The following is a 115343-nucleotide window of genomic DNA, read 5'->3' as shown; positions in this document are numbered from 1 at the left end:
AATCCCTAGATGGGAAATATAATTGACCGCTTGTTCATTCAAATTAAACAGATGGTTGGAACGGTATAACATTCCCCATTTCACCTGTTTTCCGTCTGTTGTGGTATAACCCCCAAAATCACGGAAGTTATTTAATCCCTCAATAGGTAATGTTCTTTCAGCGAATAATCTACGTCCATTAGCATTTTGTAAAATAAAATAGATGCGTTGTTTAGCATTTAATGGGTCTTGAACTGTAATGCTATTCTCTAATTTATCTGTAATGAAATTCTCAGGATAAACCTGAGTATCAGGTTTATCCGTCCAATATAATGCCAGAGGAGAGGATGGAATTTCACTAAACTTTATTTCGAGTGTTGATTCATTCACTCTGTTGACTTCGATTTCCATATATTTCCCTTTATCATCCTAAAATTCCGAACACGGAACAAACAACACCTAAAACCATAATGGCAACAATGAGTGCAACGGTATGTTTCCCTTGAAATTTACGAACAAGGAAGAAAATACCGAGCGCAAAGAGAAGGGTGAGTAAGTTAGGTATTACCTTGTCAAACATCTCTTGTACTTTGATAGATTGCTCACCGACGGCGATGGTTAGCGGAGTGGAAAGCTTGACGGTCGTCGCTATCAAGGAACCTAGGACCATGACCCCGACAACGTTCGCTATATTAGTAATTCGCTGAATAATATTTGATTTCTTCGATTGCTCGATTAAATCAACGCCTTTGTTATAGCCATAATGAATAAAGAAATATTTGGTGCCGATATTGACGATATTAAACAGAATAAACATTAATATAGGGCCGATAATATTACCTTGCAGCGCAAATGCGGCTCCGATGCTGCCGCAAATGGGTAGCCATGTAAATTTTAATAAGCTATCGCCAAGACCTGCAAATGGCCCCATCAAACCGGCTTTTACAGAAACGACCGCCTCTTTTTCTTCTTCTGTTGTTTTTTCTTCTAATGCTGCGGTGACACCGAGAATTAATGCACCTGCGTTAATTTGTGTATTAAAAAACTCGAAGTGGCGTTGCATGGCTTTAATACGCGTTTCTTGATCTGCTTTTTCATAAAGCTTATCGAGAACGGGTACCATACAATGAGCAAAACCAATAGTTTGCAGTTTTTCGTAGTTGTATGAGAATGACATGGTTTGAATTCGCCAAAACATACCATTAAGCTCTTTTTTCGTGAGTTTTTTATTTTCAGAGGTGGTTATTTCACTCATAGGTCATACTCCTCTTCTTCATTTTTATGGGAAGTTGGTGCTGTTTTTTCTTCTGGTGTTTGGCGCAAGCTGTTAGCAAATGCCATGTCATAAAGCACAGCAAATGCCAGAGCGATAAAAGTAATTGGGATAATTGGCAATTTTAAATAGGTTGTGAGCATAAAACCGAGCAGAAAGAAAAACCACATTCTGCCTTTAAGCAACATGAGTAACAGAATACAGATACCAACAGCAGGGATTAGTTTAGATGCGACACCCATACCGGTAAGAATACTTTCAGGTACGGCATTTAATATGCTATTGACTAAGTCACTACCAAAATAAACCGCAATAAAGCAGGGAATGGCACGAATAAAAAACCACAGTGGCGTCGAGAAATAATGCACTTTTGTTAGGCCACTGTAGTTGCCATCAAGAATGGATTTACTGGCCCAGACATTTAAGAAACTGGCAAAAGAACGCCAGATAATCAGTAATTGCTGACATAGAATAGAGACAGGTACGGCAAGGGCGATCCCCGCTGCAATTCCGCCATTTGAAGCAATACCGAGCGCAACTCCAATAATTGAACCGGCGATAATATCGGGTGCAGAATAAGCACCAACATTACCAATTCCCATCCACATTAATTCTAATGTGGCGCTAATGGCTAACCCTTGCACCATATCGCCCATGATAATACCGGCCACAGTTCCGGTGAGTAATGGGCGTCTTAGCATTTGCGGACCGACATCATCCAATGAGCAAATACCTGCCCAAATCGCAATTAAAATGGCCTCTACCAACATAATAGGCTCCTCACTTATTGAGTAAAAATAAGTATGATTAGATGAATTAATTGAGTAATGTTTTTAATTCAACAATGGGATCTTTAGGAACCATTTGAATTTCAACAGTAACGTTATTGTTGATGAGCGACCTAAAGGCTTGTTCTTCATCCGGTGTCACAGCAACCGCACGAGATAAATTACGACGGCCTTCTTGCATGCGCATTCCGCCGACATTCAGTTTTTCCAATTTTAAGCCACTTTCGACGAGCCTATTCACATCAATACTGTTAGTAAACAGCAACATAGTACGGCGTTTAATTTCTGCTTTTTTTAAGACTTCAATGAATTTATCGACACCAAAAACGACGACTTTTAGATCTGGTGGCGCCGCCATAGTAAGAACGGATTGCTGAACAGTGTCATTGGCAACTTTGTCGTTGACAATAATCACCTGCTCAATATCAAAATTTTTAACCCAAGTAGTAATAACTTGGCCGTGGATAAGTCTGTCATCAATTCGAGCAACGTTAATTGGCATGGGATTCTCCTAAAGTTCGCTATCGTTTTGTGCTAATGGTTTAAGTTGTTCACCGACATTAATGCAACTGTCAGGGAATACATCATTAATGACTTGATGAAGTTCATGTAAAGGAAGATCTCGGTTGCTGAGTATTTCGAGAAAAGTCGGAACGTTGATTCCGCAGTACAGCACGACATCATTTTGAGTAATAACGAGCTCACTGGCTAAATTGCAAGGAGAACCGCCTAATAAATCGACCAAAATTAAAACACCATTGCCTTTATTAACATGCTGATATGTTTCAAATAAATGTTTTTTCACCTCATTAATATTGCTTTCTCTTTGAATCGAAATCACGCTGATATCTTCTTGCGAGCCAATTAGCATTTCAGCACATTCCAATAACCCTTGTGCAAAAGGCCCATGGCTAGCCAGTATGATAGGTATTTGAGAGCTCATTTTTTCCCCTTGTATTTATCTTTTTTATTTTAGTAATAAAATTACTTTTATATATTTATTTTTAAGTAACAATATCACAAAAAATAGGAATGAAAAGAGGGAGCTCCCTAGAAAGGGTCATTTTTGTGAGCAAGATCGAAGTGGCTACTCAGAGCCACATAGGCGATGTTAAGAAGGAGAAAGTCGATCAGTTATTGCTGTTTAGACGAGTAAAGCGTTCCGCACGAGTGTTAATTTGTTTTTGAATTCTTTCATCATATTGTTTGATAAATAAGTTAGTAATCAACATATTAATTACAGTGAGTTGGGATATTTTTGAGCGAATGGGGATGATCCTTGAAATATTTTCAGTCGATATTGTATGCAAGATAGTCTCAGCTAAGGTTGATACTGAACTTTGTCCCATTTTTGTGATAGCAATGGTCGGAACTTTCAATTCTCTGGCAAGAGTGAGTAGCTTGATACATTCGTGGTTTTCACCGGAATGAGATATGACAATGACAAGATCGTTCTGATCTAACGTATTCACGATACTAAATTGAATGCTGTAATCAAGGTGACAATTAACATCTTTTTTTATTTTAATTAGTTGATATTCAAATTCTTTTGCAACTAATCCACTACTACCAGCACCATAAATTACAATTTTTTTACTCTTGCTAATTAACTCATTTGCTTGCTTAAAGGCATTTAAATTAACCAAAGCACAAGTTTCTTCTATGGATGATTTTTCAATCAGTCCTACTTTGTGATTAACGGTTTCCATCGAGTCATTAATATCAATATCTTCTTGCAGTAGGGTGCCGTATGACTTGTGATTAATCGATGAAATTAAATCAATTTTTAGGTCACTAAAACCTTGGTAGCCCAACTTATGACACAGGCGCAAAATAGTGGTGGTACTGACCTTATTTTCTTGGGCAAGGGATTGAATGCTAATACTTTGCATGTTTTTCTTATTAGCAATAATGTACTCAGCGACTTGTTTTTCTTTGGTGGAAAGGCTGTCTCTGGCCTCTCTAAGTTTTAGGTCTATCATTATTTACCCTGCTAATAAATTAAAATTTGCCATCAATAAACGGATCCTACCATATCCTAAAAATAGGGAAATGGTGACTTTTCTTTATTGGGTTCATGTCACGATAAATGGGTTTATGGTTCAGGCTAGAAAGTCAGGTTGGTAGGGAAAAATTAATAAATATAAATAGTTAGTGATATCCCTATTGCTTAACGATGGCCTAAGCAATAGGGAATAGTTTGTTTTTAAAGTGTGACGCCCATTTTGAAAATTGCTAATTCACGAAAGTCATTGATTTCATTTTTGGTGTGCTCACCATTAACGGTTTTCACAACAAGCTGAATGAAGTCATCTAATAACTGATCCATGGATTTTCCTGTTAATAGGGCGCCCGCATTGAAGTCAATCCAATGGGGTTTTTTGGCGGCTAATTCATTATTAGTCGCAATTTTCATGGTGGGAACAAAGCCACCGTATGGTGTGCCGCGACCGGTGGTAAATAACACCATATGACAGCCTGCCGCACCTAAGGCACTGGTCGCAATGGCATCATTACCCGGTGCACTTAATAAGTTGAACCCCGGAGTTGTCAGGCGCTCCCCGTATTTTAAAACATCCATTACTTGGCTAGTACCTGCTTTTTGTGTGCAGCCGAGGGATTTTTCTTCGAGTGTCGAAATACCGCCGGCTTTATTCCCTGGAGATGGGTTTTCATAAATTGGCTGGTCATGGGCAATAAAATATTGTTTGAAGTCATTGATCATATTGACCGTTTTCTCGAACGTCAGCTCATCATGGCAGTGGTTCATTAGAATTTGTTCTGCACCAAACATTTCAGGGACTTCCGTTAACACCGTAGTTCCGTTATGGCTGACTAAAAAATCAGAAAAACAGCCCAACAGTGGGTTAGCGGTGATCCCTGAAAGCCCATCAGATCCACCACATTCAAGGCCAAATTTCACTTCACTCAGTTTGCCAGCTTCACGTTTATCCTGCTGTACGAATTGATAAAGCGCATTAAGGTGCTCGACACCGGCTTCAATTTCATCATCTAATTGTTGGCATACCATGAATTTCACGCGTTCATCATCATAGTCACCTAATGTTTCTTTAAAGGCGGCTACTTGATTATTTTCACAGCCTAAACCAATGACTAGAACACCACCAGCGTTAGGGTGCTTAACCATATCTTGTAAAATAGTACGCGTTGTTAAATGGTCATCACCGAGCTGGGAACATCCTAAAGTATGGTTATACAGATAAACGCCATCAATATCAGAAGCACCATGATGTTGTTTATTAAAGCGCTCGATCATTTTCCTAGCGAGTGCATTCACGCAGCCAACGGTTGGGATCACCCAAATTTCATTGCGGATCGCGACATCACCATTGGCACGGCGATAAATTTGTACATCGGGGTTTGGCAGCGTCGCGACGAGTGATGGGTGTTCAGGGTGATACTCATAGTCATTTAAGGCGCTTAAATTGGTGGTGATATTGTGTGTATGAATATGCTCGCCAACGGTTATTTTCGTTGTTGCGTGGCCGATAGGCGCGCCATACTTCATGATATTTTCACCCGTTTCAATCGTATCTAGGGCTATTTTATGGCCGCGACCGATGTCCTGCTTTAATGCCACGGATTGGCCATCAACGGTGATAGTATCACCCGCGAGTCTATCAATTAAGGTAATGGCGACATTGTCATTCGGATGTATTTTTATTATATCTTTTATCATATTGCATTCTCTGGGTTGAAAATCGGATTCAGTGTGATCGGCCACCTAGTGTCGATTTTTTTTGTTGTTTAAATTTCAAACATTATACGATCCGGTTTATAACTTTTAAAGATGTTATACCAATTTATTGGGATTTATTTATCAGTGAACTTCTATTTAACCCATCACCATAAAATTTCGTTATACTGTGAGGCATTAGTGGCCAATGAGTCGGGTTGTTATATGAAAGGAGAAAATAATGAGCTCACAAGAGAGTGAACCGCGCCTATACCAACAAGTTGCGGCTCTGGTCAAAGAACGCATCGAAAATGATGAATACCCAGTTGGCACTAAATTGCCTGCAGAACGGTTACTTGCTGATGAAATGAAGGTGAGCCGTACGGTGATCCGTGAAGCTATCATTATGTTAGAAGTGGAAGGGTATGTGGATGTACGCAAAGGATCTGGCATACATGTCATCAGTAATCGGTCTAATAACTCAGTCAATACAGAAACCGGATTAGAATTTAGTCGTTGTGGGCCATTTGAACTATTACAAGCAAGGCAACTGATTGAAAGCCACATCGCCGAATTTGCCGCAAGCCAAGCCACGAAAGAAGATATTTTAAAATTGGTTGATATTCAAAAGCATGCGCGTAAAGAGGATCGTTTTCGCGACTCAACATGGGATCTTGCCTTCCACATGCAAATTGCCGCGTCGACCCATAACAGTGCGATGGTGGTGATTGTTGAGCAAATGTGGAGCCAACGCTTACGTAATCCTTACTGGCTCAAGCTTCATGAGCACATTGATAACCGTTCGATTGAGAGCTGGTGTGATGAGCACGACCAAATTTTACAGGCGTTAGCGCGTCGAGACCCGAAAGGGGCGCGGCAAGCCATGTGGCAACATTTGGAAAATACCAAAAAAATGTTGTTCAATGCGACCAGTGATGACTTTGAATTCACTATGGATCGCTACTTCTTCGCAGATAGCCCAACGATGGATGATAACAGCTAGTTATTCTTCATCATCTTCAGATATCTGCTTCAGCGCGGGGAGGTTAACTAAAATAATTTTCCCGTATTTTGCATCAATCCAACCGAGTTTTTCCCATGCAACTAAACGCTTATTGATGGTTTGCCGTGTGGTATTAATGATGGTCGCCAAATCATCTTGTGTCAGATATAGGCTCAATTGAATCCCCTTTTCATGAGGTTCACCATAGCCTTCCGCTAAACTCAATAAGCGCTTGGCCAGCCGGGCGGAAACAGACAATAAAGCGCTGTCATTGATAATGGTAAAGGCGTTACGAATCACTTTGCAGAGCAAAATATTCAGAAACTGGTAAAAAACGGGGTGCTTTTCCAAGATCATGGCTAAATCTTTCGGTGATATCGTCAGTAAAATGGTTGGGCTAATTGCTTTAGCATCATGGGTGCGCGCCGACTTATCTAGCATGGCAATTTCGCCAAACCAATTGCCAGGTGAAAGATAGCGAAATACACATTCACGGCCATCTGAAGATATCGAACTCACTTTTACTGAGCCTTGAATCACCGCATATAGACCACGTGCAGGGCCACCTTGATAGTGGACCATTTCACCATCAGGATAGAAGCGTAATGTGGCGCATGTCATTAAGATGGAAATTAAATAATCGGGTAAGTTACTAAACCAACTATTTGTTTTTAATATTTCAAGAATATTTTCATGCGTTAGAACTAATTGACTGTTTTGTACCGCAATGTTCATCTGAATGCTCCCTGCATGATTGGCTGACTTATCATGACATTTGGTAGGGTTATGTTCAATCATGAACCACCGCAATATTCGAGTAAACCTCACAAATAAAAAATAGAGTAATAGAAAACCCGAGCCATTTATTTTGGCTCGGGAGGGATTCAAAAGATCATTAATTAATCTTCAAATCGTTTTTCAATACCTAATCTTCTTAATGTCAGAATTAACAAACCACCGATAAAGGCGACTAAAGCGATAAAATAGAGCCCTGCACGGGCAGACTCAAAGGTGGTTTCTGCCCACACTCTTAAGTTTGGTGCCACAAAGCCACCTAAGTTACCCACTGAGTTAATCAGGGCGATTCCTGATGCCGCAGCGGTACCGCCTAAGTATGCAGATGGGAAGCTCCAGTACAGAGGTTGCATGGCTAAGTGGCCTGCTGCTGCGACACATAACGCAATAATGGCAATAACTGGAATGCTATCAAATAAACCAGAAACAGCGATCCCGGCAGCCCCTAACATAAAGGTAATGGCAGCAACTTTACGGCGTTCTTTTAGGCGTTCTGAAATACGAGGGACGTAGTAAACTGCAATGGCCGCACACAGTGGTGGTATGGCGGTGATAAAGCCTACAAGTATGCCGACTTTACTGCCCAATAACGTACCAATTTGGGTTGGTAAGAAGAAATAAATACCATAACCGCATACTTGAACGGTAAACCAAATCAGACACAGGTAGAGAACGCGCATATCTAATAATGCACTCAAGGCACCTTTCGGGCTATGACCTGCTTTGGCATCTTCTTCCAAGGCTAATTTAGCGGAAAGTGCACTTTTTTCTTCAGCTGTCAGCCACTTGGCTTTTTCAGGGCGGTCATCAAGGTAAAAGAATACCCAAATCCCGACAATAGATGCCAATAAGCCTTCTACGACAAACATTAACTGCCAGCCGTATAAACCGAAGGCAAATGAAGTTCCTTCTAACGACAGGAGTGAGCCTGATAATGGACCACCAATGATAAATGCCAGTGGTGCACCAAATAAGAAGTAGCCTGTCACCCGTGCACGGATATTTTGTGGGAACCAGAAGGTTAAATACAAAATAACCCCCGGGAAGAAGCCCGCTTCACTGACACCAAGTAAGAAGCGCAGCACAATAAAGGTGGTTTCATCATGGGCAAACATCATGGCGGCAGAGACGAGTCCCCATGTGACCATAATGCGCGATAGCCATACTCGAGCACCAATGCGGTACAGTAGAATATTACTTGGTACCTCAAACAATGCGTAGCCGATAAAAAAGATCCCTGCGCCAAATGCGTATGCCGCGTCACTTAACCCAGTTGTTAGCTGAAACTCTTGTTTTGCAAAACCAATATTAGAACGGTCTAAATAAGCCAATATGAACATTAATACCACCATTGGTATTATTTTTCGTATTGCTTTGCTGGTAGCCGATGATAAATGATCCGTATTGGTGGACATGGTTCACCCCAGTTTTTTGTAAGATAGTAATGTTATCTATTCATTTTTATTATGTGTTTAGCCCGCCGCTGAATAACCAGCAGAGTAGAGTATAGAGCTAATATGCTCGTCATACTTCAAGTTGCAGTGTTGTTGGCTGCATCATGAATTATTTAGAGTATAACTAAGTAATTTAAAATGAATAATTCTTGTTATTAATTTCCCTTTTTCATGTTGTTAGAAATGAAATATTGAAAAAGGGAATGATCATTATTTCACGTTAAATTTAGCTAATGCTTCAGGTTTTAACGTCGTACCTGCCCCAGGCGCGGTTGGTGTGGTATAAACACCATCAATAACTTCGACCGGGTCAACAAAGCAGTCCAGTGTCCAAGGAATGAATTCCAGTAAAGAGCAGGCTGGATGTGCCATTACCAGATGCAATTGTGCCTGCATCATATCGCCATGGTGTGGTGTCACTGGTAAATTAAAGGCCATACCTAAGTCAGCGATTTCCCATACTGCCGTTAAACCACCGCAGCGTGTGGCGTCAGGTTGTAAGTAATCAACGGCACCCGCTAAGACAAATTCCTTAAATGAATCATTGTGATAAAGTAATTCACCTAATGCGATAGGTGTATCCATATAAGCGGCAAGCTGTTTATGGCTGGCGACATCATCATGCCACAACGGCTCTTCAAACCACTTAATATTAAAATCATTTAAACGGTGGCCATATTGTTTGGCAATGCTGATATCCCACTTACCATTCGCATCTACCATTAAGTCGATATCATCGCCAATTGCGTGGCGAACTGCTTCAATACGTTGTAGATCTTCGCGTGGGTCTGGTTTGCCAATCTTCATTTTTATTGCTTTGAAGCCTTCTTCGAAGATCATTTTTTTACAATCATCGACTAAGTCTTCTTGGCTACGCACTAACCAACCGCAGTCGGTGTTATAGGCGTTAACTTTATTGTGTTTTGAACCGCCAAACAGTTGCCAGAGCGGCTGATCTGCGGCTTTAGCTTTAAGATCCCAAAGGGCGATGTCGATGGCAGAAATTGCCATTTGCATCAGACCACCACGGCCAACCCAAATATTGGTTGAGCTGCGAGTGAGTTTTCGGTGCAAATAACGTACTTCTGTTGGATCTTCGCCGAGTAACATAGGACCGAAAACATCTTCAATAATGGTGGTGATTAAGCGGTCGGTAGTGATATCGGCGTGTGTTCCGGTGTGGCCATAGCCGACTAACCCACATTCTGTTTTGATCATGACACCCGGCATTCCCCAATGGGTAATACTGTGAGTTGAGTCACCAATTAGGTCATTAGTGACAGGTACGTGCATGATAAAAGTACTAATTTCTTTTATTTTCATTATTGTTCCCAGGTGTTGTAAGGTGGTTGAATGCCAATCTAGCAGTGGGAAATGGATTAAACTGTCAAATGATTTACAGATTGTGCCTTGATGGCGCCTTTTACTGATAAATATGAGCTAGATCTCTTTATTTTGTATGATAGATCACGATGAAATATCTAAATTGGTATAACAACTTAATAGGTTAAGATAACAACCATTCGTTTTAAGTATTATTTTTCGTGATAATAATGAGAATGGGACAATAAAAATTTTTATTGGGGTATGGGGTTCAATCTAGAGTAGGTTTAGAATAATTGCGGAAACTCAGCGTTATAGCGGATGAAAAATGTCTAAACGATTACTTTTATTACTGTGTATTTTATTTACGAGCTTTCTCCCTCAATCTATGGCTTCTGAAATCGTCAATAATACCGATGATTGGCAGTTGGCAGACATCCCACCCAAGCTAGTTCAAACAAAGCAGCCAGAAATTATTTTTGCGATGATTGCTGGAGAAATGCGCGCTGTCGCAGAACTGAACGCAGAACACGGGTTTTACGCTTATTCTCCCTCAGGGGATTATTGCGCGATGCAGTTTGGCAATGACTACGCATTTGTGAAAACGATATCATTTTCTAACAAAAAGCCGCGCTATGTACCTGAAGTAGATAGGCTAAATGACTTACAAAATCCCATTTATGATTATTTAGTCACACACCAAAAAACAGCGGTATACAACTCAACTCAAAGTAATCGTAAGCAAATAGCCTCTTTATGGGAAAACCTGCGTTATCCTGTGTTAGCGCGGATGATAAAAACGGATAAAACAGGTGAAAAAACGGCATGGTTAACCATTCGTCTTGGGGATAGGCTAGGCTATGTGCGTTTAGATGATGTTTCATTGGATAAAGGCATTCCGATTTTAACTTATCACCATATTCTCAAAGACAGTGAAAATAAGCATTTTCGTGAAACGTCCACCACAACATCGGTGGAAGCATTTCGCGAACAAATGAATTATTTAGAACAAGCGGGCTACCAAACGCTTTCGCTTGCCGATGTGGAAGATTATTTAAATAAATCTGCAAATCTACCGGGTAAGGCTGTTGTGTTGACATTTGACGACGGTTTAAAGTCGGTTTATCGCTATGCATTACCGATTTTAAGGCATAACCGTCAGCAAGCGACGCTGTTTATTATTTCTTCACGGATTAAAACACAGCCACAAAAATGGTCAGCGGATGGCTTACAATTTATGAGTAAGCAAGAAATCAAAGATAGCCGAGATGTTTTTAACATCCAATCTCATACTCACTTTTTGCATCGTTTAGATAACCATAACTCACCAATTTTATTTAGCCGGAAAGAACATACCATTATGTTGGACTTTAAACGGTCGATGAAAATTTTGAGTCGCTTCGAACCGGAACAACGCTATTTAGCCTATCCTTTTGGTGGGTATAACTCTGCAGCGATGGACGCAGGGAAAAAAGCGGGCTTACATTTAGCACTGACAACCATTCAAGGAAAAGTCAAATTGGGGGATAACCCATTTGCCCTCAAACGTTTGTATGCTTTTCGAACTGACCCATTAGAGAAATTTGCTCAGATGGTTGGAAATAGTGAAAAAAGCGTCATAAATCAAAATATTATTATCGATAGATAATCAATGTAGCGAAGTAAGCACTGGGGTGTTTGGCTCAGTGCTCATCCGCTTGCTTGCCCGTTCCCATTTCTTTTAAAAACTTCTGTTGGTAAATAAACAATTCTTTCGCGCTAATACAATGGTAATCCATCGAAAACTGCTTGGCAGTTTGCTCAATGATTTTAGCAAGGGCAGGGTAATGGCGGTGGTTCCAATTGGGAAATAAATGGTGTGTAAGATGTAAGTTTAATCCACCTAACCAATAAGTTAACCAACGAGGTGTAGTTTGCCAATCATAAGTGGTTGAAAAAGTGTGAGTATAAAAACCATGCGACATATTGCCTTCTTTGGGGGGCGTATAAAAAGTCGCTTTCGCCCAATGGGTACCAAGTATCAATACAACAAATATAAGAGAGGATAACATTTGGCTAAATAAGTAAGTGAGTAGCAAGGTCGCTAAACTGATATCAGTGATAACAAAAGCGGGTATGACTATCGCCACAATCAAATGCAGTAACTTAGCCAATAAAAATGCTCCAATACCACGACGGCCTTGATGGCGCATATGAGGGGCGACACGCGTCAAATGAAATCTATCCATCCAATCAAAGAACCAAATCAGTGCAGGGAAAGTCATTGCGGCAATTAATGGCCAATACAGATGCTGAGCTCGCATAAACGGGTACCAGCGCTGATAAGGCGTTTGCCGTAAGACAAAATTTTCTTCGATATCTAAATCATAATGGCGAATATTGGTGTGAGCATGGTGAAAAATAATATGCCTGACGCGCCAGCATTCAGGATCTAGCCCCAACGGAATAGTAACCCAAAAATTGAGCCAATAGTTGGCTTTGGCCTGCTTGAAAATTGCATTATGGGAAGCATCGTGAACGAGATTAATGGCTAATAATAATGCGAAACAGATAAACAGAGGGTAAAAAATAAAAAATGCCCAAGACGTATTAGCGCATAATGCTATGCCGTAACTGCCTAGGCAGCACAAGATTAAAACTAGACTTTTTAAATAAAAACGTAAGTCAGCGAACCGATGATCAGTACGCTGTTGTAAATAGTGTTTAGCGGCCATGTTCAACGCTTTTTGGAACGCTTGATCATGGCGGTGTTGGTAGCCTAGTGGCCTTAGCGGTTCAGGAAACATCGCGCACCTGTATGGGTTTTCGGCCGATACCAAGTAACATTAATAAACTATGCAGCCATAGTGCACTGGTAAAAATAACCCAAAATGGAGTTGTCCATTGCCAAATAAATAAAATACAAATTAATAGCAAACAAGCGATGAAAAACCAGCTCATCAAGCCAATTTTACGGCCATCTGAAATACCCGATAGAGCTACGGTACCCAAGGCTAATAAGATAAATAATGTCACTTGTTGCTGGGTCGTACCTTGATAACCATAGCCATAAATATAGACGTAACCAATAACAAGGCTAAATAGGAGAAGTGTTCCCATTACTAATGCAATTTGGTTCACGCGAAATAATGGTGCGGGTTTTGCTTTGGGTTGTCCGCGGCGTTTAATGATACGCCAAAAAGGTAAGTTGCTATCAATAAACGGGTTTTCAGAAGCGGGAGCGCCTTTGATACCAAAATGGTGTTCAGTTTCAGGTAACTTGGAAAATGTGCCAAACAGTTTGTCCCAAAAAATAAAACTGCCCCCGAAATTACGATTGGAATAATGCCCCTCTTTCACATGGTGAACTCGGTGGTGCTGTGGCGTTACCATGAATTTCTCCAACCAACCCAAACGCGGGATCAGCGCACTGTGGTTAAAGAATTGAATGGTATAGTGCAATATTGAAACGGTGATAAACACCTCTAAGGGAATTCCCATTAGTGCCAGTAGCATAAAGAATGGGATTGATGTCAGTGATGAATACCACGAATTACGCACACCTAATGATAGGTTATAGTGCTCCCCTTGGTGATGAACCACATGAACGGCCCATAGAACACGGTAGGTATGGTGCAAGCGGTGTAGCCAGTAAAAACCAAAGTCCCAAGTAAAAATCGCAAACACCCACACCAGTGCGGTTGGCCAGTTTTCAACGAGGTTGAATGAGTAGTGGGTCACGACAAAGCCGTAACAAAAAATTTCTAACCCTCTAAATAACCACAACATAATATGGCCAGAGTTCAGGTTGAACACCAATTCTTGCCAGCTAACGGTTCCTTTTTGCGTTTTGGCGATCACTAAACCTTCTGCGACCACGACCGCTAACATGAAAACAATCGGAAAGGTTAATTCATTCATCAGTGTTTCTCTTTAAGGCGAATTTCGCTGTATGAACAATCACTAATGCACCACAAGCAGTGAGTGCACCAGTAACCACATCAATAAATAAATGGCGCTTTAGCACCAATACCGAGGCACAAATAGCAATCGCCCAAATAACGGCTAAAACCGTGCGAAATTTTTGTTGTGTTGACCATAATGCATTGAGCACGATGAGAGTCAATGAGACATGTAGAGAAGGTAATAAATTTTGTGGGCTATCAATATTAATCAAAGCAGACAAAGCCTGCCCAGATAAGGCTAATAAATCGTAGTCGTAGTACAGCATAGTCGTGGGGTAGCATAAATAGACCGCCCCAGAAACCAGCGCACAGAGCTGCATGGCATACATGAGTGAGCGAGCTTTTCTTAGAGGGCTGAGAAAATATCCAAGTGGGATAAACAGAAAAAAGGAGAGATAAAGCCAGATGGCGTCGGGTGAAAATGGGACTGCATTATCCAGCTCACTGGGTGATAAAACATGAGCTTGCCCAGTCACTTGCCCGGTATATTGATAAACAATGCCAACGGTTCCCCAACCGAGTAGGCAATAGATAAAGCGAGTGAATAATTCTCTGCTATTCATTTCGCTTCCTTACGGGTTATACGTCGCTTTTTAACGGAGAGTGTTTGTGTAATAGTGGTAGTGGATAATTGCCAATCTAATTGCGAAATATCAACATGTTGGTTTGCAAAATAGCGTGTTAGCTGTTGCTGGCAGAGGGATAGCTCTGTAAGAGAACATTCAGCCTGTAAATATAATGAGTTGCCCTGCTGGGTTAAGCGGAAGTCAGCAGTAACAGGCAAGTGATTCACAATAACCCGCGCACAGGGATCTGCAAAAATAGTCACCATTTCGCCGTTATAGCCCGGAAGTTGAAGCAAATCATCACAGCGACCCTCAATACGTTCAATCGCCATTTCAGGAGAGCCACAAGGGCAAGCATCTTTTTTCACCACTAAAATATCATCGAGTTGATAGCGTACGATAGGCTGTGTTTTACGCGTAAAGTCCGTGATAATGGGTGAAAAACGGTCATTATCAAGCCAATTAGGCTCAATATGTACAAAAGCTTCATTTAAATGCATAGTGCCATGAGAACAAGTACAGCCTAAAAAACCTTCCGTTGCTTGGTAAACTTCCCCTACATGGGGAAAACAACCCTGTAGTTTTTGTTTGTCATGAGGTTCTAGTACTTCAGCGACGGAAATCACTTTTTGTACATTTAATTGAATTTTCTGCTGGTTGATGGCGTCAGCAATCGCACATAACACTTGGGCTGGCGCAACGATAATCGAAGGCTGATATTGTTCAAGAGCGCTGAGTTGCAGGTCAAAATCCGCGAAAAGGTCATAAAAACGCAGTGAAATCCAACGGTTATTGACACTTTCATACAGGTTATTATTGGCGCGTAAAAATAGGGCAACACGCTCACCATTAAACAGGCCTTGGGGTAACATTTTAGCTAACATACTGCCAGACCAGACATTTTGCTCTTCTGGGCTGACAACGAAAAGGCCTCGACGACCTGAAGTTCCAGAGGATAACCCGACACTGTAGCGCCCCACTTTAGGGGCAAAATCCCGAGATTGCTCACTTTTTTGCGCACATTCTAGAAGTGTTTGGCTTAACAGCTCGGCGGTATTCATCTCATCAAAATTATCCATCATGATTTGTTTATTCATAATGGGGAAATTAGATAATGGCTGATTGATATATCGCTGAAAATAGGGGCTTTTCGCTAATACTTTGCGTTTAAAATGCGCTAAACGCTTTTGTTGATAAGCTTCCAGTTCGCCACGGTTACGAAACGTCAAATGACGAGCTCGCCAGTAATACCAAAGCATCGAAAGGATCACAATAAATCCCCTTCGTGACACAGTTGGATAACCACATTGCGCTTATCAATTTCATGTAATTTATTTAGTGTTTCATAATAAGCCTGATTATCATCCATAATGATATTAGCAATTGCCATGGGGCCACGCAATTCGCGGTAATTAGTGGGAGACCATGCTGCGTCACCTGCGAGCAATATCCAGCCTGAGTTAGTTAGTACACACAAACCAATATGCCCAGCGGCATGCCCAGGGAGCGGCACAATCAATAATGTCTTCTGCTGATTAACTGCATAGCCTTCGCCTAAAATTTGCAATTCATTTGGTAACGCCACTTTAGGGAAACCTTCATAAAATACAGTGCGTTGTTCGAAGTCATCTGGTAATAGTCCACTGACAAAGGCATTTTTCAATGCAGCAAATCCAGTTAAAGGGCGTGTTTTAGCCCAGCCATCTCCTGAACAAATAATGGGAATGCTAGGGAAGTCACGTAGCCCCGCGATATGGTCACCATGGAAATGAGATAAAATCACACCATTGATATCATTAGGTTTTAAGCCATCACTAGCCAATTGATTGACAAGGGCATCTTTGCTTTCGAAATACACTGGAGTGACTGCTCGATATAGCCGCATAATGCCATGGCGCGTATGATCATAAAAATGAGTGGCATACCCGGTATCAAACAGCCAACGCTGGTGTTCATCCTCTATCAGCCATGCCCTTGCTGGAAATTTACAAGATTTAAAACTGGCGCCTTTTAACGCGACACAGCCCGGATGTGTGCAATAACCCACTTCATATTGATGAATAGTTAGCATGGGTTCTCCTGTTTTTTCAGCCATTTTGCGGTCAAATGAACACCTTGTTGCATACTATATAAAGGATAGTAGCCCAGCTCTTGCTGTGCCTTTTGGTTATCTAATGTCATGGTGAAATAGGCTGCACCGAGGCTATAGCGTGTGAGTAATGGCTCTTTTCCCGTTAAACGGCCAATGACTTCTAATAGACTGGCAATAGCATACAGCAAAGGGTAAGGGGCTGAACGAATTTCGCACTCTAAATTAAGTTCATTAAACAATTGATTTAATGTCTTTTTTAGCGCTTGTGGCTGTTGGTTGGTAATATTGTAAATGGCTCCGTTAGCGAGTGTTTCTTTGAACGTCGCCAGCTGCATGCTGTGAACCACATTTCCCACATAGGTGAGGTCAAAATGGTTATTTCCCCCATTAGGTAACACCAGTTTTCCCTTGCGTGATTTTATTTGGGTGAGCAAACGCGGTAGCAAAACACGATCATGAGGACCAAATAAGCCACGAGGGCGCAAAATAGTATAACGAGTTGCCGGAAATTGACTAACGCATTGCTCGATCATGGTTTCGGCTAAATACTTTGTTCTGGCATATTGGTTAGCGAAATGTTTATTAACCGTGGACTCATGAATATTTTGCTGGTGGGTAAAATTAAAATAAATGGCAGGGGTGGAAATATGGACAAAGCGTGAGATTTTTGCTTCCCCTGCTGCGATAGCCAATATTTGAGTGGCGTGAACATTTATTTTTTCAAAATCTTGGCGTTTTCCCCAAGGCGAAGAAAGGGCGGCGCAATGCCAAATAGCGTCACAACCTGCCATGAGTATTTTCGCTTCTTCAACGGTGAGTTCGGCTAATTCAACTGCAATAAATGTTGCACCTAATTGGCTTAGCTGTTCTCCTGCTTGTTGGTTTCGCCCACAAGCGACCACATCAATGCCTCTTTCAAGTAAGTACTCACTAGCATTGCGTCCCAGACCACTTGTTGCGCCTGTTACCAATATTTTCATGGCACTAATACCATGGCACACAGCGCTAGCCCAGCAGCAGTGCCGATTAACATGGCACTGGGTTTTTCATAGAAACGCCCTGTAATAATGGCTTCATGTAATGCAGAAGGGATGGAGGCCGCAACCTGATTCCCTCGATGTTTATAGATATCGACTAATTGTTCCGTTGTTACCCCGACACGTTGGCGCATATGCTCTAAAGAAAGGTGACTCGCTTGGTGTGGGATCACGGTACCAATTTGCTTGAGCTGTAAACCCGATTCATTGAAAACCTGTTGCATAAAATCTTCAATCAAAGAAGACGCGAGGCGAAACAATTTTTTCCCTTGCATGTGGAACAGAAAGTCATCATCGGTCATACCCGAGCGTGGGTTGCATCTTGTGCCACCTGCGCGAATTTCACAAAAATCAATGCCTGCAGTATGTGTGGTGTGGGTGTAAGAAATAATTCCGCTATTTCCATCTCCTTTTTCCACGACAACACAAGCAGCACCGTCCCCAAAAATCAGCGATGACTCTTTATCCCGCCAGTCAATACCGCGCGAGGCGATATCCGCAGAAACAATCACAATGCGTTGATAAGAGCTGGTGGCTAATAGCCCTGCTGCAATCTGTAACGCAGTGATAAAGCTGATACAACTTGAATTGACATCAAAGCAGGCAATTCCTTGGTTTAAATTCGATTGCTCAAGGATATGCGCTGCTGAACACGGAAGCGCTTGCACTGGGATGGCGGAGGCATTAATCAACATATCAATACTGCTTGGCGGGATATGGTTCGCCTGCAATGCATTTTGAATCGCCTGGGCGGCTAAAAGGGCTTGTGAATCGGTATGACTTGCATGGAAGCGATATTCGATGCCTGAATGCTTTTCGACAAACCCTTTTGGTTTATTTAACTTTTCATCCAACATGGACGAGAGAATTTTATGCTCAGGAAGTGCTACACCAGAAGCGATAATTTTCAGGGGAGTTATTGACTGGTTACCAGACATATCAATATGTGCCTATCTGACGATGATAATGATAATAAATATCAGAGTTCAAATGTTTAATATATAGGAATTACGGAGTTATTCTGATTCACTCTCTCTTGAGAATGCTCCATAAACTTCATCAATTAAATCATGGATGGTGTTTTGCCATAATTTAGGTAATGAAGCCTGCCATACCACATCAATCCGCCATTGGGCATGTTCACAATGTTGAATCGGAATAAAGCGAGTGTCTTTTGAGCTAATATTCTTTGCACTATAGGGCAAGAGGCTTACACCAACCTCAGCGGCGACGAGGGCAATTAATGTTTGAATATCATTTGCTTCCTGAGAAGGCGTAATTAATAAGCTTTCATATTTTAGGTAGCGCTGAATTTGTTGGCGAAGCTTTGAGCCACGTTCTGCGCGTAACAATAATAAAGGAAAATGAGTTAGATATTCCTTAACTGATAATCGAGACGCCGATTTTTGTGCGACGGCTAAAGCAAGTACTTCAAATTTTAATGCTTTGCTCACTAAGCTATCTGTGTTTTTAAATGCAAATTGGCGAGTAAAAGCAATATGCAATTCATGAGTTTGTAGCTGTTTCTCCATTTCGTGAGAAGGCATGTCATCCAGCTGAATCGGAATCTCAGGGAGTTTTTCACGCAGCCGTGCAACAAAAAAGGATGCTTCGTGAAATGTTGATATGCCAAATCCGACAGTTAGTTTTACAGGGGGTTGTTCTCGAAGTATTGCGGATTGACGTAAAAGCTCAGTTGTGTGAGTAAGCACTTGCTGTGCATAAGGAAATAGTATTTTACCGTGTGGAGTCAATACAGCGCCATGACGTCCACGCTCAAACAGAGTCATCTCTAATTGTTTTTCAAGTAATTGAATTTGTTTCGTTAAGGCTGGCTGGCTAATATATAAACGTGACGAAGCTTCGCGATAATTTTTTGTTTCTGCAAGAATGATAAATGCGCGGAGTAGTCGAGTATCCATGATGGTTAGCCAGTTCCTAATAGTAGAAGACGCCATAGTATTTGTATTATGAATGCTATGGCGTGTCATTGACTTTAGCTATTATGGCTTTTCTTTATGATAAGGGGAATTCTGCTCCGCAAAGCGAACACTACGAATATCGGTTTCATAGCCCAGAGTTTCAGTCATAATGCGGTATAATTCAGGTCTTCTACCTGTAAGCCAACGCCGCCCATTCGAGGTAGGAAGCAAACTAAGGTCAAGATCTGCAATGACCACATCATCCTCAACCAATAAACTCTCTTTGATAATTCGGCCATAGGGGTCTATCACCATTGCATTACCTGTGCGAATTTCATCATCATCTAGGCCAACGCCATTACTAAACAGATAAAAAACGCCATTATCGTGAGCTCTTGAAGGTAACCAGCGCATTAGCCATCCTCGCCCATTTTCACCTTGGCATGCCTCCAATAGTGCTTGGGGGTTCTGTTTTTTATTTTCCCAGAGACTAAGGTTGAGTGGTTTCATTCCATAAGGGCTACTCGAATGAGTTCCACCGGTTTGGTGGGGAGCAAGAATAATATCTGCGCCAAGTAGTGCGTTTATGCGTGGGTTTTCAATTAAGTTATTATCCCAACAAATTAAAATACCAACTTTTACCCCCCATGGCGTATCGAATACCGTGTAACTATCTCCACTATGAATGGTTGGGTGCTCAAACGCATGCAATTTACGGTGAGCATGGTATTGTCCATTTGGCATGCAAGCGACCCAAGTATTGTAGCATTTGCCATCTAATCCTTTTTCAATCAATCCAACACCAATAATCATGTCTAATTCAATCGCACGCTGGCGGATCAATGCTAATGACGGACTATCGTGCAAGGTTTCACTCAGTGCATAAACGGCGTCATCTGGTAGCTTCGGCACGTGCCAATAACCGGTGATACACATTTCGGGTAACACCAGTATTTTCACTTTTTGTTGTGCAGCTTGAGTAATAAAGTTATGAATACGTTCTAAATTATAGGGTTTGTCGCTAGGGCGGTGTTGGAACTGTACAGTTGCAACACGAAGCTGTGATTGTGTTGGCATCATTTTGATCTCCTTGGTTTAAGGAGATCAAACCATGTTGTTCAGACAAAAAATAATGAGTTATTTTCTTATTCAATAACGGTTAGTTATTGAATAAAGCTTTTAGGATACTTAAAAATAGTTTTTTTATACGTAAATTAACGTAAAAAGATGGATTTGCATTATATTATACAAAATAAAACCTCACATTAAGCGTGATACTCTTATATTATCTATCTTTATTTAAAGAGCATCTGGTCAATTATTCCTCAACAAATACTCTTATTTGGCGAATTAGGCATGCAAGTGGTCTTTATTCTCCTAATTAAAAGCATAAATTTAACCTAAGCTATATGAGCAAAATACAATATTCACATGCCTCCTTCTTGTCGTTTTGACTATTTTCTTGGGGAAAGGCGAGGTAAAACACTTGTTTTACTCGTTTTATTATGCCTGAAGCTATAATTATTATGTTTTATTTTTGTTATATTTCATTTTTATCCTATAAGTTTGCAATATACTTTTGTGATTTGTTACAATTGGAAATAAATATAACACATTGTTATTTAAGAGTTATTTTTGTTGTGGACTGTTGGTTTTTACTCAATATGTGGGTTATTGAAGGCTATCAATATTGATATTACTCTTATTACGGATAATTTGTTTTACTTATGAGTAGAGCGTGACCATTAAAAAAAAATCACCATTTTTTATATTCTAAACTCTTATTGCGAGTAAGCAAAAACCTCTGTTAATTTAATTAAAATAAATAATAAAAATAAAAAAACCATTGGTAGTTGTTTTTTTGAAGCAAACATTAAAAATGTAAAAAATAAATTAATATATAAAAAATAAGTATATAAAAATACTTAGTAATCAATGAATACCATAATAAATTTATGATAAATGTCTTAGTTATATTATAAATTAAATCCTCGCCATATTTTTGTTTATTACCACTGTTAATTGTAATAAATTATTTTTCTTTAAAATCAATTTGTTATGTTATATTTAATCATTTTCATTAAAATAGTAACTAATAAGAATAATGTGTTTTTTGTCCTATAAGATAATTAAAACTAAAATAATGAAATATTGATAGGTTTCAATGGCTTTAATTTATTCGATTGATCGTTATAAACAGTTTTACTTTTATATATTGAAAACTATAATTAACTCAAATTTCGTGTTTTAATTGGTTTGTTCTATTTTGATTTGGTTATATAAGCAGTGCTGTTCATTATGTTAAAGGTTTTGATCTGTAATATAATTTAGCCATTTAATATTTTAGGTTATTTTGGGCTATTGTTGATGATAAATGTAAATCGGATAGTAGGTAGAGAGATTAGAAAAAGAAGAAAGCACTTAGGGCTTTCTGGTATTGAATTAGCGAATCTTGTTGGTGTAAGTCAGCAACAAATTTCACGCTATGAAAGAGGTGAGTGCAATATCAATATTGAAAATTTGCACGTGCTTGCTAATGCGTTAGAAACTGAAATGATTTGTTTTTTTATCGATGATGTTTTTATCAATAAAGAAAATAATTAATTTAAAATATTAAGAATAATCTAATTATAAATCGAAATTAATAAGATAATTATAAATAATATGTTTTAAATTAATAAAACATCTAATCTAATAAAGATATAGCGTTTTTATTATTCTTAATAAAACCTAATCTTTATGTTTTTTATCATTAAATTCTCAGCAAATAGATATCAACTTAATAATTTATTGATTATTAGGTGATTGGTACGTATGTCGTCTTTTTATAGGAAAATATAAATGAAATTAACTAAAATTGCATTAGCTACAATTATCGCTTCTTCATTCGGTATTGCAAACGCAGCACCTGTAGATCAAGGAAGTGGTATCATCAATTTTACTGGTAAAGTTATTAATGCACCTTGCTCAATCCCAGGTGACGGTACAATTAACGTTGACCTTGGCCAAGTTGCAAATAAAGTATTAGAAACTGGTAACAAATATAGCCAAAGCGTTCAATACAATATCCAGTTAGAAAACTGTGATTTAGGTGAAGTTAAAGATTCTAGCGATGTAGTTGTCTTCCCTGCAGTTAGCAAAGTTAAAGTAACTTTCACGGGTACTCCAGATACTACAGCTAAAGAATTACTGGCGAACACTGGTACTTCTAAAGGTGTTGGTGTTCGTTTAATCAACGCTGATGGTGCAACAATGAAAGTTGGTGACACCAGTGTTGAGCTGCCATTAGCGGATGGTCCAAATAAATTAGCATTCAGTGCACGTGTTGAAGCAAATGGTAGTAAAGTTGAAACTGGTAGCATCATTTCTCAAGCAACTTATGCTTTAAACTACCTGTAATTTTTTATTTAAAATAACAGGCATATATTTGCCTGTTATTTTCCTTTCTTAGCTTTTATTTTTTGACAGGGAATATCATGTCTCTATTGCCTCAGTTTAAAATAAATAAAATATTATTTTCGATTGCGTTGGCATTTTCCGTTTCGGGAATATCAAATGCAGTGGAATTTAATATGAATATTATTGATGCTAAGGACAGAGATAATATTGATTTGAGTCAATTTTCAAACCCTGACTTTATTCCTGCAGGCGAATATCTAACGGATATTACATTAAATGGTAGAAAACTATCAGGGCAGTATTTAATTAAGTTCATTGAAGAGAGTAAAGATACTTCAACACTCTGTGTTACACCAGAGATGGTAAATATTTTTGCATTAAAAAAGAAGATAAAGGAAGAGCTTCTGCAAAATAATAATGGCCAGTGTGTTGAACTATCTAAAAATTTAGATATTAGTTATCGCTTTGATAAAGCGAATCAAAATATCTTATTTTCTATTCCTCAAGCTTGGCTTGAATATGATGATCCATACTGGGTTCCACCTTCCCAATGGGAAAATGGGATTGCGGGGGCATTTCTCGACTATAACCTATTTGCCAATTACTCTGCGCCTAAAAATAACAGCGAAACATTCAGTGGTAGTAGTAACGGTACCGCTGGCGTTAACTTAGGCGCTTGGCGTTTCCGTGCAGACTATCAATATCAATATAATCGTTCTCAAGGTAAAACGAATGAGCGGTTTGATTGGACTCAGTTGTATGCTTTTCGTGCTTTACCTCAAATGGGTGCAAAGGTTTTACTTGGTGAGTCTTATTTGAAGACTGATTTATTTGATAGTTTTCGCTTTATAGGGGCGTCTATTTTTAGTGATAATCGGATGCTTCCGCCTTCACTACGTGGTTATGCGCCTCAGGTTACGGGTATCGCTAAAACAAATGCGATGGTGATTATTTCACAGAATGGGCGTGTGATTAAGCAAGTTAAAGTCGCTCCCGGGCCATTTAATGTTCAAGATATTACTGAAGCAGTACAAGGTACTTTAGATGTAACTATTGAGGAAGAAGACGGTTCAAAAACCACTTATCAAGTAACAGCAGCATCGTTGCCGTTTTTAACTCGTCAGGGGCAGCTGCTTTATAAATTTACCATGGGGCAATCTGACCCATTTGGCCGCTCACAGAAAATTGATCCTAAATTTATTGTCGGGGAAGTCTCCTATGGTTTATTTGGTAACACATCAATTTTCGGCGGATTAATTGCCACGGTCGATAATAACAATTATCAAGCGATGAACTTGGGAATAGGGCAAAACATGAATATGTTTGGTGCTATTTCCCTTGATATTACTCGTACCCATGCAAATTTAGATAATTTTGGCTCTTATTCAGGTAACAGCTACCGTTTAAATTATTCTAAACGTTTTGAATCTACCAATTCGCAGGTGACATTTGCAGGCTATAAGTTTTCTGAAAAAGAATTCTTAACAATGCCTCAATACATTGATGCAGCTAATGGTGTGCTTGATTTTAGGCGTGACAAAAACGTCTATACCGCGTCTTTTAATCAATACATTAGCCCATTGGATTTAACGGTTTATTTTAATGCCTCTCATCGTCAATTTTGGAATAGCGAATCGACAACAAACTTTGGGATGAGCTTTAGTAAGTTATTCAGTATTGGGCAAATTAAAAATATTTCCGGCACATTATCTCTTAATAAAATTAAATATGAAGAGACGGATGATAACCAAATTTATCTGTCTTTCTCCGTGCCACTCGAAAACGGGGCTTCAGTGAGTTATGACGCCCAATATGCAGATAGTGACCATAGCTTTGGCCAGTCAGTGGGTTATTACAGTGCAAATGAGAATAACAACTACTGGAGTATGCGTGTGGGCGGTGACCAGCACAAACTTGGGCGTGCAGAGCCAAATATCAGTGGTAGTTATCAATATTCATCGCCTTATGGCGTGTTAAATGTTAATGCGACAGAAAATGTGAATTCATATCGCGCTGTCGGCGGTAGTTGGTATGGCTCCATGACAGCAACGAAATACGGTGCAGCTATGCACCGTAACGGGACTAACAACGAACCTCGGGTAATGATTGATAGTGATAATGTCGCAGGAATTTCTATTGATAATGGAGAATCTGTCACGAACCGATTTGGTATTGGTGTTGCGACAAGTTTAAATAGTTTTTCTAATTCAGATGTTTACATTGATATGAATACATTACCTGATGATGTGGATGTCAATGACAACATTATTGGTAAAACATTGACTGAGGGCTCAATTGGTTATCAGAGAATAAAAGCGAACCAAGGAAAACGTATTCTAGCAATTATCCGTTTGAATAATGGAAATTATCCACCGCTTGGTACCAGTGTGATTGAAGTAGGCACAGGAAGAGAAGTCGGAATTATTGCAGATAGTGGCGTTGCTTATTTAACGGGTGTGGTTCCAGAAGAAAGCTACATAGTGAAATGGGCCGCTGGCGCAAACCAATGTAGTTTGAATTTACCTAATATTGCCGAAAAAAATCAGGGTAAAGTCCTGATCCCTTGCCAATAAAGGAATGATGTATGAGTAAAAAGTCTGTAGTAGCTTTAGGATTTTCATTAGTTTTTGTCGGCATGCAAGTTGCGTCTGCTGCGATTAATATCGACCGTACACGGATTATTTTTCCAGGCAAAGATAAATCAATGAGTTTGGTTATTAACAACCAAAGTAAAACAATGCCCTACTTAGCTCAATCTTGGATGGAAGACGAAAAAGGGAATAAGATTTCTGAACCTTTTACCGTTTTACCTCCAATGCAACGTGTCGAACCGAATGCTAAAAACCAGATAAAAATTATTAAAACGGAGGGAATTGACGCTCTTCCACAAGATAGAGAATCGCTGTTCTATTTAAATGTGCGCGAAATTCCCCCTGTTGCAGATAAGGAAAATGTTGTCCAGATTGCGATTCAAAGTCGTCTAAAAATGTTTTATCGTCCACCTCAAATCGAAAATAATAGCGACAAAGTATGGGCTAAAGAGCTGAAATATACACATACAGGTGGGCAATTATTAATTGAAAATCCAACTAAATATTACGTGACTCTTGGTTACCTGAGTAATACCAACCAGAAAAACTTTCCTGGTTTTGAAAGTGTCATGATAGCCCCGTTTTCTAAAGAAAGTGTCCCCGTGCCATCAAGCAGTTTTAATCAGTTATATACCGGGTATATGGATGATTACGGTGGTATGAAAATGTTGACTTACCAATGCGCTGCATCAACCTGCCAGTTGTCAAAAGAGAGCCAATAGGATTTTAGATATGAGAAATTGCTACTTTTCAATATGTCTTTTTATGCTATCGCTATGCACCAGCCAAGCTTATGCAGATAGTAGCATGATGAGAGGTGATCTTAATTTTACGGGAAATGTGGTGGCATTGCCTTGTAAGATTTCATTTTACTCGATAGATCAAAATATTGAATTAGGGCCAATATCTCTGAATTACTTTAATGAAATTGGGGACAGAAGCCCTAAGCATGAAATCAAATTGAAATTTGATGATTGCATTTTCCCAAAACGTGATCGCGATGATAGAGATCCGGTTGTCCGGATCATGTTTATTTCAGAGCCAACTGAAAGTACAGACCGCAATTTATTCGGTGGTAAAACCATTCTAAATGGCTATGGCATTCGTTTGATGGATAAAGATGGCAATATTGTTCCTAATGGAGAATACCGCAGTTATCCCATCTATTTTGATGATAACCAGCAAATTACGATTTATTCCATGCTAGAGAGCTATCTGCCAAGAAATGAATTAACTGTGGGTAATATTAAAACGCAAATTACCTTAAATATTACTTACATATAAGGTGTATAAATCATGATACACACGTTTATTCAAAAATATGGTTTTTATATTTTATTTCTGTTCGTTTTTATTAGCCCAAAAACATTTGCTTTAGATTGTGTTGAAGCTGGGACAGGAGTCGTCATTAAACCTGCGGTACCTGTTGGGCAATTAGCGATTCCTTCAGATACACCTGCGGGAACGGTTATTTGGCAATCTGACCCATTAACAGTCACTGTTTATTGCGATAACGTACTCGGTAATATGGTTGACGTTGTTCATATGTATTTTAACCCGACATCACAAAAATTAGGGACAGGGTTGCTACTTGGTGCTAACTATCAAGGTGAACAACTTGAGCGTGATAAACAAAAAGTCAGCTTAGGAACACCGCCAATTAGTGGCAAGCAAAGCGTTACTGTGACTGTCACATTTACTTTATATATTAAGGTAACAGGTACGGTCCCGCCGTCTGGGAATTATGAAGGTGATAACCAATTTACGGTTTTCCAATTTGATGGGAGCGGGGGGATCAATACGACACCGGGAGCGAAAAACTTACGCTATTCGATATCTGGGTTACGGGGGATCCGTTTCTTAAAATGTGGTGCGGATATTAAAGTTTTCCCAGAATCACAGCAAATTGATTTTGGCCAGTTAATGATCACAGAATTGAATCAAGGAAAAGAATTTAAAAAGGATTTTCAAGTTCAAGCAGTGAAAAGAGGTTGTCTTGATAACTTCTCGATGAATATCAATTTTGAAACAACCGATCCATTAAATGGCGAATATGCGATTGATTTGAAAAATGGAACCAATTTGACAATTATGGATGATAAAAGTAATCAGATAAAATTCAATTACTTCCAATTTTTCGGTAGTTTACCGCAAGGAAGTACATCAGTAACGCGTGATTATAGTGCAACTATTAAAAAGGCGGGAACGGTGAAAACGGGAGGATTTAACGCCTCAACCATTGTTCGAATTAACTACTATTGATGTTAGTGATGAATTGATGTGAATGATAATAAAAGAGCGGGTTTTTGGCCTGCTCTTTTACTGTGTAACTGTATGGCTATGTAACATAGTCATACAGGCTAACGAAAGTTAGCGCATTCCATTGCGCTAGAGTGGCAAATATTATTTAACACATTTACTGCAAGTCTCATTTTGGACTTGCTCAAAGAAGTTATTGCCCTTGTCATCAACGAGAATGAATGCCGGCAGCCCTTCAACTTCCATTTTCCAAATCGCTTCCATGCCTAATTCTGGGTACTCAAGGCAATTTAAGCTTTTCACATATTCTTGCGCCAGTATTGCTGCTGAGCCACCGATACTACCTAAGTAGAAACCGCCATGTTTTTTACATGCATCGGTTACCGCTTGAGTTCGGTTGCCTTTCGCCAACATTATCATGCTACCACCGTGGGATTGGAACAGGTCAACGTAGGGGTCCATTCGGTTGCCCGTTGTTGGGCCTAAAGAACCAGAAACCATATCTTCCGGTTTTTTGGCTGGCCCTGCGTAATAGACCATGTGGTCTTTAAAGTATTGTGGTAATTCTTCGCCGCTATCTAAACGTTCTTTAAGCTTGGTATGCGCAATATCTCGAGCGATGATCAGTGGGCCACTGAGGGAAACACGGGTCGATACAGGGTGTTTACTTAGCTCAGCCAAAATATCTTTCATCGGGCGGTTCAGGTCGATATGCACCACTTTTCCTTCAGCTTGGTGACGCATAGATTCAGGAATATATTGGGCTGGGTTATGCTCCATTTTCTCAAGCCATAAGCCGTTTTTGGTAATTTTGGCTTTAATGTTTCGGTCAGCAGAGCAAGAAATGGCTAAACCGATTGGGCAAGAGGCGCCATGACGAGGTAAACGAATAACACGAACATCGTGAGCAAAATATTTACCACCAAATTGGGCGCCAAAGCCAAGATGGCGAGAGGCTTCTAATAACTCATTTTCTAGCTCAATATCACGGAAAGCGCGGCCATATTCATTACCCGTGGTTGGCAGGTTATCGTAGTATTTTGCAGAGGCAAGTTTGGCTGTTTTCAGTGTTGTTTCAGCAGAGGTACCACCGATAACAAAGGCAATATGATAAGGTGGGCAAGCTGTTGTTCCTAAATTTCTCATTTTTTCAATTAAGAAATTTTTTAACTTAGCTGGTGTTAAGGTTGCTTTTGTTTCTTGGTAAAGCGCTGATTTATTTGCAGAACCGCCGCCTTTATTGACAAACAGGAAGTGATATTCATCACCTGTAGTCGCAAAAATGTCAAACTGTGCTGGCAGGTTTGTACCTGTATTGACTTCATTAAACATATCTAGCGGTGCATTTTGCGAAAAACGCAGGTTTTCGTGTTGGAAGACGTTGTAAATCCCTCGTGACAGGTACTCTTCGTCATCACAGTCTGTCCAAACTTGTTGGCCTTTTTTCCCAACAACCGCAACAGTGCCGGTATCTTGGCAGTTTGGCAAAATACCTTTTGCAGAAATTTCAGCGTTGCGAAGTAATTGCAGTGCCACATATTTGTCGTTTTCGCTGGCTTCTGGGTCTTGTAAGATAGCCGCGACTTGTTTCTGGTGCGCAGCCCTTAAAAAAAACTGGGATTCATAAATTGCGTGTTCTGCAAGGAGGGTTAATGCTTCAGGTTCAATCTTTAAAATTTGCTTGCCTGCAAATTGTTCTACAGAAACATATTTATCAGAGACTTGGAAATACTCGGTTTTATCCTCAGATAATGGATAAGGTTCTTGGTAAAAAAACGCTTTATTGGCCATTTTGCTCACTCACATATTAATTTCAGTGGAATTTCCAAAAATAATCACCCGTAGGCTTATGTTTATTCTTTAATTGATTTAACTCGAAAGATACAAAGTAAAATTTATAAGTGTAATAATGAAACAAAAAATACAAAATAAGTTACTAAAAGTTACAGTTTAGTTTGAAATTATATCAATTTGATTATTATATTCAAAGAGATGCAGAGAATAATATGATGTTGGTTAAATTTATTGAGATAAAAAGTAAGGATTAATGAAAGTTAGATTTAAATCACATAATAATATTATTAACTACGACTTTAATTATTTGTTATAGATGTTACCAGTTATTGGTTTTTTTTATGTGTAATCGCGATATATATCTATTGGATATAATTTGCATCAAAAATTGACTATTTCATTATGGTAAATAGTTATTACATTTTTCTTGTGCGTAGAATATTAAAGTTTATATATTCAATATATGAATTTAAAAATTATTAAAATAATAAAAATTATTAATTCCATGATTATTATTATTTTTATTATGAATCATTTTAACTCTATGAATTCTATTGGATTTGACTTTAGTTTCACTCTTTAATGTATCATACAAATCTATAGATATAGGCAAACTGATTCTAAATATCGCTATGTGGCTTATTTTTCTCAAGAATCTGTTTTATTTATTGAGAATTCATAATGAAAGACAAACGAAGTTGCGAAAATGGCTTTCAATTTGTAAAAACAGTGTTTATCATGCATGCCTTATGAAGTTTAAATGGCGCTGCTGGTTTTGGGCTTTGCTGGGGAAAATTATTTACTCATGTTACTTAAGTTGACAGAGTAAACCTCCGACAAGCTTATACAGTCTTTAACGGTGGCGGTTCTATCTGCATTATTCCTAGGGATAGAGTGTATAATAAATGACTGAGACAACCTCTCTGACACCACTCATTGAATTAAAATCTTTAAGTAAAGGTTTTGATGGCAAACAAATTATTTCTGAGCTTGACTTAACCATTCGGAACGGTGAGTTTTTGACCATTCTGGGGCCTTCCGGTTGCGGTAAAACGACGGTTTTGCGTCTTATTGCTGGGCTGGAAGATGTCGATGATGGTCAAATTATTCTTGATGGTCAAGATATTACGGATATTCCAGCGGAAAACCGCTTTGTAAATACCGTATTCCAAAGCTACGCTTTATTTCCTCATATGACAGTCTTCGACAACGTGGCATTTGGCCTACGCATGCAAAAAACGCCTGCGGCTGAAATCCAAAAACGTGTCGATCAAGCCTTACGTATGGTGCAGCTAGAAGATTTTGCTGAGCGTAGACCCAACCAACTGTCTGGTGGTCAACAACAGCGTGTGGCAATAGCCCGTGCAGTAGTCAATCGCCCGAAAGTCCTACTACTGGATGAATCATTATCTGCGCTTGATTACAAACTGCGCAAACAAATGCAAAATGAGCTAAAAGCGCTTCAACGAAAACTGGGGATTACGTTTATTTTTGTGACCCATGATCAAGAAGAAGCCTTAGCCATGTCTGACCGAATCATTGTGATGCGTGAAGGGAAAATTGAGCAAGATGGCACACCTCGTGAAATCTATGAGGAGCCGAAAAACCTATTTGTTGCTCAATTTATTGGTGAAATTAATATTTTTGATGCGAAAGTATTGTATCGCATTGATGATAAACGTATTCGTGCCAATGTTGAAGGTCACGAATGCGATATTTTCACCGAGCTTTCTGTCAAAGAAGGGCAGCACGTTAGTGTGTTATTACGTCCTGAAGACTTACGTGTTGAAGAGGTGAATGATGCAGATAACTATCCGGGGCTGATTGGCTACGTTCGTGAGCGTAACTATAAAGGCATGACGTTAGACTCAGTGGTTGAAATGGAAGATGGCAAAATTGTCATGGTAAGCGAATTCTTCAATGAAGATGACCCCGATGTCGACCACTCCCTTAACCAAAAAGTTGCTGTAACTTGGGTTGAAAGTTGGGAGGTAGTTCTGGATGATCATTCGTAAGCATAAAGTTTTGCAGAACGTTATTATCACCGGGGTGGTCGCCTGGCTGCTGCTGTTCGTCTTTTTGCCTAATATTATGATTATTGGCACTAGTTTTTTGACGCGCAGTGATACCAACTTAGTTGACTTAGTTTTCACATGGGATAACTACGTTCGCTTGTCTGACCCGATGTATGCAGAGGTCATGTTGCACTCGCTCAATATGGCGGTGATAGCAACCTTTTTCTGTTTGGTTATCGGCTACCCATTTGCCTTTATATTGGCAAGGTTACCTAAACGAATACAACCTTTGATGCTGTTTTTATTAATTGTGCCATTTTGGACCAATTCATTGATTCGTATTTATGGGTTAAAAGTTTTTCTTAGTACCAAAGGGTACTTAAATGACTTTTTACTGTGGGTTGGTATTATTGATAAGCCATTGAAAATTATGTATACACCTGAGGCCGTCATATTAGGCCTAATCTATATATTGTTGCCGTTTATGGTGATGCCACTGTATTCAAGTATTGAAAAGTTGGATAAGTCATATATAGAAGCCGCAAAGGATCTCGGTGCAAATAAATTTCAACGGTTTGTGAAAATCATCATTCCTTTAACGATGCCAGGAATTATTGCAGGCTGCTTGCTGGTCTTATTACCTGCAATGGGGCTGTTCTATGTGGCGGACTTAATGGGGGGGGCGAAAAATCTACTGATTGGTAACGTGATTAAGAGCCAGTTCTTAAATATTCGTGATTGGCCATTCGGGGCAGCAACTAGCATTTTCCTCACGGCGATGATGGGTTTATTGCTGTATGTGTATTACCGAGCAGCTAAACTTCTGAATAAAAAGGCATATGAAGAATGATCGGACGTACTCTGCGTGGTGGCTTTATGGCTATCATCTACGCTTATCTTTATATTCCAATCATCATTTTGATTGTTAATTCCTTTAATGAGTCGCGTTTTGGTATTCAGTGGCAAGGGTTTTCAACGAAATGGTATACGCTACTAAGTAATAACGATAGCTTATTAGAAGCTGCTGGGCATTCATTAACTATGGCGGTTTTGTCGGCGACCTTCGCAACAGCCATTGGTACACTAACGGCCGTTGCATTATTTCGCTATCGTTTTAGAGGAAAACCATTCGTCGGTGGCATGTTATTTGTGGTAATGATGTCCCCTGATATCGTTATGGCGATTTCGTTATTGGTTCTATTTATGATCCTTGGGGTCTCGTTAGGCTTTTGGTCATTGCTTTTTTCCCATATCACATTCTGTTTACCCTTTGTGGTGGTGACGGTGTATGCAAGGTTAAAGGATTTTGATGTAAAAATGCTAGAAGCGGCACGTGACCTTGGTGCGGGTGAGTTTACTATTTTAAGAAAAATCATTTTGCCATTAGCGCTACCCGCGGTTGTGGCAGGATGGTTACTGAGCTTTACATTGTCGATGGACGATGTGGTGGTTTCGTCATTTGTCACGGGGCCAAGCTATGAAATTTTGCCACTGAAAATATATTCAATGGTAAAAGTTGGGGTTTCCCCAGAAGTAAATGCTTTGGCGACAGTGTTGTTGATTATGTCCTTGCTACTTGTTTGTTTAAGTCAATGGGTGATGCGGGATAAATACTCGAAAAAAGCGAGACCATAAATGATTGGTGGCGCTGGTTTTTCTATAACAGCGCCTTTTTGATGCCATGCGGCGAGAGGGTGGGCTTCATTTAGCCTATAAGATATATACCCTAAATAATTCAAGTGGTTACTTGATGCATATAGGGATGAAAAACACTTTGTTGAGGGAAACTCAGTAATGAAAAAATGGTCCTATCTACTGGCAGCAGGGTTAATGGCTGCAAGTATTGGCACGGCAACTGCCGCTGACGATAACAAAGACGTACTGTATTTCTATAACTGGACAGAATATGTTCCCCCTGGTTTATTAGAGCAATTCACCAAAGAAACGGGCATCAAGGTGATTTACTCCACCTATGAATCAAACGAAAGTATGTATACCAAGTTAAAGACCTATAAAGAAGGGGCTTATGATTTGGTGGTACCTTCGACTTATTTTATTGCCAAAATGAGTAAAGAAGGGATGCTACAAAAAATTGATCAAAGCAAACTGACCAATTTTAAAAACCTTGATCCAAACTTAATTCATAAAGAATTCGACCCGAATAATGACTATTCTGTACCTTATATTTGGGGAGCTACAGGGATTGGAATTAACGGTGAAGCGGTTGACCCACAATCTGTTACCTCATGGGCGGATTTTTGGAAACCTGAGTATAAAAATAGCTTGCTGATGATGGATGATGCACGGGAAGTTTTCCAAGTCGCACTCACCAAGTTAGGTTATTCAGGTAATACCACTGACCCGAAACAAATTGAAGAGGCGTATAAAGAGCTACAAAAATTACGTCCAAATATTCTAGCCTTTAACTCTGACAACCCAGCGACGCCATTTATTGAAGGTGAAGTGGATGTCGGTATGTTATGGAATGGCTCTGCATTCGTTGCACGGCAAGCAGGCTTACCAATTGAAGTTGTGTGGCCAAAAGAAGGCGGAATTTTTTGGATGGACAGTTTAGCGATTCCGGCCAATGCAAAAAATGTGGAAGGGGCTCATAAGCTAATTAATTTCTTATTACGTCCAGAAATTGCGGCTCAAGTGGCTGAATCTATTGGTTACCCAACACCAAACTTAGCCGCTAAAAAATTATTACCTGCTGAAATTGCCAATGACCCATCACTTTACCCAAGTGAAGAGGTTCTGCAAAAAGGCGAATGGCAAAGCGATGTAGGGAATACCAATATTTTGTATGAAGAGTACTTCCAGAAATTAAAAGCAGGGCGTTAATTGCTGTTTTAGTAGTAAGCCAAATAGGGTTTGAAGTTAAATAAAGGCATCACAATTGTGATGCCTTTAGGTTGTTGACAAAGCGGGATAAAAGCGTGGTTTTTCCCGCTTTGTGCTATCAGCTGAAAATCAATAAATTGATTTTCCTAATTTATTTTTAAAACCTATTAGACTTGCCGCCAAACATAATATGTTTGTCAGCAGTCTGAAAGCATCACAATCGTGATGCTTTTTTAATGGCTAACGTTTGGCATTATGGCCAACAAATTTCACAAAGGTATCTACCCAAGGTTGTAGGAAATCTTTACTTTTCGGTGAGATGTTACCTTGTTCATCCACCATACCGTCATACCATTTTAGGAAACACTCAGGCTGGTTCATGGTTGGCATATTTAAAAATGTTAGGCTGTTGCGTAAGTGTTGCTGGGCAATAGCTGTGCTGATATTACCAATAGAAACACCTAAAACCCCCGCAGGAATACCATCCCATGAGTTATCGCCCCATGGACGAGAACCTTGGTCTATCGCATTTTTCAATACACCAGGCATCGAACGGTTATATTCAGGGGTGGCGAAAATAATGCCATCACAGGCTTTAATTTGAGATTTAAAATTAGCCACAACAGAGGGCACATTTTGGTCTGCATCCTGGTTGTAGAGAGGTAGTTCATCAATATTGATAAAGTTAAACGTGAAATTCGCGGGGAATAATTTAGTTATGGCTTTAGCGACAACTAAATTGTAAGAATCAGCACGTAAGCTACCAACAATAACGCCAATATTGTATTGATTTGACATGATAAAACCTCTTTCACGGATAGTTAATTAGGAATATTGCAAACCGATATTACTTCTTCAGAATTCTGTTTCGTTATTATCATTAAACATCATAATCTAAATGTGTGCAAAACTAAGTTAAATTAATTAAGTCAATGAGTATCAAAAAAATTTGATATTTTTAAATTAACTATGGGTTTACAACTACTCATAATTCGATATTGTGAGTCCTCTTCCACTATTTAGATTTACCCATGAACAAATCAGGGTTACTTGATTTTAGTCAAAATGAAACATACCGACTGGTCGGTATTATTCATCGCATGAATAAATCCGCACAGCATAGAAAAAAAGACCCAATCAAGCTTCAAGTGGAGCTACTGAAAGCTGCTCGCATTATTGCAGGCAGAGAAGGCATTTCTTCACTATCTCTCAATGCGGTAGCAAGGGAAGCGGGTGTGAGTAAAGGTGGGTTGATGCACCATTTCCCCTCCAAACAAGAGCTTATTCATGCCCTTTTCCTTCAATTGCTAGAAATTATGGATGAGCGGATAAGTATCATTATGGAGAATGACAAAAATGCTTATGGACGGTTTTCTCGTGCGTATTTGCACTATATTGGTGAGTTAAAAGCGTCTGATGAAAGTTTTCAACTTGCCTTACTGTCCTTAGCGATACCAACTGAGCCCGTATTACGTCAGTGCTGGCGAGATTGGGTAACCAATCATTTGGCGAAGGGCGATGAGTTTGATAACAGTTATTTAGGGGCGTTAGTACGTTATGCAGCGGATGGGTTATGGCTTTCGTCATTGACTGAGGGAGAAACATTATCACAGCAAGAACGCGATGCGATTGTTAGTCGGCTAACGGCAATATCATTTGAACAAATTCCATAAGTAAAAATAGCGCATAAGTAAAAATAGCAATAATAACAGTAGTGCAATTTTATTCATAAAATAAGCACATGAGGCGACAGTGAAATATAAAATCAATGCTTTCATTCTATATGATGCAGTTGATGGCACTTTATCTTTAAAAGAAGATGAGGTGGATACGCAGCTGTCGATAACTGCCAATGCATTATTGTTTTACTTTATTCAACACAGAGGTGTCGTTTCTCGAGATGAGGTATTAAAAGCAGTATGGGATGATAATGGATTAGTTTCATCGAACAGTAATTTAAACCAATACCTAAGTATATTAAGAAAAGCATTTCGGCCATATGGTATTGAAAATATTATTGTAACAGTTGCTCGTGGGCGATTAGAATTTAATTCCGATATTTCCCTTGAATTAATTGATGATATTAAAATTCCTCAAACTGAATTAATAACTAGCTTAAGTGAAATAGAAGCGGCAGCGGTTGTTTTATCTCCAATTCCTAAACCTATAGCTGAATCTACAGACCCCAAGAAAATAGAATCAACATTGACGCCAGAAAAAAAAGAAATTTGTTGGTATCTCGCTAGCGGTGCTTTTTTATTGTGTTCTGTTTTACTCGCGACGATGGCTTATTTATCAAACCAACCGTCAGTGCCGATAAACATGACGGTACTTGAGCACACTAAATGTGATGTACTATCGAATGAAAAAATGATCAATAACACCGTAGCACTAAACTATGTACAAAATTTTGATAAGGTTAGAAATAACTTAAACCTAGAATGTGTTGAGAAAGAGCGGTTTGTTTTTTTCTATGGGGACAAATTGCAAACTAACGGATTGGGACGAGTATTTCTTGCACATTGTGCAGTCAATGAAGATAACCCATTTAGCTATTGCGATAATTACTTTTACTATTCTTGGAAACCATCATGAAGATATCAGGAAAAGTATTATGCTTACTGAGCTTTTTACTATTTATTATTGTGGTGATTTACACTCAATCGGTTTTATTTTCCAGTAAACAAGATGGCTTATTAGTGTGCTCGACAAAAGGTATTATGCGTTTTGAAAATATGCAGGATGAAAACGTTAATGGCAATATTCATTTCAATTTTGGTGCAAATGGTAAAGGAGCCATTGTTGTTGAGGGCTATACCGATTCTAAAGCGGGTTGGTTGTATTTACAGCGCTATGTGAAATTTAGTTACACAACAAAACGAGTTTCCCCAACAGAGCGTCACTATAATATTAGCCAGTGGGAAGCGAGTGCTTCTTCTATTGATGAATCACCAAATGTGATATTTGATTACTTTATGAGAGAAATGTCAGATAGCCATGATGGCCTATTTCTTAATGCCCAAAAGCTCAATGATAAAGCCTTATTACTTAGTTCAATTAATTCCCCTCTTTACATCTGTACATTAAAGCCCGGCAGTAAATTTGACTAATTCACTCTCATTAAAATAAGCTTTGTGGTGAAGCCGTTCACTTCATCGTTAACTGGCAATATCCCTTCCTCTTATTTTCTTTTTATCGTATTCACAAATGTTCGTATTCATAAACTCACTGTGAGTTGCCATCATGATTGCTGATTTACCTCTTGTATAGAATTTAATTCGTGGACACCAGATAGTAGGCAAAGCTTATAACCGAGTGAGCAAACCCACAGTTATCATTTCATAAATTACCCCCCTTTATCAGCCCAATAATATTTTGTTAACAATCTATTTGGCTAACGCTAAATCGGTGTTTAGCCCTTTTTTATCAGCAATACAGATACGTGAATTTTTGATTTTTTTAGCATGGATATGTAAATGGTCTAATAATTCACTCTAATTTTTAGATTAAAATACTAAATATCTATGTTTTGTGGATTTATATTTTGTTTTTATTTTTCGGTTCTATAGTGGGTTTGAAGCCAAAGGTTGCGTTCAATAGATCACCGCGCAGACACCATTGGCGTAAATGATTACCCAGATACTTCAAGGGATATGTACTCGGACACATTAGCTTGGAATATCGAAGGTAAAGAAAAACAAAGAAGGCTTCTCGGAGGAAACAACAATGGGTGATGCATTAGGTCTTATTGAAACCAAAGGTCTGGTGGCTTGTATCGAAGCGGCTGATGCCATGTGCAAAGCGGCAAATGTTGAGCTAATTGGTTACGAAAATGTCGGTTCAGGCCTCGTTACCGCAATGGTTAAAGGCGATGTGGGTGCAGTCAAAGCGGCTGTTGATTCAGGTGTTGAATCAGCACAGCGCGTTGGTGAAGTGGTGACTTCACTCGTCATTGCGCGTCCACACAACGATATAAACAAAATCGTTATTAAGCATAAGGCATAACTTTTTCCGGAGGAAAAAACATGGGTGACGCATTAGGTCTTATTGAAACTCAAGGGTTAGTGGCGTGTATCGAAGCTGCAGACTCGATGTGTAAAGCCGCAAATGTTGTGCTGATTGGTTATGAAAATGTTGGGTCAGGTTTAGTTACCGCCATGGTCAAAGGCGATGTAGGTGCGGTGAAAGCTGCTGTGGATTCAGGTGTTGAGTCTGCCTCTCGCGTTGGTACCGTCGTGACATCACTGGTTATCGCTCGTCCTCATAGTGATATTCAGAAAATCGTTGCCCAGTATAAAGTCACGGAATAAAACAGGAAATTACTTATGAAAGAAGCGCTTGGTCTAATTGAAACTAAAGGATTAGTGGCTTGTATTGAAGCTGCTGATGCCATGTGTAAAGCCGCAAATGTCGAGTTAATCGGTTATGAAAATGTCGGCTCAGGGCTGGTAACAGCAATGGTTAAAGGCGATGTCGGTGCCGTTAATGCCGCGGTTGAATCAGGGGTTGAGGCTGCAAAACGTATCGGGACAGTGGTGACTTCACGTGTGATTGCGAGACCACACAACGATATTGGCAAAATTGCACAACAACACAAAGCCTAACTGATTGGCTGATAAGCCAATAACACGACAAGTTAATGAATTAATTTTGGCTCCGATACGGGGGAAGACATGGTTGCATTAGACAAAGATCTGCAATCCAGACAACTGGCAAGAGAGCTAGTTAGAAACGCGAAACAAGCGCAGAAAGAGTTTGCGACATTTTCGCAGGAAAAAATCGATAATATTGTTAAGCACATCGCGATTGAGTCCGCACTTCATGCAGAAGAGCTGGCAAAAATGGCCAATGAAGAAACAGGGTTCGGTAAGTGGCAAGATAAAGTCCTGAAGAACACTTTCGCTTCAATGCGTGTTTATGAACACATTAAAGATCTCAAAACCGTTGGCATCATTAATGATGACAAAATCAACAAAGTTATGGATGTGGGTGTCCCTCTTGGTGTGATCACGGCGTTAGTACCTTCTACCAACCCAACATCTACCATCATCTATAAAACGTTGATTGCCTTAAAGGCGGGTAATGCCATTGTCTTTTCCCCTCATCCAAATGCTAAAGCCTGCAGTTTTCGTACATTAGAGATTGTCAAAAAAGCGGCATTAGAAGCAGGGGCACCAGCAGGTATTGTGGATGGCGTCACGATGCTGACTCTTGAAGCAACGAAAGAGCTGATGCACAGCAAAGACGTTTCTTTAATTTTGGCAACGGGAGGTGAAGGCATGGTACGTGCAGCTTACGCATCCGGTACACCAACCATCAGTGGCGGCCCAGGTAATGGCCCTGCATTTATTGAACGTAGTGCCAATATCAAACAGGCGGTGAGTGACATCATCACCAGTAAAACCTTTGATAACGGTGTCATTTGCGCTTCAGAACAATCCATCATTGTAGAACGCTGCATTTACAACGAAGTTCATCGTGAACTGCTCGCTCAAGGCGCTTATTTCATGAATGAAGATGAAGCGAAACGCATGGCTTCAATGTTACTTAGAGCGAACGGCACCATCAACCCAGAAGTGGTGGGTAAAGATGCGATCACTTTAAGCCAACGAGCCGGTTTCACTGTTCCGGCTAATACACGTGTGTTGATTGCTTTGCAAGACACCGTATCACCGAAAAACCCATACTCCCGCGAAAAATTATGCCCAATTTTAGGGATGTATATCGAAGAAGACTGGCAGTCAGCTTGCCACCGTGTGGTTGACTTACTGACCAATGAAGGTCTCGGCCATACTTTGGTTATCCACACACAAAATGAAGATGTTATTCGTCAATTCTCTCTGGAAAAACCGGTTAATCGTATTTTGATCAATACCCCAGCGGCACTTGGTGGGATCGGGGCAACAACCAATATCACACCAGCCTTAACACTGGGTTGTGGCGCAGTAGGTGGTGGTTCTAGCTCAGATAACGTGGGCCCAATGAACTTACTGAACATCCGTAAAGTCGGTTATGGCGTACGTTCTATTGATGATTTAAGGCAGCCTGCCCAGTCTTGTACTTCTGCCCAGCCAGTAGTATCAGCAGCCGGCAATCAACTGCAAGTCAGCATTTTTGATGATAACCGCTTCCGTAACCCTGTTGCAGCGACAACGTCAGCGGTGACTGCTAACCCAACAGGCGACGACCGATTTGGCAGTACGGCAACGACGGCTGCGATTGCTGAGGCAGTAGTTTCTCAAGGTGATATCACTGAAGAAAATGTCGAGCAAATCATCAAGGCCGTTCTCGGGCGCCTAAATAAGTAACTCATTGGAATAAGGCGGTGTAAACAATGATCCTCGCAAAGGTAGTTGGACATGTTGTTGCAACGCAGAAATGTCAAGAACTTAGCGGCAGTAACTTATTGATGGTAACCAAGCTAGGGGATGACCTTGAACCGTTGAAAAACAAAACGTATGTGGCAGTCGACAGTGTTGGCGCAGGCATTAACGACATTGTTTTAGCTGAAGCTTACTTCGCTTTGAATAAAGACAATTACAAAGCCATGTCAGTGGTTGCCATTGTTGAGAAGGTTTATACCAAGGAGTAAAAACAGCATGAACCAGTTTTTGATTAAACCTAAAGTTCAATTCGGTGCGAATGCATTGGACTTTATCTCACACATGAGTGCTCACCATGCCTTTATCGTCACTGACAAAGCGATGGTGAAGTTTGGCTTAGCCGATGAAGTCACTCGCAGGCTAACTCAAAGTGGCATCGCATTTTCGATCTACGATGATGTTAAGCCAGACCCTGATATTTCAGCCATTGTTAACGGTATGAAAATCATGGATATGCAATATCCAGATGTGGTGATTGCACTCGGTGGTGGGTCGGTTATTGATGCTGCGAAAGCTGTTATTTACTCCCTCTGGCACACAAAAAAGGATGTTAATCGAGTCAAACCGCAGTTTATCGCCATCCCAACTACCAGTGGGACGGGCTCAGAAGTGACGTCGTTTTCAGTGATCAAATCCCAGTCTGAAAAACTGGTTTTGGTTGATGAATTCATGTTGCCAGATGTGGCTATCTTAGACCCTGCACTGGTGAAGTCAGTACCCGCTTCTATTACGGCGGACACAGGTATGGATGTGCTATGCCACGCGCTAGAAGCCTATGTTTCTCGCACGGCGTCTGACTTTTCTGATGCCTTAGCTGAAAAAGCGGTGCAATTAGTTTTCGGTCATTTAATTGACTGCTATCGCGATGGTAGCAACTTAGTGGCTCGCGAAAAAATGCATAACGCGTCATGCATTGCCGGAATGGCTTTTACCAATGCCTCACTGGGAATAACGCACAGCTTAGCCCATGCATTAGGCGGCGTATTCCATATTCCTCATGGCCGTGCTAATGCGTTGTTGATGGCGCAAGTCGTGGCTTTCAATGCGGATTTAGAAGGGCGATGCGATAACGAAGCTGCAAAACGTTATGCCCATCTCGCGAAAAATTTAAGTTTACCTGCCTCAACAATACGTGAAGGCGTTGAAAGCCTAATTGTGGCAATCAACGTATTGAAAGATGAAATGAATATGCCAAAAGGCATTCAAGCAACCGGAACTAATGAATTCGATTTTAACGCCCGTTTAGGGGAAATGGTTGGGCAAGCATTGCGCGATAGCTGCACTCCGACCAATCCACGGGATGTGAGCAAGGTGCAACTGGAAGTGCTGTATAGACAGTCTTTTTAACAGTTAACGCTTTTATGTGATGAACAACAAACTAGAAAGAACATCAGGATAGGCTAACATGAATAAATATGCTTTGACCCCACGCGTAAAAATGCTGGCTGAACGCTTAAGTGCCCGCAACAGCTCAATTATTACTGAACGTGCCAATATTTTAGAAGCGCTTGGCAACCAACTGTCTGGCGCACCGCAGGCGATAAAACCTGCACAACGTTTTTATGAATTTATCCGTCACTTTCCTGCATTTATTGCTCAAGATGAGCTGATTATTGGCAGCCAATCATCGACCCCTCGCGGAGCTATTTTCCATACTGAAAATGAAATCGACAGCCACAGTATTTATACCTTTTTAGCTGGCGATAGCACAGTTGATGCGCCAGATTACTTAGCAGTTTTAAATATTGGTTTCTTGGCTATCAAAGCACAGCTAGAAAACCGAGTGAGAAATATCGGTAGCGCAGTTAGCCGCAATAGCATTGATGAAGCTAATAATTGCCGTTCTGCGATTTATGCATGTGATGCGGCCATTCACTTTGCACAAGCTTTAGCTTCTAAAGCAGAGAGCATGGCAGCGGCAGAATCTAATCAATATCGCCGCGCAGAATTACAAGAAAGTGCAGCGATTTTACGCAATGTACCAGCAAAACCGGCGCAAACTTTTAAAGAAGCGTGCCAAGCTTTCTATTTACTGCAACTGATCCTGCATTTAGAAAATGGTAGCTATGCCGTTAACCCAATGGGTTTCGATAAAGCGGTCTATCCATTCTACCAACGTGATATTGAACAAGGCCGTTTGACCCAACCACAAGCTTATGAAATTGTAGAAAGTTTATGGTTGAAACTGGCTGAACTCTCTGAAGTTCGCTCAACCAAGCAAGTTGATGGCTACCCAATGTTCGATGCATTGAAAGACGGCATTTACCTAAATGACCCGCGCGTATGCCTTAACGAATTATCAGCCATGATGTTATCCGCACATGAAAACATCAGTACTATCAATAATGGTTTGAAAGTCCGTTTATATTGCGGAAAAAATAGCATTCAGCCGCAATATGCTGCGCCAAATGCCAGCTATGTTGCGCCGGCGGCTCAAGTTGAGACTGAATTCAAAGTGATGGAAGGTTTGACGCCTCGTTTACAGCGCCTGCGTAATCGCTACTTAGAAGCACGCCCAAGTGTGTCTATCTATCGTGCACTCGCTTTCACTGATGTTGTCAAAAATAATCCTGGTTTACCGCCAATTTTATTGCGTGCGAAAGCATTCCGCCGTGCTTGTGAAACTGCGCCAATCTTAATTCAACCAGAAGAACTGATTGTGGGTCATCCTTGTGGTGCACCTCGTGCAGGCGCCTTCTCACCAGATATCGCATGGCGCTGGGTGGTCGAAGAACTCGACACTATGGGAACTCGCCCACAAGATCCGTTCGTTATCTCGGAAGAAGACAAAAAAGTGATCCGCGAGGAAATAGCCCCGTTCTGGGAAGGCCGTTCACTGGATGAAATTTGTGAAGCTCAATACCGCGAAGCGGGTGTATGGGAATTCAGCGGTGAAACCTTTGTCAGTGACTTGTCTTATCACCAAATCAATGGTGGTGGCGATACCTGCCCTGGTTATGACGTACTGTTATTCACCAAAGGAATGAATGGTATCAAAGCAGATGCTCAGGCAAAAATGGCTGAGTTAAGCATGGAAAACCCTGATGATATTGACCGCATTTATTTTTATAAAGCGTCAATCGAAACCTGTGAAGGGGTTATTGCCTATTCACATCGTATTGCTGCTCATGCTCGCGAATTAGCGGTGCTGGAATCAGACCAAAAACGCCGTGAAGAATTACTGACTATCGCACAAGTTAACGAAAACGTGCCAGCCAATCCTCCGGCCACGTTACAAGAAGCATTACAAAGTATTTGGACAGTTGAGTCACTGTTTGAAATTGAAGAAAACCAAACTGGTCTTTCTTTGGGACGTCTCGACCAATATTGCTTGCCGATGTACGAAAATGACATCAAAACAGGCCGCTTAACCCAAGACCAAGCATTAGAAATGATGCAAGCATTTATCATCAAATGTGCGGAATTAATGTGGATGTCGAGCGAATTAGGCGCGAAATACTTCGCGGGTTACCAGCCATTTATCAACTTAACGGTCGGTGGACAAAAACGCTCAGGCGGCGATGCATGTAACGACTTAACTTACTTAATTATGGATGCGGTTCGCTTTGTTAAAGTGTATCAGCCATCGCTGGCCTGTCGTATTCACAACCAATCACCACAGAAATACATGGAAAAAATCGTTGATGTGGTGAAAGCCGGTATGGGCTTCCCTGCCTGTCACTTCGATGATTCCCACATCAAAATGATGCTGCGTAAAGGCTTCGATTTTGAGGATGCGCGTGATTACTGCTTGATGGGCTGTGTAGAACCGCAGAAGTCAGGCCGTATTTATCAATGGACATCAACCGGTTATACCCAATGGCCAATTGCGATTGAGTTTGTATTAAACCGTGGTCGCATGGTGCTATTCGATAGCTATCAAGGCTTAGATACGGGTGATTTACGTGACTTAAAAACATTTGAAGACTTTGATAATGCAGTGAAAGCGCAGATTGCTCATATTGTGCGCTTATCCGCTATCGGCACCGTCATCAGCCAACGTGTTCACCGTGATGTGGCACCAAAACCATTAATGTCCTTGCTGGTGGAAGGCTGTATGGAAAAAGGCAAAGACGTGGCTGCGGGTGGGGCGATGATCAACCACGGCCCAGGGCTGATTTTCTCTGGTCTAGCAACCTATGTTGACTCGATTGTCGCGATTCGCAAATTGGTTTACGAAGATGGTCGCTACACCCTTGAACAAATTCGTGATGGCTTATTAGCTAACTTTGAAGGCTATGACGAACTGCGCCGTGACTGCTTAAATGCGCCTAAATTTGGTAACGATGATGACTATGTTGACCAATATGCGCTGGATATTACGGAGTGGACAGAGCGCGAGTGCCGTAAGTACGACATGCTGTATTCAACACTGAGCCACGGAACCTTATCCATCTCTAACAACACGCCGATTGGTGAATTAACCGCGGCGAGTGCCAATGGTCGCTTGGCTTGGATGCCGCTATCCGATGGTATCAGCCCGACACAAGGTGCGGATAAACAAGGCCCAACTGCCATCATTAAATCAATCAGTAAAATGAATGTTGAAACAATGAACATTGGCATGGTGCATAACTTTAAGTTCTTAAAAGGCTTATTGGACACCCCAGAAGGCCGCCATGGCTTAATCACCTTGCTAAGAACCGCATCTATTTTAGGCAACGGCCAAATGCAGTTCAGTTATGTTGATAATGAAATGCTGAAAAAAGCTCAGCAAGAGCCTGAAAAATATCGTGATTTAATTGTTCGTGTCGCAGGATACAGTGCCTACTTCGTTGAACTCTGTAAAGAAGTTCAAGATGAAATTATTAGCCGTACTGTAATTGAGAAGTTCTAAACCCATGTAGGCAGGTATGAATCTATACCTGCCATTTTATAACAACAATAATAATTTTTGATTTATAAACATAGTTTTAGAGGTGCAATGATGAGCGCGGCAGAGATTAAAGGTCGGATATTTAATATCCAAAAATACTCGATTTATGATGGCGACGGTATCCGAACACTGATTTTCTTAAAAGGATGCAATATTCGTTGCCCGTGGTGTGCTAACCCAGAAGGGCTAAGCAGCCAGTTTCAGGTGATGTTTTCCCATGATAAATGCGTCAATTGTGGGAAATGTATTGATGTCTGCCCGACAGGGATCCACTACAAAACTATTAATGAGCACGGTGAACAAATTCACCGTGTGAATCGTAGCATTGACTGTATTGGCTGTCGTAAATGCGAAGAGGTGTGTATTGGTGATGCGTTAGACATTATGGGGAAAGATGTCACGGTAGCTGAAATGATGGACATCATCATGCAAGATTATGATTTTTATATTTCTTCCGGTGGTGGCGTGACAATCGGTGGCGGCGAAATGAGCCTACAAACTGATTTTGCCGTCGCGCTACTGCGTGAGTGTAAAAAAATGATGATCAATACGGCAATAGAAACGCAAGGTACGACATCGTTAGAAAACTATGAAAAGTTAGCGGAAGTTGTCGATCTGTTCCTCTATGACATCAAACATATTGATACTGCACAGCATAAAAATCTATTCGGTATTGGCAATGAAAATGTTCGCCGTAACCTCGAAAGACTGGTTCAGCTTGGTGCCAATATCGTGGTCAGAATGCCGCTTGTTCGCGGTTATAACGACTCCTTTGATGCCATCACGGGTGCTATCCACTATGCAATGGAATTATCCAAACGCGGCAATGTAAAACGCATCGATATTCTGCCTTATCACCAGTTAGGTCGCGGTAAATACGACAAACTGGACATGATTTATCCGGTTAAGCAAGACCCAACCTATAGTGCAGAAGAGTTAGACCAACTTGAAGCATTCTTCAAACAATTTGATTTCGATATTCGACTGGTTCGTCACTAAGTAGGAGAGACAGATGAAAAGTTTAGGCGTAATTGAAACTCGGGGACTGACATCCGCCATACAGGCTGCAGATGCGGCGTGCAAAGCAGCCAGTGTAGAAATTATAGGCTATCGAAAAATAGGCTCTGGATTAGTATCTGTTTGTTTTCAAGGCGAAATCAGTGCCGTTCGTACTGCGGTTGACCACGGCATTGAAGTAATTTCGAATAGCCAATTATTAGTCGGCTCATTAGTGATTGCGCGGCCTGAAGAAAGTGTGATCAGCAAATTGCTAACAGTGAAAAGTAAAAAAGGCGAGTTAGAGAAAAGCCTTCAGTCGGAAGTAAAAGCAGAAATGTTAGTGGAAAAAGCAGTTGTTGAAACCAAAACGGAAGCACCAGTGGCTGAAGTCAAAACCGACATCAATGTGAAAGACGTCAAAAATGACCCGCGTAAAGGGAAAAAATCATGATGAATGAGCAATTGATGGGAAAAATATTGGCTCGGCTTTCTGCGTACACTCCAGCACAAGCGGGTATTTCTAACATTGCTATCCCTGTCGGAATATCTAACCGCCATGTGCATCTTTCACAGCAGGATGTTGAAGCGTTGTTTGGTCAGGGATATCAACTCACGCCATTCAAAGATTTAAAACAGCCGGGGCAATTTGCAGCGAAAGAATGCGTCATGGTGGTGGGGCCAAAAGGGTCGATTAGTAAAGTCAGAGTACTGGGGCCTGTTCGCCCAAAAACACAATTAGAAGTTTCAAAAGCAGATTGCTTCGCACTGGGAATTAAGGCTCCTGTTAGGGAATCAGGTGACTTGGTTAATTCGGGCTGTGCGTTACTGATTGGCCCGGCAGGGCATGTCAATCTTGAGTCGCAGGTTATTTGTGCCCAGCGTCATATTCATATGAGCGTGATGGACTCAAGAGCACTAAATGTGGTGAATGGGCAGAAGGTGAATATCCGTACTGAAGGTGAGCGCAGCTTGGTATTCGATGAGGTTGTTGTGAGAGTTGATGAACGATTTTCCCTTGAGTTTCATATCGATACTGATGAGGCGAATGCGGCAGGTTTACGCAATAACGATAGCGTATTCATCGCGGGTTAAGGAATGGTGGCAAAATGAACGAAGAACTGATCGAGCGAATTGTGCAGCGAGTTTTACGTCAGTTAAAGCGACACGTTCTGGTCGTATTATCGCCAGTTGACGGTTACCAGCAAGCCATTTACCAAAGGTTGGCACAGCTAGAGTCTGTTGCTTTTTCCTTTTATGCCACCGCATCCATGCTTCAGTCTTCCCAAGTTGAAAAATGGGCTGAACTGGGAAGTGTTGTAAATAAAAACACCTTATCAATAAATGGGTTAAGCCATTATGACAGCCTGTTTTTACCTTTCATTGATGCAAAAGTAGTTGGTGAGATAGCCAATGGTTTGTTTGCCAGTGAAGAAAGTGAATTAGCCTTACAGGCTTTATCACAAAATATGTCGACCTTAGCATTGAAATACCATTGCTGCCCTGAAAGTGAATTAAGTCAGGTTTTAGGTTTAAATAAAAATGAAAATTATAATCAGTTAATTAGAGAAAATATCTCTAAAGTAATTAAGTTAGGTGTTTATTTTGATTCATTTAATGAAATAGAGAATAAGCTTTTAACTAAAGGTATTGATGAAAATTTAAAACCTGAAATAAATAATGAAAATCAAAATCGCTATATTACTTTAAAAGAAGTAATGAATAACCCTAGGGGGTGCCGTGCGAATGAAAATAAATTAACAGATTTAGCATTCGATTATTTAAAGTCTCTTAAAAAATAAAATTATTTAATCAAATTAAAAATTAATTTTAATCTTTCTATTTATCGTAGGAGTATTATCTATGTCCCCTAAAGCAAAGTCATGGCTTTGGATGCTGGCGGTTATTATTTCTGAAACTTCAGCAACCTCGACCTTAAAAATGTTTGATAATAGTGAAGGTATGACCAAATCATTATTACTGGCATTAATCGTTGTGTTGTATGTTATTTGCTATTATTCACTCTCTCGTGCAGTTAAATATATTCCAGTTGGCTTGGCTTATGCCACATGGTCAGGTACGGGAATTCTAATGGTATCTACCCTTGGCATGCTATTTTATGGTCAACATCCAGATACTGCGGCCATAATTGGAATGGCTGTGATTGCAAGTGGTATTGTGATCATGAATCTATTCTCCAAGATGGGCTCAGATGATCCGGAAGAAACAGAATCATCAAAAGATGAAACTGAGTCTTCATTATTATCAGCAAAAAATAAAACAGCTCATTAATTCAAAGTTAAGGGGAATATTATGTTTACTGGATTTTTATGGTTAGCGCTTTCTATTGGTTCTGAAATAACGGGCACTTCAATGATTAAAAAGACCAACAGTTTTAGCAAACTGGGGCCATCAGTGTTAGTTATTATTGCTTATTGCTTATGTTATTTCGCTTTAACTCGTGCAATGGGCTATATTCCAGTCGGTGTTGCGTATTCATTATGGTGTGGATTTGGTATTGTCGGTGTAACTTTAGTTTCTATGATTTTATATAAACAAAAACCCGATTTCCCTGCGGTATTTGCGATGGGGTTAATTATCTCTGGCGGGATCATTATGAATACATTTTCAACAATGTAATTAACAAGAAATTTTTATTTTAACCTATTTCCTGTCTTGTATTTTTTGCCCTCAATTTCTAATGAGGGCTATTTTTTGCTTATCTTCCTAGCCCGTGGTGGTCTGGCTACATAAAATGACGTTCTGGCGATAAAACGCAAAATCTGTTGTATGTTAATTTATTACACATAAGCAATTTAATTCAGGAATAGATTTATGCAAATTATTGAATGGGATGATTTTACTCGTGTTGAAATGCGTGTAGGTACGATTATTAGTGCACAAATTAACAGTAAAGCGAAAAAGCCAGCTTATGTGATGGAAGTCGACCTAGGGGAATTGGGTATCAAGCGCTCTAGCGCACAGATCACCGTCAATTATACGCCAGAAGATTTGATTGGTAAGCAGGTATTATGCGTGTGCAATTTTGAGGTTAAACGAATCGCGGGGATTAAATCTGAAGTATTAATTACCGGAGCGCCTGATGAAACGGGGGCGATTGTTCTTGCGGAGTTTAACTTACCTTTGCCGAATGGTGCCCTTTTAGCCTAATGCTAGTTATACTTCGCGTTGTTGGTTTCACTCACTCGCCCTAGTCACATACTTTTGTATGCTTCTAGGGTCTCGTTTGCTTGCCGCCTACTGTAGTCGGTGCCATCACTGCCATTTATCAGTAAAAAGGTTATACTGCTATCATCTGTATCAGTAGGAGTGTGCCCTTTGCGATTGCCTGAGCTTCATTTTCGCCAATATTCGGACGAAGTCATTTCTCATCAACATGATGGGCAGTGGCAAGTCGTTTTGTCGTTATCTGGGCAAATGGAAATAAACATGTATCGGCAGCACTTTTTACTTAATGCAGGCAAGGGGATGGTGATCCCGCCAAGTGTTAATCACGCTTTTAGTGGGCAGGTCGGCAATCAAAATTATGTATTAGAAATGCCTGCAACAGCACAGTGGGCATTAAGTGAAAAAATGACGGAATTTACTCTGACACCTGCCGCAGTCGGTCTTTTGAATTGGTTGCAAAGTTTTCCACAAGCTCCCGAACATAATTTTACCGTTGCCCGTTTGTTATTGGCTCAGTTAAAACCTGAAAAAAAATGGATTGATGAAGTTTCTCAATGGGTGGAACTGCGTTTACATCATCCTATTAGTTGTGAAGATATGGCGACCGCTTTTTGTATGTCAGTGAGTACGCTTCAACGCAAAATAAAGGTAGAAGCACAATTAACAGCGATGCAATTTTTATTACAAAAACGTATGGAAGCGGCTGGGAGTTTATTATTAACCAACACATCAATAGAACAAATTGCATTAGCAGTGGGTTATGACTCACATTCCGCATTTAGTCACGCATTTCGCCAATTTTATGGTAAAACGCCGAATGAATATCGTTTGCAGAGTGTTAATTTAGAGTAGCTATCTATTCTAAACTTTATTATGCGATAAAAATTGGCAGCCTTGCCAGCAGCCAACTTTTATTTGATTGTCACTTAAAGCATTCGGATCCCTTCAAACGGATTCCAGTTATCCAACCCTTTGGTTTCTTTAATATAGTAGGCATAGTTAGCAATCATTGCCCACATTGCGGACATACCGACAGATACCCCTGTATAAACTGCATTTGGGATAGTTCCACCAATCATAAAATCAATAATATTCAAAACCAGACCAACCCCAATAGTGATACCAAGCATCACTAACCCTTTTTTCCAAAGCCCTAAAATTAGGAAGTAAATAATACCGAAGAAGAAAGCAAAAATGTTCATGTTAATGAGGATACGCTCACCGAAAGAGGCGGCTTTTAACGCCGCTTTGAATTCAGGTGTATTAGGTGCGCCATGCTTGTCAAAGAAATCAAAACGTTTTTGCCATTTACTAGAATATTGTTTCTGTTCCATCTTTATCCCTTGTCTATTAATAATAAAGTCGAGGTTGATAATACTAAGATGCTCGCATAAATATAGGGGGAAATAGTCTTAATATGATTATTGCGGAGCTTTCTTAAAAAAGTGTTAAGAAACTATAGAAAATGGCAAATTACTCGTATATTTACTCACTTACTATTTGACATAAGTTTATTTGCTATTTGGTTTATTATTTATTTGCTTAGAAATTGGATCTGCATAGTTGCCATGTAAAAAATCGGTATTGATATTGGCTTGCTTGAGCTTTAATTCAAGCAAAGCCAGCTGCTTACTCATTGATGTATAATTTGGGTCATTCACTGATAGGCTTTGTATCATGTGGCTAAGTGTCAGTACATCTTTTCTTTGCTGTAATTCTGCAGGTAAATAACCTGAGTTTTTCAATATCCGATACCCAGCCCTGAGCTCAGGCGGAACCAGACTATCATCTTCAAGCTGCAAAGCTTTTCCTTCCCCAGCTAAATTTGAAAGTTCACCTCTGCTTAGTGATTCTTGAATGTGGCGTTCAGCCCAAAGGTCGATAACTGACATAATAGAGGCTCCATGAGTTGTTTTTTTACTATTATAACCTTCCATATCAATATAAATAAATTGGCAGATTATTCTTTATTAGGTTTGTTATTCCGAATTATAAGCAAGGTTTTATCGAGTGTTAATAAATAAGGGTTTTACAATTTATATAAAATAAAACTGCTAAAAAATGATATTTAATTAGTGATAAATGACGAAAAAAAGCCATAGATAATATAAAAATTGTTATGTTGACCACACTTATCAAAATTAATTTACCAGAATTATTTTGGTTGTAATTACCCACTTTAACTAAATTAATAATATTAATAGCTAATAAAAATGAGTTGGTCCTAATTATGTTGAATTTTATATCTGATTTGCATGAATTTTGTTGATTTAGAGTTATCTATTTGTAAATAGCAAAAAGTAAAAACATTGTGTAATGTCCGTTTTTCTTGTTTATAAGGAGAAAATATGGAACAAAAAAAGCAAGAGGGAAGCCGTTTTTTAAGAACGGTTGAGTGGTTAGGTAATGCTCTACCACATCCTGTTATTTTATTTATTATTTTAATTGCGATTTTATTAGTTTCCTCAGCAATTGGTCAGTACTTCGGTGTCAGCGTGCCAGACCCTCGTCCCGAAGGTGCAAAAGGGCGCGCAGAAGATGGTATTATTCATATTGTGAGTTTATTGGATGCCGAAGGGATCCGAAAAATTATTGCGAATGTCGTCACCAATTTTACAGGCTTCGCACCGTTAGGAACGGTACTCGTCGCATTATTAGGGGTGGGGATTGCTGAACGAGCAGGTTTACTTTCCGCAGCCATGCGTTTGGTGGTCACCAAAGCCCCTCGAAAATTAACCACAATGGCGATCGTGTTTGCTGGGATCATGTCAAATACCGCGGCAGAGTTAGGTTATGTGGTACTTATTCCGCTCGCAGCTATCATTTTTCATTCATTAGGTCGTCACCCTTTAGCCGGCCTTGCTGCGGCATTTGCTGGTGTTTCTGGAGGTTATTCAGCAAACTTATTATTAGGCACGGTTGACCCGTTATTGTCAGGTATCACTCAACAAGCCGCACAAATCATTGATCCAACTTATATCGTGGGCGCAGAAGCAAACTGGTACTTTATGTTTGCCAGTACGTTTTTAATCACTATTTTAGGTTATTTGATCACTGAAAAAATTGTTGAGCCACAGCTTGGCCCATACACCGGCGGTGCAGTAGATGATGATGAAAATAGCCTCTATGCCTCGGCAAATGTCACTCCGTTAGAGAAAAAAGCCTTATTTTGGGCATCTGTGACTTTTTGGGGATTGGCAGCACTTTTGGCATTAATGGTAGTACCAGAAAATGGAATATTACGTAACCAAGACACTGGGTTAGTGAGTAACTCGCCGTTCTTAAAAGGGATAGTGGTCTTTATTTTTGTCTTCTTTGCTGTCCCCGGTATTGTGTATGGCTATATTGCTAAAACCATGCGCTCTGATAAGGATATCGTGGATGCAATGGCTGGTGCGATGAGCACGCTTGGCTTATATTTGGTTATTATTTTCTTTGCTGCGCAATTTGTTGCTTTCTTTAGTTGGACAAACATCGGGCAAGTTATTGCGGTTAAAGGTGCCAACTTCTTAAATAGTATTGACCTTCATGGTGGTGTACTGTTTATTGGCTTTATTCTTATCTGCGCATTCATTAACTTAATGATTGGCTCTGCATCCGCACAATGGGCTGTCACTGCACCTATCTTCGTACCTATGTTGATGTTGGCGGGCTACGCGCCAGAAACTATCCAAGCCGCGTATCGTATCGGCGACTCGGTCACAAATATTATTACGCCGATGATGAGTTACTTTGGCTTAATTATGGCGATTGTTGTGAAATATAAGAAGGATGCAGGAATAGGAACATTAGTTTCAATGATGTTGCCATATTCAATCATTTTCCTGATCGGCTGGTCATTGTTCTTTATTGTCTGGGTATTTGTGTTGGGCATCCCTGTCGGTCCTGGCTCACCAATTTATTTCACGCCGGGAAGTTAAGTACAGTTTATTTTCTTTATATAAAACTAAAAAAGCTGCTTATTAAGGCAGCTTTTTTATGATTAAAATAAAATATCAATATCTCATTGTATTAATTGGTTTTTTATTTTTATTTTTACATAAAAAAGAGAATGAACGAGATTCTTTTTGAGTAAATAGCTTAAATTAAATTATAAAAGAGGATGTATTGAAATATTTACTCATAGTTTAGTTTATTGATTTATAAAAGGTTTACTTATATTAGGATGGATTGATACTTTATTTTTTATTGAATTGGTAACAGAATCTTGAATGGATGTAAATAAATGTCTCTATAAGTGCATTTTTAGAGTATTTATGATGTTTTAATTTGCATTTTTCCTTTTTTCAATTTAAATCCTTTATTTTTTGTTTATCTCTAAATTTAATGCTTATTATTTATCATATGGCAGATTTTTATTCTGATTTGTTCGTGTTTTTTTATATGACCATCAGGATTTTAACTTTAAATGACAAGAGGGGTGATGTGTTATTTATTAAATTTCAATTAGTTATGATTTTTATGTTTAGTTACACTCTACAGCTTAAATACACAGTTCAGTTGTATTATTTAACTCGAATGCTGAGTATTATTCATCTCGTTCAGAAATTAAATAAACCCCTAGAAATTAAATAAATTCCTAGAAATTAATTATTAACTAATAAGGTATGCAAGATGAATAAAACATTAATCGCAGTTTTCTTGGCACTAACAACAACTTCTATTTCTGCAATGGCTGCGGATGCTGGTTCAGGTAAAATTACATTTAAAGGTACAGTTAATAGTGGTGCATGTACTATCGCACCTTCAGATATAAATAAAGAAGTTCAATTAGGTAGTATTTCAGCTGCAAACTTAGGAGCTGCAGGTAAAACAGGTCCACTAAATGCTTTTGAATTAAAATTACAAGATTGCCAGTTAGATTCAGGTACACCAGGAACACCTTATTCTAAAGTTAAAATTGCATTTAATGGACAACCAGATGCAACTAAATCAACTTTATGGGCAAATACAGGTAGTGCAGATAATATTGCCGTAGCATTCTTTAATAATGATGGAAAAGCAATCAAACCTGGTGATGTTTTAGAGCAAAAATTAAAAGAAGCAGAAACAACAATTATTTTATCTGCCCAAGTAGAATCAACAGGTGCAGCGACAGCAGGTAGTATTAATTCTGTTGCGAACTATGTATTAAGCTACGAGTAATATCATCTTTATTTACTTGCTAATTGCTTTACGCCTTTTTGGCGTAAAGCCTTTTCTCTGCATTTTTTAATTAAAAGAGTGAAATCATGTATTTTAAGAAAAAAAATATTTGTTATATCATTTCACTTCTTGTATGTGGTGGATATTCTAATGCAGAAACATTTAATATAAATGCACTAAATTTATCTGTCGATGATAATATTGACTTAAGCTATTTTGAAAAAAATAACTTTAGTGAAGGTTTGTATGAGACAGATATTGTTTTAAATGGAAAAAGAATTTTACGTGGCGAGAAAATTAAATTTATTAGCCATGATGGAATAATTGAACCTTGTATTACAGAGAGTGTTATTAAACGCTTTCCATTAACTGAAGATGCAAAAGAAATATTACTATCTTCGGAAGAAGACCATTGTATCAATATTAGTGCGTTGGATAAAAATGTCACTGTCGATTTTAATGACAGCGATCAAATTTTGACAATCTCTATTCCACAAAAATACCTTGCAGCGGTGTATTCATCTTGGGTTAGTCCTGAGTTACGTGACTACGGTATTGCTGGTTTAATTTTAGATTATACGGTTAGTGATAATAATTTTTACCGAAAAGGTTCTGGTAATCGTAATAACCTCAGCGCATTTGGTAATGTGGGTGCTAACCTTGCTGAGTGGCGTTTACGTGCGAATTATCAATATGAAAATAAGCTCGTTAACAGCAGTAATGATAAAAAAAGCCGCTTTGAATGGGACCAAATTTATGCATTCAGAGATATGGCGAGTTTATCGGCAAAATTATTTGTCGGCGAGATTTATATTAAATCTGATTTGTTTGATAGTGTACGCTTTAAAGGGATCAGTGTCTTTACTGACGAAAGTATGATGCCTCCTAACCTTAGAGGGTATGCACCGCAAATCACTGGTGTTGCTGCATCGAATGCGACCGTGACTTTATCTCAAAATGGGCGAATTATTAGCCAAATCAAAGTACCCGCAGGGCCTTTTGTTATTAAAGATTTGAGCCAGTCTGTGATGGGTACAATTGATGTTACTGTGACCGAAGATAATGGTAAAGAAACTACGTTCCAATACACTACCACGAATATTCCATTTTTGACCCGTAAAGGCCAAGTGCGCTATACCATGAATTTAGGGCAACTTTCGCCAGAAAATAATGAAAATATCGATAAGAATTTTATAACAGTTGAAAATTCTATCGGGGTTCTTAATAACACTTCAGTGTTTGGGGGCCTGGTTGCTACATCAAATAATCAATATCGTGCAATCAACCTTGGTGTTGGCCAAAACTTAGGTTTCTTAGGTGCTCTTTCTGTTGATGTAACCCAATCATATGCCGATGTGGGTACAAGAGAAACAGGAAAGAGCTATCGTATTAATTACGCTAAAAATTTACCGAGTATTGATGGGCAATTAACTTTAACTGGTTACCGCTTTGCTGACCGTACGTTTAATTCATTATCTAATTTTGTTGAAAAGAATTTTAGTGATAAATCGCAAGGTGAATTGGATAAAGATAAACATGTATTTTCACTGTCATATGCACAGCAATTACATTTTATGAATGCAAGTGCGAATATCACTGCATCACGTAAAACTTATTGGAATGGCAAACAAAACAACTATTTTAGTATTGGATTAAATAAATTTTTTGATGAAGGATTTATGAAAGGGGGGAACGTTTCTTTATCTTTAAATCAATCGCGTAACTCACTTGATAAAACGGATAATCAAATTTATTTATCGGTAAGTCGGCCATTACAGACTGAAAGCCAAAATGCCTCAATTTCTTACTTTGCTTCTTATAGTGATCAAGATAAGCGCTATACTAATAATGTCAACTACAGTAATTATGTGAATAAAGATACAAACTATAACCTGACAGCATCAACTCAAGACGGTTTATCTCAAGGAAGTGTGAATGCGTTTATTTCACACAGTGGTGATACAGGGCAGTTGCAAATGAGCGGGGCATTATCGGACTCAATGAATTCAGCGAGTATTATGGTGAGTGGTTCAATTACAGCGACACAACATGGTATTTCAGCGCATCGATTAACGTATCGTGACCAATCTCGCTTAGTGGTTGATGTCCCTAAAGCGAAAGGTGTCATCATTGAAAATAGCCATGCTATCACCAACGGCCTTGGGTTAGCGACCATCAGTAATGTACCGACTTATTACAATATGGAATACAAAGTGGATGTCAACAACTTACCAGATACTGTTAACGTTGAGGATAACGTTTTAGAAACGGCATTAACGGATGGCGCTATTGGTTATATCAAAATGGATGCTGACATCGGCAAATCATTAATTTCACGCATTAAATTGGTGAATGGCCAATACCCACCACTGGGTGCAGTGGTGACAAATACCTCGAATAATAAAGTTTCTGGGATCATTGCAGAATCCGGTATTGTTTACTTAACAGGGTTAAATATGGGCGACCAGTTAAGTATCAGTTGGGGAGAAGGAAAGTCATGCAACTTCTCTGCCGACAGTATTCTGGTAAAAAGCAGTGATGCCATCATGTGCAATCAGTAAAATAACGAAAAAATGGGTGAAAAATGACATTCTTTAAAAAGGTAATTTCGGTTGTTTTATTATCTGGCGTAATGACGCAAGCCCAAGCAGTATTAGGGCTTGACCGGACTCGTATTATTTTGAATCAAGCGGATGGCGGTACGAGTGTAGTCGTTGATAACCAAGATAAAACATCATCATTTTTAGCACAGACATGGATAGAAACCGCCAAAGGCGATAAATTAACAAACTCTTTAGTGGCACTTCCCTTTTTACAGAAAATAGGGCCGCTACAGAAAAAACAAATTAAAATTACGCATATGGAAGGGCTGAATACCTTACCGCAAGATAGAGAAAGTTTATTATATTTCAATGTTCTTGGGATCCCACCGCAAGGCAAAGAAGCGAATGTGGTGCAGTTTACCATCCAATCACGGTTGAAACTGTTCTATCGCCCAAAGGGAATTAATTACCCATTGTCTGCGGATAAAGATTTTCAACAGGATCTTAAGGTCGCTAAGCAAGGTGGAAGTTTAAAATTAACTAACCCAACACCATTTAATATTATTGTTACGAATATTAATGTGGATAGAAGCAAGGATAACCAATTTCCAGAAACTGTCGTTGCACCTTTCAGTGATGCTGTTGTCACATTAAAAAATCCATCTTGGAACAGTTTTGAGGTTGCTTATATTGATGACTTTGGTGGGTTAAAGTTTAATAAATACCAATGTGATTCATCACAGTCTTGCCAGTTATTACCACAGGCGAAAAAATAAATGAAAAGCTTTAATCATACAAAAAAAGATCACAAGAAAAGACTGATTAAAGGCATATTAGGGTCTTTATTATTACTCTCAGGAGCGTCGTCTTATGCGGGGGTAAATTGTAAACCTGGCAGTGGGAATGCCTGGTTTCCTCTACCTTTGATATCGATTGATATGAATACAACTCCTGGTCCTATTCCTATAGGCACTGAGTTAGGCAGTGGACGCTCGATGATGGCATGGGAATGTAATTTTTCGGGGTCTGTAGCGGATAGAACGATTTGGTTTTATAACCAAACGCCAGCCCAGACTAAGGCATATCTCTTATCTAGTGGTATTCAGGTTTATCAACATTCTTATAGCCTTAGCAAGGTTGTTGAGATTACGGCACCGAACACACCGCGTTTAGAAGTAGGTTCTTGGGGGGTAGGTACACAAAATATTGGGTTATGGCATGTGTTTACGCTAAAAAGAGGATATGGTGAGCTAAAATCTTTTGATACAGGAAATTTTGTTGTTGGTTATCATACAGATGGAGTAGGGCAACGTATAGGAGACTTATATACTATCCGTCTAGTTGGGAAGTTGGTTAACTATTGTCCCACTCCGATAGTAACAATGAGCGATAAAGTCGTTGATTTTAAAGAGCTTACTCCTGAGCAATTCAATAATGGTAAAACGGTTAAAGAGAATTTTAATATCACGTTAACGCCTATTTCTACTTGTGAAGCGGCACTTGAAGTTAGCGTGGCTTTTCAAAGTAACAGTGGTGTTGTGAATAAAAAATATTTGATGTTTGACAATGGGTTACAAATTGCAATTACGGATAAAAATTTAGGACAGGAAATCAACTTTGACCAGTATTACTATAAAGGTCAAATTTCTCAGCAACGACCTGGAAGCTACCAATATACTGCTGAATTATCGAATAAAAGTAATGATCCAATTAAATCAGGGCAATTTAGTAATACTGTAAATGTATTATTTTCATACCGTTAACGTTACCTCATCTTATTTCATGAAAGCCCATCATATTGAATATGATGGGCTTTTTTGTTTTCATAGTTTCAATCAATTTAGCCATTTATAGCTTTAAGTCTTATTATTTTATAGATGTATGTTTCACTCTATCTTGGGGATATAAAATGCCATCAAAAAGAAAATGTTAACGTTTGGTTAATCGATAACATTTCACATTGAAGATTTGTTAGATAAAAAAACTGTATTTTTAGGATATGTGAGATAAGTAACCATATTTGATGATGGCATTTACCCGAAAAATGATGAGTTCGCTAGACAATGTTTCATACACCTTACTTATATTAAGGGTAAATCATATATTAATAGTCAAAAATCAGATATTTTAATAAATAAAATTAATGTTTTGTTTTATTTATTACTCGTATGTGAATTTGTTATTTTTATTTTATTTAATTAGTATTGCTCGCAGTTAGTTATTCTTATGTTATTCAGTATCTACTTTGTATTATTCAGAAAGGAAATAAAAATGGCAGCTAGATATCCTATTGCCAAAATAGTAGGGAGCAGAATAAAGAAGCTTAGAAGGGAGTATGGACTAACGGGAACTGAAGTGGCAATGGCTTTGAATGTTAGTCAACAACAGTTTTCTCGCTATGAACGAGGTATTAATAGAATAGATATCGATTCATTAGTTATGATTGCAGACTTCCTTAAAGTCAGTGTTCATTATTTCCTTGAAGATATAGATTTAGAACAATCAAAAAATTGGACCTCTGAATACAATTCATTATTAAGTCATGGTTTTTATTCAAAAAATAAAAAAAATGAAGATTAGTATTTGTTTTAAGGATCTCCTTATATTTACGGTTCATGTTAGTGGTTATATTACTTCACATGTTATCGGACATCTCAAGTCATTAAAATAATGATACGAATAAAGTTAACTGAATTCTAGTTATATCAATAATACGATTGGTATGACTGTGTACCAACTAAGGTATTGCCTTAGTATATATTAATAATATCATGAAATAAGGGTTTAAAATGAAAAAGACGCTATTAGCATCTTCAATTATCGCATTAACATTCACTGCTGCATCAACTTCATTCGCTGCGGATGTAGGAAGTGGTACTATTGAATTTAATGGTACAGTGAATACGGGTGCTTGTACTATTGCTCCTTCTTCTGTTAACAAAGAAGTTCAATTAGGTTCTGTTCCAGCGGCATCATTACAAACAGCTGGTTCACAAGGTCCAAATGTTGATTTTACATTAGAATTAACGGATTGTATTTTGGACCCTACTGCAAGTGGTACTGATTATTCTAAAGTAACAGTTAAATTCACTGGCCAAATGGATGCAGCAGGCACCTTATGGGCAAGTACTGGTACTGCTACCAATGTTGGTGTGTTATTCCAAAATGCAAGTGGAACAAATTTAAAAACAAATGATACTGTTGAGCAAAGCTTAAATGCAGGAACAAATGTTATTAATTTATCTGCTCGTATGCAGGCATTAGGTGCAGCTACAGCCGGTTCTGTTAAATCTACAGTCGCTTACGTTTTAGATTACCAATAAGTATTAATATAAAAATATTAAAAAAATAATAAATCTTATATTTGCTGATTATGCTGTGTATAGCAATTGCTTCACAGCATTTTCAGTTATATGAGTTCATTCAATAAATCCATTATAGAATATTGCGGCTAATGAAAAAGAACAATTTTAATAAAAACATAGTGACTAGTTTAGTATCTAGTTTATTGTTTTACACTTACTATGTTAATGCGGATTCTGTTCAATTTAATGAAGACGCATTATCTATTTTGGGTAATACTAATATCGATTTAAGTGCATTTGAGAAAAATAAAATTAGTGAAGGTTCTTATTTTTCTAATGTATCGGTAAATGGTCGAAGAATTAATTATTTTGATCAAATAAATTTTTTAAGAAAAGATGAAAATATACAACCTTGTATTTCTAAAGGCTTAGTGGAAGTTATTGGATTAAAAGAAGATTTTATTAAAGAAGTGCCTACATGGGAAAATGGTCAGTGTTATGACCTTGCATCACAGGATAAAAACATTCAGGCTAGATTCGATGATGAAAAGCAAGAGTTAATGCTTTCAATACCTCAAGCTTACTTTCAGTATTCTGATGACAATTGGGTTCCGCCTATGCAGCGGGAAGTTGGGGTTAATGCGCTCGTCTTGGATTACAACTTTGTTGAAAACTATATTAAATATAAGAATACTCGAGACATTAATAATTTTAGCTCATTCGGTTCTGTTGGTGCGAATGTAGGGCGTTGGCGTGTCCGTAGTAATTATCAATACCAAAAAGACTTTAATGATAATAAAAATGATAATTTTAAATGGGTACAAACTTATTTATTTACAGATTTACCTAGTTTATCTGCAAAATTTTTTGCGGGTAAATATTATACAGTAAGTAATGTATTTGATTCTGTACGTTTTAACGGTGTTAGTGTCTTTACTGATGAGAACATGTTACCAGCTTCTCTAAGAGGCTATGCACCGAGTGTTACTGGAACCGCGACAAGTAATGCGACGGTTACTATATCGCAAAATGGACGTATTTTGAATCAAATGAAAGTGGCACCAGGGCCTTTTTCAATTGATAATTTAAGTTCCTCTTTATCGGGGGCTCTTGATGTTAAAATTACAGAGGAAGACGGCTCTATACGTGAGTACCAAGTATCCTCGACTAATATTCCATTTTTAACACGCCCAGGCATGGTGCAATATAAACTAAATGCAGGTCGGTTAGACCCAATGGGATATAAAAACATTAATGATGATTTTATATCAAGTGAAGCTTCTTGGGGGATCCTCAACAATTTGTCTATTTTTGGTGGTGTTTTCGCAACCTCTAATGATGAATACCATGCCTATAATGCGGGTGTTGGGGTAAATATGGAACGCTTTGGTGCAATATCTTTTGATATTACACAGTCGAGAAACCAACTACAGGATGTCGCTTTACATACTGGTGAAAGTTACCGTATTAATTATGCAAAACGTTTTTCAAATTCGAGTAGACTGGATTTAACAGGGTATCAGTTTTCTAACGAAGGCTTTATGTCAGTGAATGACTATATTAGCTTAAAAGAAACTCCGTTAACGCCACATTATCGGCAGAAAAATGTATTTACGACTTCTTTTACACAACAACTCCCTGATTTACAGGCTGATATAAGTTTAAGTTACTCTCGGGAAAGTTATTGGAAAGAATCAAAAAATAACAATACTCTTAATTTATCATTTAATAAAACAATAAACACAAGTTTTATAAATAATGCGATTTTATCATTATCAATTGGTGAAAGTAGCTACGTAAAAGGTAAACGCTCTAAGCAAGCATACCTTTCGTTAAGCGTCCCATTTGGTGGTGAAAGAAATTCACGGATTCAATATTTTAGTTCTTATAATGATATTGATAAGAAATATAATAGTAATATTAATTACAACTCTAAAATTAATGATAATAACGTTAGTTTAGGTTTATCAAGTAAAGACTTTTTTGAAAATGCGGCAATGAACGCATCCGTTTATCGTGACACGCAATATGGTACTGCACAACTAACGGGGTCGTATGGTGAAGACTACCATACATTAAGTGGTTCTCTAGACGGCTCTTTGACCATTACCAGCCAAGGGCCAGTCTTACACCGACGAGTTTATGATAACCAAGCTCGTATGGTTATTGATACAGATAAGGCGAAAGGGGTATCAATTAATAAAAATGAATCAGTCACGAATGGGTTTGGTTTAGCCGCAATTAGTAATGTTCCAACCTATTATAGGTCGACCCAGTATGTTGATCTTAATAATGTACCAGACAATGTCAGCATTGATGACAGTGTGATTGAATCAAATTTAACTGATGGTGCGGTTGGTTATTCAAAACTCAATACATTAGTGGGTGAAAAAGCGTTAGTCACAATTAAATTCCCTGACGGCAGTACGCCTCCATTTGGTGCTTTAGTTTATGGCTCCGATAATAAAAATGTATTGGGAATGATTGCAGAGGAAGGGCAAGTTTATTTAACGGGCTTCCAGCCAGATCAACAATTAATAGTTAAATGGAGTGGTGACCAGTCATGCAGAATTATACTAGGTAAACAAAGTCATTTAACCAGTAAAAACATAACCTGTAATAAAGAATAGAAAATTATGAAAAAACTTAAATTAATAATGAGTGCTTTAATTTTAATTAGCACATACACACATGCATCAATTTCTGTTGACCGTACTCGCGTTATTTATGATGAAGCAAGTAAAGGTGTTAGCGTTGTGATTGAAAATATTGATAAAAAAGATCCTTATTTAGTTCAATCATGGATCGAGAATGAAAATGGCGAAAAAATTTCAGAACCACTGATTGCTTTGCCTTTATTACAACGTGTTGAAGCGAATCAAAAGAAGCAAGTTAGAATTAGTTTATCAAAAAATGATGTGAAAATACCGAACAACCAAGAGTCATTATTTTACTTTAATGTCTTGGGCATTCCACCGAAAACTAAGTTAGAAAATGCAGTTGAAATTGTCATTCAATCACGTTTTAAATTATTTTATCGTCCGAGTGAATTGAAAAAATACCCTAATAATGATTGGCAAAAAGAGTTGAAAGTGGAGAAAGTGGGAAAGTCATTAAAATTAACTAACCCGACTCCCTATCACATTGTTGTGATTAATGTTAATGATAATGAATCTAAAGTTCCTGATTTTAAAGAAATTGTCGTGAAGCCAAATAGCAATGCAACATATTTACTATCAGATAAACAAGTGAAATCACCAAAAATGATTGTGACTTATATTGATGATTATGGAACACCAAACTTATTGAAATATACATGTAATACAACTTGTTCCTTGTCAAATGAAAAGGATAAGAGGTAAGTTATGTTAATTTTGAAAAAAATAAATGCATTCGCTATATTATTTTTATTTTTGCTAAGTTTTCAATCAGTAGCTGCTGTTAATAATTGTGTACCGAGTTCCGGAGCTACATCTATAGAACAAGAATTAACCTTTGATATTACAAATAGTAGTACTTCAATTGCAAATGGTACCTTATTGACATCAGCAATGAGCTCATATGTATCAGTGAGATGTGAGTTTACTGGTTCATCAAGCACAGCTAATGCAGTTTACTTTAAGAATACAATGCCAAGTGCAATTAAAACATTGTTGATTAATAGTGGTGTCAGTGTGACACAACAAAATGCAATTTCATCTCCTAATCCAGTAACGATAACCAACCCAACTGTTCCGAATATTTATTTAGGGTATTGGAGTCAACCAGAGACAGGAATTACACGTAATATTGCTTTTATGTATAACTTCTATGTTTACAAGGGGGCTAATGCTCTTAAACCTTTTGATACTGGGTTATTTTTATTAGGAACTCATGTGGATTATTTAGGTAAGGATTTAGGCGGACCAACTTATGTGCGAATTAAAGGTAACTTAACCTTACTCTGCCCTGCGCCAGCGGTGAATATCACAGCTTCTAATGGGGGAAGTGTAAACTTTGATACGATTTCACCTAAACAAATGAATGCGGGAGATGTGGTTAGCCGAACTTTTAATTTAGGTATGTCAGTGCCACAAGACTGCGAAACAGGACTGAATATATCAGTTCGTTTTGAACCCAATAATAATACGGTGCTAGGCGGAAAATATCTTGATATGGGTAATGGATTACAAACGCTATTAACCCGTAATTCAACTGATATTAACTATAATGAAAGTTACAGTATTGGTGAAATCATGCCACAATCACCGATTAGTGTCCCTTTTACTGCGACATTAAGCAAGATTGCAGGCAGCACCATCGCTTCAGGTCCGTTTTCTAAAACAGTTCGAGTTGTTGTTTCATATTAAGAGTGTTAATTGACATTTTTTTATGGTGTTATATTGAATATACATATTCTGATGCTGAGTATCATTAAATGAAAAAACTCAAATTAGTATTAGTTGATGATCATCCCATTGTGCTTTCAGGTTTGAAAGATACACTTTCTCAATCAATGAATTTAGAAATTTTAGGTGCCTACACTCAGGATGCTGAACTATTTTCTTTCTTGAAAAAAAATGAGGTTGATGTGATCGTAACTGATTATATGATGCCTAATAATACCCAATCTAGCGATGGCCAGAATTATATTCAATTTTTACGTCGTCAATACCCAAATATTGCTGTGATTGTATTAACGATGGTTTCTAACCCAATGATTATACAAATGTTATATGATTCGGGGGTGAGCGCGGTGGTGTCAAAAGAGGCACCATTAAGCGACCTGATGAAGGCTATCACATTAGCGGGGCAAGGCCGCCAATATCGTGTTCCTGTTGCAGATATGACAACGACATTAAAAAGCCGTAATGCGGTAACATTAAATGATAGGGTAAAGACATTATCACCTCGTGAACTTGAGGTATTGCGCCTTTTTGTTCAAGGAAAACCTATTGTTGATATTGCAAAGCAATTAAACCGCAGTGATAAAACTATCAGCTTACAGAAAAATGCAGCAATGCGTAAATTGGGTGTTGATAATAATCAAGCGTTAATCAGTTATTGCCTTACACACCATTTATTTGACTGATTTTTTTTATCCAATTAGCTAATTGATTGCAGATATTCTGGTTAACCTGAGTATCAATGTGTGTTGATGCCTGTGAATCTAATGATGCCTCAAACTCCCGAAGCTCATTAGCTAATTCACGTTGTTCAACACTAATTAATGCGCCACGGATACGGTGGGATAACTGCTTTATTTCATCAGTATTATTATCTTCGACAGCTCGGCAAAATTGAGCAATATCGGTAATAAAATGATGAATAATTTTTTCTCTATCCTCTCCATTTAGTGGGTTAATCATTTTTAGGGAGGCCGTTTCTAAAGTTGAGGAGGAGTAAATCGGGAATAAACGGTTGAATAATTGAATTAAGGTTTCTAGCTCTATAGGTTTTACAAGCCATGAATCCATTCCAGATTCTAGGCATCGCTCTTCTTCTTCTTTTAATCCATTCGCAGTAACACCAATAATCGGACATGTTTCACCTTCACTGCGTAGCTGTTGTGCGAGTTCATAACCATTACGATAGGGCATATTAACGTCTGTAAGGATGATATCGACAATTTCGTTATCCCAAATTACCAACGCTTCTTCACCATCATTGGCAATAAATACCTTACAACCGAGTAATTCAAGCTGCTCTTGTAGAACAACTTGGTTAATGGGGTTATCTTCAGCAATTAAAACGCGAAGCGGATATTTATGCATATGAGTTTGTATACGAGATGTTGGACAAATAAGGGGTAACTGTTCTTTATTATTTTGTAGTAAGAATAACTGCTGATTTAATTCGGATAGTCGAAAATTCATCTCAGGGCTTACCCATTGTTGTCCATCCCAATGCGTCGGCAGAGGAAACGATGGAATTAAGATGCCGACAGCAATAACGGATGAGGTATCTATGGGGAGGCTATTTTCTGTGAAATAAACATTAGCTCCCCAACGTTTTAGCCATTGTGTTATATTTTCAGTCAATAATGGGTTTGGGGTTTGTAACCAAATATTGGTATTTTTCAGTGGTAACCAATGTGGTTGCTGTATATCGAGTGCTAAAGGTAGTGTCACGAGAAACGAGCTACCAACCCCAGTTTCACTTTGTAAGCTTATTTGCCCATCCATCAATTTAATAAGTTTAGAGCAAATAAATAGGCCTAAGCCAGTACCGCCATAGGCATGAATTTCTGAATGAGCTTGATAAAATGGCTCAAATAATTTTATTTGTTGTTCAGGACTAATTCCAACACCGGTATCACTGACACGTATTAATATATTATTATTACTTCTTTTAAGTTCAATAGTAACCATACCCCTGTGGGTAAATTTAATTGCATTACTGAGTAAATTACCTAAGATTTGTTGCAGTCGAGCAGAGTCACCAATTCTATTTGCTTGTACACTTGGGTCAATAATAGCAAATAGGAGTAACCCTTTTTGCTGAGCAATACCTTGATATAATTGAACAGTTTGTTGTACTAATTCTAATAAATCAAATGGCTGATTATGGATTTGAATTTGATTAGCTTCTATTTTGCTAATATCTAAAATATCGCCAATTAATTGCATAAGTAATTGGGACGTTGTTGATATTCTCTCAATAAAATGAGCTTGTTGAGGTGAAAGAGAGGTATTTGCGAGTAATTCTAACGTGCCGATTAGGCCATAAAGTGGGGTTCGTATTTCATGGCTCATTGTTGCTAAAAATGTCGATTTAGCTCGGTTAGCTTCTTCTGCAAGCCGTTTAGCATCATCAAGTTGTTTTTCAGTTTCTGCTTGGATGGTAATATCAGTAAATGCGCATAAAATAACAGGACGCTGTTGGTAATAAGTTGCTGTACTCACAACATAGAGGACATGCTCCCCTGATTTTAAAGTTGTTTTAACGTGTTCTGTGTCAGAAAGAACCTTGGTGAGTAATTCATTATATTCATTTGAGTCGCGGGGGGGCGCTGTATTGGTTATTTTTAGCCAGTAACGAGCTAACTCATTCGCGAAGCGTAACTGCTGGGTTTCTTTATCTATTACACATAATCCGATAGGTGTTGTTGCGATAAGTGCTTGGTTAAATGCTTCATTTTCTAAGATGGCTTGTTGGGAGTCTATTGCGGGTTGTAAAATTTTTCGTTGGTACCAGCGGTGGTATCCCCACCCACAAAATAAACTAAAGAAAAGTGCAATAACTAAGCTGATAGGAAACCACAGGTTGTCTTCAAAAAAAGCAGCATAACTAATTCTATAATACCCCGTCCATTCGTCAGTTTTAGATGAAAGCTTAAGAACTAGGCCATCCTTGGTATAAAAAATACCTTCTAATGCTTCTTCCTCAGGCGCTTGGGTTGTTCCAAGTAACTGACCATATTTTGTATGAATTAGCCAAAATTGATGTGTGAGTGTGGGGTTTAACATTCGTTCCAGCACACTTAACCTAGCTTGGCTTAACATACTGACCGCATAAATATTTTTAGGGGAAATATGAGCATTTTGCCATAAATGTTCATCAAAACCGGCTGGAATAATCCCGATGAGAATATTATCAAAAGGCACTGGACGTAGCCAAATAATTTGTTTTAAGTCAGCCGGTTGCGATTCTGAAAACTGAGCATGGATAGCAGGTAAATTTTTCCTGACGTTATCAATAACGGAATAATATAAATTTGGAGATATGGATTCATTTCCTAACACAGTGCCAACAGAAGGCACACTAATACTAATTTGGTCGTGCTCATTGACAAAAAATACAGCCGCGGCTGGGAAATAGGATCCCCCCCAAAACGTGGAATAATAATCAGCTAAATAAGCCCCCAGAGAAAATAATATGCTGGGCACTTTGGTGCATTCTAAACTTTTATCACAAGCTAGCGTGAATGGCATTGCGACTAAAGACTCTTTGCCTTCGAGTAGGTGTAATGATAGTTTGGTTGGTAGTGATTGCTCTTGTATTGCATAAGTTCGGCTTTCAACTAGCTCTGATAGGTCTTGGTTTTGCTTATTTAGCGATCTTAAAAATTTCTCTTGCTCATTGATATAACCTATTAGTGACCTAAAATCGACTTCTAACCGCTTAGTTTCTTGTTGGACAATGCGTTCTGCGCTCCAAAATAATGTTGCTATTAGGATAAACAACAGAGGGAAGGCGACAGTGAGTATGCTGTTCGTGCGTCCTGATGTGCGAGTTATCCTTGAAAATGCAGTCGGAGAAGGGGTAGGCATAGTGCTGTTCTCATCGATTATAGGCAAACTCCATAATTTTCATAATAATATAAAATAAACAAATTAAACAATATTTCTTTATGCCAAAGGTTAGACAATTGCTGAATTGTAATAGTCTTTCAAATCATCTAATTCCCAACCAAAACCATTTAAATTAGTGATATGGTGTGAAAGTTTAGGATGATGGCTAACGATATAGAATAGCCTATGGTAAAAATCTGGAAAGTTAATACCGAGTATAAGAATAAATTTAAATAATACATCTACGGTTAATGCATTCTCACCTCGTTCATAACGAGATAATTGCTGTTGGCTAATACCTAGCTCTTTCGCAATCCTCTCACCGCTAATACCTAACTCTTGTCGGTATTCTTGTAAGCATTTACCAACTAGCTGGCTGATATAATAAGTTGTATCTTTTTTCTTTTTCATGTGGAAACTTGACCCTAGTATCATTGATTCATAAAACTATTTTTATCTTTAAGAGTAAATTATGGCAAAAATAAAATTTTAGAATATAAGGTATTCCTTAATTAAAAATAATATTAAGTCATTTATTTCAGGTTCATATGCAGAGTCTTATTTTAAACATTATAGTTATTTTCTTTTTATTTTAGAGAACTATTTTTGTTGTTTAACAGTATGTTAAGCATTGATTGTGAATTGCTCGGTAAGGTTTAGTTGGCTTTATTGCATTAAGGCTTGGTTACATTCTCATTACAAATTATTATTATTTATTGTTTAATATTGTATTTGATTATTTTTTTAGCTCAATAGATGGGAATAAAAAATGATATTATGGTTTTTTAGTGGTTTATTTGAATAATTATTAATATAAAAACTTATTTTTAGGTTCTTAAATGAGACAACAGGCCAGTAAATACACGTAATAAGAGTGAGCGAGAGCCGTTTAATGGATAAATTGAGAAAAGGGTGAGAATAATAATCTAGTTATAAACCTTAGCGTTTGGCTTTTTCTAGTTACATTCTAATTATTTGGTATAAGTCAAGTCAATGAACTTTGGCTTATGGTTATTTTTATATCTATATTCTGTATATAGGCTTATTACTCATAGATTGCAAACAGAGAGTATAGAGAAATAGGTGTTTAGAGGAGAGTAAAGGCCATTCCGTGCTTTTAGCCTAGTTGGCTAAGTATGAGTATTTGGAAATACAAAAGCAAAAACCCGCCTTTTGGGCGGGTTCTTTAAATAGTGGTGCCCGGACTCGGAATCGAACCAAGGACACGGGGATTTTCAATCCCCTGCTCTACCGACTGAGCTATCCGGGCAACGGGGCGCATTAAACCGTATTCAGCCGTTTGCGTCAATGCATTTTTAATAAAAAAACACTTTTTTTTACTGAGTGTTTTCTTTTTCAACAAAAAGTGTGCGTTTAGTATGCGTTAATTAGTTTTTTAGCTTAACGCTCCTTTTTTACGGCACAGTGCGATTGTTAGGATGTCCTCTGAAAGGTGTTGTGCAATATCAACATCTTGAATGTCCCTTTGTACTAATAAGCGGTTTAAACAGCCTTCAAGCACTAATTCCATTTGGTTAGCGACTAGTTCAGAGTCTTCAATATCCAATTCATCTAACAGGTCTTTGGTGAAGTTAAAGGAATTGTCTTTCTGTAAACGACTGAGCTGATGGATTGGGTGCTGTGAGTCAGGGTAATAATTACAAGCAGAAATAAACAAACAGCCAGGAAAACGCCCTTCACTGACTTTTTCAGACAATTGTTGGTAACGGGCCATTAATTTTTGTTGCGGGCTTAGGGATTCATCTAGCAAGGTTTGGCGCTGCCATACTTCAATTTGTTGGCTATGATAGCGCAAACAATCATAAACAAGAGCTTCATCGTCTGGCCAGAACTGCCGAATTGTAGAGAAATCAGATTCAATTTCACTGAGTAAATTTTCTGTGGATGCGGATAAACCTTGGATTTCCAGTTGATTTAACGCATGGCTCAAAATAATTTCACGTTGGATAGGCATTGTTAACTCCATCACAATAATGTCTGATTTTTCTCCATCATAACAATGTTCAATTGTGAATTATAGCGGTTTGCAGTGCTATCATGAGTCGCCGTTTCTGAGGGGGGGGGGGATAAAACCAAATAAGAAATTGAATGGGATTCAAAAGTGAGTAGTTTAAAGCACACAGGAGGGGGAAGAACCCCCCTGGAACGAACTTCATGGGTTTATATCAGACTTTAATTGATCAATTTAGCTTCTAATGCCGCATCGATATAGTAAAACTGAAAGACTTTATTCATAAAGTCATCGATGTCATGTTTTCGCAATTCGAGAGCTTGTAAAATGTCCAAAAGACCTTGGATAGTAATGGCATTTTTACCTCTTTCATAGCGGGAAACTTGCTGCTGGCTGATTCTTAAGCGAGAAGCTAATTGTGCACCAGTTAAACCAACCACTTTTCTGCGGTGCTTTAAAAAGGTTCCAATATAAACGGTTACATTTGTATTTTCACTTCGTTGAGTATTTAGCATGCCTCCTCCAAATAGATAAATTTTGCTAAAATAAATTATCTTGTTATTAAACTTTCTTGATATTTAATTCGTATCACTTAATTAATTAAATGATCATTATCAGGTTTTTCGGGTATTATTAAACAAGGGTGAGTTAATTATTACCAATATTTATGGCGGATTGATTTTAAATTTTTGATAGATGATTTCTATCTTTGATACCCTCAATCCGTGTGGTTGAAATGTTTTTTTGGTTTAATTGTCTTTTTTTAATTAAACTATTGGTTTTTTATTTTGATTTTCTTTTGTTTTTCTTTTTTTTTGGAGTTATATTTTTATTGATGGTTTTGATAAAATAAATGAGGTGGCTTGTTATTACATGCTTATAGTCATTGTTTGTTACACTTATATGTAGAGTATTAATATACTTATATTGTTAGAAAAATTTTTATCTCTGATTTATGCATAATTAAATTCAATATATTTTAAATATATCTTTTTAAGATATGGTTTGAGTTTTTATCTAAATGATTATTGTATTTTTATAATTGCTTACGTGATTTTATATAAGATAACAAAAATAATATGTTATAGGTAGGTATAGAAAACCCGTGCTATTCGCACGGGCCTGCATAAGATTAATTGTAACTAATATAAACTATAGGATCATACCGCCAAATAAGAAGCCGAATGAAACAGCTAATGCGACAGCGATAGTGCCTGGAATAAAGAATGGATGGTTAAAGACGAATCGGCCAATACGCGTTGTCCCTGTGTCATCCATCTGTACTGCAGCAACCAGTGTTGGGTAGGTAGGCAGAATAAATAGACCAGAAACCGCAGAGAATGATGCGATAGCAGTTAATGGGCTAACATTCAGCGCTAATGCCATTGGCATTAGAGCCTTCGCTGTTGCGGCTTGTGAGTATAGTAAAGCGGAGCAGAAGAAGAAAATAACCGCTAACATCCAAGAATGTTCATGAATTAAATCCCCCGCAGTTTCTTTGATCCAGTCAATGTTGTGTTGTACGAATGTATCACCTAACCAAGCCACACCTAAAATACAAATACATGCACTCATACCTGCTTTAAAGGTACTTGAGTTCAAGATAGCATCAGTATTTACACGGCAGAAAATAGTGATTAATGTCGCCACAGTCAGCATGATAATCAAAATCGCATTTGTGGTGTTCATTAATGGTGTTTCAACAATCCCTAAACTTGGGCTGTTAATGATGGCATAGCAGACAACGCCAACAACCCCAAGCAAGAACAGCAGTACAGAAGACTTAGCGCCCGCTTTGATTTCTTTAACTTGGCTACCGCGCAGTTCAACTAAACCTTCCGCTAAACGTTTTTGGTAGATAGGGTCATCAGATAATTTAGAGTTAAACGTCCAAGAGATGATGAACGACATCAAAATGATAGCAAGGAATGTCGCAGGTAATAGAACACTCAGAAGTGAGATATAGCTGACTGTGTTACCTGCACCCACCATTGCTGGGTTTTCCATGACGGATGCCATGTAAACCACTGCCGCAGAAATTGGTGATGCTGTAATACCTATCTGTGCTGCAACGACCGCAGTCGATAATGGACGACAAGGTTTTACACCTTGTTCTTTAGCGACTTCTGCAATAACAGGCAGTGTTGCTAATGAGATATTACCTGTCCCTGCGAAAAGTGTCAGAAAGTAGGTAACAATAGGTGCAAGAATGGTGATGTACTTAGGATTACGACGCAGTAATTTTTCGGTTTGGGCGACTAAATAGTCCAGACCTCCAGCAATTTGCATTGCAGAGATAGCGGCAATAACAGCCATGATGATTGAGATAACGTCAAATGGAATGGTTCCTGGTTTTACGCCAATAGCTGCGAGTACCAGTACACCAAGGCCACCGGCAAAGCCGATACCTATCCCACCTAAACGGGCCCCCAAAAAGATGGCCAGCAGAACAATAATAAATTCTACGGCTAACATAGTGTTTACTCCTCGACAAAATGAAAATTAAAATTATGAAACTGTTATGTTAATTATTTGTGTGTGTATTAATCAAAAAAGGCACGCTTTCTGTTGAGAGGCGTGCCTTTATTTTTAAGTATTATTTATGATAAACATAAATTTTTAGTCATCAAAGCGTTTTGCTTTATAAGCTGGGTGTTTTAAGTTCTCAACAGAGAAAATATCATCCAGTTCTGCTTCAGTCAGTAAACCGCGTTCTAAAACAACTTCGCGTACGCTCTTACCCGTTTCAGCACAGATTTTACCTACGATATCACCATTATGGTGACCAATGAATGGGTTCAGATAAGTGACGATACCGATGGAGTTAAACACAAATGCTTCACAGATTTCTTTGTTCACAGTAATGCCGCTAATGCATTTTTCTTGCAGATTACGACATGCGTTGCTCATCAGTGAGATAGACTCGAACATCGCTTGGCCAATCGCTGGTTCCATTACGTTTAATTGTAATTGACCTGCTTCAGCAGCCATCGTTACACAGATATCATTACCAATAACTTTGAAACATGCTTGGTTGACGACTTCAGGAATAACAGGGTTAACTTTTGCTGGCATGATAGAAGAACCAGCTTGTAACTCAGGTAAGTTGATTTCTTTAAGGCCAGCACGCGGACCTGAAGATAGCAGACGTAAGTCGTTACAAATTTTAGACAGTTTCATCGCTAAACGTTTTAAGCCTGCATGAACAGTGATGTAAGCACCACAGTCAGAGGTTGCTTCGATTAAGTCTTCTGCTGGAACGCATGGTAAACCAGTCACTTCTGCTAATTTTTTAACTGCAAGTTCTGAGTAACCAGGTGCCGTATTCAGGCCTGTACCAATAGCAGTTGCGCCTAAGTTAACTTCGAGCAGTAATTCAATGCTGCGTTTTAAGTTTTTCTCTTCTTCTTTTAAGAGAGTAGCGAAAGCATGGAATTCTTGGCCGACAGTCATTGGAACGGCATCCTGCAGCTGGGTACGTCCCATTTTCAGAATGTCTTTGTATTCTTCCGCTTTAGCTTCAAAGCCTTTTTTCAGGTATTCAACAGACTCAATTAACTTCAATATAGAATTATACACTGCGATACGGAACCCTGTAGGGTATGCATCGTTAGTGGATTGACTTTTGTTTAGGTGGTCATTTGGGTTTAAGAATTCATACTCACCTTTTTTATGGCCCATCAGTTCAAGACCGATGTTTGCTAGAACCTCGTTGGTATTCATGTTCAGTGATGTGCCCGCACCACCTTGGAATACGTCAACCGGGAATTGGTCCATGCATTTGCCTTCATTTAGAACAACGTCACACGCTTTGATGATGGTATCCGCGATATTACGTGGAATAGTGTGCTGTTCTTTGTTGGCTAAAGCCGCCGCTTTTTTAACCATAACCATGCCACGAATAAATTCTGGGACATCGTTAATGGTGCGGTCGCTGATATAAAAGTTTTCAATCGCACGCAGAGTATGAACACCATAATAGGCATCAGCTGGAACTTCTTTTTTACCTAACAGGTCTTCTTCGATACGAGTATTGTTTGACATGAGAACCTTCTTAATTAGATTACAGTTACTGTCCGTTTATGCGCTTTAAAAATCGATACTTCGTAAAACAAAATTCACAGGTGATTAATATTGCAAAGTAAAACTTTACAAGCAATTAACACCGTCTACTACGTTGTCAGCATTATGATCTACTGATTTATGGGTAGATGATATGCTTTTAATCATCTATTGCCTTGAACCTAGATCACTATATAGTTTGATTTATGCAACAGATTTCACGTTGTGTGATATTCATCACAGATAAGTGCCATTAATGAAAAAAATCTGTGAGTTGAAAAGCGTTATATCTGCCCCAATTATTATGGCTATACTGAAGAAAAAAGCGAATATTGATGGTTGTCTCTTAGATGCAGTTCACAAAGGTTTCCCTAGGGGCGTAAAATAATCGATAGCTTATTGAAATAAAGGAGAACTTGTGCGCTGGTTACCACTCATTCTGATATGTATTCTCGTTTACATTGAATCCGTCATTTTTGTGCGGGTTGCATCTGAAGTTGGAGTTTTAATGACGTTAATTTTAGTCGTTTTGACATCCTGCTTAGGTGTGTCACTTGTGAAAAATCAAGGTATGAAAAATGTACTGCAAATCCAACAAAAGTTAGCGTCGGGTGAAAGCCCAGCAGCTGAAATGATCAAGAGCGTTGCATTGGTCTTAGCGGGTTTCTTGTTGATTGTGCCTGGGTTCTTTACGGATTTTATTGGCTTACTGTTATTACTACCGCCAATTCAAAAGCTTATTGTAATGCGCTTAATTCCTCATATTCGTTTCTACCAACCAGGTTCTGGTTTTAACCAAACGGGAAATAGCGGCTTTCAACGTGGCGATACTTTTGAGGGGGAATTCCAACGTAAGCAAGATGATCCTTCTTTTACAATCGATAATTCAGATTCATCAGATAAAGACGATCGTCCTAAACCATAAAACCATCCTATTTATGGGGAGATAAAAATGAAAAATTTTTTATCTCCCCCCTTGAAGTTCCTCTTCTTCGCCCCAATCTGCTCAAACATGGTACTAGTTTATTTAAGACATGCTGGTATCGTCCTTTTACCTAGTATGGACTTTATTTATAGGAGAACTATTAATGAAAATTCGTCCATTGCATGACCGTGTTATCGTTAAACGTAAAGAAGTTGAATCAAAATCTGCAGGCGGGATCGTTCTGACGGGTACTGCCGCAAGCAAATCAACTCGTGGTGAAGTTCTTGCAGTTGGCAACGGCCGCATCCTCGAAAATGGTGAAATCAAAGCACTGGATGTGAAAGTTGGCGATATCGTAATCTTTAACGATGGTTATGGCGTGAAAGCTGAAAAAATCGACAATGAAGAAGTCCTGATTATGTCCGAAAGTGACATTCTGGCAATTGTTGAAGCGTAATTTTCACTTAAAACTTCTCAACGAACGAAAAGAATTTGAAGGAAAGAGATAATGGCAGCTAAAGACGTTAAATTTGGTAGTGATGCACGTACGAAAATGCTTCGTGGTGTGAATGTTCTGGCAGACGCAGTAAAAGTGACTTTAGGTCCTAAAGGCCGTAACGTAGTTTTAGATAAATCTTTTGGCTCACCAGTTATCACCAAAGATGGTGTTTCAGTTGCACGTGAAATCGAATTAGAAGACAAATTCGAAAACATGGGCGCTCAGATGGTGAAAGAAGTTGCTTCTAAAGCTAACGACGCAGCGGGTGACGGTACCACAACGGCAACTGTACTAGCTCAAGCTATCATTACTGAAGGCTTAAAAGCGGTCGCTGCGGGTATGAACCCAATGGACCTGAAACGCGGTATCGACAAAGCAGTTGTTGCTGCTGTTGAAGAACTGAAAGCACTGTCTGTTCCTTGTTCAGACACTAAATCAATCGCACAGGTTGGTACTATTTCTGCAAACTCCGACGAAACCGTGGGTAAATTAATTGCAGAAGCGATGGATAAAGTCGGTAAAGAAGGCGTTATCACAGTTGAAGAAGGTACTGGTCTGGAAGACGAGCTGGATGTGGTTGAAGGTATGCAATTTGACCGCGGTTACCTGTCTCCTTACTTCATCAACAAACCAGAAACAGGTGCTGTTGAGTTAGAAAACCCATTCATCCTGTTAGTTGACAAAAAAGTTTCTAACATCCGTGAATTACTGCCAGTATTAGAAGGCGTTGCTAAGGCAAGCAAACCACTATTAATCATCGCTGAAGATGTTGAAGGTGAAGCGCTGGCAACTCTGGTTGTTAACACCATGCGTGGTATTGTTAAAGTTGCCGCGGTTAAAGCACCGGGCTTTGGTGACCGTCGTAAAGCAATGCTGCAAGATATCGCAATTCTGACTAATGGTACTGTTATCTCTGAAGAGATCGGTATGGAGTTAGAAAAAGCGACATTAGAAGATTTAGGTCAAGCAAAACGTATCGTTATCAACAAAGATACGACCACTATCATTGATGGTGTGGGTGAAGAGTCTGCTATTGCTGGCCGTGTTGCACAAATCCGTCAGCAAATCGAAGAATCTTCTTCAGATTACGACCGTGAAAAACTGCAAGAACGCGTTGCTAAATTAGCAGGTGGTGTAGCGGTAATTAAAGTGGGTGCAGCAACTGAAGTTGAAATGAAAGAAAAACGTGCTCGTGTTGACGATGCTTTGCATGCAACTCGCGCAGCCGTTGAAGAAGGCGTTGTTGCTGGTGGTGGTACTGCACTGGTTCGCGTTGCAGCGAAACTGGAAGGCATGAAAGGTGATAACGAAGAGCAAACAGTTGGTATTCGTGTTGCTCTACGTGCGATGGAATCACCTATGCGTCAAATCGTCACTAACGCAGGTGAAGAAGCTTCTGTGGTTGTTAACAACGTTAAAGCTGCTAAAGGCAACGAAGGTTACAACGCAGCAACTGACACTTATGGCGATATGATCGACATGGGTATCTTAGATCCAACTAAAGTAACGCGTTCTGCTTTGCAATTCGCAGCGTCTATCGCAGGTCTGATGATCACAACTGAAGCGATGATCACTGATCTGCCAAAATCAGATGCACCTGACTTAGGTGCTGCTGGTATGGGCGGCATGGGTGGAATGGGCGGTATGATGTAAGCCAGTTGGCGACATCAAGCTCAAGTAGTTACTAACTAGGTTAGGGCTACCCACCATAAGACCGGCATCGTTATATTTCTAGCGGTGCCGGTTTTTTTATTGATTTTTAATTAATAAATAACCATTAATTATTGATGAAGGTAATATATCAAAACAAGATACAATTAATGCGTTATACGATTTATTTTTGCGTCAATGTTGCTTCGCAGGTTATATTTAACGTAAGGTAAGTGGTTTGAATTAGCAAAGAATAGAGCAGGTTCTTGATTAATTTGTGGTAGACTCTATTCGGCTGGTGATGTGTGGCAATTATGGCGCTGTATGTTAATCACCTTCTAGATATTTCAATTAGTAGGCTATTGGAACTAAAGCGATTTTCAAACCAGCTGCAAAAACACAATGAAAAATGAGGGAAAACATGCGAATTAAAGTCTTGCTTGGTGCTGCTGCATTATTGCTTTTAGCAGGTTGTTCAACAACAACTAATTTGACTGCGGCAGGCTCACAAGTTCGTTTTGTTGAGAATCAACCTGGAAGTGATTGCCAACTTCTCGGTCAGGTTGCAGGGACTCAAAGCAACTGGTTGAGTGGTGTCAACAATGAATCTAGCTCAATGCGCAGCGCAGCAAATGATTTACGTAATAAAGCAGCGGCGATGGGCGGTAACGTGATTTTTGGTGCATCAAGTCCAAGTGAAACCGTGTTATCTAGCTTCATTCCATTAGATAGCAAAATGGTTGGCCAAGTTTATAAGTGCCCCTAAAATGAATTCATAGCGCCCAAATAATTATTTGGGCGTTTTGCTTTCTAGTTCTGCCTTAAGTTAAGGTCAAGCAGTGTTTTACTTGGCTCTCCCCCAATTTCCCGAGCGAGCTTAGGTACAAGGTACCCAGAGACCTTACTCAGTAATTGCTGTATCAATTGTCTAGCTTCGGTATCACTCACTAAAAAGTGCGCAGCGCCTTGAACTTTATCTAATACATGTAAGTAATAAGGCAAAATACCTGCATCAAATAAGGCATTACTTAAATTCATCAGAGCCGTCACGTTGTCATTAACTTGGCGCAGTAATACGCTTTGGTTTAATAATGTCACACCTGATAGTTTTAGTTTTTGCATTGCCTTGCTGAATAGCTCGTCAATTTCGTTAGCATGATTAACGTGTGTAACCATAATGACCTGTAACCTAGAGCTAGCAAGCCGTTTACAGAGCGTATCTGTGATGCGTTCTGGTATCACCACAGGCAAACGAGTATGAATTCTAAGGCGTTTTATATGAGAAATCGCCTCTAATTGGCTGATGAGCCAATCAAGTTCATGGTCTTTTGCCATCAACGGATCACCACCTGAGAAGATGATTTCATTGAGTTCGGTGTGGTTTTTTATATAATCCACAGCCATCAACCAGTTATTTTTATTTCCTTTGTTGTCTTCGTAAGGAAAATGCCGGCGAAAACAGTAGCGACAGTTGACTGCACAGCCACCTTTTACCAGCAGTAATGCGCGGTTGTGGTATTTATGCAGTAAACTTGGAATTTCATTATCCTGCTCTTCTAGTGGGTCAGTAGAAAAACCTGGATGTATATCAAACTCTGCTTTTGCAGTTAATACCTGCAATAACAGAGGGTCTAGTGGATCGCCTTTTTTCATGCGGGAAATAAAGGGCATTGGAACGCGTAAAGGAAATAATTTGCGTGCCTCACTGCCTTCTTTCGATAAAAGATGATTTTCTAGGTTAAGTATTTGCAGCAATTCATCTGGATTAGTGATTGCTTCAGCAAGTTGTTGTATCCAGACTTCTCTGGATGAGGTATTTTGAGTTACAATATCGACCATTTTTTGGCTATGCCATTTTTAGTTTATAAATTAGAGGATCACCATGGCTACTTATAGTACCAATGAATTCCGCTCAGGTCTTAAAATCATGTTAGATGGCGAGCCTTGTGTCGTTTTAGAAAGTGAATTCGTCAAACCGGGTAAAGGTCAAGCATTCGCACGCGTGCGTATCCGTAAACTAATTTCTAACAAACTGTTGGAAAAAACATTTAAGTCTACTGACTCTGTTGAAGGTGCAGATGTCATGGATATGAACTTAACTTACCTGTACAACGACGGTGAGTTCTGGCATTTCATGAACAACGAAACTTTTGAACAGTTAGCAGCGGACGAAAAAACCGTTGGCGATAACGCGAAATGGTTAGTTGACCAAGCAGAATGTATTTTAACACTGTGGGACGGCCGTCCTATCGCGGTAACTCCACCTAACTTTGTTGAGTTAGAAATTACCGATACTGACCCAGGCCTGAAAGGGGATACCGCAGGTACAGGTGGTAAACCTGCAACACTGAGCACTGGCGCAGTGGTTAAGGTTCCTCTGTTCGTTCAGATCGGTGAAGTTATCCGTGTTGATACTCGTTCAGGTGAGTATGTTTCACGCGTAAAATAACGGTTGATCCTATACTCAATCGTTAGAAATAAAAAGCCGTGGCTTAAGTCCACGGCTTTTTTTGTCTATTTTAAGTGGTTAACAGCACTTAAACCCACCTTTGCCACCGTAACGTGCGTCTTGACGCTCTTTGAAAAACTCTTCATAGGTCATAGGCGTTTGGTCAGGGTGTGTTCTTTGCATATGAGCGACGTAGTTGTCGTAATCGGGAACGCCAACCATCATTTTTGCCGCTTGGCCTAGGTAGCGGGCTGCTTTTCCCAGTTCTCCAAACATTTTTTTCTCCTTCATACTTCGCGCTACAGCGTTGTTGACTTCGCTTGGCTACCCTAGTCACATACTGTTATGTATGCTTCTGGTTTCTCCTTCATACTTCACGCTGTTGCTGCGTTGGCTTCATCCGCTAACCCTAGTCACATACTGTTATGTATGCTCCTAGTTTCTCCTTCATACTTCACGCTGTTGCTGCGTTGGCTTCATTCGCTAACCCTAGTCACATACTGGAGTATGCTCCTAGGGATTATCTTCTTTGCCGCCTTGCTCCAACGTGAATTATTTTGGAGAAAGAGTATATGTCCTAAACAGTGACAAGCTTTTCTGCGAAAATCAATGATGGCGCGTATTTGCCACGATTTCTTCATAATTGGCTGGCATGGGTTCGTATGGTACTTCATTCGCTGTTGGTTGGTCGGATTTTAATGCCTTCAACGCAGTGCGGATGGAGAATAGAGCTAGTAATACCACGACAATCATAAAGAAAATAGTTAATCCTGCATCTAAGCGGTTATTGAAAATTAACTGAGTTAATTGAGACTCTGTATATTGAACAGGAATATTGCCGCTATCAATCATTGCTTGGAATTTATTTGCTACAGCTAAGAAACCTACACGGGCATCTTCACTGAAGGTTTTTTCCCAGCCTGCAGTCATCGTACAGATTAACAGCCAAGCCGTTGGTACTAAAGCGACCCATGCGTATCTTTGGCGCTTCATTTTGAACAGTACCACAGCACACAGCATTAATGCCATACCTGCTAACATTTGGTTCGCGATACCAAACAATGGCCACAAGGTGTTAATACCACCAAGTGGGTCGACAACGCCTTGGTGGAGGAAATAACCCCAAGCTAGCACACACAGTGCAGTTGCTATCAAGTTGGCGGGTAGCGAATCCGTACGTTTCAAAGATGGAGACACCACTCCCAGTAAATCTTGTAGCATAAAACGTGCTGCTCGGGTTCCTGCATCCACCGCGGTTAAAATAAATAATGCTTCAAATAATATGGCAAAGTGGTACCAGAACGCCACATTCATCAAGCCGCCAAGCGCACCGTGAAGAATATACGCCATCCCAACTGCCAGTGTTGGCGCACCGCCTGCCCGTGAAATAATACTGGTTTCCCCCACGTCATTAGCAATGCTGTTGAGCTGCTCAGGAGTGATCTGGAAGCCCCAACTACTTACCACTTGTGCTGCAGATGCGACCACATCTTGCGTACCTGCGGGAGCTAACATCGCCATGGGACTATTCATGGCAAAATAAACACCCGGGTCAATCACACAAGCGGCAACCAACGCCATAATTGCCACAAAAGATTCCATTAACATGCCACCATAACCAATGAAGCAAGCTTGGTTTTCATTAGCCAACATTTTTGGTGTGGTGCCTGATGAAATTAGTGCATGGAAGCCAGAAACGGCGCCACAAGCAATGGTAATAAATAAGAATGGAAACAAATCACCTGCCCAAACTGGGCCTGTACCATCAATATATTTCGTCAGCGAGGGCATTTGTAGATTTGGATTGAGGATTAAAATACCAATTGCCAAACCAATGATAGTCCCGATTTTTAAGAAGGTTGATAGGTAGTCGCGGGGAGCGAGTAACAGCCAAACTGGCAAAACGGCAGCAACAAAGCCATAACCGACTAACATCCAAGTGAGTTGAACACCAGTATAGTCAAAGTAAGGCGCCCAAGTTTCGCTTTCAGCAACCCAACCCCCTGAGATAATTGCAAATACAAGGAAAACGAGCCCAATAATAGAAACTTCACCAATGCGTCCTGGGCGGATATAACGGGTATAAATCCCCATAAAAATCGCTAAAGGAATAGTAAAGGCAACTGTATAAGTTCCCCATGGGCTATGAGTAAGGGCTTTTACGACAATCATGGCAAGTACGGCTAAGATGATTACCATAATCATAAAACAAGCGATTAAAGCCAGCACCCCTGCGGTATTGCCCATTTCTTCTTTGACTAATTCACCCAGTGAGCGGCCATCTCGACGTGTTGAGACAAACAACACCATAAAGTCTTGTACGGCACCTGCTAGCACAACCCCAGCGAGTAGCCACAACATACCGGGTAAATAGCCCATTTGCGCTGCAAGAACAGGGCCAACCAGTGGGCCGGCGCCTGCGATAGCGGCAAAGTGGTGACCAAATAATACTTTTTTATCTGTTGGTACGTAATCTAAGCCATCATTATGACGAATTGCTGGTGTCATACGAGTTGCGTCAACTTGGAGTACTTTTTTAGCAATAAAAAGCCCGTAATAGCGGTATGCAATCAGATAAATACATACGGCTGCGACGACGATCCACAAGGCATTGATTTGTTCGCCACGATATAAAGCGATGTAGCCAAGTGAAAAAGCACCGAGCAGAGCGAGCACAATCCAAATAAATTGTTTACCCATAGCCATCCCCATCTGTTCAATGAATGATATTTGTTATTTATTTAAGTGAAACTGAGGAAGATATAGCCATAGTTAAGTTAAAGAAAAAGTAGCTAAAACGAGACACCTAATTGAAATTTGAGATAAATTTAATAATTGTTGCCAGTATCACTAATTTAGGATTATTTATTGGATTTTATCTGGTTTTGAGCTAGCGATTATCTAATGAGTTGGTTTTTTATCTGGGTTTTTGGTGTTTTTTAGTGATAATAACTATTGCGGTGTTTTTGTTGATACGAGAATGGTTAAAGAAAAGAAAATAATCGGAAGCTAAAAAACTCCCGACTATTAATTGGTTAACTAGGCTCGTCTTAATTGTTGGATTATTTTTTTACCAAAAAGCGTGGTAATTAGACCAAACATGATTAAAACGAGGCCAGCAACTTGTACGCCATTTATATGCTCCCCAAGGAATAAAGCACTGCTGCTTAAACCAAAGACAGGAACCAACAATGAAAAAGGAGCAACACGCCAAGCTTCATAACGACCGAGCAGGACTCCCCAAAGCCCATAGCCGACAAATGTTGATAAATAAGCTAAATAGATAATGACACCAAAGACTGACCAATTAAAACCTGATAGCCCTTCAACAATGGCTTCTTCACCTTCTAAAACCCATGAACTAATCAAAAAGGGGATGATTGGGATCAGCGCGCTCCAACTGACCAATGATAGGGCGCTGCATTTCTCTGCGCCTTCCTGTTTCATTATGATTCGATTGGTGATGTTTCCACAAGCCCATGATAAACCAGCAATTAAAGTGAATGCTAGGCCTAGTAATGGAATATCATCTAATCCACCGGAGGTGGCGCCATTGGCTAAAACCGTTAGCCCTGCAATCGCGATAAACATGCCAATAAAATGGGTTGGTTGTAATGATTCTTTTAAAATCATTGCGCCGAGCAATAGCGTAAAGAACGCTTGGGATTGCAATATGACAGAGGTAATCCCCGCTGGCATACCCACTCTAATCGCGCAAAATAAGAAGGCAAATTGACCAAAGCTGATGGTGAGCCCATAGAGAAGCAATAATTTGAACGGAATTTTGGGGCGCTTAAAAATAAAAATAGCAGGAAAGGCCACAAACATGAAACGTAATGCGCCTAATAATAACGGCGGAAGTGCGGTAACGCCGAGCTTAATGATAACGAAGTTAACACCCCAAATAACCACCACACAAAGGGCGAGTAAGATGTCTCTGAGACTCATGCTGTTTTCTCGATGAACTTGCCAGATTAGACATCTACTTTACATGTGTATAATTTTGAGTGCGATGGCTATGATGCTTAATAATAAAAAACGGTATAAAAAGGTTAAATTTTATGGTTGATTTGCGCTTATTTGTTATTTTTCGTTGCTTGAGCCTAGGTCTGTGAATATTTATAATGTATTTATACATCATACGTATTCAGGACGACCTGAATCAACGTCATTTAAATATGGGGACGGCCCCAAGTTATTTACGCGAGAAACGAGCATGGCTTGGATCGTCCTTTTATTTGCGGGTTTACTAGAAGTTGTATGGGCTGTAGGGCTAAAATACAGCCATGGCTTCACCCGATTAACTCCGAGTATCATCACTATTCTCGCCATTATTGCGAGTATGGGGTTATTGGCTTATGCCATGCGTGATTTGCCGGTCGGCACGGCTTATGCCATTTGGACTGGGATAGGTGCGATTGGTACTGCGATTGTGGGAATTATTTTTCTCGGTGAATCCGCGAATATGTTCCGCTTGTTAAGCCTTGCATTGATTATTACCGGGTTAATTGGTTTAAAAGTATCAAGTTAGCTTTCAAATTAAGCATATTTTAATTAATAAATAATAAGCGGGTGACAGAGAAAGTTACCCGCTTTTTTTTGATATTTTGGAGACATAGAGATAACTATTCTTATGTTATTTTTCATTATAACGCGATGGCCAAATTTCAGATGCAGGTATATCCAAAAACTCAGCAATAATTCTTTCTCCTTTAGGCCAACGTCTTGAAAGCGCATTATTTAATGTTGATGAGTTTAGTCCGGCTTGTCGTGATATGGCAGAAAGAGAAGAGCCTTTTTTCTTTATTGCTGCAATAATGTCTGCTGAATGCCAATCTTTTTTCATTTTTTATCTCCAATTATTGTTTATTTAATGATTAAGTTTAAATTTTTATTTCATATTAATATAAAGTTATCAGTCCTATATTTAATAGTCTAATTAAATAATACTTTGAATATTTTTCATCCTATGATAAAGATACGTCTCTCGATGTTAATTATTTTTAAACTTAAAGGGATTTATTATGGATGTTAAAAATATTATTTTGGAAAAAGCTTGTGCTGGTTTGAATGATACATTTTCTAATTATTTTGACTGGAATGATATTGATCTTTCTTTTTCTAGAGTTGATGTTAGTAATAAGAAGGTTAACATTATTTCGAATAACTACGAATGGTTATTGGTCTATTGGGATGCAGATCTAGATAAACTAATGAGTGAGAGGCTATCATCAGGGATACAATATTGGAATAATTACTCTAAAGCTTATATGGAAACTTTATTGAGAACGAAAAAGAATGAGTTGAAGGTGGATTTTTGTACCAAATATGGAAGTGTATATGAAATAACTTCAATTAATTCAAAAAGAAAGCTTTCAATTAAAGAGATGTTCGCAATATATAAATGTCGTCCAACAATTGCTGATTATGCACATGGAATATGGAAATCAAATGATGATTATTTACCTTTAAGAGAGAATATAGAGTTATTGGTAGAAAATAATTTGGATAATAATGAAAAAGAAGCTGAAATTTTAGACGTGCATCAATACATGCGGTTTGGAAATATTCGTTTTACCCGAAAAGAGATTGTAACTATTAGGTTATTATTATCACATTGTAAAGTAAAAGAAATTAGCTATATACAAGGTTGTTCAGAAGTTTGTGAACATAAGAGAATTCAAAGAATTAAAGAAAAACTTGATTGTCCACATGCTTCTTCTAGTGGTCTATTTATGGCATTAAAGGAAAATGGAATTACACTAGCCTGCTTAGAAACCTTAGTAAGCTATCCTTAAATTTAAATGTACATTGAAATAATTAAAATACTTTATCATTTTTAAATGGATGTAAATATCAAAATGAAATGGAAATTTAGATTTGGTGTAGTTGCTGGTAATGCTTTGGAATACTATGATATTGCAGTTTTTGCAGCTATATCTACTTATTTAAGTATTGAATTAACTAAATTAGGTTATTCTCAAGCGACAGAAATGGTATGGGGTATCTTTGCATTACGTTTTTTAATCCGCCCTTTAGGCGGATATGTTATCGGTCGCTATGCTGATACGGTAGGAAAAAAGTCAGCCCTAGTATTAACAAGCTTGATAACAGGTACGGCAACATTAATGATGGCACTGTTACCCATTGAATTATTAGGGAACTATACGCCATTAGTGATATTAATTTTGCAGTTAGCTCTTTCTTTTAGTTTCGCAGGAGAGTTCCCTTCTCTAATTACGTACTTATTTAAGGATTTAGATGGAAATATTCGGTCTAGAGTTTCGTCAATTATTGTTGGTAGTTCTTTGTGTGGAGTTATTGCATCATTAGCTATCGTTTTCATGCTAAAGAATACGTTATCTGAAGATACTATGCAGTCAATTGGATGGAGGATCCCATTATTAATTGGTTTAATTAATATTTTAATTAGTTTTTGGTTTAGAGCTAAATTACCCGATTATAAAAATGAATCAAACAGAGAAATAATGTTCAGCTGGTACCGTATTTTTTTGGTGTTTTTATTTACCATTCCTGGAACTGTCACTTTTTACTCTCAAAGTTTGTCAACCTCACTAATTATTCAACAATTAAAGATAGATGAGATAAAAAATTATTATGAAATATTTTCATCCGGTTTATTGCTAGTTTTTATGATGATATGTGGTTGGTTAACAGATAAGTATGGTTCGGCTAAATTTGTTTTTGATATAGGCGTTATTGGGATGGTATTGTTTTCAGCGCCACTTTATTTTTTATTACAAATAGATAATTTGCTTCTAGTCTTTTTTGCTCAAGTCGTTATGTCTGCATACTCAGCGATGATATTGTGTAATTTATCAGCTGTACTGATGGATAAATCTGACGGACAGGCAACAATATTAGGTATTGGTTATAATAGTGCAGCTGCATCTATCGGTGGGATCACCCCTCTAATTGTCAGTTATTTAAGTCACTTTAACTTAGGTTATGTTGGGCTATTTATTGCGGTTTGTGGGCTTTCCTATTTTATTTCAGCTTGGCTTCCAAAGCCTAAGCTGACTTAGGCTTTAATATTTTTGCTAGTCCCCCTATGGGGCTAGCAATATTAATTTGCAGGCTAGAGTATCCAAGCAGTCCTAGCTCCTACCGTGGTACTTTTATGGCGTTCAGTGTGGCTAAGGCACAGGGCATCGATACCAGCGCTGGCTTGTGAATACCATGCTCCCCCACGCATTAGAGCGCGCTCACCATAATTGCGTAGATAAATTTGGTCACTGGCTTGTTTCGCTTTATAAGGCGCAAAGCCCAATACTTTCAGTAAAGTCAGTATTTGCTCTTGGCTTGTACTATCAAGCAAACGAAAAGGGCTATCGAGTAGACCTGCGGGGTAGCTGGAGTCACTCGGCTCGCCGTTAAAATTCAAGATATTTTGTGAAATGATTGGGGTTCCTGCATTGCCATCAGTTTTAGAAATTGGCGAGTCATATTTGGCACTTGTTGAACTGTTTATCGGGATATACTCGTTAGTCGTCATGTCAATAGCGCACCAATTTGCGGATGAGTACTCTAAGTTGATGGCTGCATCATTATTTGGGATCACTTGGATTTCACCTGAGTGTAACCGAGCACCCGTTTGCCATTCCCACAGATTTCCTACTAAGTCACTAATACCTGAAAGTTGATGGTTATGATGCCAGTTTTCCCATTGTGCATTGGTTCGGGTTGTTGGCGTTCCATGTAAATCACCTGTGGCAAGGCTATCTATTCTTGGAGTGAATTCATCATGGGAATAATAGTTACGGCCATAATCGGTATTGCCTTGAACAATGCCATTATATTGATTGGTCAATGCTGAAATGGCGCACCATTCGGCATTGCTACTGATATGACATCCTTTACCACTTTGCTTAGCCAGTAATTGAAATTGTAATAAATCAAGGTTGCATGCAGGTATTTGATCTGGCTGACTGACTAATTCGCCATCAAGCAAACTTGCGCAGTAGCAAGAGTAATAAAAAGCATCGATGGGCTGGTTATTGATAATAAAAGCAGGGTGAATTCCACTTCCCAATCGCTTATCAATATCCTCTAGGTTGAAGCGTGGAATAATGAAAACATAATTAGGTTGGCCCTTGGGGCTATAAATAATGGTGCGTTGTCCATTACTTTGTTTTTCAACTTGTTGACGTAATGGATCAGGGGAATAAATCATGGTCATATTAGCCTTTTTATTAAAGTGAAACCCAATAGCCTTCTTCCCACTTTACAGGTAAGAATTGTTCGGTGAAGGTTTTAAAAACGTTATCGGCATCAAGGTCAGCAAATAGCGTCGGGTGGAGCCAACTAGCGAGCTTTAAGACTGCGATAAAGCCAAAAGGGCTATCATAGAATGTGTGCCAAATGGCATGAACCTGCTGTTGTTTCACGGCACTTAAGGTCTTAAACGCATTACGTGCCATTAGCTGTTTCAGCTTCTGTTTTGCAATAGCTAAATCAGCCCCAGGCCCTAAACCCACCCAATTGCCTTTTGGGTTATAGCCGCTCCAATCCGTTCCTGTCACAATCACCATTTGTGCTTCAGTGTGGATGATGGCTTCCTGATTGAGAACACCATAAGTCCCATGAATATATTGTTTAGCTACATTTTCTCCACCCGCAAAACTAAGAAATTGGGCAAAGTTGCCATTTCCATAAGCTAGACAGCATTCATCAGTGAAGCCAGCGGCTCTTTCAAGGAGAACTTTGGGTTTAATAGGTTTTGCACTTTGCAAACGGCCTTTTACTCTACCCAGTTGAGTTTTAATAAATTGGTTGATTTGCTTTGCTCTATCTTGTTGTTGAAAAACATCAGCCATGATGGAAATGCTTTTGGGTGTATTACCAATGGGATCAACACTCATATCAAGCGCAATGACGGGAATTTTTACACGTTGTAATAGCGCTAGTAACCCGTTGGCTTGTAAACCTGAAAACGTCCCGGTTGTGGTAAATATCACTTCAGGTTGTAGCATTAATATCGTTTCTAAGTTCGCTTGGGCTCCACCAATCGAGGGAAGGTGAGGGAGTGTTTGAATCGCCGGAAAAGCTGTACAATATTGCTGATAACTGCGTAAATCAGCCGTGCGAAAGTTGTTTGGAATAGCGACGAGTTTCTCCACGAAATTGTTTTCATTGAGTGCAGCGTAGAGAAACATTAGAGCTGGATCAGCCAAATAAATACGCTCAGGATTTTTTGGAAAGTCGACTGAGCGGCCGAGAATATCGGTAACACTGAGCTTATTCTCTGCAAAAGAAGGATATGGCACTAAATTAAGTGCCATAGTCGCCAATCCTGCTTTGATAAATGCTCTTTTGGAAATGGTCATGGGTGCTAACCTAGCCGATTAAAAATAGTAATTGAGGTTGGCAAATAACGTTCTATTCGTGCCTATGCTGCAGTAGGTAGAACTGGTGCAGCTAGCGACGTAGGATTTATTGGTGATATTACTCACGGTGAGCCCAATTTCCATTCCTGTTAATTCAGGAATGAGTGCGTCTATTTGGTACCTAGCGCTCACATCCCCAAGCCATACCGCAGGGACTTTAAAGGTGTTGGTATTGTCACCCCATGTTTCCCCTAAATAACGTACTCCCACCCCAACTAAAGCACCTTCTAAATAAGGGGTGTGAAAGCGGTAATCTAACCATGCGGAACCGCTATGTTTTGGGACTTGTACTGGGTGTTTATTTAGGACTGAGAGATCTTGGCTTTCAGTGATTTTGTTATCTGTATAGGCATAATTAAGCATTATATTTAGCGAGGGAGTGATAGCGATTCGGCTTTCAAAATCCATTCCTCGTGAACGAATTTTCCCTGTTTGGTTGTAATAATCAGGGTTTAGAGGGTTATGGGTAGTGACATTTTTTTGTTCTAATTCATATAGCGCGACACTTGCCATCATATCGCCTGCCTGGTTTTGGTATTTCAACCCAACTTCGGTCTGTTTTGATTCTGTAGGAATAAAGGATTTGCCGTCTGCATCAGTGCCTAAAACAGGATCAAAGCTATCAGACACACTGATCCACGGTGAAAAACCGCTTGTGAAAGCGTAGGTCAGCCCAACGCGTTGGCTCCATGCGGAAGTGTCATTCTTTTGCGTTGTTTTTGTCAGGTTATTGTCGGTATCGAGGTATGACCAATCATAGCGCCCACTGAGAATGAGATCCCATTGTTGCCAACTTAGTTGGTCTTGTAAGTAAACGCCATAACGATCAAATCGTTGCGTGGTTGATGTGCGGGATACCGGATAGGGTTTGAACTCAGGATAATAAGGTTTCACCCAAGGATCAAAACTGACGGTTTGCGATCCCCACCAGTCTTTATCGAGCTTTCCAGTCTGGTAATCAAAACCGGAAAGCAACTGATGGCTAATTGGTCCGGTATTAAGCTGGTAAATCAGTTGATTATCCGCAACTAACGTTTTTGATTGGCTTGGCGAATCTTGGTAAACCGCGGTAAGTAGCCGATCACCGGCTAAAAAGCCACGAGTAAAGTCACGTTTAATATGCGTATCGACATCGGAATATCGCATATTCTGTTTAAAAGTGAGAGAAGGGGTGATTTGATAGTCGACCAGTGAAGTAATAGACCATTGAGTGCGTTCAGATTTCTCATGTCTAGGGTCGCTGTAGTTTTGGGTAAAATCTAACTTACCATTTGGATTCGGTAATAAGCCAATTGCTTGAGCGGGTAGCGTATTATAGTGGCCAATATGAGGATCACGTTGATATTGGCTTAATACCGTCCAACTCAGTTTTTCATTAGGTTGCCAAGTGAGAGATGGAGCCAATAAATAGCGGGATTGTTTGGACGAATTGACCTGTGAATGCGTTGATAATGCTAACCCATTCATTCTATAAAATAACGTTTCGCTATCATTCAATGCACCTGTGGTATCAAATTTCACGGCATTGTTATCAAAGTTCCCTCTTTGGAATTGAATTTGATGAGACTCATTAGCGCTTGGTCGACGAGATTGCATATTGATAACCCCGCCAGCACCACCTTGGCCATATAATGCAGAAGATGGGCCATGAATAGCTTCGAGGCTATTTAGTGTCCATGAATCGATTTGCGGCCCCCAAATACCACTATTACCAATCACTTTCAGGCCATCTAAGTAATAGTCTGCATCGAATCCACGGATTTTTGAGAAATCAATGCCATTGCCAAAAGCACCAAATTTTTCACTGGTAACCCCAGCGCTATAGCGCAAGGCTTGGCTGATAGACTCAGAGGGCAGTGTGTCCATTTGCTCACGTTTAATAATGGAAACAAACTGTGGAGTTTCCAATAATGATGCGGAAGTTTTGGTTGCCGTTGATTGGGATTTATTAGCGTAGCCTGTGGGTTCGATATCATCATTTTCTGTGGCGGTGACGACAAGTACATCACTTTTAGGGGGAGACCCCATCGCAGTAGAACAAAATAAGGCTGAAATTAACAGGCTGATAGTCGATAGTTTGTCGGTTTGTTGTGTGATGTTATTCATGCAATCCAAGCCAATGAAGTAAAGGTAACAGTTGAATTTTGCGCTAGCATAGATCGACGACTGACCATCAGTCAATACAATTAATAATCATTTGCATTTAATAACGAATTATTAACAAGAAAAGAAATAGGTATTTTTTTTATTTAATTGATCTAAAAAGAAAATAAATTATTAGTGTGGTTCTGTATTATGTTGAGTGAAAGGAATGGAAGGTAACAAAAATGACTAAATTGAAATACAGTGGTTTGATCGATAAAAATGAAAAACCACTGTAACGAAATTATTTAGTTGATCAATTGACTGAATCGTTGGTATAGGATCTCACCCAAAGTATGTTGATCATACTCAGTACTATTGGCTAAATTATCAACAGCAGCATGCATGGAGTGATAAATCATTGTCGCCATCAATTCATGTGGCAATTCTGGCCATGCTTTGTTTTGTTCACCAAAAGCTAAAATAGCTTTAATCTGTTCAACTGCACGGGTTTCATGATCATTACTGCGTCCGTGGTATTCGTCATGAAATAGCATGTCGTGAATGTTTTGTTTTTCAACATAGTATTTGACGCTATTTTCACACCATGATTGGAGTTTGGCTGATGCACTTTTTTGTGAGTCTAAAGCGGATTGGATGTGGCCTAGATACCAATCCATATAGCGAGTGCGTAAGGCTTCCATAATGTCATTTTTTGACTGGAAGTAGTGATAAAAGGTTCCTTTTGCAACATCCGCAGATAAGACAATTTCGCTAACCGTAGTATTGACAAAACCTTTGGAAAGAAAAAGTTTTTCTGCTGCGTTCATTAGGTCATCAAGCCTTTCTTCCGCAGGTTTTGTTCTTGGTTTTTTAGGTTGTATTGTCATTGAAATATCTCTTAACGTCATGTACCAAAAGCAAATCTGATAGGGATATCATAGCATTTAATATTCATATGCTAAAATTTAGCTTGCCGGTCGTGTCACTATTTTAACTATCTGTCTGCTGCTTCTATAAAAAGATAAAATAAATACGATCAAGAAAACATACATTATCGCACCAATTAGCCACACCCAACCGTCCCAACTTGCCAGTGTAAGGCCAAGAATAAAGCTAAATAGTAATGGGCCAATTACCCCTGTGGCATTGGTTAAACTCACCAATACGCCTTGTAATTTACCTTGATTAGCTTGATTGACGTGAGCTGACATTAACCCTTGTAGTGCTGGTAATGCAATACTACCGCCGGCGAGTAAGATTAATGTAGGGTAGATCATCCAACCTTCTGTGAGTAATGACAAAATAATAAATGCGCTTCCGTCTGCGACAAAGCCGACAATGATTGTTACCTTTTCATTGAATTTTTTGGCAATGGCACCAGCAACAAAAGCTTGGAATAGGGCATGCATAACGCCTAAGCCTGCCAAAGATAATCCAACTTGAACACTATTCCATTGGAAGCGATTTTCGGTAAATAGTACCCAGGTTGTTGCAGGGATCTGGCCAATTAACTGTGCCATAAAAAAGACGAAAAGTAGCAAAATGACGGGTTTTATCAGCTGTATGAAGGAAACTGACAGCTCTACAGTTTCATTTTGATCATTCTGTATGGCATTTTTATTTTGATCTTTAAAAATAAGCCAGATCACGACAAAAGAGCATGCGTTCAAGATAGCTGCAATAACAAAAGGTAAATGCGGGGAAAATTGCCCCGCGAAGCCACCAATTGCAGGGCCGGCGATTAACCCAACCCCAAATGCTGCGCCTAATCGGCCAAACCACTTAGTACGCTCTTGTGGGGCAGTGTTGTCGGCAATAACAGAAGCAGCTACGGCGCCTGTTGCGCCAGTGATCCCTGAAATTAAACGACCTAAATACAGCATCCAAAGTGAGCTCGATAAAGCCAATAAACTGTAGTCCAGTGCGGCTCCTGCAAGGGAGATCAACAAAATAGGCCTGCGGCCGAATTTATCAGACCACTTGCCCAATATTGGGGCAAAAAACACCTGCATGATGGCGTACAAAGCCAGCAAGATGCCGTAATGATTTGCCAAGTTTTCTAGGGTTACATACTCACGAAGTAAGGCAGGTAAAACAGGCATGATCAAACCGATCCCCATAGCATCAAGGGCGGTGATCGTTAATGCAGTGATCGCAAATTTATTCATTATTTATTTCTCTATCATTGATAGATTTGGAATATATCCCTATCAGTGATAGAGTGTCAATAGAAAATTAAGGGGAAAGCGATGGCAAGATTGGATAAAGAAACCATTATTACGGCTGCATTAGATTTGCTGAATGAAGTGGGAATGGAGGGGCTGACAACGCGAAAATTGGCCCAAAAGCTCGGGGTTGAGCAACCCACGCTGTATTGGCATGTGAAGAACAAGCGCACATTGTTGGATGCATTATCGGTTGAAATGTTAAAACGACATCATGACCATCCATTACCTGTTGAAGGTGAAACGTGGCAGGAGTTCTTGCGCCATAATGCACTAAGTTTTCGTCGAGCCTTACTTAGCTACCGTGATGGGGCAAAGGTACATTTAGGCACGCGGCCTAGTGCAGAGCAATACGCCACGGTGGAAAAACAATTGCAGTTTATGGTTGGTAGCGGTTTTTCATTAAAAAGTGGCCTTTACGCAGTGAGTGCAGTGGGGCACTTTACATTAGGTTCAGTACTTGAACAGCAAGAACATTTGGCGGCAATGGCTGAGAGAGATGTTGAACAAGATGGGGCTATGCCATTGTTATTAAAGGAAGCTGTTCAAATCATGGATAATGATGACGGAACAGAAGCATTTTTGTTTGGTTTAGAATCACTTATTCGAGGTTTTAAGCCCTAAAAAAGAAAAGGTATGACAATGCGCAGTCATACCTTTCATTAAAATAATGTGTGATTGAATTATTTACAGAGTAAATACACCAATAATTGCAATTACACTAATGATTGCTGAGCCACCGTAGAAAACCCATTTGGTCGCAGGGACATGGATTTTAAAGTCGTGCAGCGTATGGTGAATACGGTGCATACCACACCACACTGGCAAAATAATCATCAATAATAAGAATACGCGGCCGATAAAGCTTTGGCTAAATGCCATAATGCGCTCATAGCTCAGCATTTCTGGTGCCACACCGAGAGGAATTAAAATTCCTAACAGAATGATGATTGCAGGGCCAATCACGGCACTCCACATACCACCTGCACCAAATAACCCCCAGAAAATCGGCTCATCGGAACGTTTAGGCGTTAGATTCATCAGATTCTCCTTAGATTAAAATAACAATGCGATTGCTAAGATTGCCGCCGTAACAACAATCGTGAGAGCCCAGAAGCCTTTAACGATAGGCTCATCAGACATTTTCTTATCTTTCACAATAATACTGACGGCTTTTGGCGCAAGGTTGAACCACGTCGTGGTATGCAGCAATGTCGCAGCCAATGTAATGATGTTAATGATAAGAATGATTGGGTTGCTTAAGAACCCAACAAAGCCAGCCCATGATTCTGGACCGCTTTTCAGCGCAAATACCCCATACAGGACTAAAATACTGAACCAGACCTGAAGGACGGAGGTACTTTCACGCATGATGTAAAAGCGGTAAAAACCCAGCTTTTGCCACCAGTCGCCCTTCATTTCTCTGACATAGGGTTTACGTTTCGTAGTCATGACTTCAATTCTCCTTATCGTGGCTTCAGCATGGCGATAACAAAGTCTTGCGCGCTGGCAACTTTCCCTTGCTGAATAGCACCAGCAGGGTCGACATGCTTAGGACAGACTTCAGAACAGTAGCCTACAAACGTACAGCTCCAGACACCATTGTCACCGTTTAATAAGGTCATGCGTTCTTTCGCACCATGGTCTCGGTTATCTAAATTGTAGCGCTCTGCCAATGTGATCGCGGCTGGGCCGATGAACTCTGGGTTCAGTCCAAATTGTGGGCAAGCTGCATAGCACAGACCACAGTTGATACAGCCTGAGAACTGATGGTATTTGGCCATCTGTGCAGGCGTTTGCTTATTTGGGCCCTCAGAAGGTTTACGGTCATTACCGATAATATACGGTTTGATCGCCTCTAAACGCTCAATAAAGTGAGTCATATCAACAACAAGGTCGCGCTCAATTGGGAAGTTACCTAATGGCTCAACTTTCATACCTTGCGGGTATTCACGCAGGAATGTTTTACACGCCAGTTTAGGCACTTTATCAACCATCATGCCGCAAGAACCACAAATCGCCATACGACAAGACCAGCGGTAAGATAGGTCTGGAGCGAGGTTATCTTTGATATAGCCTAACGCATCTAACAAAGAAGTTTGCTCGTCGTAAGGGACATCATACGTCACCAAATGGGGCTCACTATCCGTTTCCGGATTGTAACGCATGATCTCCATTTTTAGGTGTTTCATATCATCCATTAGCTTGCTCCTTCTTCGCCTTATCTTGAGCTTCAGCTTCGGCACCGTAAACACGTTTAGCTGGCTGAGATTTCGTGATTTTCACATCACTGTATTCTAAACGAGGGGAGCCCTCTGGGTTATAGAATGCCAAAGTATGTTTAAGGAAATTCACATCATCACGCTCAGTACAACCTTCGTCGAGACGTTGGTGTGCACCACGTGATTCTTTGCGGTTGATTGCAGAGTGAGCCATACATTCCGCCACATCAAGGCCAAAGCCTAATTCAATGGTGTACAGTAGGTCAGTGTTAAATACGCTGCTATGGTCAGTAATTTCGACGTGTTTGAAGCGTTCTTTCAGTTCAGCAATCTTATCAACGGTTTTTTGCATTAATTCAGGAGTACGGTAGATACCGCAGCCTTCTTCCATTGAAATACCCATTTCGTCACGAATTTTCGACCAGCTCTCTTTCCCTTTTTGGTTCATGAGTTTACTGAGGTCAGCTTCGATATCACGGGTACGGGCTTCGATAGCATTTGCATTGGCAGGTGTTGCTTCAGCAGCATGGCGAGCGGCTTCTTCACCGGCCAAGCGACCAAATACCACTAATTCAGCTAATGAGTTAGAACCTAAGCGGTTTGCACCGTGTAAGCCAACAGAAGAACACTCACCAACGGCAAATAGGCCTTTAATGCGCGTTTCTGTACGTTGATCCGTTTCGATACCACCCATAGTGTAGTGAGCGGTTGGGCGAACAGGAATTGGGTCTGTTACTGGGTCGACGCCCACGTAGGCTTTCGCCAATTCACAAATAAATGGTAAACGCTCATGTAGTTTTTCTGCGCCAAGGTGACGTAGATCCAGATAGACGACATCACCACGGTGAGTGCTAATGGTGCGACCTGCACGCCATTCGTGCCAGAATGCTTGGGAAACTTTGTCACGAGGACCGAGTTCCATATATTTATTTTCAGGTTTACCCAGTGGTGTTTCAGGTCCCATTCCGTAGTCTTGCAGATAGCGATAGCCATCTTTATTGACTAAGATACCACCTTCTCCACGACAACCTTCTGTCATCAAGATACCTGAGCCTGGGAGGCCTGTTGGGTGATATTGAACGAATTCCATATCACGTAAAGGGACACCATGGCGGAATGCCATCCCCATGCCATCACCAGTAACAATACCGCCATTGGTGTTGTAACGGTAAACGCGTCCTGCTCCGCCTGTTGCCATGACAATGGAGTTTGCACGAATTTGGACTTTTGTGCCTTCCATCATATTTAATGCAACAAGACCGCGAACTTGGCCTTCATCAACAATGATATCGAGAACGAAGTGTTCATCAAAACGTTGAATTTGTGGATATTTTAATGAAGTTTGGAACAGGGTATGGAGCATGTGGAAGCCAGTTTTATCAGCAGCAAACCACGTACGCTCAATTTTCATCCCACCAAAACGGCGAACGTTAACTGAACCATCTGGTTTACGGCTCCACGGGCAGCCCCATAGCTCTAGTTGGGTCATTTCTGTTGGGCAGTGTTCGACGAAATAATCGACGACATCTTGCTCACACAGCCAGTCCCCACCAGCGACAGTATCATTAAAATGATAGTCATAGGAGTCATGAGCCTGAGTAACTGCTGCTGATCCCCCCTCTGCTGCCACGGTATGGCTACGCATTGGGTATACTTTTGAGACCAGAGCAATCTTGATATTGGGATTTGCTTCAGCGGCAGCAATTGCTGCACGTAAGCCTGCGCCCCCGGCCCCGATAATCGCTAAATCGGCATTGAAGGTTTGCACTGCGCTTCTCCATTGTTCAAGTGTAAAATTGATAAATTCTTTTAAATACTTTTGATAATTAGCTACATTATTTTCAGTTCAACTTAAAGCTAAACTACGAAATATCTGTTTTTTAATAGTAAATAATATAATAGCTAATAATGACTTATCATGCTGTGAATTATAGCGAATAGTCCTCAAGATAAATTTGATATAGAGGGGGGTTTTGGCCAAATTTAGTGATAAAGTGTGAGGTAGATCTTCTTTTTATAAATTGTTTTTACATCACTCGATTTTCTAGGCTGTTAACATCGAATAAAAAGGAATTTCAAATAATTATCATTAAATTTACATAAACTTTTAGTGTATAAAACCAAGTGAATTAGTCAGGTTTTATCAATAGTCAGTGATTAATACTATTATTATAGCTGAAGAGTTTAATTCATATTGAATGCTAATTTGCGAGGAGTCTCACTATTTATTTTTAGAATAAATTTAATTTTGAACAGAAAATTTTAAAATAGATTGAGAAAGCGAATCGTTTCGCTTTTTTAGTAACAGATATGTCACATAATATAAGAATTAATCATGTTTCAGGCTATCTCTACTTACTCATCATGTCGGCAGTTGCAAGTATTTACGTTCAGATAAATGTGCATTATCAGTGTAAATGCATTGTGTGTTGCCTGTGAGGTGGGTACACTGCACGACTAAGTTTATTTTGGAGTCATCTTAATGAGTGATATAGCGAATTGGCAGCCAACCGCCCCCATCGCTAACTTGTTACAGCGCGCAAAAATAATTGCGGAAATCAGACGTTTTTTTACTGATCGTTGTGTACTTGAAGTCGAAACCCCCGCAATGAGTCAGGCAACAGTCACTGACATTCATCTTGTCCCATTTGAAACGCATTTTGTGGGTCCTGGTGCGGCGCAAGGTATTAATTTGTATTTAATGACCAGCCCTGAATACCACATGAAACGCTTATTAGCGGCCGGTAGTGGTCCTATCTATCAGTTAGGTCGTAGCTTTAGAAATGAAGAAGCAGGGCGGCATCATAATCCTGAATTTACCATGTTAGAGTGGTACCGCCCGCATTTTGATATGTACCGCTTGATCAATGAAGTGGATGACCTACTGCAACAAGTTTTAGAATGTGAGAGTGCAGAGCTACTTTCATACCAACAAGCGTTTTTACGCTATTTGGATATTGACCCGTTATCTGCTGAAAAAAGTGAATTACGTGAGGTTGCAGCTCGTTTAGATTTAAGCAATATCGCTGATACTGAAGAAGATAAAGATACCTTGCTACAGCTGCTATTTACCATGGGTGTTGAGCCTCATATTGGCAAAGAAAAACCGGCTGTTGTGTATCATTTCCCTGCAACCCAAGCGTCTCTTGCCGTGATTAGCACTGAAGATCACCGCGTTGCTGAACGTTTTGAGGTGTATTATAAGGGAATGGAACTGGCGAATGGTTTCCATGAACTCACTGATGCAAGCGAACAACGTCAGCGATTTGAACAAGACAACCGTAAGCGAGCGGCTATGGGGCTACCTACCGCACCTATTGATGAGCACTTGCTCGCGGCTTTAGAGCATGGTTTACCTGATTGCTCTGGTGTCGCTGTTGGGGTTGATAGGCTGATTATGATTGCTTTAAATGCAGATAAAATCAGTGATGTGATCGCATTCCCTGTCACTATCGCTTAAATTTAAATTAAGATGGTCAACTTGAAGAGAATGCAGCCAAATGGCTGCATTCTTGTTTTGTCCCAGAAAACTATTTTTGTTTCTGTTGCTCTAAGAACTTAACCCCTAAATCAGGGAAGTCGGTGAAGGCACCATCGACATCGGCTTGGTTATAAATGATGTCATAAAGTTGTTGCCCATCTTTGGCGTATTTTGGCAGCTTATCAACCCGGATAGTGAACGGATGAACCGCCATTTTGTTGTCATGGGCTTCTTTGACCATGCCATTCACTTTGATATTGCTTGGTGTGGATTCTTCACTAATTAGCATATGATAATCAGGGCCAATGCCATCTGCATAAGTGGCAATTTCTTTCATAGCACCCGGTTTCATCATCCAATCATAATTGTAATTGACCCACGTCCCGTCAGGTTTTTGTTCTTGAGTCTCGTTCCAATCGGTGTAAGCAATCAATTGAATTAATTTAAGATCCATCCCCATTTCTGGCATCAAGGTATTTTTGATACGTTTTAGGTCATTTGGGTCAAATGATTGTAGATAAACGTTGGAATCCTTGGTGATGTAGCCATATTCTTTAAGAACTTCTAGTGTTTTCTTGGTGATATCTTTGCCTTCTTGTAGGTGGAACCAAGGCGCCTTAATTTCTGGGTAGATACCAATATTTTTACCCGTTGATTTGTTTAATCCTTGAACAAATTCAATCTCTTCTTGGAAGGTATGAACGCGGAAGTCTGATTTGCCCATCGGGAAGCGGTTCGGATAGCTTTGGACTTTTTTGCCATCAACAATATCAAATCCTTCTGTAAAATTGAGTGATTTGATTTCATCAAGGGTAAAGTCAATCGCATAGTAACGGCCATCTTTACGGGCACGATCAGGGAAACGTTCAGCAACATCTGTTACGCGATCGAGATAATGGTCATGTAAGACCACAAGCTCGTTATCTTTCGTCATAACTAAATCTTGCTCAAGAAAATCAGCACCTTGTGCGTAAGCCATTGCTTTTGCAGGTAGGGTATGTTCCGGTAAGTAACCACTTGCACCACGATGTGCAATGACAACTTTACTTGAAGCTTGAGCTACAGCAGACACTGACATCACTAAAACCATACTAGCCACCAATGTTTTTAATGGAAAGCTCATGATTATATCTCCTTGGCACTTTATTTGGGTAAAAAAATGGGCTACATCATTTTTTGATATAGCCCACGAGTCTAGCGATTAACAATGAACATTTGATGAATGTCTATTGTGAGTTTGCTAATTCACGTTTATGTTTGCTTTCGCTCAACATGACGATAAACAGTAGAACAACCGCTAATGCTGAACCACCGATCATGACTGCGAAGCCACCGTCCCAACCGAAGTAGTCTACGGTATAACCGACGATAGCACTTGCTGCTACAGAACCACCGAGGTAGCCGAACAAGCCAGTAAATCCTGCGGCTGTACCAGCTGCTTTTTTCGGTGCAAGTTCAAGGGCGTGTAAACCAATCAACATAACAGGACCATAGATTAAGAAACCGATGATCAGCATACATGCCATATCAATATTTGGGTTACCCGCTGGGTTCATCCAGAACACGATAGTTGCGATGGTTACCAGAACCATGAAGAACACACCAGTGGCTCCACGGTTACCGCGGAAGACTTTATCCGACATCCAACCACACAGTAATGTTCCTGGGATACCTGCGTATTCATATAAGAAGTAAGCCCATGAAGATTTGTCCATTGCAAAGTGTTTTACTTCACGTAGGTAAGTTGGAGACCAGTCCAAAACACCGTAGCGCAGTAAGTAAACGAACACGTTAGCAATTGCAATCATCCATAACAGTTTGTTCGGGAAAACATACTTCATGAAGATTTCTTTTGCTGTTAACTCTTCTTCATCGGATGCTTTATAGTCTGTTGGGTAGTCGTTTTTGTATTCTTCAATGGGTGGAAGACCACAAGACTGCGGGGTATCACGCATTAATGCAAATGCAATAATCGCAACGAGGATAGCGGCCAATGCAGGCATATACAGTGCGGCTTTCCAGTCGTTAAACCATGCCATACCTAACATGAACAGTAATGGTGGGATACCGCCACCAACGTTATGCGCACAGTTCCAAACCGAAACAATACCACCACGTTCTTTTTGTGACCACCAGTGAACCATGGTACGTCCACAAGGAGGCCAACCCATACCTTGGAACCAACCACAAAGGAACAGTAATACGAACATGATCATGATGCTCGATGTTGCCCATGGCACGAAGCCCATGATTAACATCACCGCGGAGGCGAGAATCAAACCTGCTGGTAAGAAATAACGCGGGTTTGCGCGGTCGGAAAACGACCCCATGATAAATTTAGAAAATCCGTAAGCAATTGAGATCCCTGATAATGCAAAACCAAGGTCACCTTTAGAGAAACCTTGTTCAACAAGATATGGCATCGCTAACGCAAAGTTCTTTCGGACTAGATAATACGCTGCGTAACCAAAGAAAATACCCATGAAGATCTGCCAGCGAAGCTTACGATAGACAGGATCTACCTTATCAGCTGGCAGCCTCTGTATATGAGGTGCTGGTTTAAAAATGCTTAACATATACGCCTCCGATGGCATGCTAATTTTTATTTACACTTCCATTTCTCTGTTTCAGAGAAAGATTGAGTGTTTATTATTGGTGAAGTAACAAAAACGAAAATAATCGAGTAATTTAAGAGTCTTTATTTTCTTAATTGCTCTAAATTGTAGTCGTTAAAAAACAATTTATCTGTAATCCAACGCACAATTATTGATTTTGTTTATGAAGTTGCATAGTAAATGACATTTGTGAATAGAATGGAACTAGAAATGTTAATTATTTTGTGATTTTCATCACGATTTTGCTCTTTAAAACACTAAAAATGGATCTATCACTTTCGTTTTTGTTCCTTATCAAACATTGATCGCGTTTCTGGGCTATATTTAATAATAGATTATAAAAATAGAACCTATACTTATCTATTATAGAAACGTTTATTAATGTGAGGAATGCGACATGAATGGCTCATCTGTGACTGAAACGGATGTCATCATTATTGGTGGTGGCGCAACAGGTGCAGGGGTCGCTCGTGACTGCGCTCGCCGAGGTCTAAGAACCGTTTTGCTCGAAAGGCATGATATTGCGACTGGAGCGACTGGGCGTAACCATGGATTACTTCACAGTGGCGCGCGTTATGCAGTCACAGATGGAGAATCTGCCAGAGAATGTATAGAAGAGAACAAGATTTTAAAGCGTATCGCGCATCACTGTATTGAGCGAACAGATGGTTTGTTTATTACCCTCCCCGAAGACAGCTTAGAGTATCAGCAACAATTCATTACGGCTTGCCAAGCTGCAGGTATTGATGCAACGGCGATTGACCCTAAAGAGGCGATTCGCCTTGAACCTTCCGTTAACCCTCATCTCATAGGTGCGGTTCGTGTTCCTGATGGCACGGTTGACCCATTTCGTTTGACAGCGGCAAATATGTTAGATGCCAGAGAGCATGGCGCGAAAGTGTTAACTTATCACGAAGTCATTGGTTTGATTCGGGATGGAGATACGGTACGTGGCGTGACGGTTTATGATCACCATGCCAAGAAACAGTATGATATTTATGCAGAAATTGTTGTTAATGCTGGTGGGATTTGGGGACAAAAAATCGCAGAGTATGGCGAATTAAAAATTAAAATGTTCCCTGCAAAAGGCGCACTATTAATTTTAGGCCACCGCTTGAATAACATGGTGATAAACCGCTGCCGTAAACCTGCAGATGCCGATATTTTGGTTCCCGGCGATACTATTTCCCTGATTGGCACCACGTCGACTCATATTGAATATGATCAAATTGATAATATGTATGTCACCCCTGAAGAGGTGGATATTCTTATTCGCGAAGGTTCAATGCTATCTCCTGCACTTGCGACAACGCGCATTTTACGTGCATATGCAGGCGTTCGACCATTAGTTGCCAGTGATGATGACCCATCAGGGCGTAATGTGAGCCGCGGTATTGTGTTGTTAGACCACGCTAAACGTGATGGCTTAGAAGGTTTCATCACCATTACGGGTGGCAAGTTGATGACTTATCGCCTGATGGCGGAATGGGCTACAGATAAAGTTTGCGAAAAACTGGGCCACAGCGCCAAATGTACAACCGCAGAAGCGCCGTTACCAGGCTCGCAGCACAGTGCAGAAGAAGCCTTACGTAATGTTGTTTCTATTCCAGCCCCTATTCGTGGTTCAGCGGTTTACCGTCATGGTGACAGAGCTTCTGCCATTCTCAGTACGGATAGGCTCGATAAAAGTTTAGTCTGTGAGTGTGAAGCCGTTACTGCTGGTGAAGTACGTTATGCTGTTAATTCATTGACGGTCAATAACTTGCTTGATTTAAGGCGCCGTACCCGAGTGGGTATGGGAACTTGCCAAGGTGAATTATGTGCTTGCAGGGCTGCGGGCTTACTCAATCGTTTTAATGTCACAACGCCTCATGAAACAGAGCAACAACTTGGCCACTTCCTGAATGAGCGATGGAAAGGTGTACGTCCAATTGCTTGGGGGGATGCACTGCGTGAAAGTGAATTTACCAGTTGGGTATATCATGGATTATGTGGCATGAACGAAGCGACACTAGGTAAGGATGCACAGAAGGAGGCTGATAATGAAATATGATGCTGTGGTAATGGGCGGCGGCCTAGCAGGGTTACTTTGTGGTATTCGTTTAACACAATCAAGCCTGTCTTGTGCAATTGTTAGCGCTGGGCAAAATGCGCTGCATTTTTCTTCAGGTTCATTAGATTTGCTCACACATTTACCGGATGGGCAAGTTGCCGAAAAACCATTAGAAATGCTTGATGCGTTAAAGGAACAGTCGCCAGCTCACCCTTATAGTTTAATTGGAAAATCGCAAGTTACTGAGCTAGCGCATATGGCACAGTCAATATTGCAGCAAGCAGGAGTCCATTTAAAAGGCGCTTGTGAAGAAAATCATTATCGCATTACACCTTTAGGCCATAAGCGCATGACGTGGCTCAGTCCTGAGTCTGTCCCAACGGTGGGCTTACATCAAAAAATGGCAATGGGAAAAATTGCGGTTGTTGGTATCGAAGGGTTTTTAGATTTCCAACCACAAATGGTGGCGGATGAACTACAACGTGATGGGATAGAAGCCAGTTCTCATTATGTTCATTTACCTTTACTTGACCGTTTGAGAGAAAACCCGAGTGAATTTAGGGCAATTAATGTCGCTCGTTGGTTGGATAGGCCGGAGAATATGGCGCAAATGGTTGAAGAAATTCTTCCGTTAGTTGCTGATGCTGACACTATATTCATGCCTGCTTGTGTAGGACTTGATAGTGATGAGCCATTAATTGAGTTACAAAAACGGTTAGGCAAGCCCTTATTCTTGCTGCCGACGTTACCGCCATCATTATTAGGTATTCGCTTACATGAGTTGCTACTGCGTCAATTTCGTCGCCAAGGCGGTATTGTGATGCCGGGTGATAAAGTTACTTCAGTGAATTGTTTCGATGGGGTAATTGACTCGGTACAAACTCGCAATCATGGTGATATCTCTTTAAAAGCTAAGCATTTCGTTCTGGCGACAGGGAGTTTTTTCAATAATGGGTTGGTAGCCGAATTTGACCGTATCTATGAGCCTTTGATGCAATTGGATCTGTGTGAAATTTCAGAACGTGCAAAATGGACCAATAAAGAGTTTTTCGCTTCCCAGCCTTATATGGCTTTTGGTGTGAAAACCGATGAAAAACTACGAGCACAAAAGGGAGGGAAAGCGATTTCTAATCTCTATGTGGCAGGTGCCGTATTAGGCGGTTTTGACCCCCTTACTCAAGGCTGTGGCGCTGGTGTATCAATGATTAGCGCATTATATGCAGCGAATCAAATAATCAATGAAATGAGTAAAAATAAAGCGATGCAGGCGGAGGTGGCACAATGAGTATTCAAGATGCAAGCTTTGAAAGCTGTATAAAATGCACGGTGTGTACCACTTATTGCCCTGTCGCAAAAGTTAATCCATTGTACCCAGGGCCAAAACAAGCAGGGCCAGATGGTGAGCGTTTACGTTTAAAAGACCCCATGTTATATGACGAAGCACTTAAATATTGTACAAATTGTAAGCGTTGTGAAGTGGCTTGTCCGTCGGATGTGAAAATTGGCGATATCATTGCTCGCGCTCGCAATACTTATAGCCAACAGAAGCCTAAAATTCGTGATGCAATTCTTAGCCATACAGATTTAATGGGCTCGCTATCAACGCCTTTTGCACCCGTGGTGAATACCATTACAGGGCTAAAACCTGTACGTCAAATCCTTGATAAAGCATTGAAAATAGACCATCGCCGTGAATTACCTAAATATTCGTTTGGGACTTTCCGCCGCTGGTACGCAAAACAAGCTGCGGAACAAGCTAAATTTGAAGAGCAAGTTGCGTTCTTCCATGGTTGTTATGTAAATTACAACCACCCTCAATTAGGTAAGGACTTAATTAAAGTCTTTAATGGCATGAATATTGGCGTTCAGCTACTTAAGCGTGAAAAATGTTGTGGCGTGGCGTTAATTGCCAATGGCTTTATGAAACAGGCGAAGCGTCAAGCGAATGTTAATTTAGAGTCCTTGCAAGAAACTATCCTTGAAAAACATATACCCGTTGTTGCAACGTCATCAACGTGTACGTTTACCATCCGTGATGAATATACACATGTACTCGATGTCGATACTTCTGCGATGAGGGATAACATCGAACTCGCAACGCGTTATATTTATCGTTTACTTGAAGAAGGGCGCGAGCTCAAGCTGAAACATACGCCTTTAAAAGTGGCCTACCATACACCATGCCATATGGAAAAAATGGGTTGGACTTCCTATACGTTAGAGTTAATTAAGCGTGTACCGGGTGTGGAGTTGATTGTGCTGGATTCACAATGTTGTGGTATCGCTGGTACATATGGTTTCAAAAAAGAAAATTATGAAGTTTCTCAAGGGATTGGGGCTGGATTATTCCGCCAAATCGAAGAAAGTGGCGCTGATATGGTGATTACAGACTGTGAAACCTGTAAGTGGCAGATTGAGATGTCGACAAGTAAGAAGTGTGAGCACCCGATTTCACTCCTAGCAAAAGCTTTGTGATCTGTTACTTATCGAATTGTAGGGTTGTTATTCTTTGTTTTAGCTCAGTTAAATTTATTTGGAGATAGCATTTAGCTATCTCCTTTTTTTGTTTAGTGCTGATTGGCTAACTGTTTTTTATCTGAGTTTGCAAAGAAATGCTTCAAGATAAAATTCAAAAGCACACCATAAGCAGGCAAGAAAAACAGCATGCAAATAAGTAGCTTGAAAACATAGTCAACTAATGCAATTTCGACCCAGTTTGCGGCCATGAATGGGTCGCTACTACGGAAAAATGCGATAAAGAAGAATGCGATAGTATCAATTAAGTTACCAAAGAACATGGCACAGGCAGGTGCCACATACCAACGCGCATTTTGGCGTAACTTATTGAATACACTGACATCTAATATTTGACCAAGTACATAAGCCATAAAGCTTGCCGCGGCGATACGCGCAACGAATAGGTTGAACTCAGATAAAGCGGTAAAACCTTGCCATTCACCTTGGAAAAATAACGCTGAAATAACATAGGATATTAATAGTGCGGGCAGCATAACGGCGGTGATGATCCGGCGTGCAAGCGGTGCGCCATAAATACGGACAGTTAGATCTGTTGCAAGGAAAATAAATGGAAAAGTAAAAGCACCCCAAGTGGTATGGAAGCCAAAAATATTAATTGGCAACTGCACGAGGTAGTTACTAGAGGTAATGATTAAAATATGAAATAACGAAAGCCAAATTAACGCAGTGGCTTTTTGCTGCGCAGTAAAATTAAACATATTGTACCTTTTTAGTCACAATGGGGTGAGGGAACCCATGAAATACATCCCAGCATTTGGGAACAGCGCATCATACGCTCGTTGCGCAACAAAAGCAAAACTGTTCATTTATCAATGAGCATTTTATTATATAATCAGTCTATTGATTCCTTTTAAAAGTGTTTTTTAATGTCTGATTTATTTGCTAATCCAACGAAAACCCTTGATACGCTAGGGTTACGATGCCCAGAGCCTGTGATGTTAGTGCGCAAAACAGTTCGTAATATGGCTGATGGGGAAACGTTGTTAATTATTGCTGATGACCCAGCAACCACACGGGATATCCCAGGTTTCTGTCGCTTTATGGAGCATGATTTATTAGCGGTAGAGGCTGACAATGCCCCGTATCGTTATTTGTTACGTAAAAAATCGAGCTAGCTGCCATTAGCTAATTTCATTTTGTGTGTTAATCCCTGCCAAGAGGTGGGGGCTATTATTGCAGGTTTAATATTTCCTTATAACTTAATCCAGTAAGCTGGCTGATAAGTTCAATACTTGTACCGAGTTGTAAACCTTTCAGTGCAACTTCATGTTGTTTTTTGTTTGCTCCGATATCTATGCCTTTATTTACTCCTATATCAATGCCTCTATTTACTCCTATATCAATTCCCTCTTGTAATCCCTGATCTTTTAATCGTTGTGCGATGTTCATAATTGCCTCTTGGTTGTTTTCTAATTGAAATATAAGTTGATTGACCACTGTTTCAAAATGAGGTGAATCCATAGTAATAAATAGGTAGTTAAAAATAGTAATAACATCATCACTACGGTGGTAGTTTTTATTCATCGCTTCGGCTAACAGTTGCGTTACCTTCTCAATGTTATCCCTTAGGTCCCGATGTTTCATCGCCAGCTCCATCACTGCAACTTTGCGATGGTTTACGAGTTCATTATCATCAATGACAGTAATATCGACGAGCGGAAATGGCTGACTATACAAGTTTGATGCAATTTCTGGCCACGGAAAACAGTGTGTCCACGGCTTAGCATATGGATAAGGCGTTACCTTTCCATGATAAAATAAAACTGGCACAACCAGTGGTAAATCATGATGGCCTTGTTGTAAATGTTGATTCATGGCAAGGAACGAATAATGCATCATCCGCCAACCCATTAGCTTATCGGGTGTTGATTGGTGCTCAACTAACATATAAATATAACCTTCACCTTGCTGTGTCTCGACAGTGTAGAGCATATCCGAAAGACGAGTTCGTAGCTGGTTATCAATGAAAGAAGAATTTGTTATCGCTAATGTTTTGAAATCACATAATTGCTTAATATGGTCGGGCAAATGAATATCAAAAAAATCACGTGCATTATCAATTTTAGACATGAACCCTTTAAATGCAGCGTCATGTGGCGTTGAACTGTGATTTTTTACCATACCTAATACCCGCTAGTACCTTGCCAAAAGAGTGATTTTCAAAATGCATTTTAGCGGAATCTGGGGTTGATGGAGAAAAAGTTAGTCCTAATTCTTAAGTTGAAATTTCATTTAACATATTGTAATTAAAGTATTTATTGGAAAGGTTGTAAAAGAAAAAACGCCACTTATTGTGGCGTTTAAATCAGTTGATTAAAGTTATTTTTTAACTTGCGGTAATTTAACTCGCAGTAAACGTACCGCATTTGCTGTAACGAGTGCTGTTGCACCGGAGTCAGCAAGTACAGCGACCCAAAGCCCAGTAATTCCTAATAAACTGGTCACTAGAAATATCGCTTTTAACCCTAAGGAAATCGCAATATTTTCACGAATGATTTTTCGTGTTGCGCGAGATAGCGCAATAATTTCTGCGAGCCCAGTTAAACGGTTATGAGTTAACGCGGCATCGGCAGTCTCTAATGCCACATCCGTACCACTGCCCATGGCAACACCGATACTAGACGCTTTCATTGCTGGAGCATCATTAATGCCATCACCGACCATCATCGTGCTGTGGTTTCGGTTAAGCTCCATAACCGCAGTGACTTTATCTTCCGGTAATAACCCTGCGCGGTATTCCATGCCTAATTGGCCTGCAATAGCACTTGCTGCTCGAGGGTTATCACCTGTCAGCATCACGGCATTCACGTTGAGCGTTTTTAGCATGCTCATCGTATCCGCAGCATCTTTGCGCAATGTATCTTGCAGTGCGGTTAAACCAATCATGCGGTTATTTTCGAGTGTGACAACAACCGTTTTCCCTTCTGCTTCTAAGGTTTCTACTTTACTTTGCCACTCACTATTTAATGGCGTATCAAGGCGGTTTGGTGCGCTAACAAGGATATGTTTGTTATTAAGGTATCCTTCAATTCCTTTTCCTGCCAGTGCCTTACGCTCTTGCGCTTCAGTGACAGTCAAAGAAAGTTCTTCCGCTTTATTAACTACTGCTTTAGCAAGTGGGTGGTGAGAGCCAACCTCAACAGATGCGGTGATTTGCACTAATTCACTTTCTGACAAGCCTTCAACAGGCACTAAGTTAGTGACATGGGGTTTACCTTCTGTCAGTGTGCCTGTTTTATCTAAAGCAATTGTGGTGACAGTGCCCAGCTGTTCAAGTGCTGCGCCACCTTTAATTAAGGCCCCGCGCCGTGTAGCAGTTGCTAACGCGGAGGTGATTGCTGCAGGGGTTGAAATCACTAATGCGCAAGGGCAACCAATCAATAACAGTGTTAACCCGCGATAAATCCATGTTTCCCATGGTGCGCTGAAGAAAATAGGTGGAATAACAATCACTAATGCGGAAATCAGCATGATGATTGGTGTGTATACACGGCTAAAGCGATCAATAAAACGTTCTATTGGTGCGCGACGTTCTTCTGCTTCTTCAATCAGCTGTAAAATGCGGTCAATCGCATTTTGCCCCTGTTCTGATACCACCTGCATTTGAACGGCTCTATCTACAGATAAGCAGCCTGCTGCCACTTTCTCTCCAACATTACGTTCGACAGGCACAGACTCCCCCGTTAAAGCACTCTCATCAAAGCTAGCAAAACCTGAAACTAACACAGCATCGGTAGGTAAACGCCCACCTGGTGCAATCTCAATAATGTCTCCTGGCCGTAATTGTGCAACGGGAATCGTCGTTTTTTGCCCATTTTTGATTAAAACGGCATCTTCTGGAACCAGTGCCATTAAGGCGCTAACACCTCGTCTGGCCCTCCCGGCTGAATAAGACTCCAACATTTCGCCTAACATAAACAGTAAGATAACCATTGCAGCTTCTTCTGTCGCTTGAATAAAGATTGCGCCTATTGCGGCAACCGTCATCAACGTTTCGATGGCAAAAGGTGAACCCGTTCGCATTAAGCGCAGTGATTTACGAGCAATCGGATATAACCCAAATAGGGTTGTCAAAATAAAGGCTATCTTACCGACTTGTGGGCTGAATGATTCAATTCCCCAGCTGATAGCCATCAAAATCGCTAATATAATAACGGGCTTAGCTTCGCTGAGTAAGCTTGGAGGGGGTGCAGCTGTCGCACTATTGCCACCGACTTCAAGTAATTCATAACCCGCAGTTTCAACGGTAGAGCGAACTGCCACACTAATATCGGTGTTGGCATCAACCACAAGTTTTTCTGTGGCAAATAATACTTTGGCTTGCTTTACTTCACTGATTTGCTTAACTGCAGTTTCGATTTTATTTGCGCAGCTTGGGCAATCCATACCACGGATTATCCAGCTAAAACGTTGACTCGCTGTTTGGGTTGGTTCAACTTCATTCGCGACATCAGGGGGTAAACCACAGCTATTACTATGCTGGTGGTTATGTTTTTCATGATGATTGTCATCCGCCACATGCTCATGGGAGGAATAGCCCCCTATAGCTTCTTCTTCATCATCAAGGTTTTTCTTCACAGCATTGTGCTCAGAAGTATGTGAGTCGTTACTCACTTTTTTGTCATTTTCAGCGATAGCCGATGAGCAAGTATTGTTACTAGAGCAACAAGAACTGCTATGTACATGATTTTCTTTATGAGAGTGTGAGTGCATAAGCGCCCCCTTATCAAGCAATGATCCGTTTTATCATTCATTGTTGATAAGTCTACACTCTGGAGTCTACTCCAGAGTCAAACCCAAAAGAGGGAGCCAATTGATAAAATTCTCAAATAGCACTTTTAGTCAATTGGCATAGTCTTATGTAGACGCTAATTACAAGTAGATTGCCCGCACAATAAAGAACTGCCCAAGGAAATAGAGAGCCGCAACAACGGCTTTTGAGGCTTTAAAAGGAATACGGAATCGAGCTATTAGCCAAACACAGTTAGAAAGAAATAGCAGAGACGCACCAACCATGATTGAAAAATTATATTCACGACCGAGACCAAAATATTGGTCACCAGCAACCCACGCCATAATCATACACATTATTAGTGATGCAAAAACAATGGATTGAAGATTATCAAGTTTGCCCCAAATAAATACTAAAGTAATGGCAGCGATAATCAGAGGGGCAGCTAGCCAAGGTAGATAGAGCCCGAAATTTAGCTGCATTCCAAAGCTGATGGTGTAAATCAAATAACTTAAGAACATCAATGCGACAGAAGCTAGTAAGTGCTCACTTGAAAGCATACGAGAAAGATCCGCAACAAGAGAAACTAGCAACCCAGCAAGAATGAGGTAGTTTTGCAGGTTAAGATCATCGGAACTCCACCCCCAAAGTAATAAAAGCAGCAGCGTGATCGGGCGAAATAACCAACGTTGCCACCCAGGTCCTCGATAGGCGGCATCGACATATAACCAACCAGAAAAGAGTACTGCGAGGAATGGCCAACTAATCATATACACATCCTTATATGTTCAATGAATGACACGGCAGTGATCTGGCAACTTAGAAACGTGTCCTGTTTAGTTAAATAAGATAAACTATCATGACGGACTTTTTAAGCAAAAAGCATACATTATGAACAAGCCCATATTATTGATCATTGTTTTAGCGGTCATTGCAGTTCTTGCCACTAAGCGTTTTTTTGACCAACGTAAGCAAAATGAAATTAATGATAATTCTTTGCCGGTGACTTATTTGGTCAAGGTGGATAATAAAAAGGATTACCCTTATCCTAACATGCGTTCTCGTGAACGAGATGTCGTTTCCCCTGAAACCTTCCGCTATGAAATTTATTTCAAAACACGCTCAAGCGGCGAAATTATCAAAACGATTGTGACAGAAGAACAATACCAAAGCGTTATGTTAGGCAGTGAAGGAAAACTCACGATGCAAGGAACTCGGTTTATTCGTTTTGAGCCTGCATCATAAAGTTTTTACTGGTCTGATTGCCTTTTCTTTGCTTCTTCTAAAGCCGCTTTAGTTTTTTTCTGCATGGCTAGCATTTCGAATACGCCAAAAAAGAAAATGCGTAGTTGAACTAAACCAGAGATTTTTTCCCCTTTAGGAAGCGTTGCTTTCAGGAAAATAGTTTGCAGTGCATGCATAAATACCATGAACACCATTGCAATATCCATAAAATATTTCAATGGCTTAGGGAATGGATGGACGAGGTTAAAGACCATAAAACCCCAAACGCAAATCATGAGCAGGCGTCCAATATTGATAAACATGTTTTTGTCCCTAAAGTGAAGTTCGAATAAAAAGGCGATATGCGACTTGCCCAGCTATTTTTTCGCGATGAAGTTGCCAGTTAGCTGGAATGTCAGTAAGTGGTGACTCCGCTTCTGACTCAACGTATATCCAGCTTTCTTCAGCTAACCATTGATTTTTTTCTAACAATTGAATGGTTTCATTGAGTAGCCCTTTGCGAAATGGTGGGTCAATGAAAACGACATCAAAAGGTGTACCTGCTTGGCTTAAAAAATTTAGGCTATTGTGATTCACTACGGTTGCGTTGTCGGCTTGTAAGCGAGTTTTATTTTCAGTCAATAATTGTGCGTTTTGTTTATCGAGCTCAATAAAGGTGACTGTTTCTGCAAAACGAGAAAGGGCTTCAAAGCCCAGTGAGCCACTGCCTGCGAAGCAATCCAAGCAACGCGCATCTCGGATGATTGGCATCAACCAGTTAAATAATGTTTCTTTAATTCTGTCTGTAGTTGGGCGTAAGCCCTCACTATCACGAACTGGCAGCTTTCTTCCGCGCCATTTTCCACCGATAATACGAATTTGCCCTAAAGAGGGGGACTGTGGTTTTTTTGCCATAATGTTTATTGCTGCTTAACGGGTTTATGTACTTAAATTTGATTGTTACTATTGTATACCTGTCAGGCGATAAGTTGCAGTGTTGTTATCTCTGATTGGCCGTATTTCAATTATAGAGCTTCATTTTCACAGTTTTAACACGAAAATTCAGATTAAATTGGCAGGATTTTTCTTTCAGATATGTGTTGCTGAGCGATGAAATGGTAGACTGCATATAATTTTATTGCGATTTGATTATCGAGTGCCATATTTTTACCGCGAGGAGTGTAGTGGCAAATGGCTAAAGACAAGAAAAAAGGTTTTTTTTCATGGTTAGGGTTTGGGCGTAAAAATGAAGAAGAAACCCAGCAACAAGAAGTTCAACAGAATGATGTAGTTAACGACGTCGAAAACCAATCAACCCATGAAGCTGCAGTTGATGCGGCAACAGCCGAAGCGGAACGCCAACATCAAGCTGAGCAAGCTGCTATTAAAGCGGCAGAAGATGAAGCTCAGCGTCAGTATGAAGCACAACAAGCTGCGATTGATGCGGCAACAGAGCAAGCTGAACGCGAGAGGGAAACTAAGCTAGCAGAACTTCAAGCTGCCCAAGAGCGAGCGGAACAAGCACGCCAGGAAGCCGAAGAGAAAAAACTTGCGGAAGAAAAAGCCGAGCGCGAACGCCAAGAAGCTGAAGCAATGCGTCTCGCTGAAGAAGAAATGGCACGTCAGCGTCAAGTTGAGTTAGCCGCGATTCAAGCGGCAGAGGAAGCGGAAGAGCAGCGTCGCCAAGCCGAGTTAGCTGCAATTCAAGCTGCCGAAGAA

The 115343-nt window shown here is 39.7% G+C and carries 108 protein-coding genes, 1 tRNA gene and 1 pseudogene (1 of these 110 running past the window's edge); 58 read left to right on the top strand and 52 right to left on the bottom strand.

Annotated elements, in window-relative coordinates; translation table 11 throughout:
* From PSF09_RS04690 to PSF09_RS04660, 7 genes are all read right to left on the bottom strand, one after another.
* Positions 1–390 carry the beginning of a tyrosine-protein phosphatase gene (locus PSF09_RS04690; RefSeq protein ID WP_210838375.1) on the bottom strand. Its footprint begins 654 nt before the window's first position, so the window shows 390 of its 1044 coding nt (coding positions 1–390); the start codon lies at positions 388–390; its stop codon lies beyond the left edge, outside the window.
* Positions 391–403: 13 nt separating this feature from the next.
* Positions 404–1234 carry a PTS system mannose/fructose/sorbose family transporter subunit IID gene (locus tag PSF09_RS04685; protein ID WP_115168010.1) on the bottom strand — a complete coding sequence of 277 codons (831 nt, stop codon included), beginning with the start codon at positions 1232–1234 and terminating at the stop codon, positions 404–406.
* Positions 1231–2022 (bottom strand): PTS mannose/fructose/sorbose/N-acetylgalactosamine transporter subunit IIC, encoded by a 792-nt coding sequence (locus tag PSF09_RS04680; protein WP_004907885.1) that lies wholly within the window; start codon positions 2020–2022, stop codon positions 1231–1233. The genes PSF09_RS04685 and PSF09_RS04680 overlap by 4 nt, the downstream gene beginning before the upstream one ends.
* A 46-nt stretch (positions 2023–2068) precedes the next feature.
* Positions 2069–2542, bottom strand: coding sequence for a PTS system mannose/fructose/N-acetylgalactosamine-transporter subunit IIB (locus PSF09_RS04675; RefSeq protein WP_109912664.1), 474 nt, complete (start codon positions 2540–2542; stop codon positions 2069–2071).
* Positions 2543–2551: 9 nt separating this feature from the next.
* A complete protein-coding gene (locus PSF09_RS04670; RefSeq protein WP_109912663.1) occupies positions 2552–2983 on the bottom strand; it encodes a PTS sugar transporter subunit IIA in 432 nt (143 codons plus the stop codon).
* 187 nt (positions 2984–3170) lie between these two features.
* On the bottom strand, positions 3171–4022 hold the full coding sequence (locus PSF09_RS04665; RefSeq protein ID WP_109912662.1) for a MurR/RpiR family transcriptional regulator: 852 nt from the start codon (positions 4020–4022) through the stop codon (positions 3171–3173).
* Between the two features lie 224 nt (positions 4023–4246).
* On the bottom strand, positions 4247–5740 hold the full coding sequence (locus tag PSF09_RS04660; RefSeq protein WP_272664424.1) for a UxaA family hydrolase: 1494 nt from the start codon (positions 5738–5740) through the stop codon (positions 4247–4249).
* Between the two features lie 238 nt (positions 5741–5978).
* On the opposite strand from PSF09_RS04660, the gene exuR reads away from it, so the two are divergent.
* On the top strand, positions 5979–6740 hold the full coding sequence (gene exuR / locus PSF09_RS04655) for a transcriptional regulator ExuR (protein WP_115168008.1): 762 nt from the start codon (positions 5979–5981) through the stop codon (positions 6738–6740).
* On the opposite strand, the gene PSF09_RS04650 is transcribed toward exuR, so the two are convergent.
* The 3 genes from PSF09_RS04650 to PSF09_RS04640 form a co-directional block, all read right to left on the bottom strand.
* Positions 6741–7538 (bottom strand): Crp/Fnr family transcriptional regulator, encoded by a 798-nt coding sequence (locus tag PSF09_RS04650; protein ID WP_272683546.1) that lies wholly within the window; start codon positions 7536–7538, stop codon positions 6741–6743.
* A 101-nt stretch (positions 7539–7639) separates the two neighbouring features.
* Complete coding sequence (locus tag PSF09_RS04645) at positions 7640–8950, bottom strand: MFS transporter (RefSeq protein ID WP_272664422.1); 1311 nt, start codon at positions 8948–8950, stop codon at positions 7640–7642.
* Between the two features lie 249 nt (positions 8951–9199).
* Entirely contained in the window at positions 9200–10312 is a 1113-nt protein-coding gene (locus PSF09_RS04640) for a mandelate racemase/muconate lactonizing enzyme family protein (protein ID WP_004907900.1), read from the bottom strand.
* Positions 10313–10640: 328 nt separating this feature from the next.
* Between PSF09_RS04640 and PSF09_RS04635 the strand changes: the two genes are divergently transcribed.
* A complete protein-coding gene (locus tag PSF09_RS04635) occupies positions 10641–11960 on the top strand; it encodes a polysaccharide deacetylase family protein (RefSeq protein ID WP_272664421.1) in 1320 nt (439 codons plus the stop codon).
* A 34-nt stretch (positions 11961–11994) separates the two neighbouring features.
* Here the strand turns inward: PSF09_RS04635 and PSF09_RS04630 are convergent, their stop codons facing one another.
* The 9 genes from PSF09_RS04630 to PSF09_RS04590 form a co-directional block, all read right to left on the bottom strand.
* Complete coding sequence (locus PSF09_RS04630; RefSeq protein WP_267689818.1) at positions 11995–13098, bottom strand: fatty acid desaturase family protein; 1104 nt, start codon at positions 13096–13098, stop codon at positions 11995–11997.
* Positions 13088–14212 (bottom strand): sterol desaturase family protein, encoded by a 1125-nt coding sequence (locus tag PSF09_RS04625; RefSeq protein ID WP_267689817.1) that lies wholly within the window; start codon positions 14210–14212, stop codon positions 13088–13090. Before PSF09_RS04625 ends, PSF09_RS04630 begins: the two co-directional genes overlap by 11 nt.
* Positions 14205–14819, bottom strand: a complete 615-nt coding sequence (locus PSF09_RS04620) for a phosphatase PAP2 family protein (RefSeq protein ID WP_272683545.1) — start codon at positions 14817–14819, stop codon at positions 14205–14207. Before PSF09_RS04620 ends, PSF09_RS04625 begins: the two co-directional genes overlap by 8 nt.
* On the bottom strand, positions 14816–16096 hold the full coding sequence (locus tag PSF09_RS04615; RefSeq protein WP_272683611.1) for a F390 synthetase-related protein: 1281 nt from the start codon (positions 16094–16096) through the stop codon (positions 14816–14818). The genes PSF09_RS04620 and PSF09_RS04615 overlap by 4 nt, the downstream gene beginning before the upstream one ends.
* Positions 16090–16893: an MBL fold metallo-hydrolase gene (locus PSF09_RS04610; RefSeq protein WP_267689815.1), complete on the bottom strand. Its 804-nt coding sequence runs from the start codon at positions 16891–16893 to the stop codon at positions 16090–16092. Before PSF09_RS04610 ends, PSF09_RS04615 begins: the two co-directional genes overlap by 7 nt.
* Entirely contained in the window at positions 16887–17894 is a 1008-nt protein-coding gene (locus PSF09_RS04605) for an NAD-dependent epimerase/dehydratase family protein (RefSeq protein ID WP_272664420.1), read from the bottom strand. Before PSF09_RS04605 ends, PSF09_RS04610 begins: the two co-directional genes overlap by 7 nt.
* The gene (locus tag PSF09_RS04600) at positions 17891–18889 is read right to left on the bottom strand and encodes a 3-oxoacyl-[acyl-carrier-protein] synthase III C-terminal domain-containing protein (RefSeq protein WP_272683544.1); all 999 of its coding nucleotides are present in this window, start codon (positions 18887–18889) and stop codon (positions 17891–17893) included. Before PSF09_RS04600 ends, PSF09_RS04605 begins: the two co-directional genes overlap by 4 nt.
* A 78-nt stretch (positions 18890–18967) precedes the next feature.
* Positions 18968–19873, bottom strand: coding sequence for a LysR family transcriptional regulator (locus PSF09_RS04595; RefSeq protein ID WP_272683543.1), 906 nt, complete (start codon positions 19871–19873; stop codon positions 18968–18970).
* 81 nt (positions 19874–19954) lie between these two features.
* The gene (locus PSF09_RS04590; RefSeq protein WP_272683610.1) at positions 19955–20950 is read right to left on the bottom strand and encodes a nitrilase family protein; all 996 of its coding nucleotides are present in this window, start codon (positions 20948–20950) and stop codon (positions 19955–19957) included.
* 1290 nt (positions 20951–22240) lie between these two features.
* Between PSF09_RS04590 and PSF09_RS04585 the strand changes: the two genes are divergently transcribed.
* The 6 genes from PSF09_RS04585 (at position 22241) to PSF09_RS04560 (ending at position 28125) form a co-directional block, all read left to right on the top strand.
* Positions 22241–22477, top strand: coding sequence for a helix-turn-helix domain-containing protein (locus PSF09_RS04585; RefSeq protein WP_004907928.1), 237 nt, complete (start codon positions 22241–22243; stop codon positions 22475–22477).
* Between the two features lie 237 nt (positions 22478–22714).
* The gene (locus PSF09_RS04580; RefSeq protein ID WP_004907930.1) at positions 22715–23272 is read left to right on the top strand and encodes a fimbrial protein; all 558 of its coding nucleotides are present in this window, start codon (positions 22715–22717) and stop codon (positions 23270–23272) included.
* A 77-nt stretch (positions 23273–23349) separates the two neighbouring features.
* The gene (locus tag PSF09_RS04575; RefSeq protein ID WP_272664417.1) at positions 23350–25845 is read left to right on the top strand and encodes a fimbria/pilus outer membrane usher protein; all 2496 of its coding nucleotides are present in this window, start codon (positions 23350–23352) and stop codon (positions 25843–25845) included.
* A gap of 11 nt (positions 25846–25856) precedes the next feature.
* The gene (locus PSF09_RS04570) at positions 25857–26585 is read left to right on the top strand and encodes a fimbrial biogenesis chaperone (RefSeq protein WP_272664416.1); all 729 of its coding nucleotides are present in this window, start codon (positions 25857–25859) and stop codon (positions 26583–26585) included.
* A 10-nt stretch (positions 26586–26595) separates the two neighbouring features.
* Positions 26596–27147 (top strand): fimbrial protein, encoded by a 552-nt coding sequence (locus PSF09_RS04565; protein WP_042851502.1) that lies wholly within the window; start codon positions 26596–26598, stop codon positions 27145–27147.
* A gap of 12 nt (positions 27148–27159) precedes the next feature.
* Positions 27160–28125 (top strand): fimbrial protein, encoded by a 966-nt coding sequence (locus PSF09_RS04560; protein ID WP_004907939.1) that lies wholly within the window; start codon positions 27160–27162, stop codon positions 28123–28125.
* A gap of 141 nt (positions 28126–28266) precedes the next feature.
* Here the strand turns inward: PSF09_RS04560 and PSF09_RS04555 are convergent, their stop codons facing one another.
* The gene (locus PSF09_RS04555; RefSeq protein WP_272683542.1) at positions 28267–29913 is read right to left on the bottom strand and encodes a fumarate hydratase; all 1647 of its coding nucleotides are present in this window, start codon (positions 29911–29913) and stop codon (positions 28267–28269) included.
* Positions 29914–30821: 908 nt separating this feature from the next.
* Between PSF09_RS04555 and potA the strand changes: the two genes are divergently transcribed.
* The 4 genes from potA (at position 30822) to potD (ending at position 34775) form a co-directional block, all read left to right on the top strand.
* Entirely contained in the window at positions 30822–31931 is a 1110-nt protein-coding gene (potA, locus tag PSF09_RS04550) for a spermidine/putrescine ABC transporter ATP-binding protein PotA (protein ID WP_272664413.1), read from the top strand.
* Positions 31918–32781, top strand: coding sequence for a spermidine/putrescine ABC transporter permease PotB (gene potB / locus PSF09_RS04545; protein WP_272664412.1), 864 nt, complete (start codon positions 31918–31920; stop codon positions 32779–32781). Before potA ends, potB begins: the two co-directional genes overlap by 14 nt.
* Positions 32778–33566 (top strand): spermidine/putrescine ABC transporter permease PotC, encoded by a 789-nt coding sequence (potC, locus tag PSF09_RS04540; protein ID WP_272664411.1) that lies wholly within the window; start codon positions 32778–32780, stop codon positions 33564–33566. Before potB ends, potC begins: the two co-directional genes overlap by 4 nt.
* A 159-nt stretch (positions 33567–33725) precedes the next feature.
* Positions 33726–34775 (top strand): spermidine/putrescine ABC transporter substrate-binding protein PotD, encoded by a 1050-nt coding sequence (gene potD, locus PSF09_RS04535; RefSeq protein ID WP_109912650.1) that lies wholly within the window; start codon positions 33726–33728, stop codon positions 34773–34775.
* Between the two features lie 240 nt (positions 34776–35015).
* Here the strand turns inward: potD and PSF09_RS04530 are convergent, their stop codons facing one another.
* The gene (locus PSF09_RS04530; RefSeq protein WP_272664410.1) at positions 35016–35573 is read right to left on the bottom strand and encodes an NADPH-dependent FMN reductase; all 558 of its coding nucleotides are present in this window, start codon (positions 35571–35573) and stop codon (positions 35016–35018) included.
* A gap of 302 nt (positions 35574–35875) precedes the next feature.
* Between PSF09_RS04530 and PSF09_RS04525 the strand changes: the two genes are divergently transcribed.
* From PSF09_RS04525 to PSF09_RS04435, 19 genes are all read left to right on the top strand, one after another.
* On the top strand, positions 35876–36448 hold the full coding sequence (locus tag PSF09_RS04525; RefSeq protein WP_272683609.1) for a TetR/AcrR family transcriptional regulator: 573 nt from the start codon (positions 35876–35878) through the stop codon (positions 36446–36448).
* A 79-nt stretch (positions 36449–36527) separates the two neighbouring features.
* The gene (locus PSF09_RS04520) at positions 36528–37370 is read left to right on the top strand and encodes a transcriptional regulator (protein WP_272664409.1); all 843 of its coding nucleotides are present in this window, start codon (positions 36528–36530) and stop codon (positions 37368–37370) included.
* Positions 37367–37885, top strand: a complete 519-nt coding sequence (locus tag PSF09_RS04515) for a FidL-like protein (RefSeq protein ID WP_272664408.1) — start codon at positions 37367–37369, stop codon at positions 37883–37885. The genes PSF09_RS04520 and PSF09_RS04515 overlap by 4 nt, the downstream gene beginning before the upstream one ends.
* Positions 37886–38362: 477 nt before the next feature.
* Positions 38363–38509, top strand: a complete 147-nt coding sequence (locus PSF09_RS04510) for a hypothetical protein (RefSeq protein ID WP_210839002.1) — start codon at positions 38363–38365, stop codon at positions 38507–38509.
* The gene (locus tag PSF09_RS04505; RefSeq protein ID WP_004249182.1) at positions 38502–38780 is read left to right on the top strand and encodes a BMC domain-containing protein; all 279 of its coding nucleotides are present in this window, start codon (positions 38502–38504) and stop codon (positions 38778–38780) included. The genes PSF09_RS04510 and PSF09_RS04505 overlap by 8 nt, the downstream gene beginning before the upstream one ends.
* Before the next feature lie 20 nt (positions 38781–38800).
* Entirely contained in the window at positions 38801–39085 is a 285-nt protein-coding gene (locus tag PSF09_RS04500; RefSeq protein ID WP_042845468.1) for a BMC domain-containing protein, read from the top strand.
* Between the two features lie 15 nt (positions 39086–39100).
* Positions 39101–39379 (top strand): BMC domain-containing protein, encoded by a 279-nt coding sequence (locus PSF09_RS04495; RefSeq protein ID WP_004259063.1) that lies wholly within the window; start codon positions 39101–39103, stop codon positions 39377–39379.
* A 69-nt stretch (positions 39380–39448) separates the two neighbouring features.
* A complete protein-coding gene (locus PSF09_RS04490) occupies positions 39449–41083 on the top strand; it encodes an acetaldehyde dehydrogenase (acetylating) (protein WP_272683541.1) in 1635 nt (544 codons plus the stop codon).
* Positions 41084–41109: 26 nt separating this feature from the next.
* The gene (locus PSF09_RS04485; protein WP_004259057.1) at positions 41110–41367 is read left to right on the top strand and encodes a EutN/CcmL family microcompartment protein; all 258 of its coding nucleotides are present in this window, start codon (positions 41110–41112) and stop codon (positions 41365–41367) included.
* A 7-nt stretch (positions 41368–41374) separates the two neighbouring features.
* Positions 41375–42505 carry a 1-propanol dehydrogenase PduQ gene (locus PSF09_RS04480; protein WP_272664406.1) on the top strand — a complete coding sequence of 377 codons (1131 nt, stop codon included), beginning with the start codon at positions 41375–41377 and terminating at the stop codon, positions 42503–42505.
* 58 nt (positions 42506–42563) lie between these two features.
* Positions 42564–45995, top strand: a complete 3432-nt coding sequence (gene cutC / locus PSF09_RS04475; RefSeq protein ID WP_272683540.1) for a choline trimethylamine-lyase — start codon at positions 42564–42566, stop codon at positions 45993–45995.
* 87 nt (positions 45996–46082) lie between these two features.
* Positions 46083–47033: a choline TMA-lyase-activating enzyme gene (cutD, locus tag PSF09_RS04470; protein ID WP_272664404.1), complete on the top strand. Its 951-nt coding sequence runs from the start codon at positions 46083–46085 to the stop codon at positions 47031–47033.
* A 13-nt stretch (positions 47034–47046) separates the two neighbouring features.
* A complete protein-coding gene (locus tag PSF09_RS04465) occupies positions 47047–47484 on the top strand; it encodes a BMC domain-containing protein (protein WP_272683539.1) in 438 nt (145 codons plus the stop codon).
* Positions 47481–48125 carry a phosphate propanoyltransferase gene (gene pduL / locus PSF09_RS04460; protein WP_210839017.1) on the top strand — a complete coding sequence of 215 codons (645 nt, stop codon included), beginning with the start codon at positions 47481–47483 and terminating at the stop codon, positions 48123–48125. The genes PSF09_RS04465 and pduL overlap by 4 nt, the downstream gene beginning before the upstream one ends.
* Before the next feature lie 14 nt (positions 48126–48139).
* A complete protein-coding gene (locus PSF09_RS04455) occupies positions 48140–48832 on the top strand; it encodes a hypothetical protein (protein ID WP_272683538.1) in 693 nt (230 codons plus the stop codon).
* 61 nt (positions 48833–48893) lie between these two features.
* Complete coding sequence (locus PSF09_RS04450) at positions 48894–49322, top strand: DMT family transporter (protein ID WP_210840418.1); 429 nt, start codon at positions 48894–48896, stop codon at positions 49320–49322.
* A 21-nt stretch (positions 49323–49343) separates the two neighbouring features.
* Entirely contained in the window at positions 49344–49670 is a 327-nt protein-coding gene (locus tag PSF09_RS04445; RefSeq protein ID WP_004907976.1) for a DMT family transporter, read from the top strand.
* Positions 49671–49865: 195 nt separating this feature from the next.
* Positions 49866–50201, top strand: a complete 336-nt coding sequence (locus PSF09_RS04440) for a tRNA-binding protein (RefSeq protein WP_210840417.1) — start codon at positions 49866–49868, stop codon at positions 50199–50201.
* Positions 50202–50369: 168 nt separating this feature from the next.
* Positions 50370–51071, top strand: coding sequence for an AraC family transcriptional regulator (locus tag PSF09_RS04435; RefSeq protein ID WP_210840416.1), 702 nt, complete (start codon positions 50370–50372; stop codon positions 51069–51071).
* 74 nt (positions 51072–51145) lie between these two features.
* On the opposite strand, the gene PSF09_RS04430 is transcribed toward PSF09_RS04435, so the two are convergent.
* Both PSF09_RS04430 and PSF09_RS04425 read right to left on the bottom strand, forming a co-directional pair.
* Positions 51146–51553 (bottom strand): DUF2628 domain-containing protein, encoded by a 408-nt coding sequence (locus PSF09_RS04430; RefSeq protein WP_004907987.1) that lies wholly within the window; start codon positions 51551–51553, stop codon positions 51146–51148.
* A gap of 177 nt (positions 51554–51730) precedes the next feature.
* The gene (locus PSF09_RS04425; protein ID WP_272664399.1) at positions 51731–52111 is read right to left on the bottom strand and encodes a DUF1992 domain-containing protein; all 381 of its coding nucleotides are present in this window, start codon (positions 52109–52111) and stop codon (positions 51731–51733) included.
* A gap of 456 nt (positions 52112–52567) precedes the next feature.
* On the opposite strand from PSF09_RS04425, the gene PSF09_RS04420 reads away from it, so the two are divergent.
* From PSF09_RS04420 to PSF09_RS04370, 11 genes are all read left to right on the top strand, one after another.
* Positions 52568–54139, top strand: coding sequence for an AbgT family transporter (locus PSF09_RS04420; protein WP_210840512.1), 1572 nt, complete (start codon positions 52568–52570; stop codon positions 54137–54139).
* A 694-nt stretch (positions 54140–54833) separates the two neighbouring features.
* Positions 54834–55364 (top strand): fimbrial protein, encoded by a 531-nt coding sequence (locus PSF09_RS04415; RefSeq protein WP_115167985.1) that lies wholly within the window; start codon positions 54834–54836, stop codon positions 55362–55364.
* An 86-nt stretch (positions 55365–55450) separates the two neighbouring features.
* Positions 55451–57925, top strand: coding sequence for a fimbria/pilus outer membrane usher protein (locus PSF09_RS04410; RefSeq protein ID WP_272683537.1), 2475 nt, complete (start codon positions 55451–55453; stop codon positions 57923–57925).
* 23 nt (positions 57926–57948) lie between these two features.
* The gene (locus PSF09_RS04405; protein WP_272664397.1) at positions 57949–58683 is read left to right on the top strand and encodes a fimbrial biogenesis chaperone; all 735 of its coding nucleotides are present in this window, start codon (positions 57949–57951) and stop codon (positions 58681–58683) included.
* Positions 58684–59670, top strand: coding sequence for a fimbrial protein (locus tag PSF09_RS04400; RefSeq protein ID WP_272664396.1), 987 nt, complete (start codon positions 58684–58686; stop codon positions 59668–59670).
* Positions 59671–60178: 508 nt separating this feature from the next.
* Positions 60179–60487, top strand: coding sequence for a helix-turn-helix domain-containing protein (locus tag PSF09_RS04395; protein WP_210840283.1), 309 nt, complete (start codon positions 60179–60181; stop codon positions 60485–60487).
* 209 nt (positions 60488–60696) lie between these two features.
* On the top strand, positions 60697–61230 hold the full coding sequence (locus tag PSF09_RS04390; protein WP_004258955.1) for a fimbrial protein: 534 nt from the start codon (positions 60697–60699) through the stop codon (positions 61228–61230).
* A gap of 131 nt (positions 61231–61361) precedes the next feature.
* A complete protein-coding gene (locus PSF09_RS04385) occupies positions 61362–63842 on the top strand; it encodes a fimbria/pilus outer membrane usher protein (protein WP_272683536.1) in 2481 nt (826 codons plus the stop codon).
* A 6-nt stretch (positions 63843–63848) separates the two neighbouring features.
* Positions 63849–64574: a fimbrial biogenesis chaperone gene (locus tag PSF09_RS04380; protein ID WP_109912634.1), complete on the top strand. Its 726-nt coding sequence runs from the start codon at positions 63849–63851 to the stop codon at positions 64572–64574.
* Between the two features lie 3 nt (positions 64575–64577).
* Positions 64578–65561: a fimbrial protein gene (locus tag PSF09_RS04375; RefSeq protein WP_210840181.1), complete on the top strand. Its 984-nt coding sequence runs from the start codon at positions 64578–64580 to the stop codon at positions 65559–65561.
* 68 nt (positions 65562–65629) lie between these two features.
* Positions 65630–66283, top strand: a complete 654-nt coding sequence (locus PSF09_RS04370) for a response regulator transcription factor (RefSeq protein WP_206083458.1) — start codon at positions 65630–65632, stop codon at positions 66281–66283.
* On the opposite strand, the gene PSF09_RS04365 is transcribed toward PSF09_RS04370, so the two are convergent.
* From PSF09_RS04365 to aspA, 7 genes are all read right to left on the bottom strand, one after another.
* The gene (locus PSF09_RS04365) at positions 66261–69464 is read right to left on the bottom strand and encodes an ATP-binding protein (RefSeq protein ID WP_272683535.1); all 3204 of its coding nucleotides are present in this window, start codon (positions 69462–69464) and stop codon (positions 66261–66263) included. The genes PSF09_RS04370 and PSF09_RS04365 overlap by 23 nt on opposite strands.
* A 90-nt stretch (positions 69465–69554) precedes the next feature.
* Positions 69555–69896 carry a helix-turn-helix domain-containing protein gene (locus PSF09_RS04360; RefSeq protein WP_272664393.1) on the bottom strand — a complete coding sequence of 114 codons (342 nt, stop codon included), beginning with the start codon at positions 69894–69896 and terminating at the stop codon, positions 69555–69557.
* A 783-nt stretch (positions 69897–70679) separates the two neighbouring features.
* A tRNA-Phe gene (locus PSF09_RS04355) sits at positions 70680–70755 on the bottom strand.
* 126 nt (positions 70756–70881) lie between these two features.
* The gene (dicD, locus tag PSF09_RS04350) at positions 70882–71454 is read right to left on the bottom strand and encodes a division control transcriptional repressor DicD (protein WP_419182212.1); all 573 of its coding nucleotides are present in this window, start codon (positions 71452–71454) and stop codon (positions 70882–70884) included.
* Positions 71455–71678: 224 nt separating this feature from the next.
* Positions 71679–71972 carry a helix-turn-helix domain-containing protein gene (locus tag PSF09_RS04345; RefSeq protein ID WP_210838873.1) on the bottom strand — a complete coding sequence of 98 codons (294 nt, stop codon included), beginning with the start codon at positions 71970–71972 and terminating at the stop codon, positions 71679–71681.
* A gap of 637 nt (positions 71973–72609) precedes the next feature.
* Complete coding sequence (locus tag PSF09_RS04340; RefSeq protein ID WP_004258703.1) at positions 72610–73932, bottom strand: anaerobic C4-dicarboxylate transporter; 1323 nt, start codon at positions 73930–73932, stop codon at positions 72610–72612.
* A 144-nt stretch (positions 73933–74076) separates the two neighbouring features.
* Complete coding sequence (gene aspA, locus PSF09_RS04335; RefSeq protein WP_004908081.1) at positions 74077–75501, bottom strand: aspartate ammonia-lyase; 1425 nt, start codon at positions 75499–75501, stop codon at positions 74077–74079.
* 436 nt (positions 75502–75937) lie between these two features.
* Between aspA and PSF09_RS04330 the strand changes: the two genes are divergently transcribed.
* The 4 genes from PSF09_RS04330 to PSF09_RS04315 all read left to right on the top strand — a co-directional run bounded on the left by PSF09_RS04330 (position 75938) and on the right by PSF09_RS04315 (position 79359).
* Positions 75938–76444 (top strand): FxsA family protein, encoded by a 507-nt coding sequence (locus PSF09_RS04330; protein WP_272664392.1) that lies wholly within the window; start codon positions 75938–75940, stop codon positions 76442–76444.
* 163 nt (positions 76445–76607) lie between these two features.
* Positions 76608–76901, top strand: coding sequence for a co-chaperone GroES (locus tag PSF09_RS04325; RefSeq protein WP_004908085.1), 294 nt, complete (start codon positions 76608–76610; stop codon positions 76899–76901).
* 51 nt (positions 76902–76952) lie between these two features.
* Positions 76953–78596 (top strand): chaperonin GroEL, encoded by a 1644-nt coding sequence (groL, locus tag PSF09_RS04320; RefSeq protein ID WP_210839703.1) that lies wholly within the window; start codon positions 76953–76955, stop codon positions 78594–78596.
* Between the two features lie 418 nt (positions 78597–79014).
* Complete coding sequence (locus PSF09_RS04315) at positions 79015–79359, top strand: DUF4156 domain-containing protein (protein ID WP_004908089.1); 345 nt, start codon at positions 79015–79017, stop codon at positions 79357–79359.
* A gap of 44 nt (positions 79360–79403) precedes the next feature.
* Here the strand turns inward: PSF09_RS04315 and epmB are convergent, their stop codons facing one another.
* On the bottom strand, positions 79404–80432 hold the full coding sequence (gene epmB / locus PSF09_RS04310) for an EF-P beta-lysylation protein EpmB (RefSeq protein ID WP_210839689.1): 1029 nt from the start codon (positions 80430–80432) through the stop codon (positions 79404–79406).
* 43 nt (positions 80433–80475) lie between these two features.
* On the opposite strand from epmB, the gene efp reads away from it, so the two are divergent.
* Positions 80476–81042: an elongation factor P gene (gene efp, locus PSF09_RS04305; protein WP_004258667.1), complete on the top strand. Its 567-nt coding sequence runs from the start codon at positions 80476–80478 to the stop codon at positions 81040–81042.
* A gap of 78 nt (positions 81043–81120) precedes the next feature.
* On the opposite strand, the gene PSF09_RS04300 is transcribed toward efp, so the two are convergent.
* The 3 genes from PSF09_RS04300 to PSF09_RS04290 all read right to left on the bottom strand — a co-directional run bounded on the left by PSF09_RS04300 (position 81121) and on the right by PSF09_RS04290 (position 84990).
* Positions 81121–81318, bottom strand: coding sequence for a YbdD/YjiX family protein (locus tag PSF09_RS04300; protein WP_004908094.1), 198 nt, complete (start codon positions 81316–81318; stop codon positions 81121–81123).
* 330 nt (positions 81319–81648) lie between these two features.
* Positions 81649–83742: a pyruvate/proton symporter CstA gene (gene cstA, locus PSF09_RS04295; RefSeq protein WP_004908095.1), complete on the bottom strand. Its 2094-nt coding sequence runs from the start codon at positions 83740–83742 to the stop codon at positions 81649–81651.
* A gap of 339 nt (positions 83743–84081) precedes the next feature.
* The gene (locus PSF09_RS04290; protein WP_272664391.1) at positions 84082–84990 is read right to left on the bottom strand and encodes an EamA family transporter; all 909 of its coding nucleotides are present in this window, start codon (positions 84988–84990) and stop codon (positions 84082–84084) included.
* Between the two features lie 268 nt (positions 84991–85258).
* Here PSF09_RS04290 and sugE point away from each other — a divergent pair, with 268 nt between their 5' ends.
* Entirely contained in the window at positions 85259–85573 is a 315-nt protein-coding gene (sugE, locus tag PSF09_RS04285) for a quaternary ammonium compound efflux SMR transporter SugE (protein ID WP_272683534.1), read from the top strand.
* 105 nt (positions 85574–85678) lie between these two features.
* On the opposite strand, the gene PSF09_RS04280 is transcribed toward sugE, so the two are convergent.
* Complete coding sequence (locus tag PSF09_RS04280; RefSeq protein ID WP_272664389.1) at positions 85679–85888, bottom strand: helix-turn-helix domain-containing protein; 210 nt, start codon at positions 85886–85888, stop codon at positions 85679–85681.
* Positions 85889–86066: 178 nt separating this feature from the next.
* On the opposite strand from PSF09_RS04280, the gene PSF09_RS04275 reads away from it, so the two are divergent.
* Complete coding sequence (locus PSF09_RS04275) at positions 86067–86840, top strand: hypothetical protein (RefSeq protein WP_272683533.1); 774 nt, start codon at positions 86067–86069, stop codon at positions 86838–86840.
* A gap of 63 nt (positions 86841–86903) precedes the next feature.
* Positions 86904–88088 carry an MFS transporter gene (locus PSF09_RS04270; protein WP_272683608.1) on the top strand — a complete coding sequence of 395 codons (1185 nt, stop codon included), beginning with the start codon at positions 86904–86906 and terminating at the stop codon, positions 88086–88088.
* A gap of 53 nt (positions 88089–88141) precedes the next feature.
* Here PSF09_RS04270 and PSF09_RS04265 read toward each other — a convergent pair whose 3' ends face one another.
* The 5 genes from PSF09_RS04265 to tet form a co-directional block, all read right to left on the bottom strand.
* Positions 88142–89236, bottom strand: a complete 1095-nt coding sequence (locus PSF09_RS04265) for a hypothetical protein (protein WP_272683532.1) — start codon at positions 89234–89236, stop codon at positions 88142–88144.
* Between the two features lie 19 nt (positions 89237–89255).
* Positions 89256–90389: an ABC transporter substrate-binding protein gene (locus PSF09_RS04260; RefSeq protein ID WP_272683531.1), complete on the bottom strand. Its 1134-nt coding sequence runs from the start codon at positions 90387–90389 to the stop codon at positions 89256–89258.
* Positions 90390–90407: 18 nt separating this feature from the next.
* Complete coding sequence (locus tag PSF09_RS04255; protein ID WP_272683530.1) at positions 90408–92555, bottom strand: TonB-dependent siderophore receptor; 2148 nt, start codon at positions 92553–92555, stop codon at positions 90408–90410.
* A gap of 284 nt (positions 92556–92839) precedes the next feature.
* On the bottom strand, positions 92840–93421 hold the full coding sequence (locus PSF09_RS04250; protein WP_272664383.1) for a TetR/AcrR family transcriptional regulator: 582 nt from the start codon (positions 93419–93421) through the stop codon (positions 92840–92842).
* 78 nt (positions 93422–93499) lie between these two features.
* Positions 93500–94702: a Tet(A)/Tet(B)/Tet(C) family tetracycline efflux MFS transporter gene (gene tet / locus PSF09_RS04245; protein WP_272664382.1), complete on the bottom strand. Its 1203-nt coding sequence runs from the start codon at positions 94700–94702 to the stop codon at positions 93500–93502.
* 81 nt (positions 94703–94783) lie between these two features.
* Between tet and tetR the strand changes: the two genes are divergently transcribed.
* On the top strand, positions 94784–95383 hold the full coding sequence (gene tetR, locus PSF09_RS04240; RefSeq protein ID WP_210840143.1) for a tetracycline resistance transcriptional repressor TetR: 600 nt from the start codon (positions 94784–94786) through the stop codon (positions 95381–95383).
* A gap of 63 nt (positions 95384–95446) precedes the next feature.
* Here tetR and frdD read toward each other — a convergent pair whose 3' ends face one another.
* Genes frdD through frdA form a run of 4 tightly spaced genes read right to left on the bottom strand, consistent with a single transcriptional unit; the run spans position 95447 to position 98749 of the window.
* Positions 95447–95800: a fumarate reductase subunit FrdD gene (frdD, locus tag PSF09_RS04235; protein WP_004258620.1), complete on the bottom strand. Its 354-nt coding sequence runs from the start codon at positions 95798–95800 to the stop codon at positions 95447–95449.
* A 15-nt stretch (positions 95801–95815) separates the two neighbouring features.
* Complete coding sequence (gene frdC, locus PSF09_RS04230) at positions 95816–96211, bottom strand: fumarate reductase subunit FrdC (RefSeq protein ID WP_004258617.1); 396 nt, start codon at positions 96209–96211, stop codon at positions 95816–95818.
* Positions 96212–96225: 14 nt separating this feature from the next.
* The gene (locus PSF09_RS04225; protein ID WP_004258616.1) at positions 96226–96960 is read right to left on the bottom strand and encodes a succinate dehydrogenase/fumarate reductase iron-sulfur subunit; all 735 of its coding nucleotides are present in this window, start codon (positions 96958–96960) and stop codon (positions 96226–96228) included.
* Entirely contained in the window at positions 96953–98749 is a 1797-nt protein-coding gene (frdA, locus tag PSF09_RS04220; RefSeq protein ID WP_102137997.1) for a fumarate reductase (quinol) flavoprotein subunit, read from the bottom strand. Before frdA ends, PSF09_RS04225 begins: the two co-directional genes overlap by 8 nt.
* Positions 98750–99463: 714 nt before the next feature.
* Here frdA and epmA point away from each other — a divergent pair.
* The gene (epmA, locus tag PSF09_RS04215) at positions 99464–100441 is read left to right on the top strand and encodes an elongation factor P--(R)-beta-lysine ligase (protein WP_272664380.1); all 978 of its coding nucleotides are present in this window, start codon (positions 99464–99466) and stop codon (positions 100439–100441) included.
* Between the two features lie 70 nt (positions 100442–100511).
* On the opposite strand, the gene glpQ is transcribed toward epmA, so the two are convergent.
* The gene (gene glpQ / locus PSF09_RS04210; protein ID WP_272683529.1) at positions 100512–101585 is read right to left on the bottom strand and encodes a glycerophosphodiester phosphodiesterase; all 1074 of its coding nucleotides are present in this window, start codon (positions 101583–101585) and stop codon (positions 100512–100514) included.
* A gap of 103 nt (positions 101586–101688) precedes the next feature.
* On the bottom strand, positions 101689–103038 hold the full coding sequence (glpT, locus tag PSF09_RS04205; RefSeq protein WP_272664378.1) for a glycerol-3-phosphate transporter: 1350 nt from the start codon (positions 103036–103038) through the stop codon (positions 101689–101691).
* A 436-nt stretch (positions 103039–103474) separates the two neighbouring features.
* Here glpT and glpA point away from each other — a divergent pair, with 436 nt between their 5' ends.
* From glpA to glpC, 3 genes are read left to right on the top strand one after another with little or no spacing between them, the layout of a single operon-like run.
* Positions 103475–105130 carry an anaerobic glycerol-3-phosphate dehydrogenase subunit A gene (gene glpA / locus PSF09_RS04200; protein WP_272664377.1) on the top strand — a complete coding sequence of 552 codons (1656 nt, stop codon included), beginning with the start codon at positions 103475–103477 and terminating at the stop codon, positions 105128–105130.
* Positions 105120–106415 (top strand): glycerol-3-phosphate dehydrogenase subunit GlpB, encoded by a 1296-nt coding sequence (glpB, locus tag PSF09_RS04195; protein WP_272683528.1) that lies wholly within the window; start codon positions 105120–105122, stop codon positions 106413–106415. The genes glpA and glpB overlap by 11 nt, the downstream gene beginning before the upstream one ends.
* On the top strand, positions 106412–107605 hold the full coding sequence (gene glpC, locus PSF09_RS04190; RefSeq protein WP_272664375.1) for an anaerobic glycerol-3-phosphate dehydrogenase subunit GlpC: 1194 nt from the start codon (positions 106412–106414) through the stop codon (positions 107603–107605). Before glpB ends, glpC begins: the two co-directional genes overlap by 4 nt.
* 92 nt (positions 107606–107697) lie before the next feature.
* Here glpC and PSF09_RS04185 read toward each other — a convergent pair whose 3' ends face one another.
* Positions 107698–108366, bottom strand: coding sequence for a 7-cyano-7-deazaguanine/7-aminomethyl-7-deazaguanine transporter (locus tag PSF09_RS04185; RefSeq protein WP_272683527.1), 669 nt, complete (start codon positions 108364–108366; stop codon positions 107698–107700).
* A gap of 168 nt (positions 108367–108534) precedes the next feature.
* On the opposite strand from PSF09_RS04185, the gene tusA reads away from it, so the two are divergent.
* Positions 108535–108783, top strand: a complete 249-nt coding sequence (gene tusA, locus PSF09_RS04180; protein WP_004258596.1) for a sulfurtransferase TusA — start codon at positions 108535–108537, stop codon at positions 108781–108783.
* Positions 108784–108838: 55 nt separating this feature from the next.
* Here tusA and PSF09_RS04175 read toward each other — a convergent pair whose 3' ends face one another.
* From PSF09_RS04175 to PSF09_RS04165, 3 genes are all read right to left on the bottom strand, one after another.
* Entirely contained in the window at positions 108839–109789 is a 951-nt protein-coding gene (locus PSF09_RS04175) for an Rpn family recombination-promoting nuclease/putative transposase (protein ID WP_272683526.1), read from the bottom strand.
* A 198-nt stretch (positions 109790–109987) separates the two neighbouring features.
* Positions 109988–112381 (bottom strand): zinc/cadmium/mercury/lead-transporting ATPase, encoded by a 2394-nt coding sequence (locus PSF09_RS04170; RefSeq protein WP_272683525.1) that lies wholly within the window; start codon positions 112379–112381, stop codon positions 109988–109990.
* A 159-nt stretch (positions 112382–112540) separates the two neighbouring features.
* Complete coding sequence (locus tag PSF09_RS04165; protein ID WP_272664371.1) at positions 112541–113170, bottom strand: lysoplasmalogenase; 630 nt, start codon at positions 113168–113170, stop codon at positions 112541–112543.
* A 121-nt stretch (positions 113171–113291) separates the two neighbouring features.
* Here PSF09_RS04165 and PSF09_RS04160 point away from each other — a divergent pair, with 121 nt between their 5' ends.
* Positions 113292–113645, top strand: a complete 354-nt coding sequence (locus PSF09_RS04160; RefSeq protein ID WP_272683524.1) for a DUF2500 domain-containing protein — start codon at positions 113292–113294, stop codon at positions 113643–113645.
* A gap of 5 nt (positions 113646–113650) precedes the next feature.
* On the opposite strand, the gene PSF09_RS04155 is transcribed toward PSF09_RS04160, so the two are convergent.
* Positions 113651–113947 (bottom strand): DUF1145 family protein, encoded by a 297-nt coding sequence (locus PSF09_RS04155; protein WP_004908141.1) that lies wholly within the window; start codon positions 113945–113947, stop codon positions 113651–113653.
* 10 nt (positions 113948–113957) lie between these two features.
* Positions 113958–114539, bottom strand: coding sequence for a 16S rRNA (guanine(966)-N(2))-methyltransferase (gene rsmD / locus PSF09_RS04150; protein ID WP_210838010.1), 582 nt, complete (start codon positions 114537–114539; stop codon positions 113958–113960).
* A gap of 276 nt (positions 114540–114815) precedes the next feature.
* On the opposite strand from rsmD, the pseudogene PSF09_RS04145 reads away from it, so the two are divergent.
* A pseudogene (locus PSF09_RS04145) lies at positions 114816–115343 on the top strand (signal recognition particle-docking protein FtsY); the annotation flags it as partial.

The organism is Providencia sp. PROV141 (assembly GCF_028481645.1).
Lineage (GTDB): Bacteria > Pseudomonadota > Gammaproteobacteria > Enterobacterales > Enterobacteriaceae > Providencia > Providencia rettgeri.
This window is presented reverse-complemented; position numbering and strand designations above follow the sequence as displayed.

Excerpts from the sequence above, each read along its gene's own strand:
- PSF09_RS04685 (WP_115168010.1), bottom strand. The coding sequence starts at position 1,234 with ATGAGTGAAATAACCACCTCTGAAAATAAAAAACTCACGAAAAAAGAG.
- PSF09_RS04680 (WP_004907885.1), bottom strand. The coding sequence starts at position 2,022 with ATGTTGGTAGAGGCCATTTTAATTGCGATTTGGGCAGGTATTTGCTCA.
- PSF09_RS04675 (WP_109912664.1), bottom strand. The coding sequence starts at position 2,542 with ATGCCAATTAACGTTGCTCGAATTGATGACAGACTTATCCACGGCCAA.
- PSF09_RS04670 (WP_109912663.1), bottom strand. The coding sequence starts at position 2,983 with ATGAGCTCTCAAATACCTATCATACTGGCTAGCCATGGGCCTTTTGCA.
- PSF09_RS04665 (WP_109912662.1), bottom strand. The coding sequence starts at position 4,022 with ATGATAGACCTAAAACTTAGAGAGGCCAGAGACAGCCTTTCCACCAAA.
- PSF09_RS04660 (WP_272664424.1), bottom strand. The coding sequence starts at position 5,740 with ATGATAAAAGATATAATAAAAATACATCCGAATGACAATGTCGCCATT.
- exuR (WP_115168008.1), top strand. The coding sequence starts at position 5,979 with ATGAGCTCACAAGAGAGTGAACCGCGCCTATACCAACAAGTTGCGGCT.
- PSF09_RS04650 (WP_272683546.1), bottom strand. The coding sequence starts at position 7,538 with ATGATTGAACATAACCCTACCAAATGTCATGATAAGTCAGCCAATCAT.
- PSF09_RS04645 (WP_272664422.1), bottom strand. The coding sequence starts at position 8,950 with ATGTCCACCAATACGGATCATTTATCATCGGCTACCAGCAAAGCAATA.
- PSF09_RS04640 (WP_004907900.1), bottom strand. The coding sequence starts at position 10,312 with ATGAAAATAAAAGAAATTAGTACTTTTATCATGCACGTACCTGTCACT.
- PSF09_RS04635 (WP_272664421.1), top strand. The coding sequence starts at position 10,641 with ATGTCTAAACGATTACTTTTATTACTGTGTATTTTATTTACGAGCTTT.
- PSF09_RS04630 (WP_267689818.1), bottom strand. The coding sequence starts at position 13,098 with ATGTTTCCTGAACCGCTAAGGCCACTAGGCTACCAACACCGCCATGAT.
- PSF09_RS04625 (WP_267689817.1), bottom strand. The coding sequence starts at position 14,212 with ATGAATGAATTAACCTTTCCGATTGTTTTCATGTTAGCGGTCGTGGTC.
- PSF09_RS04620 (WP_272683545.1), bottom strand. The coding sequence starts at position 14,819 with ATGAATAGCAGAGAATTATTCACTCGCTTTATCTATTGCCTACTCGGT.
- PSF09_RS04610 (WP_267689815.1), bottom strand. The coding sequence starts at position 16,893 with ATGCTAACTATTCATCAATATGAAGTGGGTTATTGCACACATCCGGGC.
- PSF09_RS04605 (WP_272664420.1), bottom strand. The coding sequence starts at position 17,894 with ATGAAAATATTGGTAACAGGCGCAACAAGTGGTCTGGGACGCAATGCT.
- PSF09_RS04600 (WP_272683544.1), bottom strand. The coding sequence starts at position 18,889 with ATGTCTGGTAACCAGTCAATAACTCCCCTGAAAATTATCGCTTCTGGT.
- PSF09_RS04595 (WP_272683543.1), bottom strand. The coding sequence starts at position 19,873 with ATGGATACTCGACTACTCCGCGCATTTATCATTCTTGCAGAAACAAAA.
- PSF09_RS04590 (WP_272683610.1), bottom strand. The coding sequence starts at position 20,950 with ATGCCAACACAATCACAGCTTCGTGTTGCAACTGTACAGTTCCAACAC.
- PSF09_RS04585 (WP_004907928.1), top strand. The coding sequence starts at position 22,241 with ATGATAAATGTAAATCGGATAGTAGGTAGAGAGATTAGAAAAAGAAGA.
- PSF09_RS04580 (WP_004907930.1), top strand. The coding sequence starts at position 22,715 with ATGAAATTAACTAAAATTGCATTAGCTACAATTATCGCTTCTTCATTC.
- PSF09_RS04575 (WP_272664417.1), top strand. The coding sequence starts at position 23,350 with ATGTCTCTATTGCCTCAGTTTAAAATAAATAAAATATTATTTTCGATT.
- PSF09_RS04570 (WP_272664416.1), top strand. The coding sequence starts at position 25,857 with ATGAGTAAAAAGTCTGTAGTAGCTTTAGGATTTTCATTAGTTTTTGTC.
- PSF09_RS04565 (WP_042851502.1), top strand. The coding sequence starts at position 26,596 with ATGAGAAATTGCTACTTTTCAATATGTCTTTTTATGCTATCGCTATGC.
- PSF09_RS04560 (WP_004907939.1), top strand. The coding sequence starts at position 27,160 with ATGATACACACGTTTATTCAAAAATATGGTTTTTATATTTTATTTCTG.
- PSF09_RS04555 (WP_272683542.1), bottom strand. The coding sequence starts at position 29,913 with ATGGCCAATAAAGCGTTTTTTTACCAAGAACCTTATCCATTATCTGAG.
- potA (WP_272664413.1), top strand. The coding sequence starts at position 30,822 with ATGACTGAGACAACCTCTCTGACACCACTCATTGAATTAAAATCTTTA.
- potB (WP_272664412.1), top strand. The coding sequence starts at position 31,918 with ATGATCATTCGTAAGCATAAAGTTTTGCAGAACGTTATTATCACCGGG.
- potC (WP_272664411.1), top strand. The coding sequence starts at position 32,778 with ATGATCGGACGTACTCTGCGTGGTGGCTTTATGGCTATCATCTACGCT.
- potD (WP_109912650.1), top strand. The coding sequence starts at position 33,726 with ATGAAAAAATGGTCCTATCTACTGGCAGCAGGGTTAATGGCTGCAAGT.
- PSF09_RS04530 (WP_272664410.1), bottom strand. The coding sequence starts at position 35,573 with ATGTCAAATCAATACAATATTGGCGTTATTGTTGGTAGCTTACGTGCT.
- PSF09_RS04525 (WP_272683609.1), top strand. The coding sequence starts at position 35,876 with ATGAATAAATCCGCACAGCATAGAAAAAAAGACCCAATCAAGCTTCAA.
- PSF09_RS04515 (WP_272664408.1), top strand. The coding sequence starts at position 37,367 with ATGAAGATATCAGGAAAAGTATTATGCTTACTGAGCTTTTTACTATTT.
- PSF09_RS04505 (WP_004249182.1), top strand. The coding sequence starts at position 38,502 with ATGGGTGATGCATTAGGTCTTATTGAAACCAAAGGTCTGGTGGCTTGT.
- PSF09_RS04500 (WP_042845468.1), top strand. The coding sequence starts at position 38,801 with ATGGGTGACGCATTAGGTCTTATTGAAACTCAAGGGTTAGTGGCGTGT.
- PSF09_RS04495 (WP_004259063.1), top strand. The coding sequence starts at position 39,101 with ATGAAAGAAGCGCTTGGTCTAATTGAAACTAAAGGATTAGTGGCTTGT.
- PSF09_RS04490 (WP_272683541.1), top strand. The coding sequence starts at position 39,449 with ATGGTTGCATTAGACAAAGATCTGCAATCCAGACAACTGGCAAGAGAG.
- PSF09_RS04485 (WP_004259057.1), top strand. The coding sequence starts at position 41,110 with ATGATCCTCGCAAAGGTAGTTGGACATGTTGTTGCAACGCAGAAATGT.
- PSF09_RS04480 (WP_272664406.1), top strand. The coding sequence starts at position 41,375 with ATGAACCAGTTTTTGATTAAACCTAAAGTTCAATTCGGTGCGAATGCA.
- cutC (WP_272683540.1), top strand. The coding sequence starts at position 42,564 with ATGAATAAATATGCTTTGACCCCACGCGTAAAAATGCTGGCTGAACGC.
- cutD (WP_272664404.1), top strand. The coding sequence starts at position 46,083 with ATGATGAGCGCGGCAGAGATTAAAGGTCGGATATTTAATATCCAAAAA.
- PSF09_RS04465 (WP_272683539.1), top strand. The coding sequence starts at position 47,047 with ATGAAAAGTTTAGGCGTAATTGAAACTCGGGGACTGACATCCGCCATA.
- pduL (WP_210839017.1), top strand. The coding sequence starts at position 47,481 with ATGATGAATGAGCAATTGATGGGAAAAATATTGGCTCGGCTTTCTGCG.
- PSF09_RS04455 (WP_272683538.1), top strand. The coding sequence starts at position 48,140 with ATGAACGAAGAACTGATCGAGCGAATTGTGCAGCGAGTTTTACGTCAG.
- PSF09_RS04450 (WP_210840418.1), top strand. The coding sequence starts at position 48,894 with ATGTCCCCTAAAGCAAAGTCATGGCTTTGGATGCTGGCGGTTATTATT.
- PSF09_RS04445 (WP_004907976.1), top strand. The coding sequence starts at position 49,344 with ATGTTTACTGGATTTTTATGGTTAGCGCTTTCTATTGGTTCTGAAATA.
- PSF09_RS04440 (WP_210840417.1), top strand. The coding sequence starts at position 49,866 with ATGCAAATTATTGAATGGGATGATTTTACTCGTGTTGAAATGCGTGTA.
- PSF09_RS04430 (WP_004907987.1), bottom strand. The coding sequence starts at position 51,553 with ATGGAACAGAAACAATATTCTAGTAAATGGCAAAAACGTTTTGATTTC.
- PSF09_RS04425 (WP_272664399.1), bottom strand. The coding sequence starts at position 52,111 with ATGTCAGTTATCGACCTTTGGGCTGAACGCCACATTCAAGAATCACTA.
- PSF09_RS04420 (WP_210840512.1), top strand. The coding sequence starts at position 52,568 with ATGGAACAAAAAAAGCAAGAGGGAAGCCGTTTTTTAAGAACGGTTGAG.
- PSF09_RS04415 (WP_115167985.1), top strand. The coding sequence starts at position 54,834 with ATGAATAAAACATTAATCGCAGTTTTCTTGGCACTAACAACAACTTCT.
- PSF09_RS04410 (WP_272683537.1), top strand. The coding sequence starts at position 55,451 with ATGTATTTTAAGAAAAAAAATATTTGTTATATCATTTCACTTCTTGTA.
- PSF09_RS04405 (WP_272664397.1), top strand. The coding sequence starts at position 57,949 with ATGACATTCTTTAAAAAGGTAATTTCGGTTGTTTTATTATCTGGCGTA.
- PSF09_RS04400 (WP_272664396.1), top strand. The coding sequence starts at position 58,684 with ATGAAAAGCTTTAATCATACAAAAAAAGATCACAAGAAAAGACTGATT.
- PSF09_RS04395 (WP_210840283.1), top strand. The coding sequence starts at position 60,179 with ATGGCAGCTAGATATCCTATTGCCAAAATAGTAGGGAGCAGAATAAAG.
- PSF09_RS04390 (WP_004258955.1), top strand. The coding sequence starts at position 60,697 with ATGAAAAAGACGCTATTAGCATCTTCAATTATCGCATTAACATTCACT.
- PSF09_RS04385 (WP_272683536.1), top strand. The coding sequence starts at position 61,362 with ATGAAAAAGAACAATTTTAATAAAAACATAGTGACTAGTTTAGTATCT.
- PSF09_RS04380 (WP_109912634.1), top strand. The coding sequence starts at position 63,849 with ATGAAAAAACTTAAATTAATAATGAGTGCTTTAATTTTAATTAGCACA.
- PSF09_RS04375 (WP_210840181.1), top strand. The coding sequence starts at position 64,578 with ATGTTAATTTTGAAAAAAATAAATGCATTCGCTATATTATTTTTATTT.
- PSF09_RS04370 (WP_206083458.1), top strand. The coding sequence starts at position 65,630 with ATGAAAAAACTCAAATTAGTATTAGTTGATGATCATCCCATTGTGCTT.
- PSF09_RS04365 (WP_272683535.1), bottom strand. The coding sequence starts at position 69,464 with ATGCCTACCCCTTCTCCGACTGCATTTTCAAGGATAACTCGCACATCA.
- PSF09_RS04360 (WP_272664393.1), bottom strand. The coding sequence starts at position 69,896 with ATGAAAAAGAAAAAAGATACAACTTATTATATCAGCCAGCTAGTTGGT.
- PSF09_RS04345 (WP_210838873.1), bottom strand. The coding sequence starts at position 71,972 with ATGCTAAATACTCAACGAAGTGAAAATACAAATGTAACCGTTTATATT.
- PSF09_RS04340 (WP_004258703.1), bottom strand. The coding sequence starts at position 73,932 with ATGTTAGCCGTAGAATTTATTATTGTTCTGCTGGCCATCTTTTTGGGG.
- aspA (WP_004908081.1), bottom strand. The coding sequence starts at position 75,501 with ATGTCAAACAATACTCGTATCGAAGAAGACCTGTTAGGTAAAAAAGAA.
- PSF09_RS04325 (WP_004908085.1), top strand. The coding sequence starts at position 76,608 with ATGAAAATTCGTCCATTGCATGACCGTGTTATCGTTAAACGTAAAGAA.
- groL (WP_210839703.1), top strand. The coding sequence starts at position 76,953 with ATGGCAGCTAAAGACGTTAAATTTGGTAGTGATGCACGTACGAAAATG.
- PSF09_RS04315 (WP_004908089.1), top strand. The coding sequence starts at position 79,015 with ATGCGAATTAAAGTCTTGCTTGGTGCTGCTGCATTATTGCTTTTAGCA.
- epmB (WP_210839689.1), bottom strand. The coding sequence starts at position 80,432 with ATGGTCGATATTGTAACTCAAAATACCTCATCCAGAGAAGTCTGGATA.
- efp (WP_004258667.1), top strand. The coding sequence starts at position 80,476 with ATGGCTACTTATAGTACCAATGAATTCCGCTCAGGTCTTAAAATCATG.
- PSF09_RS04300 (WP_004908094.1), bottom strand. The coding sequence starts at position 81,318 with ATGTTTGGAGAACTGGGAAAAGCAGCCCGCTACCTAGGCCAAGCGGCA.
- cstA (WP_004908095.1), bottom strand. The coding sequence starts at position 83,742 with ATGGGTAAACAATTTATTTGGATTGTGCTCGCTCTGCTCGGTGCTTTT.
- PSF09_RS04290 (WP_272664391.1), bottom strand. The coding sequence starts at position 84,990 with ATGAGTCTCAGAGACATCTTACTCGCCCTTTGTGTGGTGGTTATTTGG.
- sugE (WP_272683534.1), top strand. The coding sequence starts at position 85,259 with ATGGCTTGGATCGTCCTTTTATTTGCGGGTTTACTAGAAGTTGTATGG.
- PSF09_RS04280 (WP_272664389.1), bottom strand. The coding sequence starts at position 85,888 with ATGAAAAAAGATTGGCATTCAGCAGACATTATTGCAGCAATAAAGAAA.
- PSF09_RS04275 (WP_272683533.1), top strand. The coding sequence starts at position 86,067 with ATGGATGTTAAAAATATTATTTTGGAAAAAGCTTGTGCTGGTTTGAAT.
- PSF09_RS04270 (WP_272683608.1), top strand. The coding sequence starts at position 86,904 with ATGAAATGGAAATTTAGATTTGGTGTAGTTGCTGGTAATGCTTTGGAA.
- PSF09_RS04265 (WP_272683532.1), bottom strand. The coding sequence starts at position 89,236 with ATGATTTATTCCCCTGATCCATTACGTCAACAAGTTGAAAAACAAAGT.
- PSF09_RS04260 (WP_272683531.1), bottom strand. The coding sequence starts at position 90,389 with ATGACCATTTCCAAAAGAGCATTTATCAAAGCAGGATTGGCGACTATG.
- PSF09_RS04255 (WP_272683530.1), bottom strand. The coding sequence starts at position 92,555 with ATGAATAACATCACACAACAAACCGACAAACTATCGACTATCAGCCTG.
- PSF09_RS04250 (WP_272664383.1), bottom strand. The coding sequence starts at position 93,421 with ATGACAATACAACCTAAAAAACCAAGAACAAAACCTGCGGAAGAAAGG.
- tet (WP_272664382.1), bottom strand. The coding sequence starts at position 94,702 with ATGAATAAATTTGCGATCACTGCATTAACGATCACCGCCCTTGATGCT.
- tetR (WP_210840143.1), top strand. The coding sequence starts at position 94,784 with ATGGCAAGATTGGATAAAGAAACCATTATTACGGCTGCATTAGATTTG.
- frdD (WP_004258620.1), bottom strand. The coding sequence starts at position 95,800 with ATGAATCTAACGCCTAAACGTTCCGATGAGCCGATTTTCTGGGGGTTA.
- frdC (WP_004258617.1), bottom strand. The coding sequence starts at position 96,211 with ATGACTACGAAACGTAAACCCTATGTCAGAGAAATGAAGGGCGACTGG.
- PSF09_RS04225 (WP_004258616.1), bottom strand. The coding sequence starts at position 96,960 with ATGGATGATATGAAACACCTAAAAATGGAGATCATGCGTTACAATCCG.
- epmA (WP_272664380.1), top strand. The coding sequence starts at position 99,464 with ATGAGTGATATAGCGAATTGGCAGCCAACCGCCCCCATCGCTAACTTG.
- glpQ (WP_272683529.1), bottom strand. The coding sequence starts at position 101,585 with ATGAGCTTTCCATTAAAAACATTGGTGGCTAGTATGGTTTTAGTGATG.
- glpT (WP_272664378.1), bottom strand. The coding sequence starts at position 103,038 with ATGTTAAGCATTTTTAAACCAGCACCTCATATACAGAGGCTGCCAGCT.
- glpA (WP_272664377.1), top strand. The coding sequence starts at position 103,475 with ATGAATGGCTCATCTGTGACTGAAACGGATGTCATCATTATTGGTGGT.
- glpB (WP_272683528.1), top strand. The coding sequence starts at position 105,120 with ATGAAATATGATGCTGTGGTAATGGGCGGCGGCCTAGCAGGGTTACTT.
- glpC (WP_272664375.1), top strand. The coding sequence starts at position 106,412 with ATGAGTATTCAAGATGCAAGCTTTGAAAGCTGTATAAAATGCACGGTG.
- PSF09_RS04185 (WP_272683527.1), bottom strand. The coding sequence starts at position 108,366 with ATGTTTAATTTTACTGCGCAGCAAAAAGCCACTGCGTTAATTTGGCTT.
- tusA (WP_004258596.1), top strand. The coding sequence starts at position 108,535 with ATGTCTGATTTATTTGCTAATCCAACGAAAACCCTTGATACGCTAGGG.
- PSF09_RS04175 (WP_272683526.1), bottom strand. The coding sequence starts at position 109,789 with ATGGTAAAAAATCACAGTTCAACGCCACATGACGCTGCATTTAAAGGG.
- PSF09_RS04170 (WP_272683525.1), bottom strand. The coding sequence starts at position 112,381 with ATGCACTCACACTCTCATAAAGAAAATCATGTACATAGCAGTTCTTGT.
- PSF09_RS04165 (WP_272664371.1), bottom strand. The coding sequence starts at position 113,170 with ATGATTAGTTGGCCATTCCTCGCAGTACTCTTTTCTGGTTGGTTATAT.
- PSF09_RS04160 (WP_272683524.1), top strand. The coding sequence starts at position 113,292 with ATGAACAAGCCCATATTATTGATCATTGTTTTAGCGGTCATTGCAGTT.
- PSF09_RS04155 (WP_004908141.1), bottom strand. The coding sequence starts at position 113,947 with ATGTTTATCAATATTGGACGCCTGCTCATGATTTGCGTTTGGGGTTTT.
- rsmD (WP_210838010.1), bottom strand. The coding sequence starts at position 114,539 with ATGGCAAAAAAACCACAGTCCCCCTCTTTAGGGCAAATTCGTATTATC.